The following is a 112069-nucleotide window of genomic DNA, read 5'->3' on the forward strand; positions in this document are numbered from 1 at the left end:
TCCAACCGATCCAGTAGGACCGGCCGGGGATGTCAACATATCTGGCGTTGACTTTTGGCACGCTGTTGAGTTCTCAAGGAACGGACACTTCCTTCAGGTGGCCTTCCGACCGGCCCTCCGGGCATTCGTTTCAGTGTTACTGCGTTCTTTCGTGTTCTCAGCTTATCAGATGTTTTCCGCTCCGTTTTCCGGAGTTTCATTCGATCCGACTCGCTTTCGTCTTCCCGACCTGACGGCCCGTCCGACGTTTCAAACTCTAGCCGATCCCCGCTCCGAAAAGCGAATCCGCCGCAATCTCCGAAAAAGCGCACAGCAAATACGAACGGAGGCGCGAAAAGGACGCGACCCGCCACGGATCAACTGGGTGGTTCTCAGGGATTGGCCGCCCCGGGACCGTCCACACAAGCTGCGTGTCCGGTGCTCCCTGTCAAGCGGCTGGTGAACAGTACTCCAACTCCGCGCCCAAGACAAACGCCCACGACAGACGCCCCGGCCAGGACGGCAGCTGGACCTCAGCGGGCACCGCCACGCTGACGGCGGAACTCAACGAGGAGCGCGAGCTGCTCGTGACGAACGGCGTCCTGCCCACCGACCTAGTCACCCGCAACCGCCAGGTCGCCGAGGCCGCACTCCGCCCATGGGCCCCGGCGTTCACCCACGGCGACCTACAGCTCGCGCACGTCTTCGTCGACGGCGACAGGGTCACGGGCACCGTCGACTGATCGGAGGCGGGCCAGGGCCACCCGCCTGTACGACCTCGCCACCTTCATCCTCGGACACCGGGACGACCTCGCCGACGTCCAGCCGGCTACGGCACCGACGTCGACCTCAACGTGATCCACACCCGGTGGTCACTGCGAAGCCTGCTCGCAGTCCGCCGACTGGTCGATCACGGCTTCGACCCCTACGCACCGGGGTGCGAGGTCGACGTACCGCGATCCCGAATGTAAGACCGGGATGTGAGACTGCACGGACCGACCCCGGCCGCTCACCAGGACGCAACGAGCCTCCGACGCCGACACACCGCTTTCTGCCACCGCCGGGCACACCACAGCGCCAGCCCGGCCCCCACTCCGACGACCACCGGAGCTTCGACCAACACCACAATCGTCGCCCCCGTACGAGCCCCGTCCGGAAACACCGGAACGAAACCCCCGGCCGCGGCGGCAAACATCGCCTCCCCCATCAGGAAGACCGCCGCCGTACTCCCCGCACTCACCAGCGGCAGCCACGCCTTGAGATACCCGAGCCGAACACCGAGCAGGAACCCGCTGCCCACCACCACCACGAGCAGAGCCGGCGGCGCCCCCATGACACCGGCGATCGCCGGAACCAGGTAGGCCAACGCCGTGAACACAGCCCAGGCCGTCGACCAGCAGTGCAGGTGATCGCGACTGCGAGGCCGCCCGCTCCCACCCGCCAACTCCACCATCGGTCCCCTGCCGCTCTCGGGCGCGCCGGCTGCCCACCCTTCGCCCGCGCTATCGTCGCACACTATTTGAACGCGTTCATTCCCGCACCAAACCCCCACCGGCTGCCACCGAACTCGCCACCCGGCACCCGGAGTTGCACCGAGCCGTCGGGGCGGCCAAACAGACCCGGCGGCCAGGCCTCGGCCGAAACACCTACCACCCGAGCAAGACACTCAAGCAACCCGCAGCTCGGCACGGACCCCCACCATCAGGCGCCGACGAAGGCCAGGCCCAGCCTCCGCCGATCCAGTACCTGCATCAGCCTCACCGAATCCGGACGCAGCAACTTGTGGGTAGCGACCAGGAGTTCGGCGACCCGATCAGGCGATCACTACGCAATCAGACTGCCGGTCGGCAGTCGCGCCGTCGGACTGGAACTGATCGCCGCCTGACACAACGCCACTCCCAACCTCGCCCGGTCCGCGCCGGCGGACGGGAGGGCCGTCCTGGTCCGGTCGGAGAGTCCGGTTCAGCTTCCTCTGAAAACCCCACCATTGAGCAAGCCTCGCGCCCGCCGCCTTCGGCGGTGACGGTCGGGCGGCCGCACGACCCGCAGCCGCCCGACCGTCCCCACCCCCGCACTCGGCCGGGCCGCAGGCAACCTGCCACCGGACCCGTCTGCTTGGGGACAACGTCGACTCCCCCGGACCGCACCGGCACGAGACACGCCGACCCTGGCCGCGACCAGGCAACAGAACGACAAAGCCCGACTGCGCCACGACAGTTCGCCCGCCCACCGCCCACCGCCATCCAGTGTCGCCTCGAAAATCACGTCACCCCTGGTCGACCCGGTCGGAAAGCACGCAGCCACCCGCCCGACCAGCCGCGGGTTCCGCGGACGCAGGGTCGGGGCGCAGGTCGAAAAACCGGTCCCGCCCGACGCCCCGGCCTCCCTACGCTCGGGCCATGCGCGTACTTTTCACCTCACCTGCGGGAACGGGCCACTTCACCCCACTGACACCCTTCGTCGACGCCTGTACGGCCCGCGGCGACGAGGTCCTCGCCGTGGTCCCGCCGCCACTGGCGCAGCTGCTCACGGAACGGGGCATGCCGTTCCGAACGGGCGCAGCGCCGGATCCGGCCGCGACGGCGGCGATCCGTGACCGCCTGCCGCACGCGTCCCGCGAAGAGGCGGCGGTGCTGGTCAACCGCGAGCTGTTCGGCCGGCTGAACACCGAGGCGATGCTCCCCGCCCTCGAGGAGGCGTGCCGCGACTGGCAGCCGGACCTGGTGCTGCACGACCCGTGCGAGTACGCCTCTGCGGTGGTCGCCGAACGGCTCGGCATCCCGCACGCCCAGGTGGCGACCTCACCGGCCCGGATCGAGGCGTACTCACTCGACCTCGCGGCGCCCGTACTGGCGTGCTACGAACCGCAGTTGGTGGACCGGCTGAAGGCGACGCCCTACCTGACACGCTTCCCGGCCTCGCTGGACCCGTCCCCATACGCCGCCACCCGCCGCTTCCGCGATACGCCCCGACCGGCCACCGCACCGGCGGCCCTGCCCAATGAATGGCGCACGGACGACCGCCCTCTCGTCTACGTCACCTTCGGCACCGTGTCGGGAGGCATGCCGGCCGGCGCCGCCGCCTGCCGAACGGCGGTGGAGGCCCTGTCCGGACTCCCGGTGCATGTCCTGCTCTCCGGCGGCCGGGCCACCGATCTGTCCGACCTCGGCCCGCTTCCGGACAACGTCCACGTGGAGGAGTGGGTCCCCGGCCCTGATGCGCTGGCCGCCGCATCGGTGGTGGTTTGCCACGGGGGCTCCGGCACCACCTACGGCGCACTGGCGGCAGGCACGCCGCTGGTCGTCATGCCACTCTTCGCCGACCAGCCCGCCAACGCCCGACTCGTCGAGGACTCCGGTGCCGGCCTGGCCGTCTTCCCCACCGGCGGCCCCGCAGACACCATGGGCCTGCCCGGCCCAGCCGACGTCCCCCGCCTGCGCGCGGCCGTCGAGACCCTCCTCGCCGAACCGTCCTACCGGGAGGCGGCGGGCCGGATCGCCACCGAAATGCGGACCGGACCCACGGTCCACGAGACGCTCGCCGCGCTCACGGCCGATGCCGGCGCCAACCTCTGGGGCTGACGGGCGAGATCATCTACGCGGAGATTATCCGCGCGAGGATCATCTCCCATCGATGACCACACCGATCAGCATCGATCACAGTCGATCACCCCGACGAGATCACCTACGCGGAGACAATCCCTGCGTAGATGATCGCGCCCGGCAACCCGGAGAACACCCCCACCCGCCCCCGACACGACATAACGCGACACCCAGCACCCGCCCCACCCAGCGCCCGCCCCACACCCACAACACCCTTACCGCCAAAGCCACTTGGCCGCCACGCCCGCCCCCACCCCCGACCACCCTGGCGGAAACACCTATCGCGATATATCGTGTCTCTACCCGCGCCCCCGGCCCCACCGCGGGAAGACCTTCGCCAAACCCAGGACGGGAAGCATGCCCGGAGAGATCTCGCCCGCCGGAAAGCCCACCGGCTCCACCACCACACAGCCCGAGTTGCGGGCCTCGCACGCGGACCGGGACCGGGTGGCCGACATCCTGCGGGTCTCGGCGGGCGACGGTCGGCTGACCGCCGAGGAGCTGGACGAGCGCCTGGAGGTCGCCCTGTCGGCCCGAACGGTCGGCGAACTGGCTGCACTCACGGCCGACTTGCCGCCCATCTCGCTCTCTGCCCACGGGGTGGCGGCGGAGGTCAAGGATGTCCTGCGGATCGAGCAGAAGTGGAGTCGGGTCGAGCGGGTGGGCCGCTGGGTGGTGCCGCGCCGACTGGAACTCGACCTGGAGTGGTGCGACGTGACGCTCGACTTCACGCAGGCGGTGATCATGCAGGACACCCTGCGGATCGACCTCGACATGCGCGGCAAGACCCTGACGCTGATCGTCGCACCGGGCATGGTGGTCGACACCGACGCCCTGATGCTGGAGCACAGCAGAGTCAGGAACCGCCAGACCCCGGACCCGACCGCACTCACCGCACCGACCACGCTGCGCGTGGAACTGGTCGGCCGGAAGAACTTCGGCCGCGTCGTGGTGCGCCGCCCCCGCCGGACGACCGGCCGCTGGTCGCTGCGGAGGCACTCGGCCCTGCCCACCTCCGACTCGACAAGGTCCTTGAATTAAGCGGGCCTTGACCTTCCATCAGCCGGAATCTCAAGCCCGCCGCACCACGTGCCACTACGCTCGAACGCGGTACACGCCGGCGCCGAATTCCGGCCCCGGCCGGCGGATCGGTTCCGTCGGGCGTGCAGGGCATGGGTGCCGTGACGGCGCGTACGTATGGTCCTGTTCGGTCGCACGACAGCCGCGGGATTTCGGTGATCGCGGCATCTTTGGCAGCGTTAGCGGGCCCTGGCCGGCTACGAGCGCACGCTGCCCCCGGACGACGCGTCGCACATCTTGCCCACCCGACGGCCGGGCCAAGGTCTTCCGCGCCGAAGGACAGCTCGATCAGACCGTCGCACTGCTCCAGCGGGCCGTGGCGGGCAGCAGGCGGGTGCTGCCGCCGATCGACCGGCCGGAGTGGGGGCCGACGCTGCACAGCGCCCATCTGCGCGACCCGCAGGGCACGCTGATCGCGCTTCAGTCGTACTGATCGCGGCGGCGCTCAGTAGGCTGGCGGGGTGTGCTGGAGCGCCGGAGCCGATCTGCTCGTCGGCAGCGCCGTCTCGGCGGTCGGAGTCGCCACGGTGCTGCACGCAAGGATGAGGAGTCAACTACCGCTGGCCGCACTGCCGTTGCTACTGGGGGTGCACCAGCTGGTGGAGGCGGGCGTCTGGTCGGGCTGGGCGTGGGCGCGCACGGTGTGGGCGGTGATCGCGCTGCCGCTGCTGCCGGTGTACGTGCCGGCGGCGGTGTGGTGCGCGACCGGCCGCCGCTCGGCGGCCTGGTTCACCGCCCTGGGCGCGGCCGTCGCCGTCCCGCTGGCCGTTGCCCTGGCCCGGCACCCGGTGTCGGCGCACCCGCACGGCCACACCCTCGACTACGCGATCGGCGTCCCGGCCGCCGCCCTGCTGCTGGCGGGCTACCTGGCCGCCACCGTGGGCTCGCTGCTCTGCTCGGGCGACCACCGGCTGCGCCGCCTCGGCGCGTTCCTCGGCGCGGGCGCGCTCGTCTGCGGCCTGCTGTGGCGGCTGGCGTTCGTCTCGACCTGGTGCGCGCTGGCCGCCGTCGCCTCCGTCCTGCTCTACGACTGGGCCCGCCACACCCGCGCCAACTCCGCTCCCCCGCAGCGTCGATGAGCGCCGGCCGGACGAGCTCGACGCACGTAACACCCGGTCAGTCCGACAGCCGGACGAACCGTTGGCCCGCGTCCACCAGCCGGGGCAGCGCCTGCGCGTAGCCGGGGCCGGTGCCCGCGTCGGGGTGGTTGAAGTGGCTGATCACCACCGCCCCGGCGGGAGCCGCAGCCACCGTCTGCGCCACCTGCGAGGCGTTGAACGTCGCCCCGCCGTCGCCGTTGACCGCGAACCCGGCCACGCGCTCGCCCAGTTCGCCGACGATCCGCACCGCGATGTCGTCGTAGTGCGCCGTCCCGGAACGGAACCAGCGCGGCGGCTTCCCCAGCAGCCCGGCCAGTTTCGCCTCGTTGTCCGCGACCTCCCGGTAGGCGGCCTCGGCGTCGGCGGTGCCGGTGATGCCGTACGCCGAGCGGCCGGTGACGGACAGCGGGCGGTGCGCGGTGCCGTGGTTGCCGAGTTCGAACAGCGGGTCGGCGGCCAGTTCGCCGAACGGGCCGGGGTTGGCGTCGATCCAGCGGGCGTTCAGGAACAGCGTGGCCGGCACCCGGTGCCGGCGCAGGGTGTCGATCAGCGCCGCGTCGTAGCCGTCCCCGCCGGGGCCGCCGCAGGCGTCGAAGGTCAGGGCCAGCGCTCCGTCCGGCACCTCGGCCACCACCCCGGGCAGGTCGGTCCCCCACTGGGTGGGCCGCTGCCCGGCGTACCGGGCGACCACCTCCTCCCGACTGGGCGGCGCCACCGCACCGAACGGGCTCGGCGCCACCGCAGCCGACCCGGCAACGGACGGGCTCGGCGGCGCCACCGCAGCCGACCCGGCAACGGACGGGGACGCCGGCCCGACCGCCGCCGGGACGGCCGGCTCCGAACGGGCATGGGCGCACCCCGTCGCGAGTCCGAGGGCCGCTGCCAGTACCGTCCGCCGTCCGACCATCGCGCCGCTCCTCACTGTTCGTCACCATCCGTCGTGGCCACCGCCACGAGTGTCACTTCCGGGCCGGGCAGGTGCCATCTGCGAAGCTCGGCCGTATGGCTGCTCCCACTCGACCGCTCTATCTCCAGTGGACGACTGTCGCCCCGGTGATGGCGTTCCTGCTGCTCCTGGCGACCTGGCACCGAGAACTTCCGTGGCCGGTGGTGGCGCTGGTGGCGGTCTTCCTCGCGGTGTCGGTGGTGGCGGCCGTGCACCACGCGGAGCTGATCGCCCATCGGGTCGGCGAGCCGTACGGGTCACTGGTGCTGGCGGTCGCGGTCACGATCATCGAGGTGGCGCTGATCGTGACGTTGATGGCGGACGGTGGCGACAAGAGCGCGGGCCTGGCGCGGGACACCGTGTTCGCCGCCGTGATGATCACCTGCAACGGGATCCTCGGACTGTCGATCCTGGTCGGCGCGTTGAAGTACCGGAAGGCAGTGTTCAACGCGGAGGGCACCGGCGCGGCGCTCGGCGCGATCGCGACGCTGGCGACGCTGAGCCTGGTGCTGCCGACGTTCACCACCTCCACGCCGGGCCCGCAGTTCAACCCCACGCAGCTGGCGTTCGCGGCGACCGCGTCGATCGTCATCTACGGCCTGTTCGTGTCGACCCTGACGATCCGTCACCGGGACTTCTTCCTGCCGGTCAACCCGGCGGGCGAGGTGATCGACCCGTCGGACGAGCACGCGGAGCCGCCGTCCAGGAAGCAGACGCTGATCAGTGTCGCGCTGCTCTCGCTGGCGCTGGTGTCGGTGGTGGGCCTGGCCAAGGGCGTGTCGCCGACCATCGAGCGCGGGGTGGAGTCCGCGGGGCTGCCGAACGCGGTGGTCGGTGTGGTGATCGCGCTGCTGGTGCTGCTGCCGGAGTCGATCGCGGCGGTCCGGGCGGCGGTCCGCAACCGGGTGCAGATCAGCCTCAATCTGGCGCTCGGCTCGGCCCTGGCATCGATCGGGCTGACCATTCCGGCGGTCGCGGTGGCCTCCACCTGGCTGAGCGGCCCGCTCGAACTCGGCCTCAACGCGTCCCACATGATCCTGCTGGCGCTGACCGTCGCGGTCGGCACCCTCACCGTCATCCCCAAGCGCGCCACCCCGCTCCAGGGCGGCGTCCACCTGGCGATCCTCGGCGCCTATCTGGTCCTCGCCGTCAGCCCGTGAGGCGGGGACAAGGACAGCGGCGGGTGCACCACGCACCCGCCGCCGTTGCCGTCGCCGTTGCCGTTGCCGTTGCCGTTGCCGTTGCCCGACTGCTTACCGACGGCTTCCCGGACTGCCGAAACGTCACTCCACAGTGACGCTCTTGGCCAGGTTTCGGGGCTTGTCCACGTCCCGGCCGAGGGCCACCGCGGCGTGGTAGGCCAGCAGCTGGAGCGGGATGTTGAGCAGCAGCGGGTCGAGTTCCGGCTCGCTCTTCGGGACCACCACGCAGTGGTCGGCCAGCTTCGCCTCGATGGGCCGGTGCGCGACGGCCAGCACCCGCCCGGAGCGGGCCTTGACCTCGCCGAGCGTGGTCAGGTTCTTGTCGAGCAGCTCATCGTCCGGCACCAGCGCGACGGTCGGCAGTTCGGGGCTGATCAGCGCCAGCGGTCCGTGCTTCAACTCGGAGGCGGGGTACGCCTCGGCGTGCACGTAGGAGATCTCCTTGAGCTTCTGCGCGCCCTCCCGCGCCACGGGGTAGCCGCGCACCCGGCCGATGAACATCATGCCCTGGCTCTCGGCGTACTCGGCGGCGAGCTTCTCGATCTCCGCCTGCTGTTCGAGCACCTCCCGGATCTGCTCGGGCAGCGCCTTCAGCCCGGCGACGATCCGCCGGCCGTCGGCGGGCGACAGGTCGTGGATCCGGCCGAAGTGCAGCGCCAGCAGCGCGAACGCCACCACGGTGGAGGTGAACGCCTTGGTGGAGGCGACGGAGATTTCGGGTCCGGCGTGCAGGTAGATGCCACCGTCGCACTCGCGGGCGATCGCCGATCCGACGGTGTTCACCACGCCGAGCACCCGGCCGCCCTTGCGCTTGATCTCCTGCACCGCGGCCAGCGTGTCGTAGGTCTCGCCGGACTGGCTGACCGCCACGTACAGGGTGTCCGCCTCGATCACCGGGTTGCGGTAGCGGAACTCGGAGGCCGGCTCGGAGTGCGCGGGGATCCGGGCCAGCTCCTCGATCAGCTGCGCGCCCATCTCGCCCGCGTAGTACGCCGAACCGCAGCCGAGGATCTTCACCCGGCGGATCTCCCGCAGCTCCCGGGCGTCCAGGTTCAGCCCGCCCAGGTGCGCGGTGGAGAACCGCTCGTCGAGCCGGCCGGACAGCGTGCGCTCGACGGCGCCGGGCTGCTCGTGGATCTCCTTCAGCAGGTAGTGCGCGTAGCCGCCGGTGTCGTACGAGCCGATCTCCCAGTCCACGGTGGACGGCTGCCGGGTGACGGTCCGGGCGTCCTCGGTGAAGGTCCGGAAGCCGTCGGCGCGCACCGTCGCCAGCTCGCCGTCCTCCAGGTGCACCACCTGCCGGGTGTAGCGGACCAGCGCGGAGACGTCGGACGCGGCGAACATCTCCTTCTCGCCGATGCCGAGCACGATCGGACTGCCGTTGCGGGCGACCACGATCCGGTCGGCCTGCTCGGCGTCCAGCACCGCGATGCCGTAGGTGCCGACCACCAGCTTCAGCGCGGCCCGGACCGCGTCCTCCAGCTCGCCGCCGTCCGCGCGGTGCGCGGCGATCAGGTGGGCCAGCACCTCGGTGTCGGTCTCCGAGCGGAACACGGCGCCGTCCGCCGCCAGCTTGGCGCGCAGCTCGTCGGCGTTCTCGATGATGCCGTTGTGCACCACCGCGATCCGGCCCTCGTTGTCGGTGTGCGGGTGAGCGTTCTCGTCCGAGGGCACGCCGTGGGTCGCCCAACGGGTGTGGCCGATGCCGACGCCGCCCTTGAACCGGGCCGGCACCGCCGCCGCCAGGTCGGCGACCCGGCCCTTGACCTTGCACACCTTCAACTTCGCCGGGACGGACTTGGTGGCGGGGGCGACGACCGCCACGCCCGCCGAGTCGTACCCGCGGTACTCCAGCCGCTGTAGGCCCTCCAGCAGGAACGGGGACGCGTCCTTGGGGCCGATGTAGGCCACGATTCCGCACATGACGTGGACTCCTGGTGGTTCGAGGGTTGTCTGTGGAGTGGGGCCCGGTCAGCCGTAGACCATCCGCCGGAGCTGGCGCACCGACAGCTGCGGCGCGGCCACCCGGCGGGCGGTCAGCTCCGCGCCGACGCGGGCGAAGATCCGATCGTTGGTCAGGCCCCTGGCCTGCAACTCACCGTGGCGGCGGCGGACGTACTCCTCCGTGGTCTCGGAGAAGTACGCCAGCACCTCCGCGACGACCCGCGACGCCTCTCCGGGGCCCAGCGCAGTGGTCCGGGTGAGGTGGGCGAGCAGGTCCTCATGAGGGTGTGGTGAGGCAGGCACGTTCGGTGAGCCTAGGCGTGAAGTGTCCATTTGCCAAAGATCTTGCCCGATTTCGGGCAGGACAGCGAGCTGACGCACCCCGCGTATACGGTTACGGCATGCGCGCACTGGACGACGAACAGGTACGGGCCCTGCGCACCAGGGGGCAGGGCATCGGCGGCGGCGTCACCTTCCGCACCGCCGTCGAGGCCGTCGAACGGGTCGTCGGCGTCCAGGCCCAGGACGCCCGGGCCGGCACGATCGGCATCGGCGTCAGGACCCGCGACCTCACCGCCGCCGACGTCCGGCTCGCCCTGGAGCAGGACCGCACGCTGCTGCGGAGCTGGTTCCTGCGCGGCACCCTGCACACCGTCACCACCGCCGACCTGCACTGGCTGCTCGCCCTGCTCGGCCCGCACTTCCTGCGCCTGAGCGCCCGCCGCCACCGCGAACTGGGCCTCGACGAGGGCCGCTGCGAGCGCGCCGAGGCGGTGATCATGGACACCCTGGCCACCCACGGCCCGTCCACCCGCGCCGAACTGACGGACCGCCTCGCCGCGGCCGGCCTCCCGTCCGACGGCCAGGCGCCGTTCCACCTGATCCGCCGGACGGCGCTGCGCGGCCTGATCTGCTACGGCCCGGTCCGGAACGGCACCGACACCTTCGTCCCGCTCGCCGACTGGGTCCCCGACGCCCCCGCGGGCCCCACCGGCGACGCCGCCGTCACCGAGCTGACCCGCCGCTACCTGCGCGCCCACGGGCCGGCCACGCCCGAGGACTTCGCGGGCTGGTCCGGCCTCCCCGTCACCGCCGCCCGACGCGCCTGGCGCACCCTCGACACGTCCGGCGAACTCCTGCGCGTCCGGGTACGCGACCAGGACTGCGCGCTCCCCGCCGACCGCGCCGCCGAACTCGGCCTCGCCCCGCTGCCCGCCCCCGACGTCCGGCTGCTCCCCGCCTACGACAACTACCTGGTCGGCTACCGCTCCACCGCCCTCTCCGTACCCGCCGCCCACGAGAAGCGGATCCGCCCCGGCGGCGGCCTGATCCGCGCCGCCGTCCTCGCCGACGGACTCGCCCACGGCACCTGGACCTTGAGCCGCGGCCAGGCCGACATCGCCCTCTTCGCCCCCTCCCCCCACCTCGCCGAGGGCATCGCGACCGCGTCCGCCGCCCTCGCCCGCTTCCTGCACCGGAAATGACCGAACGGACGCCCCCACCACCGTTGCCGTACAGTGCGCGTCCAATCCGTCCGATTTTCCGACTCCGCGTCAGAGGACCTGCCCCATGCGTACGTCGGACACCTCCTCCCGCCGCCTCCCCGCCCGGGTCACGCTCGCGGCGCTCACCCCGCTCGCCCTGCTGGGCCTGGGGGCGCTGTCCGCCGACCCCGACCACGCGCGGCTCGGCGATCCCGCCCGCCTGGCGGTGCTGGCGGGCTCGGTACTCGCGCTGGTCCTGCTCCGGGCCGGCTGGCGACGGACCGTCGGCGGCGCGCTGCTCTGCTTCGTCCTGCTCGCCCTCTCCGGCAGCATCTTCTCGGACGAGCTCCTGCGACTGCGCGGTGAGCGCACCGAGCTCGTGGTGACGGCGGCGCAGCGCGGCGACGACCTGGTCTGCGTGCTGCGCCGGGCGGACGGGACGCCGCTGCCGCACGACGTGCTCCACGACTGCGTGCCGCCGGCGCAGCCCGGCCCGGCCACGCCGTACCTGGTGGACCCGGCCGGTTGGGTGCCGCCCGCGTACGCGGACGACAGCCGCCCCGCGGGGCCGTGGTTCGGCCCGGCCGTGCTGGCGGTGTTCGCCGGGCTCTGGGTCCGGGTGGCGCTCGGCGCCGGTCGTCGGCGCCCGGACGAGGACGGCGTGCGGCGGTGCGCGGGCGCAACCGATCGGCTCCGCGGCGCGTAGTCGGATGCGACGGCCGAACGGGTAGTGGGGACGCACCCGGGGTGGGGGGCCGTCGTTGAAGGACGGTGCGCAGCGCGCGTCCGGGTGATCGTGGCCGGGCGCTTGCATCCATCGGCGGTGTTCGGTCGGGGTTTCCGGTGGTCACCGCGCAGGATGGGCCGCGTACTGTCCGTGTCGATTCCAGGGGGACCGTCCGTCATGCAACCGCGTGTGTTCGCCGTCGTCACCGCCGTCCTGCTGGCCGCGCTCGGCCTCGGGTCGGTCCTGGTCATTGATTGGGCGCCCAAGCCCGCCAACGCCGCAGCCTCGCCCTCCGGACCGGGCGGCCGCACTCCCGCCGCGCCCGGCACCGCGTCGTCCTCCCCCACCGGCGACCCGGCGGTGTGGACCCGCTCCACGCTGCGCAACAAGCTGATGGCCGAGATGGACGCGGGCGACCCCGGCGTCGCCCTCGCCGACCTGGACAGGATCACCAAAGACAAGCCGTACACCGTGCGGTTCTGCCACCCCGTGGCGCACGAGCTCGGGCACGCCGCCGTGAAGCGCTACCACCAGGACTTCCAGAAGGTCATCTCGTTCCCCCACGAGACCTGCGCGGCCGGCTACCTGCACGGCGCGGTCGAGGAGATGCTCGCCAACTCCCAGGACCCGCAGAGCGACATCCTCACCCTGTGCGCCCCCGCCAACAAGGGCCCCTGCATCCACGGCGTCGGCCACGGCATCATGTTCGTCACCAAGCAGGACATCCCCGCCGCCCGCGCCCTGTGCGACAAGTTCCCCTCCCAGAACCGCCGCATCACCTGCTCGGAGGGCGTCTTCATGCAGCTCTTCGCCCCGGACGAGGAGGACGAGAAGGCCAAGGCCAACCTCCCCGCGGACAAGCTCGCCGCCGACCCGCTCTACCCCTGCCCCGAGCAGCCCTCCCTGTACCAGTCCGCGTGCTTCTTCTACGCCCCCACCTACTTCCTCTCCTCGCACGACTACGCCAATCACCCCGAAACCTTCGCCCAGGCCCTCCAGTGGTGCCTGAACGCGAAGGCCAGTGGCGGCGAGAACGACTGCTCCCGCGGCGTGGGCTCGCGCACCATGAAGTACAACCTGGACCGCGAGGACTGGGCCGCCCAGCAGTGCGCCACCGCGAAGGACGCCTGGCAGCGCAAGGCCTGCGCGCAGGGGCTGGTCAGCTACTACACCGTCAACTACACGGACGACGGCGCAGCCGGGCGCCTCTGCGCGAAGATCACCGACAAGGAGATCCAGGGCTACTGCCGCTCGGCAGGTGGGCTCTCCAACACGCTCGACTGAAACGGTGCGACGCGCAGGTGGGCGCGAAACCAGGTGCCCCCACGCGCCCCTGGCGGTGCTTCCCTTCCCCTTACCATTCCGCCTCATGAACGACGACTTCAGAAGTGCCGCTCAGGCCGCCGCGCAGCTGGTGGCCGACTACCTCGACGAACTGCCCTCGCGCCCGGTGTGGCAGCCGATGGACCCGGCGGAGCGGTCCGCGTTGCTGGAGTTGGAGCTGCCGGAGGACGGGGCGGGGTTCGCGGAGCTGCTGGAGACCGTTGAGCGGAAGATCATGCCGCACCCGATGGGCAACGGGAACCCGCGGTTCTTCGGGTGGGTGAACTCCTCGCCGCAGCCCGCAGGGATTCTCGCCACGCTGGCCGCGTCCGCGATGAACCCGAGTTCCGCGGGCGGCGACCACGCCGATGTGCACCTGGAGCGGGCCGTGGTGCGGTGGATAGCCGAGCTGGTGGGGTTTCCGCACCCGGCCGGTGGCGGTCTGCTGACCTCGGGGACCTCGATGGCGACCATTGTCTGTCTGGCGGCGGCCCGTAACCGTGCGGCGCGGAACGCCGGCTGGGACGTCCGGGAGGACGGTCTCGCGGGGATGCCGCCGCTGGTGGGGTACGTCACGGGCGAGGCGCACAGCTGTGTGCGCAAGGCGGCCGAGCTGCTCGGTCTCGGGTCGAAGCACCTGCGGGTGGTGGAGTCGGACGCCGACGGCCACCTGCGCCTGGACAGCCTCGAGAAGGCGGTCGCCGAGGACCGCGCGGCGGGCCGGCTGCCGTTCCTGGTGGTGGCGTCCGCAGGGACGGTCGGCACCGGCGCCGTCGATCCGTTCGAGCCAATCGCTGACCTGGCCGCCCGCGAGGGCCTGTGGTTCCACATCGACGGCGCGTACGGCGCGTTCGGGGTGCTGGACCCGCAGATCTCGCACCGCTACGCGGGACTCGAGCGGGCCGATTCGCTCGCGCTGGACCCGCACAAGTGGCTGGGGGTGCCGGTGGACTGCGGGTGCGCGCTGGTGCGGGACGCGCAGGAGTTGCGGGGCACGTTCAGCCTGGTGCCGTCGTACTTGCGGGACGAGGAGGCGGGCGGTCTCGGCTGGTTCTCGGAGTACGGCACGGAGCAGACCCGGCCGTTCCGTTCGCTGAAGGTGTGGGCGTCGATCGCGCATCGCGGCCGCTCGGGGGTGGCCCGGGACATCGCGCACTGCACGGGGCAGGCCCGGCGGCTGGGTGAGTGGGTGGAGCAGGACCCGGAGTTGGAGCTGCTGGCGCCCGTCGAGACATCGATCGTGGCGTTCCGCTTCCGTCCGGCCGGTCTCGGCGAGAAGGCGGTCCAGCAGCTCAACTCCGTTCTGCCGGTGGCGATCCAGCAGCGCGGCCGGGTGTTCGTGACCGGCGCGGTGTACCAGGGGCAGGAGATGCTGCGGGCGTGCGTGCTGAACTCCGCGACCACGGACGCGGATCTGCGGCTGCTGCTGGAGGAGGTGAAATCGGCCGGCGCGGAACTCCTGGACCGGGGCCGCACGTCCAAGTGATCGCGGGAGCGGATCAGCGCCGATCCGACGGGGGCCCGCGCAGACATTAACCGTCGGGTCACGGGGGGTTCGTGATCGTGAAACAGCGGAGCGCCACCATTCAGGCATGGATGACAAGGCGTACACCCACAGAACCGGTAAATCGCACCGTTGGCGCCGGGAGACGGTCGAGCTCGCGGCGGTCTTCGCCGCGGTCGCGGCCGCCGACCTGGTCGCCAATGTGGTGGTGCACGGGCACGACGGGCCGGTGCTGCTGCTCGCCTCCGCGGCGGCGATGCTCGGCACCGCGCTGTTCCGGGGCTGGCTCGCGCACCGGCATCCGCCCGGTCCGGCGGCCCTCGCACCACCGGGCGGACCCGAAGTGAGTTCAACGGATGAGCCGACCGCGCTGTGGCGGCTGCGGACCAGCGTCGCCGACGAGCCGGGCAGTCTGGCCCGGGTGTGCGCGGCGCTGGCGGAGCGGCGGGTGAACATCCTCTCGATGCAGGCGCACCCGCTGCCCGACTGCACGGTGGACGAGTTCATCGTCCGCGCGCCGGCCTCGCTGGCCCGGGCGGAGCTGGTGGCGGCGGTCGCGGCGGGCGGCGGCCGGGAGATCTGGACCGACCGGGCGGATGCCCATGAGCTGGTGGACGTGCCCCGGCAGGTGCTGGCGCTGGCCACCCGGACCGCGCTGGACGCGGCGGAACTGCCGCTCGCGCTGCGGCAGTTGTTCGGGCGGGCGGCGATCCGCCAGTACCCGGGCCGGGGCCGGGCGGTGCAGCCCGGCGTGGACGGGCACCTGATGCGGCTGCCGCTGCCGAACGGGGACCTGCTGGAGCTGTCCCGGCCGAATCTGCCGTTCACGCCGACCGAGTTCGCCCGGGCCCGGGCACTGGTGGAGCTGGACGCCGTACTGGGCCCGCGGGTCCCGCAGGTCGAGGCGCGGATCAGCCGCCCGGCGGGGGACGACCTGACTGTGCGCCGGGCCACGCCGGCGGACAAGGACGCGGCGGTGGCGATGCATGCCCGGTGCTCGCCCGAGTCGCTGCGCCGGCGCTACCACGGGCCGGTGAAGGACGCCGACCGCTACCTGGACCACCTGCTGGACCCGCGGCACGGGCAGACCCTCGCGGTGGAGACCGCGCAGGGCCGGCTGGTGGCGCTGGCGCACCTGATGTGGGACGACGAGGGCGCGGAGATCGCGCTGCTGGTGGAGGACGCCTGGCAGCGCCGGGGCCTGGGCGTGGATCTGGTGCGGCGGATGGCGGCGCTGGCGCTGGAGGCGGGCGTGGGCACGGTGTACGCGGTGACCACGGCGGCGAACACCGGGCTGATCTCGACCATGCGCCGGCTGTCGGCGCCGCTGGACTTCCAGGTGGAGGACGGCACGGTGGTGATCACCGCGCACCTGCTGGAGGCGGCGGAGAAACTGCCCGCGCCGTGGGCGGCCCGCTGACGGTTCGTCGGGCCCGGTGGTGGAGCGTCGCCTTCCGCCGCCGGGCCGCTCGCGGCCGTCCCCGGGCCGGTTGTGGCACGGTCCTGTCCGGGCGCGGCGCGGGCCGGTAAGTTGCCCCTGCTCAAGTGTGCGGGCGGGAGTCGGTAGGCTGAGTGCGTCCCTGCCGCCCGTGGGTCGTCGAACGGCCCGGGCGGTGCCGCTGCAAGGAGGAACCCCTGAGCATGCCAGGCACCGATTCGGAAGCCGCGCGCGACGCCTCGCTGCCCGCCCGCGCAAAGATCGCCGTGACGGCCGGCAAGATGGCGGCCGCGCTGTCCCAGAAGGCCGGACGCGGCAGCGGGTCGGTGATCGGCGGCAAGGTGGCACTCAAGCTCGACCCGGATCTGTTGAAGACCCTGGCCGAGCACCTGGACGTGGTCCTGGTCAGCGCCACCAACGGCAAGACCACCACGACCCGGCTGATCGCCGAGGCCCTCAAGGCGGCCGGCCCGGTGGTCTCCAACGCCCTGGGCGCGAACATGCCGGCCGGTATCACCGCGGCGCTCGCGGGCGGTACCGACGCCAGGTTCGGCGTCATCGAGGTGGACGAGAAGTACCTGCCGATGGTCGCCCGGGACACCCGGCCGAAGGCCATAGCGCTGCTGAACCTCTCCCGCGACCAGCTCGACCGGGCCGCCGAGACCCGCATGATGGCCGAGAAGTGGCGCGAGGGTCTGAAGGACACCGAGGCCGTGATCATCGCCAACGCGGACGACCCGCTGGTGACCTGGGCCGCCTCGTCCTGCAAGAAGGTGGTCTGGGTGGCCGCCGGACAGGCGTGGAAGGAGGACGCCTGGTCGTGCCCGTCGTGCGGCGGTGTGATGCAGCGTCCGGGCGACGACTGGTTCTGCGGCGAGTGCGGTTTCCGCCGCCCGAACCCGCACTGGGCGCTGCAGGGCACCCACGTGATCGACCCGCACCGCGGTGCCTGGCCGATCCAGCTCCAGCTGCCGGGCCGTGCCAACCTGGCCAACGCCACCAGCTCGGCGGCGGTCGCCGCGGTGTTCGGCGTGGCCCCGCAGGTCGCGCTGCAGCGCATGGAGTCGGTGGCCGCGGTGGCCGGCCGCTACGACGTGGTGCAGTACCGCGGCCGGGACATCCGGCTGCTGCTGGCGAAGAACCCGGCCGGCTGGCTGGAGACCTTCTCGCTGATCGACGGTCCGCCCGCGCCGGTGATCCTGTCGGTGAACGCGATGGACGCCGACGGCACCGACACCTCCTGGCTGTGGGACGTCGACTACGAGCGCCTGGCCGGTCACCCGATCTTCGTGATGGGCCAGCGCAAGCTCGACCTGGCGGTCCGCCTCGAGGTCGCCGGCCTGCAGTTCCAGGTCGTCGACTCGCTCGCCCAGGCGGTGGACGCCGCCCCCGAGGGCCGTATCGAGGCGATCGCCAACTACACGGCGTTCCAGCAGCTCCGCAAGGCCGTGGTGGCCTGATGAGCGACCAGTCCTACCAGCAGTACGGCCAGCAGCCGTACGGCGAGCAGCAGTTCGGCGATCAGCAGTTCGCCGAGCACCAGCAGCAGTACGGGCAGCAGCACTACGGCGAGCAGCAGCAGCAGTACGGCGGGCAGTCGTACGGCGAGCCGCAGTACGACCAGCAGCAGCAGTACGACCAGCAGCCGTACGGCGAGCAGCAGTTCACCGGCCGGCAGCAGGGGTTCGACGAGCCGCAGCAGCAGTACGGGGGCGATGCGCCGGAGGCGGCGCCGAGGTACGGGAGGTCTTCGAGGATGAGTGAGAGCAGCCTGCGGGTGGTCTGGGTGTACCCGGACCTGCTGTCCACGTACGGCGACCGCGGCAACGCGCTGGTGGTGGAGCGGCGGGCGCAGCAGCGCGGTCTCGGGGTGCAGCGGATCGATGTGCGCTCCGACCAGTCGGTGCCGACCAGTGGTGACATCTACCTGATCGGTGGCGGTGAGGACCGTCCGCAGCGCCTCGCGGCGGAGCGGCTGCGCAACGACGGCGGGCTGGTCCGGGCGGCCGAGAACGGTGCGATCATCTTCTCGGTCTGTGCGGGTTTCCAGATCCTCGGCCACGAGTTCGTGAACGACCTCGGCGAGCGCGAGGCGGGCCTGGGCCTGCTGGACGTGTGGACCACCCGCGGCGAGGGCGCGCGCTGCGTCGGCGACGTGCTGGCGGAGGTGGACCCGGCGCTGGGTCTGCCACAGCTGACCGGGTTCGAGAACCACCAGGGCGTCACGCACCTCGGTGAGGGCGTCAAGCCGTTCGCCAACGTGCAGGTCGGCCGGGGCAACGGCACCGGCGACGGCACCGAGGGCGCCTGGCGCGACACGGTGTTCGGCACCTACATGCACGGTCCGGTGATGGCCCGCAACCCCGGCGTCGCCGACATGCTGATCAAGCTGGCGCTGGACGTCAACGCGCTGCCGGCGGCCGACACCACCTGGTACGACGCGCTGCGCACCGAGCGGATCGCCGCGGCGGCCCGCCCGGCGTAGCCGCCGGCTGTTGACTCGGTGGACGGCTGACCGCCATGTGGTCAGCCGTCCCCGGCGGAACAACTTCATAGGAGAATAAGGAGAGCCCGGGCGCAATACCCTCCTCGGCGGTCGGGTCGCAGTTACGTGTGGTGCGTCGAGGAAGCCGCCCCCGCGTCGGTTTCGGCCCGGCCGGACGCAGGAACCGTATGCTGTGCAGCAGGTCCGATTCGGGCGCTATGTCCGATTCTCAACCACCAGTCCGGCCGTCCGAATCCTGCTCGGGAGTTGGCAAAGCAATGCGTATTGGTGTCCTGACCAGTGGCGGTGACTGCCCCGGCCTGAACGCCGTCATTCGTTCCGTGGTCCACCGGGGGGTGGTCGACCACGGCGACGAGATCATCGGGTTCGAGGACGGCTGGCGCGGTCTTCTGGAGGGCGTGCACCGCCCGCTGACGCTGGACTCGGTGAGCGGAATCCTCGCCCAGGGCGGCACGATCCTCGGCTCCTCCCGGGTCCAGCCGAGCCACCTGCGCGACGGCGTGGAGCGCGCCAAGCGGTACTGCGCGGACCTCGGCATCGACGCGGTGATCCCGATCGGCGGCGAGGGAACCCTGAAGGCCGCGAAGCTGATGAGCGACGCGGGCCTGCCGGTGGTCGGCGTGCCAAAGACCATCGACAACGACATCGCCTGCACCGACGTCACCTTCGGCTTCGACACCGCCGTGTCGGTGGCCACCGAGGCGCTCGACCGGCTGAAGACCACCGCCGAGTCGCACCAGCGCGTCATGGTGGTCGAGGTGATGGGCCGCCACACCGGCTGGATCGCCCTGAACGCGGGCATGGCGGCCGGCGCGCACGCCATCGTCGTCCCCGAACGCCCCTTCCACATCGACAAGTTGACCGATGTGGTGCGCGAACGCTTCGACCGCCAGAAGAAGTTCGCGATCGTGGTGTGCGCCGAGGGCGCCAAGCCCGAACCCGGCACCATGGCCTGGGAGGAGGGCACCAAGGACATGTACGGCCACGAGCGGTTCACCGGCATCGCCACCCAGCTCTCCCGCGAACTGGAGTACCGCCTCGGCAAGGAGGCCCGCCCGGTGATCCTCGGCCACACCCAGCGCGGCGGCACCCCGACCGCCTACGACCGCGTCCTCGCCACCCGCTTCGGCTGGCACGCCGTCGAGGCCGCCCACAAGGGCGCGTTCGGCCACATCACCGCACTCCAGGGCACCGACATCCGCCTGGTGCCGCTCGGCGAGGCCGTCGCCGAGCTGAAGACGGTGCCGTCCGACCGCTACCTGGAGGCCGAGACCGTCATCTGACGGTCCGCCAACTGCCGTTCCGGGGGCGCGTCGTGGTTCACCACGGCGCGCCCCCGGCGATAGCCTTCGCCGCATGGAGATCCTCGCCTACGGCGTCCAAGCAGACGAACAGCCGCTCCTGGAACAGGCCTTCGCGGGCCGGCACTCCCTACGCACCCTCGCAGTGTTCCTCAACCGCGACACCGCCCCGCTCGCCGCCGGCTACCCGGCCATCAGCAGCAGCGTCAACGACGTCCTCGACACCGAGACCCTCTCCGTCCTCGCCGCCGGCGGCACCCGACTGGTCGCCCAACGCTCCACCGGCTTCAACAACATCGACCTCGACGCCGCCGCCGAACTCGGCCTCACCATCGCCCGGGTCTCCCACTACAGCCCCTACGCCGTCGCCGAACACGCCTGGGCACTCGCCCTCGCCGTCAACCGCCGCCTCACCCGCGCCGCCAACCGCTCCCGCGAGTTCGACTTCCGCCTCGACGGCCTGATGGGCCGCGACATCCACGGCATGACCGTCGGTGTCATCGGCACCGGCAAGATCGGCGAATGCTTCGCCCGCATCGCCGCCGGCTTCGGCACCCACCTCCTCGGCTGGGACATCACCCCCAACCCCGCCTGCCTCGACCTCGGCATGCACTACACCGAACTCCCCGAACTCCTCACCCGCGCCGACCTGATCAGCCTCCACGTCCCCCTCCTCCCCGCCACCCACCACCTCATCGACGCCGCCGCCCTCGCCCGCATGAAGCACGACGCCATCCTCGTCAACTCCAGCCGCGGCGGCCTGGTCGACGCCGTCGCCCTCGTCGAAACCCTCCGCGCCGGACGCCTCGCCGGCGTCGGCCTCGACGTCTACGAGGAAGAGACCGGCGTCTTCTTCACCGACCGCTCCATCCACGGCATCACCGACGACACCCTCGCCCGCCTCATCACCTTCCCCCAGGTCCTCGTCACCAGCCACCAGGCCTACTTCACCCACACCGCCGTCGGCCAGATCATCGACGCCACCGCCCGCAACATCGACGACTTCGCCGCCGGCCGCACCAACGAGAACACCCTCGTCCCGAAGAGCTGACCTTCAGCGTGTCCAGGGGTTGAAGGCGGTCAGGAACGGGCCTTCAGTGGGCCGGCGAACGACTTGCGCAGCGAGGACGGTGCGGCGACGGGGAGCAGGGAAGCCAGCAGCTTTCCCTTCAAGGTGGCGGGCTCCCTGGTCAGTTGAACGTCGACACGCGTTCCGTCGGCCTCGGGAGTCATCCGGAAGATCCACCCGCCTCCCGGCCCGAACAGCTTGGAGTCGAGAGTGCGGATGACGACCGTGTCCCCTCCGGGCTCCCACTCGTAGCGGGCGCGTTCCCAGGCGGCGGCGGTGCCCTCGGTCACCTCGGCCCAGCCCTCTCCCGTGCCATGGACCTCGAAGTGTTCCGCGTCGATGGTGGGCCACGCATCGGGGCGGGCGGGGCTGAAGTCGGTGAGGACGGTCAGCACCTCCGAAGGCGTCAGTGAGGAGACGAGCTGGAAGTTCACAACAGTCATGGATCATCCTCCACGTACGTGGACAGGGCAGGTCGTGCCACGGTCAGGGGTCTGTGGCGGGCTGTGAGGGCAGCGCTGCCTGGTCGGGCTCCACTCTGGTGGCCCGGGAAGGTCGGTGTCGTCCGTCAGTTGACGGCCTGATTTGGCGTAGGTCGTGGTCACCCGCACCGTCCGGCGCCGGAGGTCTGCACGTACGTGTAGCGGCGGACGAGCCGGAGAACGTCCGCCGCTACTTCCGGCTCCGGCCTCGGCCTCGCCATCGCGCAGGCCCTGGTCAACGCCCACGGCGGGCGACTCACCCTCGACACCGCGCCCGGCGAGGGCTGCACCTTCCGGGTGCGACTGCCGCTGCCCGACACCCCGTCCGCCGAGTGAGCCCTTCGCCGGGCGACGGCCGCCCGGCTCCGGGCCGGGGGCGCTGGTCGGCCCGCCGTAAGCGGCGCCTAGGCTGGGTCCGAACGAAACCGACCAAACCGGACCCGCGGCACCGCGTGGCGCCGGACGGCATGGACGAAAGCGGGGCCGCCCGATGGGCGACGGCATGACCGGGATGCACCACCACGGCGGGGGCCCCCTGCCGCCGTTCAGTCTCTCCCGGGCGATGGAGTGGTCGCCGGACTGGCCGTACCTGGTCTTCTGCGCGCTCGCCCTCGGCCTGTACCTGGCCGGGGCGATCCGGCTGTGGCGGCGCGGCGACAAGTGGCCGGTGGGCCGGGCGCTGTTCTGGACCGCCGGTGTCGGCACCGTGTTCATGGTCACCAACACCAAGCTCAACGACTACGGCATGGTGCTGTTCAGCGCCCACATGATGCAGCACATGGTGCTGTCCATGCTGTCGCCGATCCTGCTGCTGCTCGGCGCGCCGATCACGCTCACGCTGCGCTCGCTGCGCCCGGCCCGCAAGGGCAGCGGACGGGGGCCGCGCGAACTGCTGGTCGCGCTGCTGCACAGCCGGCTGGTCCGGATCGTCTCGCACCCCGCGTACACCATCCCGGTCTTCATCGCGAGCCTGTACGGGCTGTACTTCACGCCGCTGTTCGACTGGCTGATGCAGTACCAGCTCGGGCACCTGGCGATGATGCTGCACTTCCTCGCCGTCGGCATGCTGTTCTTCTGGCCGATCATGGGCGTCGACCCGGGCCCGCACCGTCCCGGCTTCGTGATGCGGATCCTCGAACTGTTCATGGGCATGCCCTTCCACGCGTTCTTCGGCGTGGCCGTGATGATGGCCTCCGGGCAGCTGGTCAACACCTTCACCGCCGAGATGGCCCCGATCGGCACCGACCTGCACGCCGACCAGCAGCTCGCCGGCGGCATCACCTGGGCGTTCGGAGAGATCCCCACCGCGATCGTGCTGATCGCCCTCACCCTCCAGTGGGCCAAGTCCGAGGAGCGCCAGGCCCGCCGCCGTGACCGGGCCGCCGACCGCGACGGTGACGCCGAGCTGGTGGCGTACAACAAGTACCTGGCCTCGCTGAACCGCAGCGCGGGGTCGGCCGGGTAGCCGCCTTCCTAATTTTTTGTGGATCCGCCCTGGAGCTCTTCCCGGGCGGATCCTTCGTTTGGAGGGTGTTCAGCCGATGCCCTGGCGGTCCGGGGTGAGCGCGAACGCCCGGTCCTGCTCGTCCGGGACGGCGGCGGTGACGGCCCGCTCCAGCAGGCGGCGCTGCGTCACCAGGGGCGCGAGGCGTGGCTCCGGGGTGATCCGCAGCAGGTCGTCCAGGGCGGCGGCGAGGCGGCGGGTGACCTGGGGCTGGCCGGCCCCGCAGATCCGGATCTCGGTGAACGCCAGGTCGACCGTCGCCTCCCACCCCGGCACCGGCTGCACCAGCCGCACCGCGCCGTCCCGGTCCCGGTGGCGCAGCTCGCCCACCTGGTAGGGGGCGAGGACGGCGAGCAGCTGGTGGATCCGGTCGACGGCCTGCACGGCGGTGGTGGGGTCGTTGATCGCCGGTGACAGGGCGCGGATGGCGATGTCGACGAGCTGGCGGAAGCCGAAGCTGAGGTCCTGGTGCATGGTGCGGTCCACGCCGACGTTCAGCGCGGTGGTGATCCGCCCCGGCCGGGGCGGGGTGCCGCCCGCGACCAGGACGGTCGGGGTGCCGGGCGCGATGAAGTCGCCGATCCGCGGCACCAGGTGCAGCACCGCCCCGTGTCGCCGGGCCACCCGCATCAGGCGGCGGATGTTGACGTCCCGCAGCACCCCGGCCCGGCCCTCGTGCAGCAGCGTCGGACCGTGCGGCCGCGGGCCGGCGTCCGTGGCGGAGTCCGGGGCGAGCCAGCGGTAGGCCGTCAGCACCTGGAGCGACTCCCGGGTGACCCGGTCGATCATGTGCGGCACCCGCAGCAGCCGCATCGTCGCCTGCACGTACAGCACGAACAGCGCCAGGCTGAGCATCACCAGCGCGACGGCGACGATCGTCGACACCACCGGGACGGAGACGGCGCGCGCCGGGTCGGTGGTGTCGTCGTAGCCGAGCTGCACCAGCAGCGTGAAGACGAACGTCGCCAGGCAGGTCGAGAACGTCGCCTTGGTCAGCCGGCTGCGCACGTACAGGCGCAGCACCCGGGGGCTCATCTGGCTGGCGCCCATCTGGAGCGCCACCAGGGAGATCGAGAACACCACGCCGATGAAGGTGAGCATCGCCGCGCTGACGGTGGACACCACGCTCTTGGCGGCGGAGGCGAACGACTGCAGGTTCTCGGTGCCGCTGGTGGCTGCGGCCTCGAAGAACAGCTCCTGGTCGATCAGGTCGGTCAGCCCCGCCAGCAGTACCGCCCCCAGGCAGGCCACCAGCGGCGCGAACCAGAACGACTCCCGCAGGAGCTCCCGCAACGGCGACAGGGCCCGATAGCGCGGCCGCCGCCGCCCGCTGTGCTGCTCGCTCATTCCGCCAGGCTAGCCACGGGCCGGGCGCGGCCCCGGCAAGGACGCGGGCGAGCCCGGGGCCGGGCTGATTCAGCGCCCGCCGACCGCCGCCGACAGCACGTCCAGTAGCGGCGCGGCGTCGGTCCCGTCGGGGCCGCTGAGGCAGAGGCGGTCGGCCAACTGGCCGTAGCGGTGGTGGAGTTCGCGGGCGACGGCGGTGGGCTCGCCGGTGATGGCGAAGGTGTTGAGGACGGTGTCGTCGATCAGGCGGCCCATCTCCTCCCAGCGGCCGCGGACCGACATGGGGTGGAGTTCGTCCTGCAGGGCGGCCCAGCCGTGGGTCTCGAGGACGGGGCGGTAGGTGGGGGTCGAGGCGTAGAAGGCGAGGCGTTCGCGGACCAGGCGGAGGTTGGTGCGGTACTCGTCCTCGTCGTGGCCGGTGGCGACCAGCACGTTGGCGACCACTTCGAACGGGCGGGTGGTCCAAGGGGCGTTCTCCGCCTCGGACTTGGCGCGGGCGGCGCGGACGGCGGGCAGGACGGCGGTGGCCAGGTGCTGCGGCGAGCCGAACGGGTGGGCGAGGAGGCCGTCCGCGACCGCGCCGGCGGTGGCCGTCATCAGCGGTCCGACGCCCGCCAGCAGCAGGGGCGGTGGCTGGTACGGGAGCGGCGCGGGTGCGAACACCGGTGTCATCAAGGTGTGTTGGTAGAACTCGCCGCGGAAGGCGAGGCGTTCGCCGGTCTGCCAGCTGTGCCAGATCGCACGCACGGCCGCCACGTAGTCGCGCATCCGGGCGGCCGGGCGGTCCCACGGCATGCCGAAGCGGCGTACGACGTGCGGCTTGATCTGGGTGCCGAGCCCGATCGCCGCTCGCCCGCCGGAGCTCTCGTGCAGGCCCCACGCCTCGTAGGCGAGCATCATCGGGGTGCGGGCGAAGGCGATCGCCACGCCGGTGGCGAGGCCGATCCGCTCCGTCCGGTCGGCGGCCCGGGCCAGTTGCAGGAACGGGTTGTGCGAGGTCTCGGACAGCACGAACCGGCCTGCCCCGCGCTCCTCGGCGGCCCGCGCCAGGTCGGGCGCGGTGGCGGGCAACGGCGGTGCGGCGAGGTCGATCTGCATGGGCGGGCGCTCCTGCGGGCGGTGCGGGGCTGTGACAGCCCGATGCTATGCGCGGCCGCCCGCACCGCCCTTCGGCGGGCTGTCAGGACGGGAGGGCGAAGGGTGACGGGGTGACGAGGGAGGTGTGGCCTTCGGTGTCCACCATCTGCTTCACCTCGTCCGGGTCATCGGGGTTGACGGAGTAGACCACCGCGGTGTCGCTCGCCGGGTCGAGCCACACCGTCACCTCGCCGTCCGCCTTCACCAGCACTTTGTTGAGCTCCGGGGCGGCCACCCAGACTGCGTTCGCGGGCACGTACGGCGCGAGCGAGGCGGGCAGGCCGCCCGGCGGGCCGGTGAACACCGAGAGGCCGCCGGTCGGCAGGTCGTCGGCGGCGAAGGTGGGGGCGGCCATGGGGCTGCTGGTTCGGCCGTCGAGCAGGTGCTTGACCTGACCGGCCTTCAGGTGCAGCACCGCGTACAGCGGATACGGCCGGTCCGGGAACGGCACCATCTCCCGGGCCTGGGCGCCGGGCGCGTGCATCACGAACTGCGCGCTCTCCAGCTCACCGAAGCGGTGGAACCGCGTCACCATCGGCACCAGGTCGGTGCGCAGCCCGGTGGTCTGGGCGTCGTACTCGGCCTGGTCGGACGTGCTCGCGAGATCGCAGGCCGTCAGGGCGCCGATGGGGGCGCCGAGAATGAGGAAAGCCATTGCCAACATCGTTCCTCGCCGCACTGTCCGTCCCCCTCGCCCCGGGCAGCCCGGAAGCCACCCACGCCCGCTTGTCGGCACCATGCTGGCCGACGGCACTGCGGTGATCATCAGCTCGGAGGATGAGCCGTCCCGTCCGGGTACGCCTGAAGAACGAGAAATCAGGTCGGCGGCACGAACGGCGACGGGGTGATGAGGAAGGTCTGCCCTTCGGCCGTCCGCTTCTGCACCTCGTCCGGGTCGAGCGCGTCGACGCACTGGATCACGACGGTGTCGCTCGCCGGGTCGAAGGACACCGACACCCCGCGGTGTGCCCGCACCAGCACCTCGTCGAGCTCGGGGACGGCCACCCAGGCGGCGTCGGCCGGCACGTACGGCGCGAGTGAGGCGGGCAGGCCGTCGCCGCCCGGCAGGTCGCCGGTGTCGAAGGTGGGCGCGTCCGCGGGCTTGCCGCGCCGGCCGTCGACCAGGCGCTGGACCTGACCGGGCTTCAGGTGCAGGACCGCGAACATCGGGCGTTCCTGGGTCGACTGCGGCGTCCAGGGCAGGTCGCGCGGCCAGTGCATCACCCACTGCGCGCTCTCCAGCTCGCCGAAGCGGTGGAACCGCGTCACCACCGGTTCGAGGTCGGTGCGCAGTCCGGTGGTCGCGGCGGCGGCGTACTCGGCGGCCTCCTCGCCGGGCGTGCTCCCGTCGCCGCAGGCCGCCATGGCGCCGATGGCCGCGCCGGCCACCAGGAAAGCGCCTACCACCTTGATTCCCCGTCGCACTGTCCGTCCCCCTTGCCCCCCGGCAGCCCGAGGCCGCCCCCGCCCGTTTCCGGGCCCATGCTGACCGATGATACGTATGGCGAGCATCAGCTCGGACGGTGACGCCTCCGGTCTGGTTGCGTCCGGGAACGGGATCGGGCTGTCCGTCGTCGATGGCCCGCTCCGGGCATGCTGACCTGGGCAGGGTCCGACCGGTGAGGTGCTGGGCGCCACGCTCTCCCCCGCCGGGCCCGCCCGACTCGCCGGGCTGCTCGACCGCCTCCTCAGCGACCGCTACGGGCGCCTCGTTCGACGGTCCGCCACCAGCTCCGGCCGCCGCGCCGGCGGCTGTTCCGGCCGTCCCCTCACTTGTCCTTCGCCTCGCAGAGCGCGTCGTCCACCAGCTTGTTCTCGGCCGCGGCGATCCGCGCCACGTCCTCCGGGCCCGCGATCTGGACGCCCGACAGCGAGACGGCGACGGCCCGGCGGCCGTCGGCGGTGACGCCGGTGGCGGTGATCCAGCCGGAGTCGCCGCCCTCGTGGCCCCAGTACACGCCGCCGCAGGACAGCGGGCGGGAGAACAGGCCGAGTCCGTCGCGGGCGCCCGGCATCAGCTGCTCGAAGTCCTCGCCGACCGGCACGGTCTGCTGCATCAGCGCGAGTTGGGCCGGCGGCAGCAGCCGGCCGCCGAGCAGGGCTCGGAGGAAGCGGCCGAGGTCGGCGGTGGTGGAGATCAGGCCGGCCTCGCCGTTGGTGCCCGCGCCGACCTGTTCGGTGACGTCCACCAGCGGTCCGCCGTCCTGGAAGCGCTGGTAGGTGGCGGCGTGCGGCTGCGGGAGGGCCGGGTTGGTGCCCGGCCAGGAGGTGTGGTCGAGGCCGAGGGGCCGGACGATCCGGTCCCGCACCTCCTGGTGCCACGGGTGTCCGGTGACCTGCTCGATCATCATGCCGAGCAGCACGTAACCGGTGTTGTCGTAGTTCCACTTGGTGCCGGGCTGGAAGTCCGGCTGGTGGGCCATCGCCCGCGCGACGGTCTGCTGGGGCGTGTAGGTGTCGTTGCGGTGCTGCTGGAAGTCGTCCGCCGAGGTGTAGTCCGGGTAGTCGTCGTGCAGGCCGCTGCGGTGCTGGAGCAGGTCCCGGACGGTGATCGCCCGCCCGTCGTTGCCGTTGCCGGACACCACGCCGGGCAGCCGGCTCTCCACCGTGTCGTCCAGCGAGAGCTTGCCGTCGGCGACGAGTTGCAGGACGACGGTGGCCACGAAGGCCTTGGTCACGCTGGCGATCCGGAAGTAGCCGTCGGCGGGGACGGCCTGGTGGGACGTGGTGTCGGCGACGCCGCCGACGGCGGTCGCGTCCGGGCCGTCGGGGCCGATCAGGCGGGCCTGCACCCCGGTGACGCCGAGGGCGGTGAGCGCGTCGACGTCGCGCTGGAGCCGGGGGTTGGTGCGCGGGCCGTCGTGTCGCTGGACGGCGGCGTTCGCGCCCAGCAGGCCTGCGGTCAGGGCGCCGGCCGCGAGGACGGCCGGCAGCAGGATACGGCGGCGGGAGCGGCGGGGGGTCTCGGTCGTTGTGCTCGTCATGGTCGTTGACGCTAGGCCTGGCCGGGGTGCGCGGTCGGTACCCCGTACTGGTGGGAAAAGGGTGCAGCTGGCTGTAGTGCCGAACCCGGTGACGATGGCTCAGACTTGCCCGAATGAGTGATCAACGGGACGGCCGGCTGCGGGCGTTGTGGCGCGACCTGGGGTATCTGCTGGGCAGCCTCTGCACGGGCGCGGCCACGCCGGTCGCGCTGCCGGTGCTGCTGATACCGCGGGCGGCGCGCGGCTGGGCGGCCTGGCACCGGCGGCGCGCGGACCGGCTGCTGCGCGACGCGCCCTCCGGGCCGGTCCGGGTCTCCTGGTGGCGGGTGCTGCTGTGGATCGTGGCGAACACCGTCGGCGGCCTGGCGTTCGGGCTGGTCGCCGTCCTGTGCGCGGGCAACACGCTGACCACGGCCGTCACCGTCCCGCTCTGGTGGGCACTGCCGCCCGGCACCCGCGCGGGCGGCTTCGCGGCGGGCGTCCCGCTGACCGGCTGGGGCACCGCGTTGACGCTCGGGACGGCGCAGGCGGCCGTGTTCGCGGCACTGACGTACTTCGCCGTCCCGCCGCTGGCCCGGCTGCACGCCCGGCTGTGCGTCCTGCTGCTGTCGCCGTCGGCGGCCGAGCGGCTGGCCGTCCAGGTCGCGGCACTCACCGAGACCCGGGTCGGCGCGATGAACGCGCACGGTGCCGAACTGCGCCGCATCGAACGGGACTTGCACGACGGCACGCAGGCCCGGCTGGTGGCGATCGCGATGCGGCTCGGGGTCGCGCGCGACCTGCTCGGCGAGGAGCCGGAGGTCGTTTCGAAGCTGCTGGCGGAGGCGCAGCAGGGCACCGAGGACGCGATGGCGGAACTGCGCGCCGTGATCCGGACGATCTACCCGCCGATCCTCGCCGACCGCGGCCTCACCGGGGCACTGGCGGCACTGGCCGCCGGGGCGGCGATCCACACCGACCTCGACACCGGCCCCCTGGGTTCCGTCCCGGCGGCGGTGGAGGCCGTGGCATACTTCACCGTCGCCGAGTCGCTCACCAACGCCGCCAAACACAGCGGCGCGGCCCGGGCAGTCGTCCAAGTACGCCGGGACGGCGGCCGGTTGACGGTGCGGGTCTCCGACGACGGGTCGGGCGGCGCGGACGAATCGCGCGGCACCGGCCTCGCCGGGATCCGGCACCGCGCGCTGGCGCTGGACGGCGCGGTGCACGTACACAGTCCGGTCGGCGGGCCGACCACGATCGAGGTGGAGCTGCCGTGCGGGTCGTGATCGCCGAGGACAACGTGCTGCTCTCCAGCGGGCTCGAACTCCTCCTCACCGCCAAGGGTTTCGACGTCGCCGCCATCGCCGAGGACGCGTCCGCCTTCCTCGCCGCCGTCGCCGAGCACCGGCCGGACGTCACCATCGTCGACGTCCGCCTCCCGCCCGGCTTCCGCGACGAGGGCATCCGCGCGGCCATCCGGGCCCGCCGCGACCACCCCGGCCTGCCCGTGCTGGTGCTCTCCCAATACGTCGAACGCCAATACGCCGGCGAACTGGTCTCCGACGGGCGCGGCGGCGTCGGCTACCTGCTCAAGGACCGCGTCGGCCGGGTCAGCGAATTCGTCGACGCCCTACGGCGGGTCGCCGCCGGCGGAACGGTCATGGACCCCGAGGTGATCGCCCAACTCCTCACCCGCCCCGCCCACGACCCCATCGCCACCCTCACCCCCCGCGAACGCGAAGTCCTCGCCCTGATGGCCGAAGGCAACGACAACACCACCATCGCCACCCGCCTGTTCATCACCGACAACGCCGTCCACAAACACATCGGCAACATCTTCACCAAGCTCGCCCTCTCCCCCTCAGACACCGGCCACCGCCGCGTCCGCGCCGTCCTCACGTACCTCAGCCACGACTGACCCTGCGGGAGGGGGCGGCCGCCCTCCCGGCGGGGCGCCGGAAAGCGAAGCGCCTCCGGCGAAGGAAACGGCGAGACGAGACTTGCCAGCGACGGCCACCACCACATCCGCGCCGTCCTCACGTACCCCAGCCACGACTGACCCTGCGGGAGGGGGCGGCCGCCCTCCCGGCGGGGCGCCGGAAAGCGAAGCGCCTCCGGCAGAGGAAACGGCGAGACGAGACTTGCCAGCGACAGCCACCACCACACCCGCACCTCCCTCGCCGGAACGGGAAACGCCTCCGGCGAGGCAGGACAGGCGAAGCGGCGACTACGACCACCGCCCCGACCGGGCCCGGCGGGAGCCGCTGCAGCACCAGGCCGCACCCGTCCGTCCATCTCAGCCCCGACCGGCCGAGCCGTCCAAGTTGACCGGCACCGGTCTGCGGGGTGACTTGCGGACCGGGACGCGTACTCTCGGTCCCATGTCTCGCCGTCCGGAGAAGCCTCGCCGACTGGTTGTCGAGGGGTGCGTGTACCTGTGGACCCTCCGACACAGCCATCAACAACTGGACAGGGGCCGGGTTTCGGGCTGTCGGGAGACTCTCGCGCTGTATCCGCAGCCGGCCGGGGGTGGTGGTCCGTTGCGGATCGTCTTCGCGGAGGGCCCGGGGAGGTATGTTCCGGGCGGGTTTCCCTTGGGGTCGGGGGATGTGGGGTTCGTTCGGGGCAGTTCTCTGAACTTGCACGAACCGGGTGCTGTGCGGGCGCTCCTGGACGTGGTGGTCGCCCGCGGGTGGCAGGGGGCGGTGGAGGTCGACGGGTGGCTGCTGTTGGAGGATGCGGCGGCGGCCCGTCGCGGAGGCTGAGGGGGACCTCGCTGCGAGGGGTCGGAGTTCGTCGTGACGGGTTGTCAGGGGCCGACGGGGAGGAGGGTGCCGCCGGTGAGGTGGAGGAGTTCGGTGGCGGTGGTGGGGAAGACGGTGTGGGGGGTGCCGGCGGCGGCCCAGATCTGGGGGTAGTCGGTGAGGGCCTGGTCGACGATGGTGGGGAGGGGGCGGGGGTGGCCGGTGGGGGCGACGCCGCCGATGGCTTGGCCGGTGGCTTCGCGGACCTGTTCGGGGGTGGCGCGGCGCAGTGGTCCGCGGCCCCAGCGGGTGGCGAGGGCGGTGGTGTCGACGCGGTGGCGGCCGCTGGTGAGGACGAGTACGGCTTCGCCGTCGGAGTGGAAGACCAGGCTGTTGGCGATGGCGCCGACCTCGCAGCCGAGGGCGGCGGCGGCTTCGGCCGCGGTGCGGGCGGAGTCGTCGAGCACCCGGACGGTGCCGGGGAGGCCGGCGGCGGCGAGCGCGTCGGCGACCAGGGCGCTGCGGGCGGGCAGGGCGGGCGGGGCTGTCAGTTCCACCAAGGCTCCTGGGGGTGCAGGGAATTCGATCGGGTGTTCCGGGCACGGAACGTTCGGCGTTCAGAACGATAGACCTCCGGCGGGAACCCAAGTGACGGTCCGTCATGCCAGCGGCTGGTCACAGTCGTTCGCTACTGGCGAGTGTCATTGATCAACATCGCCTCCGCGTGGCATTGTCGCCCCACACCCGCGGCCGACAACCGGCCCCGCAGCGTTGGGAGATGAGCGGATGAGTACGCAGAGCCCGTGGACGGCCCGGACGGTGGCCGGTGCCGGAGTCGAGCTGCACTGCCGGGACTGGGCGGGTGCGGCCCAGGCGCGGCCGGTTCTGCTGCTGCACGGGCTGGCGGGGCATGCGGGCGAGTGGGACGCGCTGGCGGCGGCGCTCGCGCCGGCGCATCGGGTGGTGGCGGTCGACCAGCGTGGTCACGGCCGTTCGACCCGCCGTCCGGGGGATCTCGGGCGGGACGCGTTCGTGGCGGACGTGGTCGCGGTGGCGGACGCGCTCGGGCTGGAGCGTCCGCTGCTGGTGGGGCAGTCGCTGGGCGGGCACACCGCGCTGTTGGCGGCGGCCGCGCACCCGGGCCGGTTCGCGGGGGTGGTGCTGGTAGAGGCGGCCGCGGGGGTGTCGCCGGATGCGCCGGCCGAGATCGGGGAGATGCTGGCCGCCTGGCCGGTGCCGTTCGCGCAGCACGCGTCGGCGGTGCGGTTCTTCGGCGGCGGGCCGCTGGGTGTGGCGTGGGCGGACGGTCTGGAGCAGCGCGCGGACGGCTGGTGGCCGCGGTTCGATCCGGAGGTGATGGTGGCGGCGCTGGCCGAGAACGCCGTCCGGGAGCGCTGGGACGACTGGGCGGGCGCGGCGCACTGCCCGGCGCTGCTGGTGTTCGGCCAGCACGGCATCATTCCGGCCGCGGATGCCGACCGGATGCTGACGCTGCGTCCGGACGTGCACGCGGCGAGCCTGCCGGGCGCCGGCCACGACGTCCACCTGGAGCACCCGGCCGAACTGCACCGTCTGGTGGCCGAGTTCCTGCACGGGCTGCCCGCCTGAGGGGCGTGCGCCGCGTCAGACGCTGACGACGGCGGTGCCGGCGGCTTCGAACGCGGCGAGTTCGTCGGCGGGGGCGCCGGTGTCGGTGACGAGGGTGTGCAGGCTCGCGGCGGGGGCGACGTGGGCGAAGGCGGTGCGGCCGAGCTTGCCGGCGTCCGCGGCCACGACGGTGCGGCGGGCGGCGGCCATGGCGGCCTTCTTCATGGTGGCGTCGTCGAGGTTGTGGGCGGTCAGGCCGTCGGCGGCGCTGAGGGCGCAGCAGCCGAGGACGGCGGTGTCGAAGCGCAGGGCGTTGATCGAGGCGAGGGCGAGGGGGCCGGTGAGAGCGCCCTCGGCGGCGCGGGGGCGGCCGCCGGGGACGAGCAGGGTGGCCGGTCCGGGGGTGTCGCCGAGGACGTGGATGGCGGGCAGGGACAGCGGCATCACGGTGACGGGTCGTTCGCGCAGCAGGCGGGCGACTTCCAGGCAGGTGGTGCCGCTGTCGAGGAGGACGGTCTCGCCGTCGGCGATGAGTGCGGAGATGCCGGCGGCGATGCGGCGTTTGGCGTCGACGGCTTCGCGGGCGCGCAGTGCGAAGGGGGGTTCCTCGCCGCGCAGCAGCAGGGTGCGGGCGCCGCCGCGGAAGCGTTCGAGGGCGCCCTGGGTGGCGAGGGTGTCGAGGTCGCGGCGGATGGTCATCTCGGAGGCGCCGGTGAGTTCGGCGAGTTCGAGGACGGTGGCGCTGCCCGCGTCCCGGACGGTCTGGGCGATCAGGGTGTGGCGCGCCGCGGTGTTCATACCGGAATTGAACCGCACCCCGGAGCAAACAAGCAAGCTGTTCGATATCAGGGTTTCGCACATCAAGTATGTTCGTTATGGTCGGTGGCATGGAACGCTCGCTCCGGGCCGCCCGCGTGGCGACCTACGTCTACTTCGTCCTGTGCGGCACCCTGATGGGCGCCTGGGTCGTGCACATCCCCGCCGTCGAAGCCCGGGTCGGCATCAGCCACGCCGCCCTCGGCGGGCTGCTCGTCCTGCTGGGCCTGGGCGCCTTCGGCGGCATGCAGGCCGCGGGCCGCCTGACCGACCGCCTCGGCGCCCGCACCGTCGTCCCCGCCTCCGGCGCGCTGTGCGCCGCGTCCCTGGTGCTGCCCGCCCTGGCGCCGAACCCGTGGACGCTCGCCGGGGCGCTGCTGGTCTTCGGCTTCGCCAACGGCTGCCTGGACGTGAGCATGAACGCCCACGCCGTACACGTGGAGAAGGCGTACGGGCGCCCCGTCATGTCCGGCTTCCACGCCACCTTCTCGGTCGGCGGCGTGCTCGCCGCCGGCGCCGCCGCCGCGGCCACCGCCGTCGGGGCCGGGCCGGTGGCCACGCTCGCCGTCCTCGGCGCGCTCGGCCTCGCCACCGCCCTGCTCACCGCCCGCGCCCTGCTGCCCGATGCCTCGGCTGCCGAGGCCGCCGAGGCCGCCGAGGCCGCCGAACCGGACGGGGAAACCACCGGAGCGCCCATGACCGCCGACAGCGGCAAGGTCCGCCGACAGATCCGGGTCTTCGCCGTGCTGGCGCTGATGGTCATGCTGTGCGAGGGCGCCGCCAACGACTGGAGCGCCCTGCACCTCAAGGACGTGCTCGGCACGCCCTCGTCCACCGCCGCCTTCGCGTACGGCGCCTTCGCCGCCGCGATGACCACCGGCCGCCTGCTGGCCGACCGGGTCGTCACCCGCCACGGCCCGACGGCCGTCCTGCGCTACGGCGCGGCCACCGCCACCGTCGGTATCACGATCGCCGCGCTCACCCCGTGGGTGTGGGCCGCGTTCCTCGGCTGGGCGCTGTTCGGCCTCGGACTGTCCGGCTGTGTCCCGCAGCTCTTCAGTGCCGCCGGTCATGCCGACCCCGCCGCCGCGGGCGCCAACGTCTCCCGCGTCGCCGGACTCGGCTACCTCGGCATGCTCGCCGGACCGGCCGTCATCGGCTGGCTCACCCACTTCACCGCCCTCAACCGCACCTTCCTGCTGCTCACCCTGATGTGCGCCACCACGGCCGCCGCCGCCGGGATCCTGCGCACCACCGCCACCCCGGGCGGCCCCGCGGCCGGCCTCGCACCCACCGACAACCGGCTCCCGGCCGACGCGGCCTGACCCCCCGGCACCTCGGACAGGCTCGGCAGGGAATCCCTGCCGAGCCTGTGGCGTGGACTGCTACCGGTACGTCAGCGCACGGCGTACGCGTCGGTGACGGTCTGGGTGACCTTGGCGCCGTTCGCCGTGGCCAGGGTGATCCGCAGGCTTACCTTCTTGCCGGCGGCGCCCGCGTGGTCGAGGGTGGCGACCTTGTCGGCGCCGACCGCGGCGTCCGTCCAGGTGGTGCCGCCGTCGTAGGAGTAGGCGAGCTGGGCGGTGGTGAGCGGGCCGGGGGTGAAGCCGTTCTGGCCGGTGGCGGAGAGCGCGATCCGCAGTGGTCCGGCGGCGGCGGTGTTGTTGCCGTCCAGGTCGATCCGGTAGTCGGGGAACAGCAGCGGCAGCGCCTGCGAGTACGCGGCCGGGTCGGTGGCCGAGCGGAAGCCGAACTCGGTGCGGACGGCGGTGGAGCGCTGCCACAGGTCGCGGTGGTAGAACCGGGCCTGGTCGAGCACCAGGGTGTAGTCCTTGGCCTCGTTCGGGAGCTGCCAGACGAACGACGGGCCGAACCAGGAGCGTCCCAACGAGGTTCCGTCGCTGAACAGTTCGACGCCGGCGGCGTCGCCGAAGTAGGACTGGCTGCCGGTGTGGTCGGCGTTGCCGTCGCCCCACAGGGTGCGGGTGAAGTCGACCCCGATCAGGTCGGCCTGGCGTTCGCCGACCAGCAGCGCGGTGCCGTCGGCGGCGCGTCCGGCGGTGGGGCGCAGCACGCCCTGGTACCACTCCTCGGTGCGCTGCTGTCCGGCCTGGTAGCGGCGCGGCAGGTCCTGCATGAACTCGGTGAACGGCCAGCTGCTCTGTCCGTCGTGCAGCCAGGTGGTGTCGTCGGCGGTGTAGTGGGCGGTGCGGGTGGACGGGGTGGCGACCAGGCCCTGGCCGACGGCGCTGCCCGCGTACGGGTTCCACGGGCGTTCGATGCTGAGGTAGTCGCTCATCCGGACGGGCGTGCCGGTGGAGTGCCAGTTCTCGGTGACCGTGCCGAGGTCGCGGTCGCGGACGGCGTGGCGCTGCTTGGCGCCGATCGAACCGGCGTCGTGGAACGCCAGGTTGTAGACGTAGGGGCTGTCGGCGGTGGAGGTCCAGGCCAGGGTGACGGCGCCCTTGCCGAGGGCGGTCTTCAGTGCGGCGGCCTCGGCGGCGGTGATCGGCAGCACGGGGGCGTCCAGGCTGACGTCGTTCTTGCCGTACACGCCGGGGCTCTGGCGGTAGGTCAGGACGCCGACGGCGCCGGCGTTCTTGGCGTTGGTGGAGACGACGCGCTGCGAGGTGCCGTCGTCGGGGACGAGGACCAGCTTGCCCAAGACACCGGCGGCGGTCAGATCGGCCTCGGAGGCGCTGGCGGCGGTGGCCAGCAACGCGCTTCCGGTGCCGGGCAGTTGGGCCTCGGCGGCGAACTGGGCGTAGTGCGGTTCCAGGGTGAGGCCGGCGCCCTTGAGCACCACTTCGGGGGCGGCCATCCGCAGGTAGCTGCCGAATTCGAAGCCGCCGGTGCGGGCCTTGCCGGAGCCCCAGGCGGAGAGTTCGACGGGCAGCATGCCGGTGCGCACGCCGGTGGAGTCGACCCACTTGTCGCCCCACCAGCGGCCGAGTTCGAGTGAGGCGCCGCGGACCCGGAGGTCGCGTTCGGCCTGCACCTCGATCCGGGTGGCCTGGCGGGCGTCGAGGGTGAGGACGGTGTCCTTGGTCAGCTGGATCTCGGGCATGGCGAGCGCGGTGACGGCCTTCGGGGCGGCCTCGCCGCTGCTGTCGCCGCGCTCGGGGGTGACCACGTAGCCGCTGAGCGAGTAGCTGCCGGGGCGCAGCCGGTAGACGATCTCGCCGTTGGCGTTCGGGGCCTGCCGGCTGCCGGTGGCCTGGCCGAGGTCGACCATGGTGATGCTGCTGCCGACCTCGGACGCGGCGGGCTTGCCGTCGCGGTCGATCAGCTTGACCCGGACGGCGAGGGTCTCGGGCTCGACGTAGGCGTTGAACGGGGTGGAGACGGTGCTCCCGTTGTCGGCGGTGGCCAGCACGCGGCCGGTGATGTCGCCGTACTGGCCGCCCGTCAGGTGCGCGGTCGGGTCGAGGGTGAGCGGCACCTGCGCGGTGGCCCCGGCGGCGACGGTGATCCTGTCGGTGCCGAGCTTGACCACCTTCGAGGTGATCGCCGTCTCGTCGTCGCCGTCGGTGCGCTGCACGGTCAGTTTGAGCGTGACGGGCTTGTCGGAGGTGTTGGTGTACGGGAGTTGGACGGTGCGGGTGTCGGACTTCTGCTGCGGCCAGGCGAAGTCGCCGAAGCCGACGGCGGGTGCGCCGAGCACGCTCTGCGTGGTGGCGAGGTCGGCGCGAAGCCGGCCGCCGCCGGTCTGCTGGACGTCGCCGGGGACGGTGGCCAGCGCGGAGGACACCAGGGCGGCCTTGATCTGCGCGGCGTTCCACTCGGGGTGGCGCTGCTTGACGAGGGCGGCGCTGCCGGCCACCAGCGGGGTGGCCATCGACGTCCCGGACATCGAGGTGTAGGCGTAGACGCCGCGTCCGCCGGTGGCGGCGCCCTTGACGTCGACGCCGGGTGCGGCGATCTCCGGCTTCAGGGTGTGGCTGCCGGTGACGGAGCCGTGCGAGGAGAAGGAGGCGGTGTTGTCCTTGCGGTCGACGGCGCCGACGGTGAGCACGGCGGGCGCGCAGCCGGGCGAGCTGACGGACTGGTACTGGCCGAGGTTGCCGGCGGCGACCACGAACAGCGCCTTGGACTGCTCGGCGATGTGCTGCGCGGCGACCGACATCGGGTCGGTGCAGTCGGTGGGTTCGGGGCTGCCCAGCGACATCGAGACGACGTCGGCGCCGGAGTCGGCGGCCCACTGCATGCCGGCGATGATCTGCGACTCGGTGCCGGAGCCGCCGTCGTCGAGCACCTTGCCGACCAGCAGCCGGGCCTGGTCGGCGACGCCGCGCTCCTTGCCGCCGGACGCCTTGCCGGTGCCGGCGATCTCGGAGGCGACGAAGGTGCCGTGGCCGACGGCGTCGTGGACGTCCTCGTCGGGCGTGTCCGGGTTCGCGCCGGTGAAGTTGCGGCGGCCCTCGACCTGTCCGGCGAGGTCCGGGTGCTGGTCGTCGATGCCGGTGTCGAGGACGGCGACCTTGACGCCCTGTCCGCCGAGCCCGGCGGCCCACGCGGCGGGGGCGCCGATCTGCCTGGTCTCGGCGTCGTTGGTGGTGCGGACCTTGCGGTCCAGCCACAGCTTGGTCAGGCCGTCGCGGCCCTTGCCGTCCGGCCCGACCAGCTGGTTCCAGGTGCGGGCGGCGTCCTCCTTGGCCGGGGCGAACGCGACGCCGTCAACTGCCTTGAGCCGCTTGGTCCCCGAGGCTTTCGCGCGCGCCTGCGGGCTGGCGTCGGCGGCCTTCGCGTCCCGGTAGGTGGCGATCAGGGAGAACGTCTTGCCGTTCTGGTCGTCGTAGCCCTGGCGCAGCAGCGAGGTGACGTTGAACAGTTGCCGGTCGACGGTGCCGGCGGCGAGCGCGGCGGAGGCGTGCTGCGGGACGACGTACTGGTCGCCGTTCTCCTGCTGGGTGAACGTCAGCGGGACGTTGCCGTGCTCGTCGGGCAGCACGGTGACGACGGTGCGGCCGTCGGTGCCGGTGCCCAGCTGGACCCGGTCGCCGGTGATCAGGGTGACGGTGTGCGGGGCGGCGCTCTGGCGTCCCGTCAGGGTGGAGCCGGGGTTCTGGGGCTGGGCGGCCCATGCCTGGTCGATCGTGGTGAGCGTACCGGTGGCGAGGATGCCCGCCGCCACCAGTGCCATCGCGCCGCGAATGCGCGCCGGCCGTGTCATGAACGCCTCCAGGTGTCGGGTTATGGCCGGTGAGCCTGGCAGAAAACCGGGCTGACCGGTCATGATGTGGCCTGGCGGGTCACCGCCCGGCGGCAAACCGCCACCGCCTTCGCGAGCGGTGCGAGCGGCACGGGCGGCGGCCCTGAGCACGGCGAACGGAGCGCGGATGCTGTCGGCGATAGGTCTGGACGAGCACGCCGAGCGGGTCTACACCCACCTGGTGGCCCACGGCCCCGCGACCCGCGCCGAACTGGCCGCCCGCTGCGGCCCCGTACCGACCGGCTCGCTCGAACTGCTCCAGGCCTGCGGGCTGGTGGCCCCCGGCGCGGGCCGCCGCTACACCGCCGCTCCCCCGGCCGTCGCCCTCGAAGCCCTGCTCACCGGCCAGCGACACGCCCTGCGGGAGGCCGAGTTGACGGCCTCCACCCTCACCGAGGCCTACCGTTCGGCGACCGCCCGGGAGGGCCAGGCGCACCGCGACCTGATCGAGGTGGTGGCCGGGCGCGCCGCCATCAGCCACCGCGTCACGCAGCTTCAGGCCGGCGCGGAGCACGAACTGCTCGCGCTGGTGACGGGCCGCCACCAAGTGGTCGCCGCCGACGAGACCGGCGCCGAGTCGGCGGCCGTCGAACGCGGCGTCGGCTACCGGGTGGTGCTGGAGCGCCGCGCTCTGGACGAACCGGGCGCCGCGCACCCGCTGTTCGAGGCGATGGACCGTCAGCAGCAGATCCGGGTCGTCGAGCAGGTCCCCACCAAGCTGATCATCGCGGACCGTTCACTCGCCCTCGTCCCGCTCACCGCCTCCGCCTCCGACCCCGTCGCCCTGGTGGTCCGCGCCCCCGCGCTGGTCACCGTCTTCACCGTCCTGTTCGAACAGACCTGGGAGTGGGCCCACCCCCTCGGCCGCACCCTCGTCGTCGGCCCCGCCCCCGCCGGCGACCCCGACGAGACCGACCGCCGCATCCTCGCCCTCCTCCTCTCCGGCGCCACCGACCCCGCCGTCGCCAAACAGCTCAGCCTCGGCCTGCGCACCGTCCAGCGCCGCATCAGCCGCCTGATGTCCCTCGCCCGCGCCGACACCCGCATCCAACTCGGCTGGCAGGCCCACCGCCGGGGCTGGGTCGACTGAGGCCCCTGCCGCCCCCTCACAGTTCCTTGTAGGTGAACTCGCTCACCGGGCCGGTCGGGGACGAGTAGCCCTGCGACAGCACGGTGACGTCGACGGTGTGGGGCTTGCCGGGGCCGGTGGTCGGGTCGGGGGCGGTGGCGACGAGCTCGCTGGGCGCGCCGGTTCGCTTGATCCGGACGGACGGGGAAGGGTTGTCGCCGAAGAAGACCTGGGCGTCGGAACAGAAGTTGACGCCGGTGATGGTGACGGAGTGGCCCTTGCGGCCGCTGTCCGGGTCGATGCCGGTGATCACCACCGGGGCGGGTCCGCCGTAGGCGAACTGGCCGAAGGGCACGGCCGGCGAGGTGCCCAGGTTGGTGGTGACCCGGACGGCGACCACGCCCGCACCGGGCGGCGCGAGGACGCTGATCGCGGTGCCGTCGCCGCTGACGACCGGGTCCTGACAGGGGACGGTACCGAAGTCGACCGCCGTGCCCGCGCCGAAACCGCTGCCGGCGATGACGACCGCACTGCCGGCCTTGCCGACGTTGCTGCTGACGGCCCGCACCACCGGGCCGGACAGCACGTCGGGGGCGCCGAGCAGACCCAGGTAGGTGGGGTTCGCGTGCTGGAAGGCGACCTGGCCCATGAAGTCCTGGAGCGTCTTCTTGACCATGACGTGGTCGTAGTCGCTCTGGTAGTCCGGGTGCAACTGGTTCGGCGTGCCCGGCTGGGCGTAGCCGTGCGGCCCGGGCAGCGCGGCGATCGCCGTGATCACGGCCTTGACGTCCTCGTTCGCCTCCGGGCCGGGCGGATGGGGGTACCACTTCTTCGCGTCGTCGAGCGAGGTCCAGGCCTGCGGCACCAGGTCCCAGGCGTTGAAGTAGCGCTCGTTGGCGGCCCAGCTCAGGGAGTTGACGTACTTCACGAAGTCCGGGCCGCCGGCAGTGGGGGCGGCGAAGGTGTACAGGGCGAACTTCGGGGTGACGCCCTGCCAGGTCTGTGCCTGGAGGTAGGGCGCGACCATGGTGGCGAGGCAGCCGCCCAGACTGTGACCGATCACGTGGACGGTGGGGTTCGACGCGGCCCCCGCCAGGGCGTCGGCGAGTGCCTGCACCAGGGTGGTGCCCCCCGCCGTCATGGTGACGACCTGGGTGAACGCCTCCATCGCCCCCTTGGAGACGGACACCGGGGCCGGTGGCGAGCCGACGGCGGTGAACGGCACCACCGTGCCCACGCCGAGGTCCTCCAGCAGGTCGGTGACGTTGCCGACCGTTCCCCGCAGGACGACGGCGAACGCGTTGGAGGAGCGATTCGCGGCCAGGAACGCCATGTTCGCGTTGTCCGGGCTCAGTGCCAGCCACGTCAGGGACCAGCCGTTCCCGGTCGCGAGGGAGGGCTCGGCCAGTTGCTCACTGACGCCCAGGGAGATCCGTTCCTGCTGCTCCGCCACCGTCTCGCCCGAGGGACGCGGCGTGGCCCCGGTCGCGGCGATCGCCGCCAGTGTCATGGCCACCTGCGGCATGGTGGGTGTGCTCTGCTCCGTCGACATGCGTGCTCCGTGCTCCTGGGGAATGGATCCGCCTCACCGGACCGGGAGGTCGTGTCCCCTCTGCGTTCCGCCGGCGCCGTCCGACGATGTGTCCGGGCCCGGGACGTCATGCCATCGGCCGTACGCCCTCGCGGTCCGTCCGCTCCCGGCGCTGCGCGGGCGCGGGCCCTGAACAGCCCGGCGGGCCGGCGATGCCGCACGCAGATCAGAGGCCGTCAGGACGCGACCTCCGCCAGCAGGGCCGCCTGCGGGAAGCGCTCGCCCGGGCCGGGTTGGCGGACGCTGCGGGCGGTCTCGGTGAGGCCGGCCTCGGACAGCAGGGCGGCGAGGGTGTCGAGCGGCCAGCGGTGGGCGGTGGTGACCTTGTGGTCGAAGGGGACGGGGTGGTCGGCGTCGCCGAGAGTGGGGTCGGCAGCGAAGAGGCCGAGCAGCAGGCGGCCGCCCGGAGCCAGGACGCGGCGCAACTCGGCGAGGGCGTACGGGACTTCGGCGGGCGGGAGGTGGATCAGCGAGTAGCGGGCGAGCACCGCGCCGAGGCTCGCGTCGGCGAACGGGAGGGAGAGCAGCGAGCCGCGGACGAAACTCTCCCCGGGGTGGCGGCGCCGGGCCTGGGCCAGCATCCCGGCCGACAGGTCGAGCCCGACGGCGCGGATCCCGAGCCCGCCGAGCAGCGCCGTCGCCTCGCCCGGGCCGCAGCCGAGGTCTCCGACGGGCAGCCCGTCGGCTGCCACGGGCGGCGCCGCGACCAGCTCCCCCATCAGCGCCAACTCGTCGTCGCGGCTGGCGAGTTCACCCGTGAACATGGTCGCGTACAGCTCCGCGACCGCATCGTAGGCCTGCCCGACCCCGGCCTGCTTGTCCGTCATTTCCCGCGCCTCCCGCCGATCGAAGATGCCGAGCCTATGACCCAGGGGCAGGCGCAGGAGCCTCGGGGGCCCGGAGCAGCAGCACCAGGCCCAGGCCCAGGTCGACGACCACGGTCACCGCCTGAAGCCAGTCGGGTGTCTTCCCCGGCGAGTAGATCTCCAGGTAGTCGGAGAGCGCGTGCACCAGCGCCAGCGGCCAGATGCTCCCGATGTACAGGCGCGCGCCGCACAGGCAGAAGCCGAACGCGCCGGCCTCCAGCACCTGCCACAGCGTATTGCCCAGGGGCGAGCCGAAGAACAGCCAGTTGCCGAGGTGCCCGACCCCGAACAGCACCGCCGTCAGCACCACCGCGGGCACCCGACCCAGCGGCCGTGCGACCTCCAACACCAGTGCCCTGCTGCTCAGTTCCTCACTGACCCCGACGCTGAGCATCAGCACCACGCCGCCCACCAGGGTGGCTGTACTTCCCTCGATCCCGGGCAGCGCCGCCAGCCCCGCCAGTACCGCCAGTGGCAGCAGCACCACCCAACGCGCCGTCGCCCCAAGGCTCGTGACCCCGCCGGCCGCCAGCAGCCCCCAGGCCCGGAGCAGCACCAGCATCACCGCCGCGCCCGCCAAGTTGGCGACGGTCGGCCCGAGTTGCGGGAACCACCCCGGATCCAGCGGCGGTAGCGCCTTCGCCACCACCACGATCGTCGCCTGCCAGACGGCCGCGACCCCCACCGCCCCCACCGCCCCCAGCGCCGGATTCCGGCGCACCCAGCTCCCGCATCGCGTCAGCACCGCTCGACGGTAGGGGCGACCCCTTCAACTCGGCTTAAGCGCCGCCACATTGGGACCTTCGACGACTGTCAGCCGCACCGGCCGGCCGAGTGATGGACGTGCTCACGCCCCTCGCGATCCTCGAACTCGAGCCGGAAGGGCAGCCCCGTCTCCCCCAGCGCCGCCAGCAGCTCGGCGACACGCTCCGGGTCGACGTACCCGCTGAACAGCACGGGTTCCCCCGGCGTCAGCTCAAGCTCCGCGAACTCGCGTTCGACCCCGAACTCGGTCCAGCCCGACCGGCGCACCCGCCAGCCGGCCCGGAAGAACAGCTCGGCCGCTCCCTGCGTGTCGGCCGCGCCCGGCAGGAATCCCCGGACGTTGCTGCCGAGATCGAGCTGCGCCATTGCGGCGTCGTCAAGGCGCGGGCCGCCCGTCCCGCCGGAGGTGAAGTGCATGCCGAAGGGTACCGAACGGCCGGCCGGCCGACCCCTGCGGAAAACCGGTCGCGGGCGGCCGGGCCGGGGCGTCCGAGCTCTGCGTGTGGCCGGCGTAGCGGTCTCCCGCCGATTCAGTGGCCCCCGGGCTCCGGGGAGTCCGGGTGGGCCACGCCGCCGGGGACGGGTTCGTCGGCACGGACAGCCTCGGCCAGGTCGGCCGCCGCTCCGCATGTCGGCCCGTCGGTGGTCAGTGGCAGTTCGGGGCCTGCTGGTTGCAGATCCTGATGTGGCTGACGCCCGGCAGATCGGCGCGGGTCTGGTTCAGGTTGACGGCGCCGTGGCCGAGTTCCGGGGCACTCGGGACGGTACGCCTCCCACCCAGGAGGGGGCTGCCCTCCTGGACGTTCGCAAAGAGAGTGTCCGGCTCGCGGAAGAGCGCGGCGATTCAGCCTTGCCCGAACGCCCAGCAGACGAAGCCCAGGGTTGCGGCCGTGATCACGATGCCGACGTACATCGGCAGTCGTGGGGCCTGGGGATCGGCCTGGGTTGCCGCGGCGAGAAGGACGATGCTCGCCGGCATCAACAGGAACAGCCCGAAGATGCAGCCGAGAACGGAGACGGCGAACAGTATCCAACCGATGATCACGCAGCCTGTCCAGAAGTTGGCGGCCTCCCGGGCGAACAGCGGCACGGCGGTGGTCACGGCGCCGAGCACCAGCGGACCTCCCATGGTCCACGCGTCGATGAGGACCACCCAGAGCACGACCGGTGCGGCACACAGCACCGCCAGCACCGCCGTGAACCGCGCCGCCCGCGGTACCGGATCCGGCCGCTCCGTGGTGTCTACGGCTTCCATGCTCCCCCCCATTATTGAACGCGTTCAAACGCGACGGGGGAACCGTACCAGGCCCGTCCCGCCACCAACAGCTGCACCGAGCGCCGGGAACTGAGGAGGCGTCAGCCCGCATGTGCGGCGCCGACGAGCGAAGGCGCAAGGCGGTCGTCCGCGCCGCGCCGCCCGGCGCCGCCTCGGGGTGCGGGAGAAAAACCGGTTGCGGGCGGCCGGGCCGGGGTGCCTATGCTCTGCCCGTGGCCGTCGTAGCGATCTCTCGCCGATTTAGTGGCCCCCCGGCTCCCGATGGGTGCCGCTGGGGTCGGTTTTCGCCGCGCCGGTGACGCAGTCCGGCTGAGCGGGTCGGTCCCGGGCGGCGGGTTGCGCCCAGGGGCCGGGGGGTGTGTGTTCCCCCTCGAATCCCATGCTCAGGCCCGGAGGCCCGTCATGTCCGCTCTGCCCGCTTCCTCTCCCCGTCCGCTGTCCGCCGATCAGCTCGCCCGTGATCTGGCCGTCCGCGATCTGACCGATCCGGCCGCCGGGCCGCACGGCGTGCAGCTCCTGGTGGATCGCGCCACCGACGCGCTGGCCCGGCACTGGTCCTGCCCGGTGCGGGTGCACCGCGGCGAGCGGATCGTCACCGTCGCCGACAACTACGACCACCTCAACTACCGTGCCGACGACGTCACTCGGGACACCCGCTACACCCGCTACGTGGACGACCGCCGTATGCTGCGCAGCCACTCCAGCGCACTCGTCCCTGGCGCCCTGCGCGCCCTCGCGGCGGACCCGGCTGCCGAGTCCGTCCTGCTGGTCTGCCCGGGCCTGGTGTACCGCCGCGACAGCATCGACCGGCTGCACACCGGCACCCCGCACCAGCTCGACCTCTGGTACCTCACCCGCCGCCAACTGCCCACCACACCCGCCGACTTGACCGAGATGATCGCCGCCCTGGCCGACGCCCTGCTGCCCGGCGCGGAGTACCGCACCGAGGACCGCGTGCATCCGTACACGCTGGCGGGGCGGCAGTTGGACGTGAACCTCGGCGGCGAGTGGGTGGAGATCGCGGAGTGCGGGCTCGCCCACCCGGAGGTGCTGGCGGGGTCCGGGCTGGGGCCGGAGTGGAGCGGGCTGGCGCTCGGGATGGGGCTGGACCGGGTGCTGATGCTGGTCAAGGGGATCCCGGACATCCGGATCCTGCGCTCCACCGACCCGGCGGTGGCCGCCCAGTTGACCGATCTCGCCCCGTACCGTCCGGTCTCCGCGCTGCCGGCGATCCGCCGCGACCTGTCCATCGCGGTGGACCGCGTCGACCTGGCGGAGGACCTCGGCGACCGGGTCCGCGACGCGCTCGGCGCGGACGCGGACTGCGTGGAGGCCGTCGAGATCCTCTCCACCACCCCGTGCCACGCCCTTCCCCCGCAGGCCCTGACCCGCCTCGGGGCCCGTCCCGACCAGCACAACCTGCTGGTCAAGGTGATCCTGCGCCACCTCCACCGCACCCTCACCGACAGCGACGCCAACGCCCTGCGCGACCGCGTCTACGCCGCCCTCCACCAGGGCACCGCCCACCAGTGGGCAGCCAACTCCTAGCGGAATTACGGCCGCAGGGCCGCCGCGACCAGGCCCTCCAGTGCCTCGCGCCGGATGGTCTCGCCGCGCACCAGCCCGTCCAGCACCAGCCCGTCGAAGCCGGCGAGCAGGGTGAGCGCGCGGTCCTCGACGTCGCGGACGCGGTGCGCGGCGAGGAAGTGGCGGACGAGCTCCCGGCCGGTGTTCTCGCGCGGGGTGAGGATCTCGCGCAGTTCCGGGTCGCGGACGCTCTCCAGCACGCAGGCGTACCGGGCGAGCGAGCGGCGGCGGCCGTCGCCGGTGAGCCGGTGGTGGGCGAGCAGCGCGAGGCCGTCGACGAGGTCGGCGGCGGTGCGCGGCGCGGCGGCCTGTGCGGCGGCCTGTGCGGCGGTCAACTCCAGTTCGTACTGGTCGAGTTCGACCAGCCGCCGGACCAGCGCGGTGAGCAGCGCGGCGCGGGTGCGGTAGTAGGCCGAGGTGGTGCCGTCGGGCAGGGCGGCCGCACGGTCGACGGCGCGGTGGGTGAGGCCGCGGATGCCCTGGTCGGCGAGGACGCCGAGGGCGGCGTCGGCGAGCAGGGTGCGTCGGTCGGTGGCCATGCCCTCATCTAACACCCCGCCGTGGGCGGGCCCGTAAGCTCCGCTACCGTCCTTTCTACATCTGTAGAAGAGCTGGGGGTTCGACGGTGCGCGGTACTGCGGTGGTGGTCGGTGGCGGGATCGGCGGCTTGGCGGCCGCGCTCGGACTGCGCCGGGTCGGCTGGGACGTGACGGTGCTGGAGCGTTCCGAGGTGCCGGACGACGCCGGGGCGGCGATCTCGCTGGCCGCGAACGGGCTGCGGGCGCTGGACGAGCTCGGCGCGGGCGAGGCGGTCCGGGCCGCCTCGCACGGTCAGTACCGGGGCGGCACCCGCAGGCCGGACGGGCGTTGGCTGGCCCGGATGGACGGGGCCGCGCTGGAGCGCGCGGTGGGCAGCCCGATCGTCGGCATCGCCCGCGCCGAACTGCACCGGCTGCTGCGGGCCGCGCTGCCCGCCGAGTCGCTGCTGATCGGCGTCCGCGCGCTGACGATCGACCAGGACAGGCCAGGGCAGAACGAACCAGCGCAGGACGGACCTGGGCAGAACGGGCCTGGGCAGAACGAACCGGCGCAGGACGGGCCTGGGCAGGTCCGGGTCGGCTGCTCGGACGGCACGCGGTACGCCGACCTGGTGGTCGCGGCGGACGGCGTCGGCAGTCGGCTGCGTGGCCTGCTGCTGCCGGAGCACCCCGGCGCGGTGGCCACCGGTGCGGCCGTGCTGCGCGCGATCACCGATCAACCGGTGGCGCTGGACGGCGAGTTCGAGCTGACCTGGGGTCGCGGCGCGGAGTTCGGCCACATCGTGCTGCCGGACGGCCGGGCCGAGTGGCACGCCGTCCTTCCGCTGCCGCCCGGCACCCGGTTCGCCGATCCGCTGGCCGAGTTGCGCTCGCGCTTCGGCGGCTGGCACGAGCCGATCCCGGAACTGCTCGCGGCCACCCCGCCGGACGCCGTGCTCCACCACGACCTGCGCGAACTGCGCACCCCGCTACCGACGTTCACGGTCGGCCGGGTCGCGCTGCTCGGCGACGCGGCGCACGCGATGACCCCGCACCTGGGCCAGGGCGCCTGCCAGGCGCTGGAGGACGCGGTGACCCTGGCGGCCGCCGTCGCCGGCGCGCCCGACCTGCCGTCCGCACTCTCCCGGTACGACGCGGTGCGCCGCCCGCGCGCCCAGGCCGTCGCCCGGGCGGCCCGGCAGGCGGGACGGATGGGGCCGGGACTGTCGCACCCGCTCGCGGTGGCGGTCCGCAACACCGCGATGCCGCTGATGCCCCCGGGGCCGACGCTCCGGGCGATCCTGCGCCACCACGTCTGGGAGCCGCCCACCCTCGACCGGACGCCGCCCCGCCCCGGCGAATCGGCCACCCAACTCGCATAGCAGGGGCCGCAGTCGGGCAGTCAGCAGATGACCGTACCTTCACCCGCGGCCCCGCCCGCCCACCGCCGCCCGCTCCGAGGAGGAACGCCGTGGCCCCGCAGAAATCCCCGTCCGGCAAGCCGACCGGCATGGGCGGCGCACCCCCACCGCCGCCCGGCCCGGCCAACCCGCCACCCCCACACACGAAGTATCAGGTGTAGCGAGCGACACGTTCCCGGAGGGCGGCCTCGGTCTGCGGCCACTCGGTGTCGATGATCGAGAAGATCGCGGCGTCCCGCAGCCCGCCGTCCTCGCCGGGCACCCACGAGCGGGCCGACTTCCGCAGCACGCCCTCGAACCGGGCGCCGACGGCGGCGATCGCCGCCCGCGAACGGGCATTGCGCGCATCGGTCTTGAGGTCCACCCGGGCCACGCCCCACTGCTCGAACGCGTGCTGGAACAGCAGCAGCTTCGCCTCGGCGTTGATGCCCGTCCCCTGCGCCGAGGCCGCCAGCCAGGTGAACCCGACCTCCACCGCGAACAGCACCTCGGTGTCCGGCAGCGTCCGCGGCTCCCAGTACGCCGTCACCCCGACCGCCCGGCCACTCCCCACCGCGATCTGCGCATACGGCGCCAACCGCCCGTCCGCGGCCCGCGCGTGCTGCGCCTCGATGTACCCGGCCACCTCCTCGCCGCGCGGCACCCAGGTGAACCCGTAACTGTCCCGGGCCTCCTCCACCGCCCGCGCCAACTCCCCGGCATGCCGCTGCTCCAACGGCTCCAGCCGCACCAACTCCCCTTCCAGCACCGGCCCTTCGAGTCGGTACACCATCCGCCGCTCCCCTCTCGTGGTGACCGCCAGCGAACCGCCCGCCCCGACCGACCGTCAACCGGGTTTCGGCCGGCCGGCCGAAGAACCAGTGAGCGGACGGAGGCGCCACCGTCACGGGGACGGGTCCGAACTGCCGCCCCGGCCTCCGACCAGGCGGATCAGCGCTCGGGCCTCGTCTGTCAGGCGCAAGGTCACGGGCCGGTCGGCGAAGCCGTGGGTGCCGAGTTGGGCCGAGCACCCCGGGACGCGCCCACGCAATCCGGAGGCCCTGTTCACGGCGGGGGCGCGGCTGGACGACGGGGAGACCTGGACCGCCGAGATCCACGCCCCCGACCCGGCCGGCCTCCTCCACCTGCACCTGCACCTGCCGACCGGACGGATCATCGCGGCGGACCCCGCGGAACTGAGCAGCCGGGACGGCTTCGAGGCGCCCGCATCCGGCACCCTCGCCGCAATCGTCGACCATCTGGCAGAACTTCGGGTCAACGCCGTTGCCGCCGCGTCGAGCGTCCGCTCCGAGCGATCGCGGTGACCGCGACGGCGGGCCCGCCCCTCGTGCTGGGCGGGCCCGCCGGGTCTTGAACGGTCAGGCGTCGGGGGTGAGTTGGGCGAGGACCTCGAGGAGGGCGGCCTCGGCGGCGGTCTTGTCGAGGCCGAGGTCGGTGAGGATGCCGGCGCCGGCCTCGTGTTCGAGGAGGGCGAGCAGGAGGTGTTCGGTACCGACGTAGTTGTGGCCGAGGCGGAGGGCCTCGCGCATGGAGAGTTCGAGGACCTTCTTGGCGCCCGCGTCGTAGGGGATGAGGGCGGGGACGTCCTCGGCGGCGGGCGGGAGGGCGGCGAGGGCGGCCTCGCGGACGGCGTCCAGGGTGATGCCCCGGCCGACGATGTAGGCGGTGCCGAGGCCCTCGGGTTCGGCGAGCATGCCGAGCACCAGGTGCTCGGGGCGGATCTCGGGGCTGCCGGTGTCCTTGGCGGCCTGGTGGGAGACGACCACCACGTTGCGGGCGCGCGGGGTGAAGCGGTTGAAGCCCTGCGCGGTGTCGATCTCGCGAACCTCGCCGGGGTCCTTGGGGACGAAGCGCTTCTGGGCGGCCTGACGGGTGACGCCCATGCTGCGGCCGATGTCCGTCCAGGACGCGCCGGAGCGGCGGGCCTGGTCGACAAAGTGGCCGATCAGGTGGTCGGCGATGTCGCCGAGGTGGTCGGCGACCAGGACGGCATTGGACAGCTGGTCCAGCGCTTCGGGGTACGACTTCTTGATGCCCTCGATCAGGTCGTCGAGCCGGATGGAGGTCTTCACTCCAGAGGTGTCAGCCATGAGGCAACCTTAGGTTGACAGTTGGGGGGTGTCAACCGATGGTTGACACCTGTCGCAGCGGCCGTTTTCTACCCGCCGGTAGGGGGTGTTTCGGTCGAGTTCACCCATCCGCCGCCCGGTGTCTTGTCCGCGTCACGAAGGCCCGAGTTGACTGCACAACATCGATCGCCCCACACCCCCGGAGCCTCCATGCCCGCCACCCGCACCACCCGCCTGGCCGCTGTACTCGCCGCCGCCGCAGCTCTGTTGACGGTCCCTCAGGCCGCCGCGCGCGCCGAGAGCGTGCCGCTCACCGTCGCCCCGCTGAACGTGCTCACCTACAACACCTTCCTGATGAGCACCAACCTTTACCCCAACTGGGGCCAGGCCTACCGGGCGCAGGCCATCGCGGGCGCGGACTTCTTCCAGGGCCACGACGTGGTGGTGCTGCAGGAGGCCTTCGACAACGCCACCTCCGACGCGCTGGTGTCGAAGGCCTCGGCCGCGTACCCGTACCACACGCCGGTGGTCGGCCGCTCCACCAGCGGGTGGGATGCCACCTCCGGCAGCTACAGCAGCACCACGCCGGAGGACGGCGGGGTGGCGCTGCTCAGCAAGTGGCCGATCCTGCGCAAGGAGCAGTACGTGTTCAAGGACGCGTGCGGCTCGGACTGGTGGTCCAACAAGGGGTTCGTCTACGCGCAGATCAACGTGAACGGGCAGCGCACCCACGTGGTCGGCACCCACCTGCAGTCCACCGACTCGGGCTGCTCCAGCGGCCAGGCCGCCGACATCCGGGGCAAGCAGCTGCGCGCGATGAAGGCGTTCCTGGACGCCAAGCAGATCCCGGCGAGCGAGCCGATCGTGGTGGCCGGCGACCTGAACATCGACTCGCACGGCAGCGAGTACCCGGCGCTGCTCTCCAACGGCAGCCTGGCCCCGGCGAGCACCCGGGACGGCTGGGCGAACTCCTTCGACACGGTGGACAACTCGATCGCCGCCTACCGCTACCCCGGCGAGCCGAAGGAGGACCTCGACTACGTCCTCTACCGCGCCGACCACGCCCGCCCGGCGCAGTACACCAACACCGTGCACCGCTTCCACAGCGCGCCGTGGACGGTCAGCAGCTGGGGCACCTCGTACACCTATACCGACCTGTCCGACCACTACCCGCTGATCGCGGGCTGACCGGTTCCGTCAGCACGCGGACGGCTGCCGCCAGGGACTCTCCCCCGGCGGCAGCCATCCCCAAAAGGGTCAGCGGCGCGGCTGGGCGAACCGGACCATGTTGCCCGCCGGGTCGCGGAACGCGCAGTCGCGCACCCCGTACGGCTGGTCCATCGGTTCCTGGAGCACGTCCGCGCCGGTGGCCCGGATCTTCTCGAACGTCGCATCGCAGTCGGCGGTACGGAAGTTGACGGCGCGCAGCAGGCCCTTGGCGAGCAGTTCGGCGGCGGCCTGCCGGTCGGCGTCGGTGGCGCCCGGGTCGGCGACGGGGGGTTCCAGCACGACCTCCACGTCGGGCTGGGAGGCCGAGCCGAGGGTCACCCAGCGCATCCCCTCGAAGCCGACGTCGTTGCGCACCTCCAGCCCGAGCGCGTCCCGGTAGAAGCCGAGCGCGGCGTCGTGGTCGTCGACGGCGATGAAGCACTGCGAAAGCTTGATGTCCATGACCCCGACGCTACTGACCGGCGCCCGCTTCCGCTTCTCCGTTCCTGATCGGCTTCGCCGCGTCGGCGCCGGTACGACTGGCGACCGCGCTGCCCGGCCGGCCGGTGTCGGTGCCGCGGATCGGGCGGGTCAGGTACATCGCGACGCACGCGGTGATGTGCTCGGCGGCGCTGTGGTCGCGGGCCCGGTAGGCGCTGGGGCTCTCGCCGACCAGTTCGGTGAAGCGGGTGCTGAACGACCCGAGCGAGGTACAGCCGACGGCCATGCAGACCTCGGTGACGGACAGGTCGCCGCGCCGCAGCAGCGTCTTCGCCCGCTCGATGCGTCGGGTCATCAGGTAGCTGTACGGCGTCTCGCCGTACGCGGCGCGGAAGCTGCGCTGGAAGTGGCCGACCGACATCAGCGCGACCTTGGCCAGCGCCGCGACGTCGAGCGGTTCGGCGTAGTCGCGGTCCATGGTGTCGCGGGCCTTGCGGAGCCGCTTCAGGTCGTCGATCTGCACGCCGCCCAGGGTAATCGCCCGGCGTGAGGCGGCCACCCACCGTCGATCAAAAGGTGATCACACCGGCCCGACCCGGAAACGCCTCAACAGGCGGACGGTTTCGGCGAATTGCCCGACACACCGGTGCGTCGCGCCGCAGTTCACCGGCATCTCCCGCTAGTTTTTGAGTCACGCGAGGGAGCCCGGTGGAGTGGCCGAGAGGCGAGGCAGCGGCTTGCAGGGCCGCGTACATAGGTTCGATTCCTGTCTCCACCTCCTCGCTCCCTTCGAGGTCCGCCCCCGCCCGGAAGAGGCCGGGCGGCATCGAAGGAGGAGTGGTTTTCCGATGCCCATCGCCACCGTCAATCCGGCCGACGGCCGTACCGTCGAGGTCTTCGATCCGCTGGACGAAGCAGGCGTGGAAGCCCGGTTGGCACGCGCCCAGTCCGCGTTCGAGTCCTGGCGGCTGAGCTCGTTCCCGCAGCGCACCGAACTGATGCACCGGGCAGCCGAGTTGCTGGAGAAGAGCAACGAAGAGATCGCCCGCACCATGACACTGGAGATGGGCAAGCCACTGGCCCAGGCCCGCGCCGAGGCCGCCAAGTGCGCGAAGTCGATGCACTGGTACGCGGACCACGCGCAGGCGCTGCTCGCCGACGAGCATCCGGCGGCGGCCGACATCGCGGACTCCGGTGGCGCGTCGGCGTTCGTCCGCTACCGGCCGCTCGGCCCGGTGCTGGCGGTGATGCCGTGGAACTTCCCGTTCTGGCAGGTGATCCGGTTCGCCGCACCCGCGCTGATGGCCGGCAACGTCGGGCTGCTGAAGCACGCGTCGAACGTGCCGCGCACGGCGCTCGCGCTGGAGGAGCTGTTCGCCCGCGCCGGGTTCCCGCAGGGGTGCTTCCAGACGCTGCTGATCCCGTCCCGCGCGGTGGAGGCGGTGATCCGGGACGAGCGGGTGACGGCGGTGACGCTGACCGGCAGCGAGGGTGCGGGCCGTGCGGTGGCACGGGTGGCCGGCGACGAAGTGAAGAAGACCGTCCTCGAACTCGGCGGCAGCGACCCGTTCCTGGTGCTGCCGTCGGCGGACGTGCCGGCCGCGGTCGCGAAGGCCGTGACGGCCCGGGTGCAGAACAACGGCCAGTCCTGCATTGCGGCGAAGCGTTTCATCGTGCACACCGACGTCTACGACCAGTTCCTGGCCCGTTTCACCGCCCGGATGCGGGACCTCGTGGTCGGCGACCCGATGGCGGACGCCACCGAGGTCGGCCCGGTCGCCACCGAGCAAGGCCGCACCGACCTGGAGGAGCTGGTCTCCGATGCCGTCCGGCACGGCGCGAGCGTCACCTGCGGCGGCGAGCGGCCGGACGACCCGGCGCTGACGGACGGCTGGTACTACCTGCCGACGGTGCTGACCGGCATCACGCCGCGGATGAAGATCCACCACGACGAGGCGTTCGGCCCCGTCGCCACCGTGTACCGGGCCGCCGACCTGGACGAGGCGGTGGCGATCGCCAACGACTCACCGTTCGGCCTGAGTTCCAACGTCTGGACACGCGACGAGACCGACCGGGAGCGCTGCGTGCGCGACCTGCGCGCGGGCGGCGTGTTCTTCAACGGGATGACGGCCTCCCACCCGGCGTTCCCGTTCGGCGGGATCAAGCGCTCCGGCTACGGGCGGGAGTTGTCCGGTCACGGCATCCGCGAGTTCTGCAACATCACCACGGTGTGGTCCGGCAGCTGAGAACGCGCTGCGTGGTCCGGCGGCCGACCGCCGCCGGACCTGCACCCATCGGTGATCACGCCGCGTGGCGGGCCTGATGGCGCGGGTGGGCGTGTTCGTGGCGGCCCCAGAACTGCGAGACGAAGGCCACGATGGTCGCGCCCCACACCACCGAGAACACGATCAGCAACCAGAGTTCGGTCACCTGCGGGGCGACCAGGGCCAGGCCCAGCGAGAGGGCCAGCAGGAAAACCAGCGAAGAGTTGTGCTTTTCGGTCAGCCAGGCGTACGTCCCCCGCACCGGACGAGGTCCCGAGGCTCCGGCAACAGTCGCGGGCATGGCTCTCACCTCCGCAGAGTTCAGCATTTGTTCGAGTATCGCGCCGGTCAGCGCGCCCGGCAGCCCGGGTAGCATCACCGCGAGCACCGACGAGGGGGTCGCGAGTGTCGATACGCGGGGGGCTGCGCAGCCTGGAACGACAGGCGTCCGCGCTGCCGGACGGCGCCGAACTGTTCCGGCTGCGCCCGGACGGGCGGGTGCTGCGGGCCGACCGGGCGGGGGCGCGGGAACTCGGGCCGCAGGACCCCGACAGCGGGCTGTTGCGCTTCATCGACGACCAGCAGTACGCGCACTACTTCATCGGCGACGCGGCGACCTCGCCGCAGCGCCCGTCGAACGCCACCTACAAGCTGGGCCTGGTCGCGCCGCACACCGCGTTCACCCCGCACGCGCACGGCGGTGAGCACTTGGTGCTGGCGCTCGGCCCGGCGTCCTGCGGGCTGTACGACGCGCGCCGCCGCCGGGTGGTGGCCGTCGACCTGGCGCCGGGCACGCTGATCCGGATCCCCGAGCTGATGCCGCACTCGTTCGGCAACCGCAGCGACAACCGGCTCGCGATCCTCGCCGCGAACACCGGCTACGGCATCGACCACGAGGATTACGCGATCACCGCCGAGGTCGCCGAGCAGCGGGGCGAGCGCGAACTCGCTGCCGCGCTACGAGAAGTGACGTCACGTCAGCGAATGGGTACGGTGACCGTGCGAGAGCGCCTGGCGCACCGGCTGCACCGGATCGCGGCGGCCCTCGAGGACTCCCGGTGACGTCGGCGCCGCCGAAGTCGCCGACCACGCCCACCACTTCGACCAGCTCGCCAGCTTCGCCCACCACTTCGACCATCTCGCCCACTGCGCCCACCACGTCACCCGCCTCACCGACCAACTCTCCGATCGAGCACGCCCGATGACCCGGGAGAACGCCCGATGATCTGTCCGAACTGCCGGACCGACCGCCGCCAGCGCGAGCGCACCGGACACACCTGCTCGCACTGCAAGAGCAAGTTCGCGCTCGACCCGAAGGTGGAGCCGGGCCGGCTGCACGACATCAAGTTCCGCGAGCTGGTGGCCAAGGGGACCATCGGCGGCCTGCGGATCACCGTGGAGCAGCTGTACTGGCTCAACGAGCGCCGCCTGCACCGGTTTCCGGGCGGCGAGGAGCGCGCCGGGAGCGTCGTGGGCGGCGCCGTGCTGGTGGTGATCGCGGTGATCACTGGCTCGCTGACGATCGGGATCGGCAGTTTCGCCTGGTTCCTGCTGGGCCCGGTCACGCTGGTCGCCGCGAGCCTGGCGGTGCAGCAGTTCCGGGGCGCGGGGCGGCTCCGGTCCGATGCCCCGATGCGGCCGCAGGTGTCCTTGAGCGATTTCGAGCGCCGGGTGGTCGGCCGGTGGCGCGAGGTCTACCGCGAGCTGCCGGCCGGGCTGGTGGAGCACCCGCCGATCGGTGCGAAGCCGACGACGGTCAAGGCGCAGGCCGTGGTGCTGTGCGAACTCCCGTCGGTGGCGACCTTCCTGCGCACCAACAACTTCGCGGAGCGCCACCGGGTGCTACTGGTCGACGAGTTGGCGAACGTCCCGGCCGCTCTGCCGGTGGTGGTGCTGCGCGATCTGTCGCTGAGGGCGCTGGCCCGCACGGTGGCGGTCCGGGAGGCGCTGCCCGGGCGGCGGGTGGTGGACTGCGGGCTGCTGCCGCGCGCGGTGTTCGCGCCGGCCAAGGCGGTCCGGCTGCGCGACAACGCGGGGCCGCGCCGGGCGCCGTCGGCCCTGGGCGCCTCGCCGGGCTGGCGGCGGCTGGCCGACGGGGAGCGCGACTGGCTGGCGAACGGCTGGTACACGCCGCTGATCACCCTGCCGCCGCCGAAGCTGCTCGCGCTGGTCGAGAAGGCCGTAGAACGGGCCGTCGCCGTACCCGCCCCTGCCGCGGAGACTCCGGCCGAGACCCGGCGGCGCGCCGAGCGGATCGGCTTCCTCACCTGGCCGCCGGGCGGTGCGCGGTGATCTGTCCGCACTGCCGGGAGAGCGTGGGCCGGCGCGAACGGCACGGGCACCGCTGCTCGCGCTGCCGCCGGCCGTTCGCACTGGACCCGAAGGTGGAGCCCGGCCGCCTGCACGACCTCAAGTTCCGGGAGCTGGTGGCCAAGGGCACCGGCGGCGGCCTGCGGATCACCGTGGAGCAGCTGTACTGGCTCAACGAGCGTCGCCTGTACGGGTTTCCGGGCCCGAAGGAGCACCGTGCGCACCTCGCGATCGGCGCCGTCGCCGCGGTGTGCGCGGTGGCGGCCGGTTCGGTGGCGGCGGGCATCGACAGCGAAGCCTGGTTCCTCTTCCTGGGCTTCTGCGCGGCGGCCGCGGCCACGCGTGCGGTGCGCGATTTCCACCGGGCGTGGCGCACACGGGCCGGGGCTCCGCTGCATCCGCGGCTGACGCCGACCTGGTTCCAGTACCTGGTCATCGACCGCTGGCGGGAGGTCTACCTCCGGCTGCCGGACGGGCTGTTGCAGCACCCTCCGCCCGACCCGAAGCCCGGCACCGTCAAGGCCCGGGCCGTGCTGCTGTGCGAACTCCCGTCCGTGGCGGGCTTCCTGCGCGCCAACGAGTTCGCCGAACGCCACCAGGTGCTGCTGGTGGACGAGTTGGCGAACGTCCCGGCCGCGCTGCCGGTCGCGGTGCTGCGCGACCTGTCGCTGTCGGCGCTGGCCCGCACGGTGGCGGTCCGGGCCGCGCTGCCCGGGCGTCGGGTGGTGGACTGCGGACTGCTGCCGCGCGCGGTGTTCGAACCCGCGAAGGCGGTGCGACTGCGTGACCGGACGGGATCGCCGGCTCCGGCGGCGCTGGCGGCCTCCCCGGGCTGGCAGCGGCTGACCGGCCGGGAACGCGACTGGCTGACGGCCGGCTGGTACTCGCCGCTGATCGCCATGCCGCCGTCGAAGCTGTTCGCCCTGGCCGAGAAGGCCGTCCAACGGGCCCTCGCCGACCCCACAACGGCGGCCGAGACCCGGCGCCGCGCCCAGCGGATCGGCTTCCTCACCTGGCCGCAGGCCCTGCCCGCGCCGCGCCCGACCGCCAACGCCCCGCAGGCCCGGCCCGCGGACGGTGCCCGATGACGGAGGGACGCGGGTTGACCCCGATACCCGACCGGCTGCTCGACCGGGCCGTCCGGCGGGCCGCCGAACGCTGCGCGCATCCGGGCCATCTCGCCTTCACCGCACGGCAGTTGTATTACGAGACGGACCGCACGCTGCTGCCGCTGCACCGCGGCCCGCACCGCCTGCGCTACACCACCCGGCCGCTGCTGTCGGCGGAGCGCTTCGCGGCCTCCCTCGCCCGGCAGCCCCAACTACCGGTACTGCCCGACCTGGTGGCGCCCCGCCCGCACCGGCCGGGACCGGAGGGCGACCTGTACGACTACGCGTTCCCCCGGCTGCTGGTCTGTCAGGATCCGGCAATCGCCGCGATGCTGCTCGCCAACCGCCTGCACCTGGAAGGCGCTTGTCCGATCCTCACTCCGGAACGGCTGCCGCTGGACGCCCGACTGCTGGCCGCGCTGGAACGGGCGGAGGGCGCGGTGGTGCACGTGCTGCACGACGCCTCGCCCGCCGGGCTGGAGCTGTTCCGCCGGGTAAGGGAACACGCCGGCCCCCGACTGCGGGTGCGCACCATGGGCCTGCTGCCCCGCCACGCCGCCGCCCTGCACCTGGCCGCGCTCGCCGGTCAACCACCCTGCGACGCCGACGACTTGCCGCCCGAACTCCCGGCCGCGGAGCGCAACTGGCTGGCCCGGGGGAGGGTCGCGGAGCTCGCGGCCGTCCGCCCGGCCCGACTACTGCGGACCGTGCTGCGCACCGTCCGCGGCGGCGGCTTCGCCCCGCCCGCCCGTCCGGCCGCGCCCACCCGGGCCCGCGACACCGGCTTCCTGACCTGGCCGACGCCCTGACCCCCGAGGACTCCGGACAATGACCCAGCCACCCGAAATCACCTACAGCGACGAGCTGTTGGCCGACGGCACGGTGCACCGCCGGTACTCCGACGGCCGCAACGAATGGCGCACCCGCCACCCCGACGGCCGGATCCACTGGCGCGACGACCGGGGCGACTCCGGCACCGACGAGCGGCTCGGCCGCGACCTGGTCAAGCGCTCGCACACCGACGGCCGGAAGAGCTACGGGCGCGACATCGGCTACGGCCGCACCGTGTGGGGCCAGGGCCGCTACGTGCTGGTCAACCGCAGCTCGTTCCCCGGCCGCCTCGGCGTGGTGCTGGGCGCACTCGGCCTGGGCGCCGGCATCGCGGCCGCGCACTACGCACCGGAACTGCTGTCGATGGACGAGGAGGAGGAATTGCGCCGCCAGGCCGAACGCGCCCGCTCCTCGGGCGGCGACGGCGGTGGTGGTGACGGCGCCGGTGGTGACGGCGGCAGTGGTGACGGCGGCGGGTTCGACGACGGGTTCGACGACCACGGCGGCTTCGGCACCGCCGGGGACGGCGACGACGGCAGCGGCCCGGCGGACGGCGGCGCCTGGGACGGTGATGACTTTGGCTGAGTCGCACCGCCTGGCCACGCCCGCACCCACCGGGCCGCGGGCCCCGCACCGCCCGGCCCGCTACTCCGTGCTGTCCCTGCCCGCCACCGGCCCCCGGCGCCCCGAACCCGGCCTGGTGGCAGGCCCGTTCGAGACCCAGGGCCGCTGCGTCTCCGCCGCCCTGCTGACCGGAATGCCCGGCTTCGCGGACGGCCCGTTCGCCGTGGACGGCCGCACCGCCGTCGGCGAAGTCACCCTGCACAACCGGGACGAGCTGCACGCCGCGCTGGCCGCCGCCGGGCACCCCGCCGAACCGGCCTGCCCGGACGGTGAGTTGCTACTGCGCTGCTGGCTGGCACTCGGCCCGGACGGGCTGCGGGCGGCGGACGGCCTGTTCACCCTCGCGGTGTTGGACGGCCCCGATCTGATACTGATCCGCGACCAGATGGGCGCCCGCACAGCATTCCACTGCCGCACCCGGGACGGCGGCTGGGCGGTCTCCAGCTCGCTCCTCCACCTGCGCCAACGCCCGGACGTGGACACCGGGTTGGACCTCGCCGCCGTCCGCTCCTTCCTCACCTTCGCCTACCTGCCCGGCACCGAGACGCTGCTGCGCGGGGTGTCCGAACTGCTGCCCGGCAAGGTGACCCGCCTGGGCGCGGACGGCGAGGTGCGGGTCGAGGAGTACTGGGAGCCGCAGGCCGGTTCACCCGATGCTGATTTGACGATCAGTCACCATGGCTCTGTTCTCCGGGAGTTGCTGGAGCGGGCGGTGGCCCGACGGCTGCCGGACGGGGAGGACGTGGCCGTCCTGCTGTCCGGCGGGGTGGACAGTTCGCTGGTGACGGCACTGGCCGCCCGGCTGCACGACCGGCCGGTGCACACCTACTCGATCAGCTTCGGCAACGAACTGCCCAACGAGCTAGGCTACTCGGGCCTGGTCGCTACGCACTGCGGCACCCGCCACCGCGTCCTGACCGTGCCCGGAGAGCAGGTCGCGGCCCGCCTCGCCGACACCGTCGCGCTGCTGGACAGCCCCGTCGGCGACCCGCTCACCGTGCCCAACCTGATGCTCGCCGAGGCCGTCGCCGGCGACGGGCTGAGCGTGTCGCTGAACGGCGAGGGCGGCGACCCGGTGTTCGGCGGGCCGAAGAACCTGCCGATGCTGGTGTTCGAGCTGCTCCGCGACGACCCGTCCGAACTAGCCCGCGCCGACGCCTACTTGCACACCTACCGCAAGTGCTGGGAGGACCTGCCGGTCCTGCTCACCGGCGAGGCCCTGGCCGAACTCGACGCGCTCGGCCCCGCCGCACACCCGCGCCGGCACGTCGCGCCGTACCTCACGGACCGCCGAATGCCCTCCCTGCTCGACCAGTTGCTGCACTGCAACCTGCGCACCAAGGGCGCCCACCACATCCTCACCAAGGTGGAACGGCTCACCTCCTCGCAGGGCATCCAGGGCCGCTCGCCGCTGTTCGACCGGCAGGTGGTGGAGCACGCGTTCGCCACCCCGCCGACGCTCAAACTCCGGGCCACCGAGGAGAAGTGGATCCTCAAGGAGGCCGTCCGCGACCTGCTGCCCGACACCGTCACCTACCGCCCCAAGAGCGGCATGCGGGTGCCCGTGCAGCAGTGGCTGCGCGGCCCGCTCGCCGAACACACCGCCGACCTGCTGCTCGGCCCCACCGCCCGAGCCCGCGGCCTGTTCCGAGCCGACACCGTGGAGACCTGGATGCGCGGCGGCGGCCTGCTGCTGCCCCGCCAGGGCGGCAAGCTGTGGCTACTGCTCACCCTCGAACTCTGGCTGCGCTCCTACGACTTGTGACCGCTGACGCACCGCCGCCCACCCTCGAACCCTGGCTGCGCGCCTACGACTTGTGACCACTGACGCACCGCCGCCCACCCTCGAACCCCTGGCTGCGCGCCCACAACTTGCGCCCCTGATGGAGACCGCCCGATGAAGCTGACCGACCCCCGCACCGGCGCCCACCGCCGCACCCTCGAGGCCTCCCGCGAGCCCGAGGTGGCCGCCGCCGTCGCCACCGCCAGGGCCGCCCGGCCCGCCTGGTCCGCGCTCACCCCGCGCGAGCGGCACCGCCGGCTCACCGCCCTCGCCGACCTGATCGAGCGGCACGCGGACGACTACCTGGCCGCCGAGTGCGCAGGCACCGGCAAGCCCGTCACCGAGGCAGCGAATGAGATCGCCGAGGTCGCCGACCTGTTCCGGTTCTACGGCGGCGCCGTCCGGGCCGGCACCTCCCCCGCCGCCGGCGACTACCTGGCCGGGCACCAGAGTTGGGTCCGCTGGGAGCCGGTCGGCGTGGTCGCGGCCATCGTACCGTGGAACTACCCGCTGCTGATGGCCGGTTGGCGCTGCGCCCCCGCCCTGGCCGCCGGCAACACGGTGGTCCTCAAGCCCGCCGAGACCACCCCCGACAGTGCGCTGCTGCTCGCCGAGCACGCCGAACAGGCCCTCGCGCCGGGCGTGTTGACCGCCCTGCCGGGCGACCGGGAGACCGGCCGGCTGCTGGTCCCGGCCGGCTGCGACCTGATCGCGTTCACCGGCAGCCCCACCGCGGGCGCCGACATCACCGCCCACGCCGGCCTCACCCCCGTCAGCCTCGAACTCGGCGGAAACAGCCCGGTGTTGGTGCTGCCCGACGCCCCCGCCGACACCTGGCAGCAGCTCGCCGCCGCCAGCACCTACAACGCCGGCCAGAGCTGCGCAGCGCCCGCCCGGGTCATCGTCCTCGACGAGACGTACGAGCACGCCGTCACCGCGCTCGCCGCCGCGATGGCCGAACGCCACGCCGGACGCGACTTCGGTCCGCTCAACAACCCCGGCCAGGCGGCCCGTTACGACCGGATCGTGGCCAGATCGGCCGCCCGGACCGCCCTCACCGCGCCCGGCCGCACCGACGGCCTGTGGCGTCCCGCGATCGTCCTCGCCGACCTGCCCGCCGACGACCCTGCCGTGGTCGAGGAGGTCTTCGGCCCACTCCTCACCGTCCAGCGCGCCGCCGGCCTCGACGAGGCCGTCGCCCTCGCCGAATCCGTCCCGCAGGCCCTCGCCGCCTCCGTCTGGACCACCGACCTCACCACCGGCCTCGCCCTCACCGACCGCCTCTCCGCCGGCGAAGTCTGGCTCAACTGCCACCTCGCCCAGTCCGCCGAACTTCCCCACAGCGGCCGCCGCGGCTCCGGCGCAGGCACCGACCTCTCCACCCTCGCCCTGCGCGAATACCAACGGCCCAAGACCGTCACGGCCCGCCTGGTCTGACCCACCTGCGTGCCACACTGCTGACAACCCACGCCCCGCCCCGCCGGGGCGGGCTCCAGGACCCTATCCGCAGGGACGGATCGCCCTGCGCGGGAGGCATCGTGAAACTGCTCCTCACCTCCGCCGGAGTGAAGAACCCGAGCATCCGGCAGGCCCTCGTCGACCTCCTGGGCAAGCCCGTCGAGGAGGCCGACGCCCTGTGCATCCCCACCGCCGGCTACGGACACCCCACGGGGAGCCCGGCCGGAGCGTGGCGCTTCATCACCGGGCGGTCCACCACCCCGATGTGCGAACTCGGCTGGAAATCCATGGGCGTCCTGGAACTCACCGCCCTGCCCAGCATCGGCGCCGAGCGCTGGCTGCCCTGGGTCCAGCAGGCCGACGTCCTGCTCGCCAACGGCGGTGACGCGCTGTACCTGTGCCACTGGATGCGCCAGTCCGGCCTGGCGGAGTTGCTCCCCTCCCTGCACGAGAAGGTCTGGGTCGGGCTGAGCGCCGGCAGCATGGTGATGACGCCCCGCATCGGGGCGGAGTTCGTCGAGTGGAAGTCGCCCACGGGCACCGACGAGACCCTGGGCCTCGTCGACTTCTCCCTCTTCCCGCACCTGGACCACCCGGCCCTGCCGGAGAACACCATGGCCGACGCCGAACGCTGGGCGGCCGCCCTGCCGAACCCGGCCTACGCCATCGACGACGAGACCGCCGTCAAGGTCGCCGACGGAGTCGTCGAGATCGTCTCCGAGGGCCACTGGCGACTCTTCTGAACGCTCGGCCAGCCCTCTCCCCCGGGCCCGGTGGGACGATCAACGAATGGATGAGCAGCAGTTGACGGGCGGGCTGGCCAACGCCGGCGCGGTGGTACGACGCGGAGCGGTGGTGGACCGCCCGGCCGGGCCCAACGCGCCTGCCCTGCACGGGTTTCTGCGGGCGCTGCGAGCGGGCGGGTTCGCGCACGCGCCACTGCCGGCGGGCGCTGCGAGCGGGCGGGTTCGCGGACGCGCCACTGCCGGCGGGTGAACCGGCGGGCGGGCGCGAACAGTTGGCGTTCCTGCCGATCAACGGCCGCTCCTGGAACGAACGTTGAAGGCTTGACGCACGAACGGCGGGCGCACGGTCCGATGGAGCGGTCCATGCGTCACCGGCGCGCCAAGGCGGCGGCGATCAGGTCGGCCCGATCGGGGACCGGCGCGGGCGGAACGTCGATCAGGTGGAAGCCGAAGTGCCGGTAGCTCTCGCGGTGGACGCGCTCGAAGTCCAGTGAGGCGCGGTAGTCGATCCGGCGGGCGGCGGTGCGGGTGACGAATCCGATCGGGCGGATCAGGAACACCTCGCGCCGATAGGTCCGGGTGTCGACGATCCGTTCCAGCTCGGCGGCGAGCGCGGGCGGGACGGGCCGGCCGAGGTAGACGGCCAAGGCGTGGGTGCACACCGGTGAGCGGTCGAACAGCCGGTGGCGGCCGGGCGGCGGGGCCGGGTCCTGCCGGGCCTGTTGCAGGGCGAGCACCAGGGAGACGAAGCCGTCCGCAGTCCACGGTTCCGGGTCGCCCGCGGCCTGTTCCCGGGTAATGACGTCGGTCGCGGCCTCGGGCACCACGTCGTGGCCGCGGGCGGCGAGTTCGCGCAGCACGGTGGTCTTTCCGGCGCCGGGCGCGCCGGTGAGGATCCAGCGGGGCATGACGGGCGGCCACTCCCTTCGGTCCCGGTCGGGGCGTCAGCCTAGCGCGCGCGGGGCGGGCCGCCGGGCGGGTGAGGGCCGGTTCGCGGGGTGCGGGTGGCGGGAACGGCTGGCGGGGTGAGCGGTGGTGGCGGAGTGATGCTGGCGGTGTCGAGCACCCGGCGGGTGTTCGACGAGGGGTGGCTGCTGGAACGGAAGTGGGACGGGATCCGGGCGCTGGCGGTGCGGGACGGCGCGCGGGTGACCCTGCGGTCGCGGACCGGACAGCAGCTGGAAAGCGCTTACCCGGAGCTGGTGGCGGCGCTCGCCGCGCAGCCGGTGCCGAGGTTCGCGGTGGACGGCGAGATCGTCGCCTTCGAGGGCGGGCGGACCAGTTTCGCCCGGCTCCAGCAGCGGATGGGGCTGCACGATCCCGTACGCGCGCTGGCCAGCGGCGTCGCGGTCGAGTACGTGCTGTTCGACCTGCTGGCCCTGCAGGGGCACGACACCACGGGGCTGCCACTGCTGGACCGCAAGCAACTCCTCACCGAGGCGGTCGAGTTCAGGAAGCCGCTGCGACTGTCCGAGTACACCGCCGCCGAACCGGGCGTCCCCGTCCCGCTCGCCGAGGCGTGCGCGCACGGCTGGGAGGGCCTGATCGCCAAGCGCGCGGCGGGGCGGTACCTGGCCGCCCGGTCCGGCGACTGGCTGAAGCTCAAGTGTGAGCGCGGGCAGGAGTTCGTGGTCGGCGGCTGGACCGAACCGGCAGGCAGCCGCGAGGCGTTCGGCGCACTGCTGCTCGGCTACCACGAACCCGGCCACCAGCCCGGCCTGCTGCGCTACGCGGGCAAGGTCGGCACCGGCTTCGACACCCGCACGCTCCGCGCCCTGCACCGCGTCCTACTCCAACTCGCCGCCCCCGTCAGCCCGTTCGACCCGTCCGAGGACGTACCGCTGCGCACCTCGCACTGGGTGCGGCCCGAACTGGTGGTGCAGGTCGGCTTCACCGAGTGGACCCGCGACGGTCGGCTCCGCGCGCCCCGTTACCAGGGCGTACGCACCGACCGCCCGGCCGCCGAGGTGGTCCGCGAACCCCCGGCCTGACGCAAGAGCCCGGCCCGCACACCGCTGCACCGGATGGCCGACCCGACGCGCGACGCTCCCGGGCAGTCCGTACGGTGCCGTTGCAGGGGGTTGACCGGGGGGCTACCCGAGCGAGAGGTAATCACTGGCATGGCTGGGAAGTTCGAACTGTACGTAGACGATCAGGGTCTCCACCGCTTCCGCCTGAAGGCGAGCAACGGGTCGATCGTGGTGACCGGAGAGCCGGAGGAGTCCCGCGAACAGTGCCTGAAGAGCATCGAGTCGATCCGGAAGCTCGCACCGTACGCGCAACTTCAGGAGACCGGCGCGAACGCGTGACCCGGGCGGTGTGAGCGCGGAGCACCAGCGGCGTGAGCACCGGGCACGAACGGCGCGCGCCGGCACGTGCGGCGTGAGCGCCGAAAAGCACACCGCCAAGCGCACCGCCGAGCACACCGGGCCCGCACCTGCGGCCCCTGTGGCGAGCCTGTGACCGACCCGGCGGGTTGTCACGGGCTCGTCGCCATCACGGTTCGCCGGCCCGCACTGCGGCATGCTGAAGGCAGCGAATGCGGATCGGGCGAGGGGGTTGGCGATGGCGGGGCGTGAACTGTTGGCGGCGGCGGGGGTGCTGTTCCCGGACGAGCAGGGCCGGGTGATGGTGGCCCGGGTGTCGTACCGGGCGAAGCACCCGATCGAAGTGCCGGGCGGCGGCTGGGACGCGTCCGACCCGTCGCCCCGGCACACCGCCGTCCGGGAGATCCAGGAGGAGTTGGGCATCACCCCGGTGCTGCGCGAACTCGCCTGCCTGGACTGGTCGCGGGACCACCACCGGCCGCCCATCGCGGCGTTCCTGTACTGGGCGGACCCGCTCACCGAGGCTCAGCTGGCCCGAATCCGGCTGGAGGCCGAGGAGTTGGACGCGCTGGTGTACCTGACGCCGGAGCAGTTGATGTCGGCGCTGCCGCCGCTGCTGTCCCGGCGGGTCGGGTCCTGCGCGCTGGCGCCGCGTTCGGCGGCGCCGCTGGAGCTCGCGGACGGCCGGCCGGTCGGCCACACCGCCCTGCACCTGCGCCCGTGGCCCGCCCCGGCGTACACCGGCCCGGCCGGGATCGCGGCGCTGCTGCCGCCCGGCAGCGACCGGCCCGCGCCGCCGCCACCGATGGACCGGGACACGTACATCGCGAGCCGTCCCCGGATCCGGGCGAAGGCGCGGACGCTGTTCACGGACGAGCAGGGCCGGGTGCTGCTGGTGCGGCTGGTCCCGTGGAACGGCCAGACAGCGTGGGTGTTGCCCGGCGGCTCGATCGAGGCGGACCGCGAACTGCCCCGCGACGCCGCCCGGCGGGAGACCCTGGAGGAACTCGGCTGGCAGCACGAACCGGGCCGGCTGCTGGCGATCGACTGGATGCCCTCGGTCGCCGACGAACTCCCGCGCACCGTCCTGGTGTTCGACGGCGGGACGGTGACGGCCGAGCAACTGTCGACGATCCGCCTCCAGGAGGAAGAGATCGCCGAATGGGGCCTGTTCACCCCCGAGGAGGCGCAGCGCCTGCTGATCCCGCCCATCGCGCACCGGCTGGCCGCGTGCCTGGCCGTCCGCGCCCTCCCGGCCGGCGCGGGCCCGGCCGAACTGCTGAACGGCGTACCGCACTCGGGGTCGCCGGCGGTCGTCGCCGAACCGGACGGGTCGCACGGGTAGCGGGCCCGGTCGCACGGGTAGCGGGACCGGTCGCACGGGTAGCCGGGCCCGCGCGGCGGGAAGGTACGAGCAAGGAGGTGGCGACGATGGAACGGTCGGCGGAGCAGGTGCTGGGCCTGGACGGTTGCGTGGTGCGGTCGTTGGGCGGCGGCGACCGGTTGGTCTTCCACCTCGACGGCGGGCTGCGGCTGACGGTGCGCAACGACTTCCGGCTGCTGCGCGGCGCGAAGGTCGACCACTTCTACCCCACGCTCGGCGTCATCCCGTCCGGCGCCCTCGGCCCGCTGGCGCATGCCACGGTCACCCGCGCCACCGTCACCCCCGCCGGGGGCCTGCACCTCGTCTTCGACACCGGCCACCTCCTGGCCGTCGCCCCCGACCCGGCCCCCGGCGGCCCCGTCCACCCGTGGCAGCTCGCCTCCCCCACCGGCCCCCTGTTCACCGGCGGGCCGGACGGCGGCCCGGACGGCGGGCCAGGCAGTGAACCAGACAGCGGCCCGGACGGCGGGCCAGGCAGTGAACCGGACGGCGGGCCACCTGTTTGAGCGGGGGTGAGCTCGGCCGGAGGTAGGAGGCTCGTTAGGCTCCGACCATGATCATCCCTCCCGCCCGCACCACGGTCTTCGACATCGACGGCACGCTCTGCTTCGACGGGAGGACGATCGACGCCCGGATCCTCTCCGCCCTCGACGCCTGCGAGCGGGCCGGCCACGAGCTGGTGTTCGCCTCCGCCCGGCCGATCCGTGATCTGCTGCCCGTCCTGGAGGGCGCGTTCCCCTGCTCGACGCTGATCGGCGGCAACGGCAGCCTGGTGTCGGTCGGCGGGCGGGTCCGGATGCGCGCCGCGTTCTCGGCCGCGAAGCTCGCCGGCCTGCTGGCCGAGGCCGAACGGTTCAAGGCCGGCTATCTCGCCGACGGCCCGTGGGACTACGCCTACACCGGCCCGGCCGATCACCCCATCCTCGAGCGCGTCGACCAGAACCGGGTGGCCCGCCGCGTCGAACTCGCCGAACTCCCGGCCGTGGTGAAGCTTCTGGTGGTCTCCGCGACCGACCTGCCCGCCCTCGCCGCGTCCTGCCGCGCGCTCGGATTCTCCGTCAACCACCACTTCGACGAGGGGATCATCGACTTCTCGCCCGGCACCACCGACAAGCGGGAGGCCCTGGTCTCGCTGGGCATCGACCACTACAACGCCTTCGGCAACGACATCAACGACTTCTCCCTGCTCCGCGACGCCCACCACGCCGTCCGCGTCGGCGCCCACCCCGCCCTCGACGGCGTCGCCGCGGTGACGGTCGCCCCGCACCCGGAGGCCGTCGCGGCGGAGATCCTGCGCCTGGCGGCCACAGCCTGACGCCGTAGCAGCCCGGAGCGCCCCGGAACCTTCCATGGCGAGGCAGCGTCACTAGGATGGCGGCTGGTCAGGGCAGGTTGGGCAGGGTAATGGGGGCGGGGAATTGTTCGGAATCATCAGACCGTGTCGGCACCGGTTGTCGGAGCGGCTGCACGCGTCCTGGATGGCACACCTGTGCGGGTTGTGTCTGGCTCTGCGGGACGATCACGGGCAGTTGGCGCGGACGGCGACCAACTACGACGGCCTGGTGATCTCCGTGCTGGTGGAGGCGCAGTCGCCGCGCGCCGCCGATCGCCGGACGGCGGGGCCGTGCCCGTTGCGCGGGATGCGGACGGCGCCGGTGGCGCGCGGCGAGGGGGCGCGGCTGGCGGCGGCGGTCTCGTTGGCGCTGGCGTCGGTGAAGGTCCGGGACCATGTGCTGGACGGCGACGGGGTGTTCGCGCGCCGGCCGGTCGCGGCGGGGGCGCGCCGGATAACCCGGCGCTGGGAGCGGCAGAGCACGGGCAGTGCGGCGGCGGTCGGCTTCGACACGGGGGTGCTGCTGGCGGCGGCGGGCCGGCAGGAGGAGGCGGAGCGGCTGGTGACGGCGGGTGGTCCGCTGCTGCTGGCGACGGCGCCGACCGAGGAGGCGACGGCGGCGGCGTTCGCGCACACGGCGGTGCTGGCGGGCCGTCCGGGCAACGCGGCGGCGCTCGCCGAGGCGGGCCGGCTGTTCGGACGGCTGGCGCACCTGCTGGACGCGGCCGAGGACCGGCAGCAGGACGAGGCGCAGGGGCTGTGGAATCCGCTGGCAGTGTCGGGCACCTCGCAGGAGGAGGCACGACGCCTGTGCCGGGACGCCGTGCACGGCATCAAACTCGCCCTGGCCGAGGTGGAGTTCACCGATCGGGCGCTGGTGCACCGGCTGCTGGCGCACGAGACCGGCGAGGCGGTGGACCGGGTGTTCGGCCGCGCCGGGCATGTCTGCGCGAGCACCGCGCCGCCGGGCACGGACCCCGACGCGCCCGCCGGTCCCCACCAGCCGCCGGGCCCGCCGAAGCCGCGCCGGGACACCATCGTGGGGTGCGCGGTCTGGCTGACGATGGCCTGCACGTGCCAGCTGCTGTGCTGCGAGCACGACAACCCGTTCTCCCGGGAGCGCCAGCAGGGCTTCTGCCAGCGCAACTGCGGCTCCCTCTGCGACTGTTGTGACTGCTGCAGCGGGTGCGACGGGAGCTGCTGCCAGTGCTGCGGCGACGACGGCTGTTGCAGTGCGTGCGACGGCTGCGGGTGCGACGGCTGCGGCGGATGCGACTGTTCGTAGTCCCGAGAACCGGAACGAGTGGAGCAAGTCATGGGTGACACACCGGAGTTCACGGCAGCGGCCGAGCTCGCCGACTGGGGCTGGCCGGACGTGCTGGCACTGGGCGGCGGCGCGGCCGACCCGTTCGAGACCAGCTCGTACGGCGTGACGTGGCGGCCCAAGGACCGGCACTTCGGCGTGTGGCACGAGGGCCGGGTGGTCGCGCACGCCGGGCTGGCGGTGGGGACGGTGGAGGTCGGCGGGCAGCGCTTCGACGTCGCGGGCGTCGGCGGCGTCATCGTCGAAACCAGCCTGCGCGGCCACGGCCTGGCCCGCCTCGCCGTCACCGGCGTGCTGGACGCCGCCCGCGCCGACGGCCTGGACCGGGCGCTGCTGTTCTGCCTCCCGAGCCGCGCCCCGCTCTACACCCGCCTCGGCTTTCTCCCCCTGCCCGAGCCGGTGACGGCCGACCAGCCCGCCGGACCGGCGCCCGTCCCGCTCGGCGCGATGTGGAAGCCGCTGACGCCCGGGGCCGATTGGCCCGCCGGCCCGGTCCGGCTGCACTCGCTGCCGATGTGAGCCGTCGGCGATTCGCCGACCGGGCCCGGAAGTTGACCACTGGACTACGGTGTCGGGCATGAACGCGGACGGCTGGCTGACGGACACCCGGGACTCCTACGACACCGTCGCGGTCAGCTACGCCGACTGGATCCGCGAGGCACTGGCCGGGGCGCCGTACCTCCGCGCCGCCCTGGCCGTGTTCGCCGACCTGGTGCGCACCTCCGGCGGCGGGCCGGTGGCGGACGTGGGCTGCGGCCCCGGGCATGTCACCGCCCACCTGCACGAGTTGGGCCTCGACGTGTTCGGCATCGACCTGTCGCCGGGGATGATCGGGGTGGCCCGGCGCGATCACCCGGGCCTGCGATTCGAGGTGGGCACCATGACGGACCTCGACCTCGCCGACGGGTCGGTCGCCGGACTGCTCGCCTTCTGGTCGCTGATCCACATCCCCGACGAGGTGGTCCCGGCGGTCCTCGACCAGTTCCGGCGGGTGCTGCGTCCCGGCGGGCCGCTGCTGATCGGCTTTCACGTCGGCACCGGGTCGCGGCTGAAGACACAGGGCTACGGCGGCCACCCGATGCGGGTCCACGTCCACCGCCGCTCGCCCGACCGGGTCGCGGCGTGGCTGCGCGAAGCCGGGTTCACGGTCGAGGCCCAGCTGCTGACCGACCCGGACGCCGAGGTGCCGGGGGCCATCCTGTTCGCCCGCCGCCCGCACCGCAGCGATCAGGCGTGAACTGACAACCGTTGCAAGGCTGTTGCCCGGACCGTGACGGGCGTCACGGACCGGCCCGGCCGCGACGTGATCAACTCGTCGAATGTCTGCCACCGCCACGCGACCCGCCGCCGCCCTCGTCCTCACCGCCGCCGCGCTGCTCGTCGGGTGCGGGTCGGTGACGGCCACCGGCGGCGGGTCGGCCGCGCCGTCGGCGAGCGCGGGGCCGTGCGGGGTGCCGTTGGAGCGGCCGTTGGACGGGTGGTCCCGGGACGGGGTGCGGATTCTCGCGGTGAACGACGCCTGCGCGGAGTTCGAGGTGACCAACGCGGGCAGCGAGGCCGCGGACTTCTCGGTGCTGTTCGGGTGGACGGGCGTCGGCCAGCGCCTGGACACCAGCCCGACCGGCACGGCAACGGCGGTACCGCCGGGCGCGACCGTCCGCGGCCGGGTCGAGGTCGGCACCCCGAACCCGGCGCGCACCACCGCGTCCCTGCCGCCGATCGTCCCGAACGTGAAGATCACCCTGGTGCGCAGCGTCCCGACGGCCGAGGCGCCGTCGAAGGGCGGCCCGTGCCCGGCGTCGGGGGTGCGGCTGTACGCGGACCAGGGCGATGCGGCGATGGGGCTGCGGGTGGTGGGCCTGCACCTGGTGAACTGCGGGTCGTCACCGGTGACGGTGGACGGCTACCCGCAGGTGCAGGCACTGGACGAGCAGCACCGGCCGGTGGACGCGCTGCAGGTGCTGAAGGGCGGTGCGGCGATCGCGGCCGGCACCGGCGCGGACAACCCGCCGCAGCGGATCACGCTCGGGCCGGGCGAGGGCGCGCGGTCCACGGTGGTGTGGCGCAACACCAACAACGACACCGCGGTGGACCCGGTGAACGCCCCGTACCTGCGGGTCCGGGCGACGCCCGACGCGGCGCCGGTGATGGTGACCCCGGAGCTGGACCTCGGCACCACCGGCCGGCTCGGCGTCGGCGCGTGGGCCCGGGAGGACTCCCCGTCCTGAGCCGCTGACCGATCGGTCTCGGAAAACGCTTTCCACCTCTCCGAACCGGTCCTGGAAAGCGCTATCCGACGTGCACCCGCGGCCGCCGGCTGCGATCGGGCTCGGCCTCGCGCAGCACCTCGCGGGTGACGGGCGCGACCTCGCCCTGGCCGAACAGGAAGAACCGCAGGAACTGGGCGAACGGGCTGCCCTCGGTCCACTCGAAGTAGATGTGCGGCAGCTGGCCGGTGGTGTCGCGGACGTGCAGCAGTATCGCGGCGAGCGAGTTCGGCACGCTGGAGTGTTCGAGGGTCAGCACCCGGTAGCGGTCGTGGAGCACCTCGCCGCGGACCTTCAACTCGGCCTCGAAGTCGGACGGGTCGAGCACCGTGACCTCGACGAACACCAGGTCGTCCTCGACCGGGATGTCGTTGTCGGCGCGGATCTGGTGCACCTTGTCGCGGTACTCGGCGAGGTCGCGGGTGGCCGGCTTGGTGGCGATGAAACGGATCGTCCGGTGCGCGGTGTCCCGCACGAAGCGTTCCGCGACGGCGTCCAACTGGACGTCGGTGACCCGCAGTTCGAAGGACCGGGCGAGCCGGGAGGCGAGCGAGACCAGCACGATGGCCGCGATGAAGCAGGCGCCGATCTTCACGCCGTCGGGGCGTTCGGCGATGTTGATGACGGTGGTGTAGACGAACACCGCGGCGATGATCGCGAAGCCGATCGTCCACCGGTGCTGCCGGGCGGCCCGCGCGGCGATGGTGACGGCGATCGCGGCCGAGGTGATCAGCACCAGCACGCCGGTGGCGTACGCGCCGCCCTGCTTGTCGACGTTGGCGTCGAACAGCCAGGTGATCACGAAGGCGATGCCGGTGAGCACCAGCACCATCGGCCGCACGGCCCGGGCCCAGTGCGGGGCCATGCCGTAACGCGGCAGGTAGCGCGGCATCAGGTTGAGCAGTCCGGCCATCGCGGACGCACCGGCGAACCACAGGATGGCGATGGTCGACAGGTCGTAGACCGAACCGAACGCGTTGCCCAGGTAGTGGTGGGCCAGGTACGCGAGGGCGCGGCCGTTGGCGGGGCCGCCGGTCTTGAAGTCGTCGGCGGGGATCAGCAGCGTGGTGATGAAGCTGGTGGTGATCAGGAAGCAGCTCATGATCACGGCGGCTGTGGTGAGCAGCTTGCGGGCGCCGCGGATGCGCCCGGTGGGCCGGTCCTCGGTGTCCTCGGGGTCGCCCTCGATGTGCGGCATCACGGCGACGCCGGTCTCGAAGCCGGACAGACCGAGCGCGAGCTTGGGGAAGACCACCAGCGCGACGCCGATCATCACCAGCGGATTGCCGTGCTCCACGCTGAGCGCGTGCGTCCAGTCGGTGATCACGGACGGCGCGGTGATCACGTGCCACAGGCCGACGGCGACCACCACCACGTTCAGTGCCAGGTAGACCGCGACCAGGACGACCGCCACACCGATCGCCTCGCTGAAGCCCTTCAGGAAGACGCCGCCGAGCAGCGCGATCAGCAGCAGGGTGATCACTACCTGGTGGCCGCTGAGCACGCTGTTCAGGTGCGGGTTCTCCACCAGGTGCGCGGTGGCGTCGGCGGCGGACAGCGTGATGGTGATCACGAAGTCGGTGGCGGCGAAGCCGAGCAGCGCCAGGACGAACAGCTTGCCCTTCCAGAACGACAGCAGCCGCTCCAGCATCGCGATCGAGCCTTCGCCGTGCGGGCTCTCCTGGGCGACCCGCCGGTAGACGGGCAGCGCGCCGAGCAGCGTGACAGCGACCAGCACGATGGTGGCGATCGGGGAGAGCAGGCCGGCGGCGAGGGCGGCGATGCCGGGCTGGTAGCCGAGGGTGGAGAAGTAGTCCAGGCCGGTCAGGCACATCACCCGCCACCAGCGCTGCCCGTGCTGCTGGTCGGTGGCCTGGGCGTGCGGGCCGGGGTGCTGCTTGGCCATGTCCGACAGGCCTTCCAGCAGCCAGGCCCGAAGGCGCTCGCGCGCCGAGCCGGCGTCCGCGGGGGCGGAATCGACCACTGTGCTGCTCCTGTCGCGAGGTCGGTAGCCCCGGGCCGCCGGACGATCCGGCCCACCGGGCGGACTCCCACGTCAATGTAGGTCACCTCCGCCACCGTCCAGGGCAGGCTGGAGCGTAACGTCCCCCATCTGCCCAGGTCGGGACCGGTCCCCGCTGCTTGACGTCCCCTTGGGGCGGCCTTGGCCCACTGTTTGCCCGCCCGGTCGGGCACGAACCGGGGCGACCGTCGGGCGACCGACGGACGAGCGACGGACGACCGAGGCACGACCGAGCGACGACCGAGCGACGACACCTCAACGGTTCAGGCACGTCCGAGCATCGCCGTCAAGGGCCGACCGGCCCTGCTTCGGGGCCGGTCGGAGGCGGGTCCCCCTCCCGGCCCCCGGGTACGGTTTAGCAGACTGCAGGGTGTCTGCGTCCGGGCTCCGGCCCTGACGTCCGCGAATTGCGCGAGGAGAGTTGCTGCCATGTCCGAGGGATCGGCGCCGATCAGGGTGTTCCTGCTGGACGACCACGAGGTGGTCCGCCGCGGGGTGCACGACCTGCTGGACTCCGAGCCCGACCTGGAGGTGGTCGGCGAGGCCGGCACGGTCGAACAGGCCCTCGCCCGGGTGCCCGCGCTGCGCCCGGACGTCGCGGTGCTCGACATGCGGCTGCCCGACGGCGACGGGGTCTCCGTGTGCCGGGAGTTGCGTTCACGGATGCCGCAACTCGCCTGCCTGATGCTCACCTCGTTCGACGACGAGGAGGCGCTGCTCGACTCGATCATGGCGGGCGCGGCCGGCTACGTGCTCAAGCAGATCAGCGGCACCGACCTGGTCACCGCGATCCGTACCGTCGCCTCCGGTCAGTCCATGCTCGACCCGGGCGCGGCGACCCGCCTGATGGCCCGTCTGCGCGGCGAGGCCCCGGCGCCCGCCCCCGACTTCCCCAACCTGACCGAGCGGGAGCGCGAGATCCTGGCACTGATCGGCGAGGGACTCACCAACCGGCAGATCGGCGAGCGGGTGTTCCTCGCCGAGAAGACCGTCAAGAACCACATCTCCCGCCTGCTCGCCAAGCTCGGCGTCGAGCGCCGGGTGCAGGCCGCGGTCATCGCCACCCAGACGCTGTCCGCGCCCTCCTCGGAGCGCGGCGCCTGATTCCCCTGCGGTTCCGCGCCACCAGGGGTGGTGTCGGAACCGCTCGCTAGGGTTCCCACCGGGCGGCCGGACGATCACGGCGGCCGCCCGGAGCCATCGGCATGTCTGGAGGGGCAGTGCGGCGCTGGGAGTTGGTCGGGGACGGTTCGTCGAAGTTCTGGGAGGCGGCGACCGACGGCGCGTCCGTGCAGGTCCGCTACGGCCGGATCGGCACCGAGGGACGCCTCCAGGTCAAGGAACTCGCGGACCCGGCCGCCGCCGAGGCGCACCTCGCGAAGCAGATCGCCGGGAAGGAGCGCAAGGGGTACCGGGAGACGGGGGGCGCTCAGGCTCCGACCGCTCCGGCCTCCTCGCCGACGCCGTCCGCCGAGGCTGCGCAGACCGTCAAGAGCCTGGCGGCCGTCGAGCAGGACGTCGAGCAGAACGTCGAGACCGTCGAACAGGGCGCCGGGGACGCCGAGTTCGCCAAACTGCCGGACGAGGACGCTTTCGTGCTGCCGGAGTCCTGGTACCCGCTGGTGGTGCCGCGCCGTGGCGGCGGGGTGCCGGCCGGGCCGGCCCGGCCGGTGGTGGACGCGGCGGCGGCCGAGGAGCTGGAGCTGCTGCGGATCGCCAAGAACGAGACCTGGATCGAGCGGGTGCTCGACGACGCCAACTCCGAGCAGTACCTGGTGCGGGCCGCCCGCGCGCACCTGCGCGGGATGCCGGACGCGATCGGCGCCGCGGCGGTCGCGGCGATGCTGCGCGAGACCTGGCAGAAGGGCGGAATCCAGGAGGTCCTGGACTCCTGGATCGCCCGGTTCGGGCTGGGTTTCGCGGCCCGCGCCACGGTGGCGTCCTTCGAGTTCGACTCGAGTTGCGCCCGGCCCAACCACCACCGGGCCGGGCTGATCTCGGAGGGATCGGGCCGCCGGGAGCTGCGTGGGGCGGAGTTCGCGTTCACGCTGGCGCAGGGGGTGCGGCGGGCGCTGGCGCTCGCCGACGAGCCCGAATACCGTTCCGTGCTGGCCGAGTTGGCGGCGATCCGGACCCGGCGGGACCGCCGGGCGGCGACCGCGTTCCTCGCCCCGGAGGTACCGGGCTGGGTGGACGAATGCCTGGCCGACCTGTCGGGGTTCGGAAAGATCAGCGAGGTTTCGGTCGCCCAATTGCTGCACTCGGTCGGCACGGCGAAGCAGGTCGCGCAGATCGCCCAGCAGCCGCCGCTCCGCCGCTGGATGAACTGGCCGCCGAGCCAACTGCCCACCCTGGCCGACGCGGTGGGCCCCGCATGCGTGCCGCTGTTCGGACGCGCCCTGGACACCCAGTACGACCTCGACAAGATCCGTCAACTCGCCCTCCAGATAGCCGAGTTCCCCGGCGACCGGGCGTTCCGGCTGCTGCTCGACCGGATCGAGGTCCGCCACGTCCGCCCCGGCCTGCTGCACGCGATGCGCCGCTTCCCGGTGCGCGCGGTGCGGCTGTTGGCGGAGTTCGCGCGGCAGCGGGTCGGCGCGGAGGCCGCGATCGCACGGCAGTTGCTGGTCAGTCACCTCGGCTCGCTCCGTTCGCAGTTGCCCGAGGTGCTGGCGCGACTCGACGCCGACACCGCCGAGTTCGTCGCCTCGCTGAGCAACACGCAGCAGCAGTTGCCGGAGGCGGAGGCCGCCGCACTGCCCGAGCTGCTGACCTCGCCGCCGTGGCTGCGCCCGCGTCCCGCCCGGAAGCCGAAGGTGCTGACCGGGGTCACCGCCGACGGCACCGCCCAACTCCTGTGGACGGAAGGCGAGTCGGAGCAGTGGCGGGAGGACACGCAGTCCCCGTGGACCTTCGGTCCGGGCTTCGACTGGGCCGCCGAGGCGGAGATCCGGCTGAGGGAGGCCGGCGGCCTCTGGTACGGCGCGGAACTGCTGGCGCACGGCCCCGAGGAGATCGTGGGCCAGTACCTGGAGGGCTGGCGGCCCGGCGAGTACTGGAACGCGGCGGAGTCGCTGCGCCCGGTGGTCGCCAGGTTCGGCCTGGCCGCGCTGCCGTTGCTGCGCGACGGTGCGGCGGCCCAGCCCGGGCACGTGGTGCCGCTGCTGCTGCCGTTCCGCGACGTCACCGTCGCCGGGGTGATGGCGGACGCCCTGGTGCGCCTCAAGTCGCAGCGGGCGACGGCTCGTTCGTGGTTCGTCCGGCACGGCGTCGAGGGTGCGCTGCTGCTGGTGCCGAACGCGGTCGGCAAGGCCGGCCGGGCCCGGTTGGCCGCCGAGAGCGCGCTGCGGCTGGTCGCGGCGCAGCAGGGCGTGGACGTCCTGCTGGCGGCGGTGCAGGAACGTTACGGCGATGCGCCGGCGGCCGTGGTGGCGGCGGCGCTGAGCGCGGACCCGCTGGTCAACGCGCTGCCGGCGAAGATGCCGGAGTTCCCGGACTGGCTGCTGCTCGGTGCGCTGCCGCAGTTGGTGCTGCGTTCCGGTGCGGCGCTGCCGCGGTCCGCGGTGCGGCACGTGGTCACCATGATGTCGCTGTCGAAGCTGCGCGAGCCGTATCCGGGTCTGCCGCTGGTGGCTGATCTGCTGCGGCCGGAGTCGGCGGCGGAGTTCGGCTGGGCGCTGTTCGAGGAGTGGCGGCAGGCGGGGATGCCCGCGGCGGACAGCTGGGCGCTGTTCGTGCTGGGCGAGTGGGGCGACGACGAAACCGCGCGCCGGTTGGCCCCGGTGCTGCGCGAGTGGCCGGGTGCGGGTGCGCACCACCGCGCGGTGGAGGGCCTGGACGTGCTGGCGGGGATCGGCAGCGACGTCGCGCTGATGCAGTTGCACGGCATCGGGCAGCGGGTGAAGTTCAAGGCGCTGAAGTCGCGGGCGCAGGAGAAGGTCGCCGAGATCGCGGAGGCGCTGGGCCTGACGGGCGAGCAGCTCGGCGACCGGCTGGTGCCCGATCTGGGGCTGGACGCGGACGGTACGACGGTCGTCGACTATGGTGCGCGAACGTTCACGGTCGGGTTCGACGAGCAGCTGCGTCCGTTCGTGCTGGACGCGGACGGCAAGCGCCGCAAGGATCTGCCCGTGCCCGGTGCCCAGGACGACCCGGAGCTGGCGCCGGCCGGACGCAAGCGCTTCGCCGCGCTGAAGAAGGACGTCCGGGCGCTGGCGAGCGTGCAGATCCAGCGCCTGGAAGCCGCGATGGTCGCCGGACGGACCTGGTCGGCGGCCGAGTTCCGTACCCTGCTGGTCGATCACCCGTTGCTCCGGCACCTGGTCCGCCGGCTCGTCTGGAGCACGGCGGACACCGCGTTCCGGGTCGCCGAGGACGGCGCCTTCGCCGATGTCCGCGACGAGGCGTTCACGCTCCCCGAGGACGCCGTCGTCCGCCTCGCCCACCCCCTGTACCTCGACGTTCCCGCCTGGTCCGCGCTCTTCGCCGGCCACGGGCTGCTCCAGCCGTTCCGCCAACTCGCCCGTCCGACGGCCGTATTGACGGCGGAGGAGGCCGCCGGGCACCGGCTGCACCGCTTCGAGGGAGCGAAGATACCGGTGGGCCGTCTGCTGGGCATGACCAAGCGCGGCTGGCAGCGCGGCACCCCCGAGGACGCGGGGGTCGAGCGCTGGTTCCACAAGCCGCTGCCGAACGGCCGGCACCTGGTGATCGCGCTCGAACCGGGCATCTATGTCAGCGTGGTGACGGAGTTCCCCGAGCAGACCTTCAGCACGGTGTGGCTGGACACCCGGGCCCGCGACTACTACCGGTCCCGCCGCGAGTGCGGCGAGCGCTTCGCCGACCTGGACGCCGTCACCGCCTCCGAACTCCTCGCCGACCTCGAGGAGTTGACCGCCGACTGAGCACCCCTCCGGCGGCGGGGCCTTGCCGGGGGTCAGCTCATGCCGACCAGCATGTAGAACATGCCGATGGCCATCACCGTGCGCCGCGCCGAAACCAGGCGGAGCAGGGCGGGCGGCCCGGGTGCGCGGTCACGGGCCGGGTGGCGGCCCATGGCCGGGCGGGGCAGCAGGAGGGCGGCGACTCCGACGGCGGCGTACCCGAGGAAGTAGGTCGCCAGGAGGAGCAGCGTCCAGGCCGGCACCGCGGCATGAGCGGCCTGGTGGACACCGGTGCCGCCGGCGTGGTGGTGCTTCGGAGCCACTGCGAGGGCGGCCATCGCGGACGCGCCGACGACGTGGTGGGCGTGGTGCGCCCAGGCACCGGGCGGCACCGCGTGGCGCTCCTGGTGACGCCCGGCGGGTGCCGGGCTTCGGCGTACCGGCCAGGCCGCGGACGCGGCGAGCAGGGCCGCCCACAGGCCCTGCGGCAGTGGGTCGAACGCCGGTGCCATCATCGCGACCACCGCGAGCGCCATCACGATCTCGGCCGCCTCCAGCCGGCGGTCCGCGCACCGGCCGGCCGCGATGCCGGACACGCCGTGCACCGCGCACCAGCCGGTCAGGGCGATCAGCAGGGCGGTGGCGATCACGGGCTCCCGCACCGGAACCTCCCGTCCGCCGCCCGCGCCGCCACCGGCTACGCGTCCTGCACCAGCAGCCGCGCGTTGACGGTCGGGTTGCCGGCCTGCGCGAGCGGGAACGCGGTGCCGACCTCCTCGGAGTGCCCGGGCACGTCGATGCGGACGGACAGCGTCCGGTCCTGGATCTGTTCCTGCGGCATTCGGAAGTCGAGGTTGATGATGCCGTGCTTCACGCAGGTCGGGCACTTCCGCGGCATCTTCGGCTGGAAGAAGTAGCGCTTCGCGACCGGCGCGCCGTCGGCGAGCAGCGTCACGACGAACGACCCGGGGATGTTCAGCCGGTCGATGCCCTTCACCCGCACCGACACCGGGTCGGTGCTGCGGAACGCGAAGGGGCTGGCGGCGTCGGTGCTCCCGGACAGGTTCTCCATGACACGCTCCGCGGGGCCGGGGACGTCCAGCCGGTCGTACGAGACGGTCGTCTCGATCGTCTGGTCGGCGGTCGTGGTGAACGGCGGCAGTGCGTTGAACGGCGCGGTGAGCCAGCCGGTGTCGGTACCCAGAGTGGATCGGAAGCCGGTCAGTGTGGTCGCCTGGGCGCGGGTCTGCCAGCTCAGCCAGAGGCGGTCGATGTTGCAGTGGAAGAACCAGAACACCGGGTCGAACGATGAGACGTTCTGGTCGGCCATCGTCGGCCCGATCGATCCGTGGCCGCCGTCGTGGGCCTGGATCGAGAAGTCCTGGTACCCGTTGACGTTGTACGCGCCCCACAGCGACTGGGCCAGCGAGGTGGTGATGTCGTCCGGCACCCCGAAGTCCTGCATGTTCTGGGTGATGGTCGCGACGGGGAACCGCTGGGTGGTGTACGGGAAGTACCCGGTGACGGGCTGCGGCGTCGCGTTGGCGCCGGGATCGGCCGGCAGAACGTACTGGTCGAGCGGCGGGTGCTGGAGCCGGTCCGGCAGGGCGGTCGTGATGTCCCAGTAGGGGAGCGTCACCGTCTCGCAGCCCGGGACGGAACGCAGCGCGTCCTCGAAGTTGATCAGGTACTGGCGGTGCCAGGGATTGAACCGGTCCTCGTGGTGCAGGCACCAGCTCTCCGGGAGACCGTGCTGCCCGGCCAGCACGAAGTAGCTGTCCGCCGCGGCCGGGTCGCGGGCCATCAGGCCGCTGAACGCGGTCTTCAGCAGCGTGAACTCGGCGTCGGTCAGTGTGGTGACGTCCTTGCGCAGCCTGGTCGGGGCCGGGCCGCCCGCCGGGGGCCCGCCGCCCGTCGCCGTACCGAGGGGGTAGCCGTTGACGATCCAGTTCTTGAACGTCTGGACGCGATCGGCGCTCCACTTCCCGGCCTGGTCCGGGGGCATCTGCGCGTTCGGCGGAGAGGTCTGCGCGAGGATGGCGAGCCCGTTCTTCCTCACCCCGTCGTAGGTTCCGAGCTCGATCCCCTTGGCGGCCATGTGGTCGACGTCCTCGGGCCGGAAGAAGAACCGGATGTCCGCCAGATAGGTGGGCGCCGCGACGACTTGATCGGCGGTCGGGTCTCCGGGGGTCGTGGTCATGCTTCCTCCGCTGGTCTCCGGACGGGAGTGGCGATGCCGGCTGCGCGGTGCAGCGACGCACAGGGTCCATGGTCGGAGGGTCTGCGGCCGCCTGCCAGGCGGGCTGGTCCGCACAGGGCGCGGCCGCACGAAGGACGCCTGGATCCCCGTCCGACCGTCGTACGGTTCCGGGCCCTGGTGGTCGAGGGAAGGGGAGCCGAGGGCGGGCGCGGGCCGGAAACGGGAGCGGCATACGCTGATCCGGTTTCGCGCGTCTCGCGCGTCTCGCGCGTTCCGCATGTTCCGCATGTTCCGCATGTTCACGAGAGGGGCAGTTCAGGTGAGTTCACTCCACGAGCCGCACAGTGTCGAGCCGTTGGGCGAGGAGTTCCGCGCGGAGGCGGACGAGGTGCGCCGGTTCTGGGGCGGGCTCGGGCTGCCCGGGCTGATCGACGTCCACACCCACTTCATGCCCGAACGGGTGCTGCGCAAGGTGTGGGAGTACTTCGACGCCAACGGGCCACTGGTCGGCGGCCTGGCCTGGCCGATCACCTACCGCACCGAGGAAGCCGAACGCACGGCCGTGCTGCGGGAGTTCGGTGTCCGGGCGTTCACCTCGATGCTCTACCCGCACAAGCCGGGCATGGCCCGCTGGCTGAACGACTGGGCCGTCGACTTCGCCCGCCGCACCCCGGACTGCCTGCACACCGCCACGCTGTACCCCGAGCCGGACACCGGGGAGTACGTCCGCGAGGCCCTCGACGCGGGGGCCCGGGTGTTCAAGGCGCATGTGCAGGTCGGCGACTACGATCCGGCGGACGAGCAACTCCGGTCGGCGTGGGGGATGTTGGCGGAGGCGGGCGTCCCGGTGGTGATGCACTGCGGCTCCGGGCCCGCGCCCGGCCGGTTCACCGGTCCCGAGTCGGCCGCCCGGGTGCTCGCCAGCCACCCCCAACTGCGGCTGATCGTCGCCCACTTGGGCATGCCCGAGTACCAGGAGTTCCTGGACCTCGCCGAGCGCTACCCGCAGGTGCACCTCGACACCACCATGGCGTTCACGGACTTCACCGAGAGCTTCATGCCCTTCCCCCGGCCCGCCCTGACCCGGCTCGCCGACCTCGGCGACCGCGTCCTGCTCGGCACCGACTTCCCGAACATCCCCTACCCCTATCTGCATCAACTCCGCGCCCTGGAACGGCTGGACCTCGGATCCGACTGGCTGCGGGCGGTCTGCCACCACAACGCCGCGAAGCTCTTCGACCTGTGACCGCCCTGCCGCCGTCCACCTGCGGATGTATGCCCACGGGCGGACGCCGGCGGCGGGACGGCTGGCTACCATCACCCGCATGGATCGGGATGTGCCGCGCGCGCCGTGGCTGAGGCGACTTCCGTCGGGGGTCTGGACTGCGCTGAGCTGGTGCGCAGCCGGGCAGTTGGCGCTGCTGCTGTTCATGTCGACGACGTTCGAGATGGCCCCGTCGTTCGGACTCCGGCACCCGGGCTTCCTGGTGGACCTCGTCCCACGGACGGCACTCGCGGTGGCGCTGGCGCTGCCGGTCTGCTGGGCCCGGCGCCGGCCGGCCCAGGTGTTCGGGGTGCTGCTGGCCGAATCGGTGGTCGTGCTGGCGCTCGGCGAGCGGACGTGGCCGCTGTTCATGGCGCTGAACGTCCTGCTCGGCTACCTCGCGGCGGTCCGCCCGGGCCGGGTCTCCGTACTCGCCGGGGTGACCGAATTCGCCGTCTGGTTCGGCGAATTGCTGGTGGTCCGGCACGACGCGCCGGAACTCAGCGACCTGGCGAGCACCGCCACGGCGTTCGCGGCCGGCATCGCGATCCCGTGGGCGGTCGGCAACGCGGTACGCCAGCAACACCGGTACAGCGCGGACCTGCGCACGTACGCCGCCCGTCAGGCGATCACCGTCGAACGGCTGCGGATCGCCCGGGAGTTGCACGACGTGGTGGCGCACAGCATCGGGGTGATCGCGATCCAGGCCGGCGCGGCGAGCCTGGTACTGGACGTGGAACCGGCCGGGGCGCGCCGGGCCCTGGACGCCATCGAGGCCACCAGCCGCGAGACACTGTCCGGCCTGCGGCGGATGCTGGTCTCGCTGCGGCACGCCGAGACCGGCGGCGAGGACCCCTCGATCGCCCCACCGCTCGCGGGACTTGAGGCCATCGACCGGTTGACGGAGACGATGGCGCAGGCCGGCGTCGAGGTGGACGTGCGCCGGCAGGGACGGCCGCGCCCGCTGCCGCCCGAGATCGACCTGGCCGCCTTCCGGATCGTCCAGGAGTCGGTCACCAACGTCCTGCGGCACGCGGGCGCCGACCGCTGCGAGGTCCACATCGCCTATGAGGAGCGGGAGTTGACCATCGAAGTGCTCGACGACGGCCAGCGCGGTGCACCCGGCCGACGCGCCGGCAGCACCGCCGGCACCGGCTACGGGATCCCCGGAATGCGCGAGCGGGTCGCCCTGCTGAACGGCCGGTTCAGCGCCAACTCCCGCCCCGGGGGAGGCTTCCGGGTCGCCGCTAGGCTGCCCGTATGATCGCCCCCGACACAGACTCCGCACCCGCCGTCCGGGTACTGCTCGCCGACGACCAGGAACTGGTGCGCGCCGGGCTGGGCATGGCCATCACCCACTCCCCCGGCCTGGAACTCGCGGGCGAGGCGGCCACCGGCGCCGAGGCCGTCCAACGGGCACGCGAGGTCCGCCCCGACGTCGTGGTGATGGACATCCGGATGCCCGGCATGGACGGCATCGAGGCCACCCGGCTGCTCACCGCGGGCGCCGGCGCGGCCGACCCGCCGGTGCGGGTGCTGATGCTGACCACCTTCGACGACGACGAGAACGTCTACGGCGCCCTGCGGGCCGGAGCGAGCGGCTTCCTGGTCAAGGACATGCCGCTGACGGACATCCTCGCGGCGATCCGCGTGGTCGCCGCCGGCGACGCGCTGATCGCGCCGAGCGTCACCCGCCGCCTGATCGCCGACCTCACCGGCCTCACCGACCGGCTCACCCCGGCCCCGCCGAAGCGCAGCCTGCCGGGGATCACCGAACGCGAACACGAGGTGCTGACCCTGGTCGGCCGCGGCCTGTCCAACACCGAGATCGCCGAGCAACTGTTCATCGCCCCCGCCACCGCCAAGACCCATGTCGCCCGCCTGCTGACCAAGTTGGACGCCCGCGACCGCATCCACCTGGTCATCGCCGCCTACGACGCGGGCCTGGTGTCCCCGTCCGGCTGAGCGCGCCGAACGGGGACACCGACCGCGTGCGCTAAGGGAGTTGGACGGACACCTCCGGCTGGTCCGGGGACGGCCCGTCCAGCAGCGGCTGCGGCTTGCCCTTCAGCTGGAGGTCGAAGAAGGCGGCGAGGTACGTCCGGGTGACCGCCAGCCCGCGCACCGGGTCGATCGCCCCGGGCTTGCCGGGCATGCCCGCGGCCTTGGCGAGCAGCTCCAGGTCGCTGAAGGTGCCGTGGTCGGCTCCGGCGACGGTGAGCCAGCGCTTCCAGCCGTCCAGCCGGGACCAGGCCTCGTCCCAGCTGGGGTCCGTGCCCGGGTCGTCGTGCACCCCGGCGGCGAACAGCAGGAACGGCCGTCCGTCGAGGCCGCCGGCCGGGACGGGCGCGAAGAACGTGCCGTCCATGTTCACGCCCGCCCGCACCCGGCGGTCGTTGGCCATGGTCACGGCGGCGGCGTCACCGCCGATGGAGTGCCCGGCCATGCCGATCCGCCGGTGGTCGATCAGGTGGGCCCGCTCCCACGGCGAACTGTCCGACGTCAGCCGGTCGATGACGAACGAGGCGTCCTTCGCCCGGCTCTCGGCGATGGCCGGCAGCCCGCCCTCCGGCGGCTGGTCGCAGATCGCGCAGGGGAGCGTCCGGCCGTCCGGGAAGGTGACGCCCGTGGACTCGTAGGTGTGGTCGATCAGCGCCACCACGTAGCCGCGGCTGGCCAGGTCCTCGGCGACGCTGCTGAACAGGGCCCGGGGGAAGGTGAATCCGGGCGAGAGCAGCACCAGCGGGAAACGGCCGCCCACCGGGCGCGCGTCCACCCGCGCCCAGGTGCCGACGCCGGCCACCGCCTCGGGTGGAATGGGGGCGGTCGGCGTCTTCCTCTCCAGCAGCAGCCGGGCCTCCTCGGTGGTCATGTAGGGCACGGGCGTCCCGCTCCCGGCCCGGGCCGGGTAGTACATCGACACCATCAGCTGCCGCGGTCCCGCCGACGGCACCCACGGGTCCTGGCGGTTCCGGTCGACGAGGTGCAGCAGGTCCCGCCCGACCGCGTACGGTCCGGTCGGGCGCGGCAGCGAGGCCGAGAACCCGGCCGCCACAGGGGCGGCGGCGGACACCGGCGGGGCAGCGGCGAAGGCGGGAGCCGCAGCGACGACCGGCAGCGGCAGGACGAGGGCAAGCGCGGCGGTCACGGCCGCGCGGCGGAAACTGGTCATGTCCCCGAACTTAGGCTTCAGGCACGGTGGTTGACGTCCGCCCGGGAGCGGATCAGCACGTCCACTCCCGGGCGGATCCGGCCTCCTCCCACAGGCGGACCGCGCCCGGGTGCCGGCGGCGCGGCTGACCCGTTGGGAGCGGCCGTGCTGCCACAGCTACTACCGCCGGGCGAGTGGTGGGGCGACGAAAGGCCGGCCCCCGGGGGTATCTTTCCCGGGGGCGGGCTTCCGGCGGCTCTCAGGCGAAGACCGTGTCCTGGATCGTCGCCAGGCGTGCCCGGTCGGTGTGGGCGTTGACCCAGTCGGTGATGTTCTTCACGGCCTGGTCGGTATCGCCGGAGCGCTGGTAGTCGTTGAGCTTGTAGCCGGCGATCAGGCCGTCCACGCCCGCCTCGCCGAGCAGTCGGGCGGCGCATGCGGCGGCGCCGGAGGAGGAGCCGATGGTCCAGGAGAAGACGCCCGTCAGATAGCCGGAGTCACGGATCGCGGTGCTCTGCTTCAGGCCGGCGACCTTGTCGCTGCCGTCGTTGCCGCAGGTCCCGACGGCGGTGGCGAAGATCGCGGAGCCGTCGTCGACCAGCCGGTGCTGGAAGTTGACGCCGCCGCCGTTGTAGGAGAAGGCGATGCTGGCGTCCTGGTACGTCCCGGTGACCATCACGCCCTCGGACGGGGTGAGGTCCCGCTTGACGTCGTCCCAGAGGGTGCGCTTGTCGTTGCCCCAGGTCACCTCGTAGATCACCTGGATGCCGTTCGCCACCAGCTTGTCCCTGGCCAGCGCCTTCAGCGTGCCGAGGTCGCGGTTCTCGGGGTTCTTGATGTCGACCCAGACCAGCGTGAGGTTGCGTCCGGCGCGGCGCTGGGCGGCCATCTCGTCGAAGATCGCCGACACCCGCTTGCGGTCCACGTTGCCGCTGTCGACGTTCTCGGACGCCGGGTTGCCGACGTCGCACGCCACCCATTCCCAGTTGTCGACGAAGCAGCCCCCGTACGCGTGGTTGGCGGCGTCGACCTCGATGGCGTTGTATCCGGCGTCGAGCGCCGAACCGACCCGGTCCGCGGAGTTGAGGTTGTGCGCGATCGCGTAGATCGGCCGCAGCCGCGAGCCCGGCCACGGCTGAACCGCCTGGCGGCCGAGCCGCTGGGCCGGACTGTCGTGGCAGTCCCAGATCTGCAGCGGGTTGCCGAAACGGAAGTCCGCGTTCGGGACGTCCAGACACTTCCCGCTGCCCGCGTTGACCAGTTGCCGGCCACCGAAGGGCGACGGCTCGTCACGCCACACCTGCGCGGGCGTCCCGTTGCAGTCCCACTGCCAGACGGAGGTGCCGTCGGCCGAGGCGCCCCACTTGACGTCCAGGCACTTCCCCGAGCCGACGTTCACCCACGACACCCCGTTCCCCACCGGCCGCGAAATCCACCGCTGCGGACCGGAGTTGTTGCACCCCCAGATCTGGATCACGTTCCCGGTGACCGGCGACCCATTGGGCACGTCCACGCACCAGCCGCTGAGCGTCAACGACTCCGGATAGCTGTACGGCACCTGTCTCGGCGTCGGCGGCGTCCCCGACCCGCCATCCGGCGGGGGCGTGTTGCAGGACGGCGGCGGCTCGGGCGCATCACACGGACTGGCCGCGTGCACGGCGGGCGCGGTGACCAGGAACGACGCCACCAACGTCAGTAGTGACACGACCGCCATCGGAAGTTTGCGTAGCATCAGGCCTCTCTCCACGGCCGGCGGGACCGCCCGGTGTGCGATGTCCCGGTATGAGCCCCGACCGTACGTTCGCCCGATTGCCGCCCACTTGCCACCCACTCAACGCGCCCGCCTTGAACGGTCCGCCTCGGCCGGTCAGCGTGCCAGCAGGTCGATCACGCCCGTGAGATCCTCCTCCCCGCTGGCCCCGGCCAGCCGGCGGCGCATCAACTCGAAGTAAGGGGTGATGAGTTCGGGGCTGACGCCCTGCTCCTCGGCGGTGCGCAGGAAGGTAGGGGTGCCGGCGACCTGCATGGCGAGGTTGGAGACGACGCCGGTGGTGTAGTCGCCGGTGCGGAGGTGGTCGGCGGTCTGGTGGACGGACGGGGCCATCGCGGTGAGCCAGTCGGCGAGGAGGGGGGCGAGGGTGGTGGGGTCGATGTTCTCCTTGCGGATCAGGGCGAAGGCGTGGGCGGCGCCGGCCAGCATTCCGTACATGGCGCTGAGCAGGGCGACGTCGTGCAGGGCGGCGAAGCCCGGGTCCTCGCCGACGTAGGTGGTGGCGAGCGGGACGGCGAGGGTCGGCCGGTGGCGGTCGAACAGGTCGTGCGAGCCGCTGTAGAAGACGTAGCCGCCGGCCTGCGGGATGCCGACCATCGGCGGGACGGCCATGATGCCGCCGTCCAGGTAGCGCGCGCCGCGCTCGCGGGCCCACTCGGCGCGGGCGCGGGCCTGGGCGGGGGTGCTGGTGGTGAGGTTGACGACGTCCCGGCCGGTCAGGTCGGTCCCGGCCAGGACGTCGCCGACCGAGGTGTCGTCCAGCAGGCAGACGACGATCAGGCTGTTCGCGGCGACCGCCTCGGCGGCGGCGTCGGCGACCTTCGCGCCCTCGGCGGCGAGGGCCTCGGCGCGGGCGGGGGTACGGTTCCAGACGGTGAGCGGGTGGCCGGCGGCAAGCCAGGTGCGGGCCAGTGCGGTGCCCATGGTGCCGAGGCCGAGCAGAGTCACCGGGGTGCGGTCAGCGGTGGTGGTGGTGTTCTCAACAGTGTTCTGTGCCATGCCGATTAGGCTGGTCCAGGACCCGGAAGTGATCAAGTACGCACTTGGCAGTGGGTGGTTACCCCGGGGTGAGTGAGCAGGTCAGGAGGGTGGGGCATGACGACGCTGAACCGACCGGGTACGCCGGAGGGACACGTCTGCGGGATCGACGCCGCGATGGAGGTGATCGGCGGCAAGTGGAAGGTGCTGATCCTGTGGGCGCTCCACGAGCAACCGTGCTGCCGTTTCGGCGAGTTGCGCCGACTGCTGCCGGGCATCACCGAGAAGGTCCTGGCCTCCCACCTGCGCGAGCTGGAGGCCGACGGTGTGGTGCGCCGGGTCTCCTACGACGAGGTGCCGCCCCGCGTCGAGTACTCGCTGACGGAGGACGGCGCGCGCCTCAACGACGCGCTCCAGCCGCTGGCGGCGTGGGCTCGCGAGCGGCAGACAGCGCGGGCGGCAGCGGAACGGGCGTCGACGGAACGGGCGGCGGCGGAACCGGACGAACAGGCGCTGCTTTGAGCCTCAGAACCGAAGGCTCTCCCGCCGGTACGGCCCGTCGATCATCGCCCGCCAGTGCTCGGGCCACATAAGGGAGTCCTCGTGCAGGACGAGGTCCTCCCCGCGCCGCAGCAGCCAGACGGTCTCGTAGTTGTAGGTGAGGACCGCGTCCACCGGGAGCTCCGCCAGCAGGCCCAGAACCAGCGCGATGATGTCCTCCTCCTGCGGGCCGGACGGCTCGTACCGGGCCGGCTCGATCCACAGCTCGATCTTCGAGGGCACCCCGAACTCGCGGTCGACGGTGTCGACCGGATACCCCGACCGAGCCGAAACGTGGATCCTCGTCCCGCGCGCGGTCGCGGCCCCGGAGACGTCGAGCAGCTCCCCGAGAGCGGGGGGCTCTTCGCTGAGGCCCTTCTCCCGGTACAGCCGGCTGACCCTGGCGGCGATCTGCTCCGCCGGTTCCTCGGTCGCCAGATACAGCTGGTGCGCGATCGTCACAGCCACGCTCCCCTTCGGTCGAACGTCAACGCCACTTGGCGGAGATCATTCTGAAGGGACTACACAAGCGCCGACCACCGAATTCCGGAAACGCAGAGGCCTCAATGCCTCAGTGGGGCCGTCCAGTTGAGGGTGGTCCCGCCGTTGGGCGGGGCGGTGACGGTGAGGGTGCCGCCGAGGGAGTGGGCGCGTTCCTCGAGGTTGCGCAGGCCGCTGCGGCGGCCCTGGGCGGGGATGCCGACGCCGTCGTCCTGGACGGTGAGGACGACCTGGCTGCCGGTGGCCTGGAGGGCGACCTCGACGCGGCCGGCCTTGGCGTGCCGGGCGGCGTTGCTGAGCGCTTCGCCGAGGACGGCCACCAGGTGGTCGGCGACGGCGGGCGGGACGTCGGTGTCGAGCAGGCCCTCCATGCTGAGGCGGGGGGCGAAGCCGAGCGCGGAGTGGGCTTCTTCGACCACGTGGACGGCGCGGGCGCGCAGGCCCTGGCCGGCACCGGCCTCGCGGACCCGCAGTCCGAAGATCGTCGACCGGATGATCTTGATGGTTTCGTCCAGGTCGCCGACCGCCCGCAGCACGCGGTCGGAGGCCCCGGGGTGGTCGATGAAGCGGGACGCGCTCTGCAGCGTCATGCCGGTGGCGAACAGGCGCTGGATGGCCAGGTCGTGCAGGTCGCGGGCGATCCGGTCGCGGTCCTCCAGGACGGCCAACTGTTCGGCGTCGCGCCGCCGTTCGGCGAGCTCCAGGGCCAGCGCGGCCTGGTCGGCGAAGGCCAGCAGCGGTTCGATCTCACGCTCGGTGAACTCCGGTTCACCGCTCGCCCGGACCAGTAGCAGCACGCCCTCGGTGTGGCCCTCGGCCCGGCCCAGCGGCACCGCGACGGCGGGGCCGAGGCCCGCGTAGCGGTCGGCGCGGGCAGGGAAGCGCGGGTCCTCGGCGAGGACGTGCGAGGTCACGGGCGCGCCCTGGGCGCAGGCCGCGCCGGAAATGGTGCCCTCCAGCGGGACGTCCGCGCCGGCCCGGCCGGTCAGGTCGCCACCGAGGGAGAGTTCCATGTGCAGGCCGTTGCCGTCGGGCAGCACGGTGAGCACGTCGGCCTGCCGGGCGCCGCTGATGTCGCACGCCCGCTGAGCTATCAGCTCGACCACCTGGGTGCGGGAGCTGCCGGACAGCAGGCGGCGGTTGATCTCGGCGGTGGCGGTCAGCCAGCGCTGGCGGCGCTGCGCCTCCTCGTACAGGCGGGCGTTGTCAATCGCGACGCCCGCCGCGACGGCGAGGGTGGCGATGACCGATTCGTCGTCGTCGTCGAATCCGGCGGCGCCGCGCTTGTCGGTCAGGTAGATGTTGCCGAACACCTCGTCGCGGACCCGGACCGGCAGGCCCAGGAAGGTGCGCATCTCGGGGTGGTGGGCGGGGCAGCCGGTGGACGCCGGGTGTTCGCGGAGGTCGTCCAGGCGCAGCGGTTCGGGGTGGCGGATGAGTTCGCCGAGCAGGCCCTTGCCGGTGGGGTAGGGGCCGATCTTGGCGATTTCCGCTTCGTTGAGGCCGACGGTGAGGAACTGGGAGAGGGTGTCGCCGTCGGCGCCGATCACGCCGAGTGCCGCGTATTTGGCGTCGGCGAGGACGGCTGCCGCCTCGACGATCCGGCGCAGCACCTGGGTGAGTTCCAGCTCCCGGCCGACCGAGAGCACGGCCTCCAGCAGGCTGTGCACCCGGTCCCGAGTACCGCGGGCCACGTCGATCCGGGCCTGCAGTTCGGCCAGCAGTTCGTCCAGCCGGAGCTGGGGAAGCCGCGACCGCGGTTCCTCCTCGCGCACTGCGTTCCTCCTCGTCCGTTGGCCCCCGTTCGACGCCCGATTCTCGCAGATTGGACCGTGGGGGTGGACCGACGGGTCGCCGGGGGCGTCGCGGTCGGGCAGGGCGCGGGTGGAACCGGGCCTCCGGCGGGCGGCGTTCGCAGGTCAGCCGCGTGCCAACGACCCGAGCCGCGGCGGGCCCACGTCCGCGTCTCGACCGTCTGCGGCGGCCATGGCAACCCGGACGGCGAGTGCGGCCAGTGCCTCGGGCGCGCCGGGCTGGTGGCGGATGCCGGGGAAGGCGTTGACGTCGACGGCGATCGGGCCGTCGGGTCCGGGCAGCAGGTCGATGCCGTACACCTCGAGGCCGAAGGCGGCGCCGGCGGCGAGTGCGAGGGCGCGTTCTTCGGGGCCGGGTGTCCAGGGGCGGCGGGCGGGGCCGCCGGGGTGGAGTTCGGAGCGGCGCTGTTCGGCGAACACCTGCCCGTCGACCACCCAGAGTTTGCGGTCCCAGCCGTCGCCGGCGATCGGCCGCTGGGTGATGACCGGTTCGGGCGCCCAGCGATCGATCAATGCCTGCCACTGTTCAGGAGTGTCGGCCCGGGCCACCAGGTCTTCGCGCCGGCTGTGCCTGCTCTTCACCACCACGGGGCCGGTCCAGCCGAGTTCGCCGAGCGGGCCGTCGGCGACGGTGGGCGCGAACGGCAGGCCGGCGCGGCGGGCGCGCTGTTCCATCGCCGTGCGGTCCTGGCAGAACGCGGTGGCGGCGACGGAGTTGAGCACGGCGGTGCCGGCCTGTTCGTAGCGGCGGGCGAGTTGGAGCGCGGCGGCGCTGCGTGCCTTGAGCAGCAGCAGGTCCGCGTCCTGGCCGGCCGGCACCGTCGAATGGCCGTCTGCGGCCAGGAGTTCGCGGGTGGCGGCGAGCAGCGGGTGGTCGGGGTCGCGGGCCAGGACCGCGATGCGCAGCGCCCTCACCGGGCGGCCGAGGCCGAGGCGGGCGCAGGGGCGGGCGCGGGGGCGGGGGCGGGGGTAGGCGTGAGCAGCGCACCGGCGTCGGGGGTCGGCCAGGAGGAGCCGGTGCGGGCCAGGCGGACCACGGCGTCGGCGACCCGTTCGACGGCGTGCGGTACTTGCCGGAAGCTCGGGAAGTCGTTGATGTCGACGACGGTCGGTCCGTCGGGTCCGATCAGTACGTCGAGGCCGTACAGGTCGAGGCCGAACACTTCGCCGACCTGCGCGGCGAGTGCGGCGACTTCGCGGGGCAGCGGGACGGGCCGTTCGGTGGCGGGCCGGTGCGGGTGCAGCGGCGAGGTGCGCTGGGTGGCGAAGAACTCGCCGCCCGCGCAGTACACCTTGAGGTCGAGTCCGTCGTTGGCGATGTACGGCTGCGCGATCTGCAGGCCCCCGCCCGAAGGGCCCCCGTCCAAGGTGCCCGCCAGCTCGGCGAGCTGGGAGGGGTGCTGGACGAGGTGGACGGCGCGCCCGGAGGAGCCGTCGGCGGGTTTGACGACCAGCGGGTAGTGCCGTTCGGGTATCGCGGCGAACGCGGCAGGGTCGGCGGCGGCCCAGGTGCGGGGCATCGGCAGGCCGTGCAGGGCGGCGACCACGGCGGTCTGCGCCTTGTCGCGGACCGGCCGGATCGCCCGGGCGTCGTTGACGGTGGTGAGTCCGGCCGCGGCGGCGGATTCCAGCAGGCCGAGGCCGGGCCCGCCGGAGACGGTCTTCAGCACCCAGGCGTCATGGGTGCCGCTGCGTATCAGCCGGGCGAGGTCGAGCAGTTCGGCGCCGGGGCGCAGTACGTCCACCCGGTGGCCGGCCGCCCGCAGGTGGTGGACCACCTCCAGCGGCATCCCGTCGTGGCGGTAGTGCTCCTCGACCAGGAAGCAGAACCTCATCTGTGCCCACCCATTCCCCTCTGTCCCCTCACGCGCGTGCTGTGGGGGCCGTTCGCATCGGTCCACCCTGCCACGGATCTTTGTTCGGAAAGCGTGCAGGGTGTCCGGGAACGGCCACAGCCGCGTCACAGGCGCATTGCCGCAGGTCTGGAACCCAATGCCCGGGGCATGACGTTGACATGACGTTCCGTTGGCACACTCTTGAGGGGGCCCGTGTGCATCACTTGCTGCGTCCGCACGCCCGGCACGATCTTACGGACCGTCCGGCGCCGGCCGTGCTGGCCTATCCGGCGAACGACGTCCTGGTGGTCTCGGGTCTGCCCGGCAGCGGCAAGAGCACCTTGATGGCGCGCTGCGCCCGGGCCCGGGTGATCGATTCCCAGCACACCCGGCAGCGTTTCGCCGCCGCCCTGCCGGGCGTTCCGTACGCGCTGTACCGGCCGCTGGTGCGCGGCGCCCACTATCTGCGGCTGCACGCGGCGTTGCGGGCGGGCGGGCCGCTGGTGGTGCACGACTGCGGGGCGTTGCCGTGGGTGCGCCGGGCGATCGCCCGTGCCGCGCACCGGCAGGGGCGGCGGCTGCACCTGTTGTTGCTGGACGCCACGGCCGCGCAGGCCGCGGACGGCCAGCGACGGCGTGGCCGCCGGGTGTCGCGGTACGCGTTCGCGCGCCACCGCCGGGCGGGTGCGGCGCTGCGCGCGCTGGTCACGGCGGATGCGCCGCTGCCGGCGGGGGTGGCGTCGGTGGTGCTGCTGCCGCGCGCGTCGGCGGCCCGGCTGGCCGCGATCGAGTTCACCGCGCCGTGCGGCCGCGCCGCCGCACGGCCGGTGAATTCGCAGGTGGCGGCGGGTCGGCGGGTGCCCGCGCCGCGTCCGGTGGCGGCCCCGGCCCGGACGGCTGCGGGCGCTGCGGCGAACGGCTGAGCCGCCCCGCGCGTCGCCCGCCGCCCCGCAGGGTGCTGGCTAGTCTCCGGCCATGCACACCCCCTCCCCCTCCCCCAGGCCGCAGCGCGGCCCGCAGGCGCGGCGGATCGCCGACCGGCTGTCCGTGCAGTTCCGCGTCCCGATCGAGCCGCAGTACGAGCAGGCCGGGCACCGCTGGACGCTTCGCTGGTACGACGGGCCGACCGTCGCCGCGGTGCGCTGTGCGCTGGAGCGGCTGTTCCCGGACGGGGACCGGTTCGCGGTGCGGCGTGATCTGACCACGCGGGCGCTGGTGCTGGCCGCGATCCGGGAGACCCGGGCGGGGGCGATGCACCGCTCGGTGGGCAGTTGGGGGCAGCGCTACCACCTGGAGCAGTTGCTCGCCGATCAGGAGCATCCGGACCGGACCGCCGATCCGCGTGAAGCGGCCATGCTGGAGCGGCTGTTGGCGGCCGCGTCGACCGCCACCGCCCGCGGCTCCAGCGCGCCGGACCTGGCCCGCGCGTTCGACCTGGTGGCCCGCGACGGTGTTTGCCTGGCTGCTGCCCGAGCACCGACTGGCCGGCCCGGCCGACCAGGACGCGCTGGCGCTGAGCCCGCTGGAGTACCTGACGTTCCGCTATGCGACGGGCGTGCACCGCGCCGCGTGGGAGACGGCGCTGGCCACGCTGCCGCTGCGCGAGGCCGTCGCCGCGGCGCACCGGGATCCGGAGCCCGACCGGGACGCGGCCCGTGCCGCTCTCACTCTGCTGCCCGCGCTGCGCGCCGAGGCGTGTGCCGAACTCGACGCGGTCGAGGCCCGGTTGGCCGCCGCCGCCGGCTCCGGCAGCGTGTCGACCCCTATTCTGCCTGTTCACGGGCGCTCGCGGTAGGACCGGGAGCACAGCTGTTTTCCCTTGTCCGAGCGGTTCGTTCGGGCGCAGACTCGTCCGCATTCCCCCCGTTGGACGAGTTGATGGGAGTCGTGTGTCCGCACACGTCGATCAGGAAATGGCCCTGCGTGCCCGGGTGCTGCTGGCCGGCAGCGAAGCCCCCACCCCGTGGCAGGCCTACCGGGCGCACCGCCTGCTGGCCCGGGACAACCCGCAGGTGCACCTGCCGAAGCTGGCCCTCGCGGCCATCGAACTGACCCGCCACCACCCGGTATTGCTCCGCCGTGACATCCAACTGCGCCTGCTGGACGAGGCGTTGGAGGCCGCGGCGGCGATCGCCGCCGACGACCCGTTCCGTCCGCAGGCCCTGGCCAGGATCCATGACGAGCACGCGAAGCGGATCAAGGAGCTGGGGATCCCGATGAGTTGACGCCCGCACCGGACGAGGGCCGGTCGGTCGGCCGGGTCTGGTAGTGCTGCTTCTCGAGCAGCAGGCCGTCCTTGAAGCAGAACCGCGTCACGTCCTGGCCGTCGCCGGTGCTGATCTTCAGGTCACCCGCGAACCAGCGGCAGTGCGCGCCGTCCGGCACCGGCGGGCCGTACTTCTTGAAGTCGCCGGTCAGGAAGTCGCTGCCGACCGGCAGCCGGGCGTTCACCATTCCCTCGGACTGGCCGACCTCCACCGAGTCGTACAGCTTGGTCGACACGGTGGCGTCGCGCATCGAGCTGACGAACATCAGCACGCCGATCACGCCGACCACCGCGACCACGCCCAGCACCGCGGCCGCGCCCAGTGCGCAGCCCATCGCGGGGCTCCGGCGGCGTTTCTCGGGGCCGATCAGCTCCCCGGCCAGTTCCCGCAGTTCCTCTTCCTCGGGGATCGCCGCCAGCGCCCCGTCCGAGGTGTACGGAAGCCGTCCGGTCAGCCGGAACCCGCCGTCCGGCTGCGCGGTGGCCTGTATCGCGCCACCGAGCAGCCGGGCCCGCTCGCGCAGGCCGGTCAGGCCCTGGCCGCCGGACACCGCCGAAGTGCCGTCCCCGCCGGGGCCGTTCACCACCTCCACGATCACCGAGTCCCGCTCGTACCGGACCGTCAGCACGATCAGCGCGCCCTGCGCGTGCTTGTGCGCGTTCGTCAGGCCCTCCTGGGCGATCCGGTACGCGGCGTGGCCGGTGGCGGCGGCGAGTTCGCGCGGCGCGCCCTCGTGCCGCAGCTCCACGTTCGTGCCCGCCGCCTGCGAGTTCTCCGCCAGCCGGTCGATCGCGTCCACGCCGCCCGCCGCCGGAGCCGAGTCCTCCTTCAACAGGCCGACCACCTGGCGCAGTTCGCGCATCGCGCCGGTCGCGGCCTGCCGCAGCACCCCGACCGCCTCGCGCTGCCGCTCGCCGAGCGTGCGGTCCACCTCCAGCGCGCCGGTGTGCACGGCGATCAGCGCGAGCTGGTGGCCGAGGCTGTCGTGCATGTCCTGGGCGATCCGGTGGCGTTCGCGCAGCCTCGCCTGATGGGCGATCATCACGCGCTCCCGGATCAGCTGCTCGTTGCGTTCGCGCAGGCTGTCGAGCAGCGCGGTCCGCTGCGCCCGGTACCGGCCGAACAGGGCGGGCAGCACGCCCAGCAGCAGGTAGCCGACCACGCAGATGCCGAGCAGCGCGGGTAGCGGGAAGTGGTCGCGGCGGTTCTGCAGCACGCCCGCCGCGAAGTTCAGCACGAAGCCGATCGTGAAGACCACCGGCGCGTACCAGGGCTTGGTGATCCGGCGGCCCGCCGAGTACCCCGCCGCGACCAGCAGCGGCAGGAACCCGCTCGGCCCGCCGACACCCACCGCCGACAGCACCAGCACCGGCCCCGGCAGCCCCCGCCGCAGCAGGAACAGCACCCCCGCCGCGCCCACCACCAGCCCCGTCGGCCACGTCCCGCCGTCCGCCATCTGACACAGCGCCGCCAGCCCGCACACCACGAGCCCGCCCAGCACCTCGCGGACCACCAGCCGCCACGACCAGGGCCCGGGAACCGCCCGCTCCACCCACTCACGCATCACCCTCAGACCCTAGCGGCCCCACACCCACCCGCCGCCCCCCGGATCCGGCCGGGACCAGCGGTCATCACGACGTCGATCATCACAGTTCAGACACTGCTTCCCCGGCTTCGTGAAGAAGCTGCGACGCTCGGGCCCATGCTCGAAGAGAACCTCGCCGAAGTCACCGTTCCGCCCATGCCCGCAGAACCGCCCACCGCAGGCGCCCCCGCCGCTCGCACGCGGCGCTGGCTGCTCCCGGTCGCAGCCGGCGTGGCGGGGGTGCTCGTCGGCGCGGGCGGCGTCGGCGCGGCCTGGTGGCTCTCCGGCTCCGAGCAGGCTTCAGCCGGGCGGCAGTCGACGCCGAAGGTGTTCACGCTGAGCGGCTGGATGTCGCTGACGGGCTCGAACGCCGCCACCGAGGACGGCTCCTGTGCCGGATTGCGGGGGTACGACGACATCTCCGAAGGCACCGCGGTCACGGTCTACGACGCGACCGGCCAGGTGGTCGCCGTCGGGGCGCTGGCCGACGCCAAGCGGGTCGGGACCACCTGCAAGCTGCACGTGCTGGTACCGATGGTGCCAACCGGACCGAAGTTCTACCAGGTCGAGGTGGGACACCGCGGGAAGATCATGCTGTCCGCGGAGAACGCCGCCGCAGGCGCGTTCGCCGCCTCGCTGGGCTGAGCCGGAGGCCTTGCCCGGCCGTCACACCGGCGTCGGGCCGCGCCGCTCCCCCGGCGGGCAGCCGATCGCGGGCCAGCGGGGGCCGGTGTCAGGGTCGTTGGCCCAGGCGTACTGCTCGGTGGGGGTGCGGGTGAGGCCGTAGTCGTAGACGCCGGGGTGGCCGGCGGTCTCCCATCCGGTCCAGGCGGTTTCGAGTTCGTCGGCGAGCCGGCGGGGGCCGCCCTGGGTGGTCCAGGCGCCGCCGGTGGGGCGGGCGGAGAGGACGGCCCAGGAGGAGTGGCCGTCGGTGATCCACGCGCTGGTGCCGTCCTGGTCGTGGCCGGTGCGGACGGTCAGGTCGGGGAGGGCGACGCGCAGGGCGAAGCCCAGGCCCCACGGGTCGGCGAGTTGGGCCGGGTCGCGGTCGGTGGCGCCTCGGCGATCAGGTTCTGCGGTGCCGCGGATTTCGGCGAACGTCCGCTGCTGGTGGGCGTGTTGGGTGCGGGTGGGCATGAACCGGGCCAGGCCCTGCATCCAGCCGGTGGCGGACTTGCCGTCCTCGGCGACGGTGAGCGCGACGTGGCCGAGGCGGCCCCAGGGGGTGACGATCCGTCCGCCGGGGGCGGTCTGTTCGATCCACGCCCAGGGGATCTCCTCGACGGCGTAGGTGGCGATCACCCGGTCGAACGGGGGCCCGCCGGGCGCGCCCAAGTCGCCGTCGCCGGTGCGGACTTCGACGCCCAGGCCGGCGGCGGCGAGCCGTTCCGCCGCGGCGGCGGCGAGAGCCGCGTCCGCCTCGACGCTGACCACCCGGCCGGGCCCGGCGCGCCGCGCCAGTAGTGCCGCGTTCCAGCCGCTGCCGGTGCCGAGTTCGAGGACGCGCTGCCCGGGTTCCAGCCGCAGGCTGTCCGCCATGTCGGCGACCACGGCCTGGCAGGACAGGCTCGACGTGGGCAGGCCGTCGCCGAGTTGCGTCACCGCGGCCTCGTCCGGCGAACGGTACAACTCACTTGCCCAGCCCGCCGGATCGGCCGTCCGGTCCACGGGCTGCCAGGCCAGGCCGTCCCACCGCCACAGGCGCCCGGGCGCGAACCCGTCCCGGGGCAGTGCCGCCACCGCGTCACGCACCCACGGCGAGCCCTCGGGCCACGCGCCGCGTTCCGCCATCGTCCGGTCGAGCCGGTCGCGGTACGACGGCAGGTCCAATTCCTCTGCCACCGCGCCTACTTGCGCCGCTTGCCGGTGCCTGGCGGCGGGGGCGGTACCTGCCCGTCCGAGTTCCCGGGCGGCGGGGTGCCCTGGCCCGGGTCCGGCGCGGGCTTCTCGTGCTCACCCATCGCAACCACTCCTCCCCTGACGACGACCGCCGCGCACGCGGCGAAGACCCTATCTTCCCGTCGACCGCATCTCCCCCGCCAGGGCGCGCCAGGGTCGTACGGGGGCGCACGACCCGCGTGGGCGCTCGAACAGTGGTGACAGTGCGACGGCACGCCGAACGAGGGGCCGACGAGGAGCGAACGTGCGCCGGCCGAGTGAGGAACCGATTACTCATGGTGCGACAAGGGGATCATCGGCCGGTATGCCGACGAAGAACCGTGGCCGCAGGCCCTCGCACCGCCGCCACCTCGCCGCCCTCACCGCGCTCGCCGCCCTCACCACCGGCTGCGCCGCCCTGCACTCCCAGGACGACGGCGACACCCACGCCGCCTCCGCCCCCGCCGCGCCGCCCGCCGTCCAGCCGGCCGCCGCCGCCCCGGGGGGCGCGGCCGGACAGGAGATGAACGGTCAACTGTCCGAAGCGGAGCGGCAGTCGCGGGAGAAGGAGGCCGCGCTCACGGCCGCCCGACGCTGGGGCCTGGCCGCCCTTCCGCTGACGGCGCCCGCCGCGCCCGCCGAGAAACCGGAGCTCACCGAGGGGCCGAACGTGCTCCTCGCCGACGGCCTGCCGCCGGTCGTCCGCCGCGTCCCCACCGAGGACAACGTGGTGTTCCTGACCGTGGACGACGGCGCCGAGAAGGACCCGGAGTTCGCCCAGATGGCCGCCGAACTGGGCGTGCCGATGTCCGTGTTCGTCTCCGACTACCTGGCCCGCTCCGACTACGGATACTTCCGCGCCATGAACGACCGCGGCGTGTCCGTCAACAACCACACCATCAACCACCCCGACCTGCGCCGTCTCGGCGCCGACGCACTCCGCCGCGAGATCTGCGACCAGCAGGACCGCCTGGAGGAGGAGATCGGCACCCGCCCCTACCTCTTCCGTCCCCCGTACGGCGAATACACCCCCGCCGCCCTGCGCACCGCCGCGTCCTGCGGGGTCACGGCCGTCGCGCTGTGGACCGAGGAGGCGTTCCCCGACCACCTCGAGTACCGCTACTCGGACGAGGTGCTCCACTCCGGCGACATCATCCTCACCCACTTCCGCGCCCCGGCCGCCGGCTGGAACGGCACCATGTCCGACATGCTGCGCCGCGTCGTCGACACCGCCACCGCCGAGGGCTTCGCCATCGGCCGCCTGGAGGACTACCTCTGACGGCACACCCGGGGAACCGGGCGACAGCGCCGACCGCACGCCGCCAGCCTGCGCCGATGACCGCCGAGCTGCTGCCGCACCTCCCCCGCCGACGCGTGCCCGTCGCCGCGCCCACCGTCCGGACGCCGCTCGGGCCGCTCACCTTCACCGCCGAGCTCGGGGCGGTCCTGTCGGCGGCCGCCGGGGAGGCGATGACGGTCAGGGGGCGACGAAGCCGGAGCGGTAGGCGATGACCACGGCGTGGGTGCGGTTGCGGGCGCCGAGCTTGGTGAGGATGTTCGCGACGTGGGTCTTGACGGTCTCCGCGCCGAGGAACAGCGACCTGGCGATCTCCGCGTTGCCGAGTCCGGCGGCCATCAGGCGCAGCACTTCCTGTTCGCGGTCGGAGAGCGGGTGCGCGAACGGGGTGGCCTCGCGGCGGTGACGGAGTGCCAGGTCGCGCACCGAGTCGGGGAACATCAAGGTGTCGCCGAACGCGGCCAGCCGGACGGCCTGCACGATGGCCTCCGGCCGGGAGCGTTTAAGCAGGAAGCCGGCGGCCCCCGCGAGCAGCGCGTCGTGGACGCTGTCGTCGTTCTCGAAGGTGGTGATGACCACGACCCGGGGAGCGGGGACGACCGTGTCGAGGATCCGCCGGGCGGCCTGGATGCCGTCGAGTGCGGGCATCCGGACGTCGGTGAGCACCACGTCGGGTGTCAGGGTGCGGGCGAGTGCGACGGCCTGGGCGCCGCTCTCGGCCTCGCCGATCACTTCGATGTCGGGTTCGGCGGAGAGGATCACGGCCAGGCCGGACCGGACCAGCGGTTCGTCGTCGGCGATCAGCACCCGGATGGGGTCAGCGCTCACAGGTCCCCTCCGGGGCGGTCGGTGGTTCGGTGAAAGGGCGGGCCAGGGTGATCGGCAGTCGGGCGGTCACTTGCCAGTGCCCGTCGACCGGGCCGAACTCGGCGTGGCCGCCGACGAGTTGGGCGCGTTCGGCGATGCCGCGGGTGCCTCGGCCGCCCCGGCGGGTGGGGCGGCGCGCAGCGGGCAGGGGGTTGGAGATCCGCAGGCGCAGCTCGCCCGCGGCGGCCTCGACGGTCACGTCCACGGGTGAACCGGCGGCGTGGCGGAGGGCGTTCGTGAGGGCTTCCTGGACGATGCGGTAGGCCTCGCGGGAGACCACGGCGGGTGTGGTGTCGAGGTCGCCGACGGTGAGTGCGACGGGTGCGCCGGTGGCGCGGGCGGTGTCGGCGAGGCGGTGGATGTCGCGCAGGTCGGGTTGGGGGGTGCGGCCGGGGCTCTCCTCGCGGAGCAGGCCGAGGACGTGGTCGAGTTCGTCGGCGGCCGACCGGGCGGCTTCCTCGATGGCGGCGAGGGCGCGGCGGGCGTACTCCGGGTCGCGGTCGAGGATCCGGCCGGCGGCCGCGGCCTGCAGGGTGACCACGCCGAGTGCGTGGCCGACGGAGTCGTGCAACTCCCGTGCGAGGCGGTTGCGTTCGGCGAGGCGGGCGCTGTGGCGTTCGGCCTCGGCGAGTTTCTCGGCGGCGGACGGTCCGAGCAGCGCGGGCGCGGAGCGTTCGAGTACCAGGCCCGCCGCCCGGGCGGCCGTCGGCAGCAGCACGGCGAGCAGCAGGCCGGCGGCGGGGCCGAGCCAGGCCGGAACGGCGCCCAGCCATCCGGGGGGCGAGTCCAGGAACGGGCGGACGGTCAGCAGCACCACGACGGCGGGCGGGACGGCCAGCGTGGCCCCGGCGACGGGCGCGCCGAGTCCGAGGTGCAGGACGGCCCAGGCGGTGGTCCGTCCGCGCGAGGCCGTCCGGTCGTCCGGGCGCTCGCCCCAGGGGCCGACCGGGAGCAGGGTCCGGACGATCGCCGACTCGAGTTGCCGGACGGAGGGGAGGGTCGCGGCGGTGGCGGCGACCAGTGGCAGCGCGGCCAGGTAGGCGACGATCTGGAACACCAGTGACCGGAGCAGCGAGGTGGCCGGGGCTATCGGTTCGAGGACGAGTCCGAGGGCGATGTTGGTCACGAAGCAGAACGGCGTCATCATCGCGCCGCCCAGGATCAGCAGCGCCCAGCGCCGCAGGGCCGCCCGGCCGATCAGGGCCCGGGCGGCCCGGCGGACCTCCCCCCGTAGCGTCACGCCGGGATCATCCCACTCCGGTCGCCGCCGTCCTCGGACGCCCCCTGCCCGGCCGGTGCGGCGGCCTGGACCACCATCAGGGCCAGCACGGTGGCGAGCACCGCGCCCGCCAGCGTCTGGAACCCGCCGACGAGTGCCAGGCCGCGCATGTCGTCGCCCTTGTTCAGCGGGGTGCTGAGGGACGAGGAGATCAGCCAGAAGAGCCCCCAGCCGAAGGCCGTCCCGGTGCCCACCCAGGCCGTGACCAGCAGCCGGAGGGCGGGCCGGCCGTCCGGTCGCTGCCGGGTCACCGCCAGCATGGCGATCAGGCCGGCCAGGATGATCAGGGCGTACCCGCTGTCGATGATCAGGGACTGGCTCGCCGTGCGGGTGTCGCCGGGGCGAAGGGCGTGGCTGCCGAACGCCCAGGACAGCTGGATGCCCACCGGGATCAGGCCGAACGCGGCGACCCCGGCCGCGATCAGCCGGCGCGCCCCGGCGGCCGGGCCGACAGGCAGGTCGCGCAGGCGCAGCGCGAAGACGCCGGCCCAGCGTTCCCGGGCGTGCAGCACGAACCCGGCGACCAGTCCGACAGCCTGGAGGCCGAACCCGCCGTAGACGACGGCGTACACCCAGCCGTCGATGAAGTCCTGGCCCGGGTTGCCGGAGGAGGAGAAGCCGTCGGTGAGCGCGCCGACCACGGCCGCGACGGGTACCACCAGGGCGATCGGTGCGAGCAGGCCGGTGGCCACCCACATCGGCAGGATCAGCAGCCAGCCGGGGATCCGCCGTCCCCAGGGGCGGGCCAGGGCGAGTGCGAGGGCGGCCGCGATCGCGTCCATGCCGAGGGTCGCCAGGTTGGCGCCGATCATGGCGCCGCTGTGCATGCCGTCGCCGTGCACGCCGATGCTGCTGCCCGCGACCCAGGCGGCCTTCAGCGTCAGGTAGGGCAGCGTGGCGGCGATCGTTCCGGCGCAGATGAGCGTCCGCAGGCGGCCCCGGTGGGTGCTTGCCGGGAGGTTCGGTGTCGTCATGGCTCCGACGATCCCAATCGCCGGGGGTGGGTCGATTCCCCCGGACAGGGGACTTGGCTCCCCCGTTCGGGGGAGCGCGGCCCGCCGGTGGGTGACGGTCCGTACCGGTCCGCGATAGGTGCGGGGGTGCCGACCGGCAAGCAGGAAGGACTGCCCGTGAATCCGATCGAACGCGCGCTGCGTGCCGTCGACCGCACCCAGCAGCGGCACCGGCCGCCGGCCGCGGTGTTCGGCGTGATCAAGAAGTACGGCGACGACCGGGGCGGGCTGCTGGCCGCGCTGATCACCTACTACGGTTTCGTGTCGCTGATCCCGCTGCTGCTCCTGCTCTCCACCGTGCTGGGCTTCGTGCTGCACGGTCATCCGGAGGCGCAGGAGGCGGTGGTCAACTCCGCGCTGGCCGATTTTCCGATCATCGGCGACCAGTTGCGGGAGAACGTGCACTCGGTGCAGGGCAGCGGGCTGGCGCTGGTGATCGGCATCCTCGGCCTGCTGTACGGCGCGCTGGGCATCGCGCAGGTGCTGCAGCACACGATGGCCGAGGTGTGGAACGTCCCGGGCGTGCGGCGGCCCGGCTACTGGCCGCGGCTGGCCCGCAGCCTGGCACTGTTCGGCGCGCTGGGCATCGGACTGGTGGTGACCACGGCCGCTGCGGCGCTGGTCGGCACCACGCTGGCGGGCACGCTCGCCCGGGTCGGCGGGCTGCTGCTGTCGGCGGTGCTGAACACCGCGGTGTTCGTGGCCTGCCTGCGGATCCTCACGCCGAAGGAGGTGCCGACCCGCCGTCTGCTGCCGGGCAGCCTGCTCGCGGGCCCGCTGTTCACCGTGCTGCAGGCGTTCGGCGCGGTGCTGGTGGCGCATCAACTGCGGCACGCCACCGCCGTGTACGGCTTCTTCGCGACGGTCATCGGCCTGCTGTCCTGGCTCTACCTGGCGTCCCAGATCACCGTGTACGCGTCCGAGACGAACGTGGTGCTGGCCCGCCGGCTGTGGCCGCGCTCGCTGCTCCAGCCGCCGCTGACCGGACCTGACCGGGACGTGCTGGAGTCGCTGGCCCTCCAGGAGGAACGCCGCCCCGAGCAGCGCGTGGCGGTCGAGTTCGTCGCGCCCGAACCGGAGCCGGAGGAGACCGAACCTGTGCCCGAGCCGAAGCCCGAGCCGGAGAAAGGCGGCGACGAGGAGGGGCCCGAGGAGCGGCGGTAGCCTCCCACAGCCGCCCGACGGAAACGTCGCATTCGCTCAAATCGCTTCGCTTTCACCGCAGTTGACCGGACACTGTTGGCGACGGCCGGGTCACCGGCCGCACCTGATTTCCTTCCGGCGCCGCCGCCCGGCGGTGCCGGCCGTCGAGGAACTTGGGAGAGCCCATGAGCAGTCCGATGAGCAGTGGGAGCGAGGCGAAGGCGCCCGGCCGGTCCGGGCGGTGGCGGCTGATCGGGGCCGGCGCGGCGCTGCTGGTCGCGGTGGCGGCCGGCGTGGCGTGGTGGCTGTGGCGCGCGAACGACGCCTCGCCGCGGGTGGTGGCGGGGACGGTCCAGGCGGTGGTGCTGCCCGCGGACGAGGTCAGCAAGGCAGTCGGCAGCACGCTGAACGAGCAGACCCGGGCGAGTGAACCGGCGCCCCCGCTGCCGGCCGACCCGCCGGGCTGTTCGGTGGCGGTCGGACCGACCACCACCGTTGTCTACCAAGGGGGTTGGACGGCGTTCGTGTCGGTGGCGCAGCAGGACTCCGCCGCGTCGGCGGACCACACCGCCACCCAGACCGTCGGCCGGTACGCCACCGCCGACCTGGCGTCGGAGGTGTTCGGCACGCTCGCCGACGGGCTCAAGGCGTGCACCGCCGCCGTCCGGGACGCCTCCGGCGCGAACGCCTCGCGCTGGACGTACCGGGTGGACAGCGCCACCGACACCGCGCTGACCTGGACGGCCACCCAGGACCACGGCGACGGCTGGGCGTGCTACCGGGAGGCCCGGCTGGCCGGGTCGACCGTGCTCCAGTCGGCGGTCTGCCAGGCCGGTGACGGCCGCCCGGCCGCCCGCGCGCTGGCCGACCGGATGGCGGAGCGCGCCAAGTGACGGGCCGGCTGCGGAAGTTGGCGTCCCTCGCACTGGCCTGCACGGCCGCCCTGTTCGCCCTCGCGCTGCCGGCCGGCGCGGCGCCCTCGGACGGCGCGGCCTCCTCGGACGGCGCGGCCGCGATCGAGCCGGTCGCCCCGAGCAGCGCCTACTCCCCCACCCTCAACAACCAGCTCACCACGTTCAACCGCCAGTTGGCCGAGCTGCCGACCCAGCAGAGCCTGGACGGGCAGCAGGCCGACCTGGACCGGCGGACCAGCGCGTACAACGAGCAGTCGAAGGCGGTGCTCGACGCGCTCGACGCCAACGACGAGAAGATCCGGCAGCACAACGAGGTGGTCGCGCAGTACCCGAACGGTGCGCCGCCGTCCGTCGCGGATGCGCTGAACGCCGAAGCCGATGCGATCAATTCCGAACAGAAACAGCTCAAGGACAAGGCCAACAAGATCGCGGACGAAGGCGAAGCGATCAAGTCCGGGCAGGCGGACCTGGACAAGCGCAAAGGCGAACTGGATTCCAAGCGCAGCACCTTGCAGAGCGCCCGCGGCTACCTGGTGGACCAGATGGCCACCGAGTTGCTCGCCCGGCTCGCCACCCCGCCCGCCGCCACCCACCCGGGCACCGCCGTCGACCGCGCCCGGCCGGCCGTCACGGCCACCCGCACCGACGGCGGCGACCGGGCCTCCGGCGCGCTGCGTCGCGGGCCGTTCGACTCGTACGCCGGCCGGCACGGCGTCACGGTCGACCCCCGGCCGGTCGACGCTGTGCTGTCCCCCGGCGCGCTGACCAAGTTCGCGATGGCGAACGCGGGCACGGCCGGGCCGACCCGCCGTTTCGACGCCCTGGCCACCCAGGGCGACGGCACCTACCGCGGCCTGTCGCTGCGCGACCCGTCCCGGCCACCGACCGCCGCCGAGCGCGCGTTCGACGACACCCTCAACACCGGCGGCGCGGCGGTCACGCTGGTGAACGGCAAGCGGGCCGTGATCAGCGGCACCGACGAGGTCGAGGCCCCGACACCCGCGTCCGCCGTCCCGCCGCCCCGCAACCTCGCGCTCGGACTGGCCGGCCGGGTGCAGCCGTTCGCCGAACGGTACGGCTACGAGCACCTGATGGACCTCACCAAGGCCCAGCTGCGCCGGGAGCTGATCGGCCGGCTCGAGGACCCGAACTACCGGATCCACGTCTCACTGAAGGACCTCAGCAAGGCCGACCTGCCCAACGTGCTGGCCCGCGGCCGCGCGTACGAGGACGGCATGCGCACCTTCCCGTTCGACGCCAACGGCCGGATCCCCGCCTACGCCGCCACCTGGGAACGCGCCCCGGGCGTCACCGACTGGGAGATGTACCTGATCCACACGCTGCCCGGCGTGCTGGAGCGCACCACCTTCTACGACGAGAACGACAACGCGGTGCCGGACCCGTTCTGATCCGTCTCCCGGGTGTCGGTGGCCGCCGGTACCGTCCGGGCCATGACTGATCGTGAGATGTATGCCCCCCTGCGGTTCTTCGAGTACGACCACCGGCCCGGCTCGTACTGCCTGCTGCTGTCGGACGATCGGATGGTCGCGGTGGACGAGGTGTTCGAGGCCGCCGGGCAGCCGAACGGCGGCTACAGCTGGGAGGCGGTGGCCCGTTCCGCGGTGCGTTCGCGCGCGCCGCACTTGGAGGGCCGGTTCGGCTACGACCCGGAGGCCGGCATGTTCGTGGCGTACGGCGAGGACGCGGCGGCGCTGCGCGAACTCGGCGCGCTGCTGTCCGGCGCGTTCCACGACCGGCCGACGCTGCGCGAACTGATCGACGCCGCCGAGCCCGACTGGTTCGACTGATCGGCGCCCCAGGAGACCGCGGACCCGCCGCGTCCCCGGAAACGCGGACACGCCGACGGCCGCTCCCTCCCGAGGTGAGGGGCGGCCGTCGGCGTGTACGGCTGGTCCGCCGGGGCGGACCGGTCAGCGGGTGACCGTATTACTTGGTCAGACCGTATTACTTGGTCAGACCGTATTACTTGGCCAGACCGGCGACGACCGAGCAGACCGGCCAGGCGCCGGGGCCCTGGGAGGCGAGCACCTTCTCGGCGACGGAGATCTGCTGCGCCTTGGTGGCCAGGTTGGCCTGCGGGGCGTACGCGGTGCCACCGAACGCGGCCCACGTGGAGTTGGTGAACTGCAGACCGCCGTAGAAGCCGTTGCCGGAGTTGATCGCCCAGTTGCCGGTCGACTCGCACTGGGCGACCTTGTCCCAGGTGGACGCGTCGGCGGCGTGGGCCCCGGTCGCCGTGACGAGTCCGGCCACCGGCAGAACGGCCACTGCGGCACCCGCCACGATGGCGGCACGGACGCGCTTGCGGGTACGGCTGCCCTTCTCGGCGGTGGTGGCGGCGGTCGTGGCGGTGGCGGTCTCGTTACGGAAGATCATGCGAATCCTTTCGGCTGCCCCGGGCAGGCAAGGCGGAACCAGGGCCCTGGCGGGCCTGCTGCTTCACGCTTGTTGATCGGACGGTGCGGTCGGTTGACCGACCTGCTCTCCGTCGCGGTCACCCTGCCCGTGCGGTGCGACTCGGTGGCCGCTCCGGGGCGTTGATGTCGGGTGATCCCGGGTAGTGCGCCCTGCACTGGTTACGAAGCTACGGGCGTTCCGGCCGATGTCCAAGCATTCGAAGGTCTGTGCAGGTCAGAGCCGCATTACCGGCGGTAAATCAGGCTTCCGCGGCCCGTCGGCCCGCGATTTTCCGGGCCCGGCCGGCCCGCCTTGTGACCGGCCTCACCGGCTTTCGGCCTCCCCCACCGGCGCACCGCACACGCCGCGCAGTCGACCGGCGACCGACTGCCGATCGCCCGCCCTTCCGGCGGTGGGCCGGGCCACAACGGTCACGGTCCGCTCACTCGCCGGGCACCGACCGTGGCGAAATCGGCGCCTCAGGGCGATGCGCCTCAGGGCGGTGCGCCTCAGGGCGGTGCGCCTCAGACAGCGCGGCTCAGGAGAGCACGGTGAGCACCCGCGGCCCGTCCTCGGTGATCGCCACGGTGTGCTCGGAGTGCGCGCCGCGCGAGCCGTCCGCCGAGCGCAGCGTCCAGCCGTCCCGGTCCACCCGCAGCTCCGCCGTTCCGGTGCACCACCACGGCTCGAGCGCCAGCGTCAGCCCGGGACGCAGTTCCAGGCCGCGCCCCGCCCGTCCGACGTTGGCGATGTGCGGGTCCTCGTGCATGGTGCGGCCCAGACCGTGACCGCCGAAGTCGGTGTTGATCCGGTAGCCGGCCGCGTGGCCGACCTTGGCGATGGCCGCCGACAGGTCGCCCGTGCGGTTGCCGGGCACCGCGGCGGCGATCGCCGCGTCCAGGGCGGCCCGGGTGGAGTCGATCAGGCGGACGTCCTGCTCGGCGGCCGTGCCCGCGATGACGGTGACGGCGGAGTCGGCGACCCAGCCGTCGATCGACACCGCGAAGTCCAGGCTGATCACGTCGCCGTCGCGCAGCACATAGGGGTGGGGCTGCCCGTGCAGCACCGCGTCGTTCACGGACAGGCAGATCACGTTGCGGAACGGGCCGCGGCCGAACGACGGCGCGTAGTCCCAGTAGCAGGAGACCGCGCCGCGCTTCTCGATCAGCTTCCTGGCCTGGTGCTCCAGGTCCATCACCTGGCGGCCGGGCTCGACCATCGCGGACAGTTCGGCCAGTGTCTCGGCGACGAACCGGCCGGTGACGGCCATCTTCTCGATGGCCTGTGGGGTCTTGTACTCGATCACGACACGCTCCCTGCACAGCGGCAGCGCGCCGCCCGCTCCGAGGCTGCCGGTATTTGAATACCGGCGGGACGGGGACACCCTAGCAGCAGAACGGTATTTAAATACCGCCCACTTCAGCTGCCGCCGGGCCCGCTCCCCAGCATCGCCTCGACGGCGGCGCGCGCCTGTCGGGCCGGGGCGTCGGTATCGGCGATCGCGGCGGTGACGATGGCGCCCTCGGCGAGCAGCTGGACGGGCGCGGGCTCGGCGAGGCCGGCGGCGGCGCACCAGTCGGCCAGCTGCCGATGGAAGGCGTCCTTGTGGGAGCGGACCTCCTCGAGCACGGCCGGCGAGGCCGGACCCATCTCGCCGAACGCGTTGATCCAGGCGCAGCCCCGGAAGCCCGGCTCGGCACACCAGTCGGCCAGCCAGTCGAACGCGGCCAGCAGCCGGGCCCGCGGCTCGGCGTGCGCCTCGGCGGCGGCGGTGAGCCCGCCCCGCCAGCGCAGGTCACGGCGGCGCAGCACGGCCACCACCAGGTCGTCCTTGGTGGGGTGGAGGCGGTAGATGCGCTTGAGGGGCAGCCCCGAGGCGGCCCGCACCTCGTCCATGCCGACCGCGCGGATGCCCTTCTCGTAGAACAGCGCTTCGGCGGCGTCCAGCAGCTTCTCGTGGTCCTGCCGGGTCTGCTCTTCGGTGAGCGGGGCGGGCATCGGCGCACTCCTGCGGGGGATTGACGTGGAGAACGGTCGTTCCCTAGCCTAGCGTCCGACGCCGATGGAGAACGGCCGTTCTCCACCTTCCGAACGAGGGGCCCACCATGACCGAGGACCGCCCGCCCTACCCGCCGTTCACCCGCGACAGCGCGCTCGCCAAGGTCCGGGCCGCCGAGGACGCCTGGAACAGCCGCGACCCGCAGCGCGTCGCCCTCGCCTACACACCCGACTCGGTGTGGCGCAACCGCGACACCTTCCTCACCGGCCGCCCCGAGATCATCGCCTTCCTCACCGCCAAGTGGGCCCGCGAACACGAATACGCCCTGCGCAAGAACCTGTGGGCGTTCGACGGCGACCGGATCGCCGTCCGCTTCCAGTACGAGTGGCACGACGACGAAGGCCAGTGGTGGCGCAGCCACGGCAACGAGCTGTGGGAGTTCGACCCGACCGGGCTGATGCGGCGGCGCGAGGCCAGCATCGACGACGTCCGGATCGACGCCGCAGACCGCCGCATCCTCGGCCCCCGGCAGGACGACGAACCCGAGCTGCCGGTGCGATAGGCCCTCTCTTCCGGATCTTGCCGGGCTCCCGGGCGGGGCGACGGCGGGCCACCGCGATCGGTAGCGTGGCGGCATGGTGCGAATCCCCCTCACCCCCGAGCAGATCGAAGCCGGCCGGCGCCTGGGCGCGCTGTTCCGCGAAACCAGGGCCGGCCGCGACCCGGTCGCCGTCGCCCAGAGCGCCGGCATCTCCCCCGAGACCCTCCGCAAGATCGAGATGGGCCGTCTCCCCAGCCCCGGCTTCGGCACCGTGGTCGGCCTGTGCGCCGCGCTCGACGTCCCGCTGGACGACGCCGCCCAGGTCTGGCTGGGCGTGGTCGCCGACGACCGGCGCGCCGCCGGCTGACCCCACTCCAGCACGGTCGCCCTGACCGGGGCCCCGCCTCAGACGGTCGCCAGCACCGCGTACCGCTCGTCCGACACCGGGCCGCCCCACAGTTCGGCGTCCTGCGACAGCGGCTCCACCCGCAGTTCACGCACCAACGGCCGTACCGCACGGGCAAGTTGTTCCGCGCTCGCACCACCCGCCCACGGCAGCTCGCCCACGCCCTCCGCGTACGGCTCCGACTCCGCGCCCGCCTCGCGCCACCGGCCCTCGATCAGCACCAGCCGGCCGCCCGGGCGCAGCAGGGTGGTCCAGTGCCGCAGCGCCGCCTCCGGGTCGGGCAGCGTCCACAGCAGGTGCCGGCAGAGCACGGCGTCGAACCGTTCGGCTCCGACGGGCGGCCGCGAGGCGTCCCCCACCATGAACCGCCCGGCAAGCCCCGCCCCGGCCAGCTTCGCCCGGGCCCGCTCCACCATTTCGGCCGCCAGGTCCACCCCCGTCACCCGGTGCCCGGCCTCCGCCAGCAGCCGCGACAGCGACCCCGTCCCGCACCCGGCGTCCAGCACGTCCAGCGGCCCGCCCGGCACCCACTCGGCCACCCGCCGTACCCAGGCCTGTCGGGTGGCCTCGGCCCCCAGTCCGTGATCAGGCTCGTGGTCGAAGGCGGGAGCGGCGTCGTTCCAGTACTCGGCGATGGCGTGCAGGCGGGTGTCCATCCGAGCACCCTCCCATCCGCCGCTGACAATCCGCGGCCCGAACGGATCGTCAACTTCCGCTTTCCTCCTCCGGATTGCTCGACCCTGGACGCCGAAGGTCAGGGCGAACCGAACAGGCTCTCCGCGCACCGGTATTCGAGCAGCGTGGTGTCGGCTTCGATGTCCGCCACCGCCTGCCCGGGATCGCCGCTCGCCGTGCCGTCCAGGCGGAGGCTCAGTTCCCGGAACTCGTCCGCCAGCCTGAGGATCACCGTCCGGACATACGGGGCCGCCTCCGAACTCGCGGACTGCAAAGCGATGTTCGCCGCCCGCGCCGAGGCGGCCTGCCCCGCGCTTCCCGTCCCCGCCGACGCCGACGCCGACGCTGACGCCGAAGCTGCCCGGTACGCGTCCAGCGCCCGCCGCGCCTCGCCGCAGCCCGCCGGTGCGGCACCGTGGGAAGCGGACGACGAGGGCGCCGGGGGCGGCACTGCCGGATCGCGGTCGGTACCGTGCGGGACGAACAGAACGACACCGGCGAGCACGGTGGCAGCGGCCGCGGCGAAAGCCAGCCCGGGCGTCAGCCGAACGCGCCGCCGACGTGCCACCTCCACCCTTCCGCGCGGGCCCACCCAGGCAGCCATCTTCAGCTGCACCATCGGGCGCAGCACCACGAACCCGGTCTCCCGCACCGGCGCGTCCGCCGCACGCTCCGCCCCAACGGTCGACTCGACGCCGACGAGCGACGCCAAGTAGCGCCGCCACCAGGGCACTTCGGGCCCGAGTCGGGGGCGGAACGGGACCGGCGTCGGCCCATCGGCCATGAGCGAGTCCCGGTAGCGACGTCCGAAGCTCATGACCCGACCTCCCCCGGCCGTCCCGGCACCGGCACGGGCCTCTGGTCTTCGGGCTCCCCGGCCACCGGCGGTTCTTCGCCCCTCAGGACGGCCTGCGCGGAGGTGAACGACCCGATCTGCCGCAACACCGCGGGCGCCGAGGCCCCGGCCGCCACCGCCGCGTACAGTCCGGTGATCTGGGAGTGCAGCAACCACCCCGTGACCGCCCCGAGTGCGATCCGGCTCAGCCCGGCCGCCAGGTCCGCCGAGAAGTCGACGTAATGGCGCAGCGGCGGCATTCGCCGCCGTCTCTCCTGCCGCGCCCGGTGCCGCGCCGCCTGCCACGCCAGCAACCGCCCATTGGCGACCACCAGTTCGACCACCGCTCCCCCGACGGCGCCGTAACCGGCCGCGTGAGCCCAGTCCAACTCTCCTCCGCCCAAGACAGGTTGATCCTCC

105 protein-coding genes, 1 tRNA gene and 3 pseudogenes are annotated in these 112069 nt (G+C 72.9%); 63 read left to right on the top strand and 46 right to left on the bottom strand.

Translation table 11 applies throughout. From position 1 onward, the window contains the following. Positions 1–530 precede the first annotated feature (530 nt). Positions 531–950: pseudogene (locus ACFYS8_RS17835) on the top strand (phosphotransferase); the annotation flags it as partial. 38 nt (positions 951–988) lie between these two features. On the opposite strand, the gene ACFYS8_RS17840 reads toward ACFYS8_RS17835, so the two are convergent. After that, positions 989–1345 (bottom strand): hypothetical protein, encoded by a 357-nt coding sequence (locus tag ACFYS8_RS17840; RefSeq protein ID WP_387642211.1) that lies wholly within the window; start codon positions 1343–1345, stop codon positions 989–991. 1033 nt (positions 1346–2378) lie between these two features. On the opposite strand from ACFYS8_RS17840, the gene ACFYS8_RS17845 reads away from it, so the two are divergent. The 4 genes from ACFYS8_RS17845 to ACFYS8_RS17860 all read left to right on the top strand — a co-directional run bounded on the left by ACFYS8_RS17845 (position 2379) and on the right by ACFYS8_RS17860 (position 5740). Further along, the gene (locus ACFYS8_RS17845; protein WP_387642214.1) at positions 2379–3560 is read left to right on the top strand and encodes a glycosyltransferase; all 1182 of its coding nucleotides are present in this window, start codon (positions 2379–2381) and stop codon (positions 3558–3560) included. A gap of 378 nt (positions 3561–3938) precedes the next feature. After that, entirely contained in the window at positions 3939–4622 is a 684-nt protein-coding gene (locus ACFYS8_RS17850; protein WP_387642217.1) for a DUF1707 domain-containing protein, read from the top strand. A 355-nt stretch (positions 4623–4977) separates the two neighbouring features. Further along, the gene (locus tag ACFYS8_RS17855) at positions 4978–5094 is read left to right on the top strand and encodes a VOC family protein (RefSeq protein ID WP_387642220.1); all 117 of its coding nucleotides are present in this window, start codon (positions 4978–4980) and stop codon (positions 5092–5094) included. A gap of 28 nt (positions 5095–5122) precedes the next feature. After that, complete coding sequence (locus ACFYS8_RS17860; protein WP_387642223.1) at positions 5123–5740, top strand: DUF6629 family protein; 618 nt, start codon at positions 5123–5125, stop codon at positions 5738–5740. 37 nt (positions 5741–5777) lie between these two features. Here ACFYS8_RS17860 and ACFYS8_RS17865 read toward each other — a convergent pair whose 3' ends face one another. Continuing rightward, positions 5778–6476 carry a polysaccharide deacetylase family protein gene (locus tag ACFYS8_RS17865; RefSeq protein WP_387642225.1) on the bottom strand — a complete coding sequence of 233 codons (699 nt, stop codon included), beginning with the start codon at positions 6474–6476 and terminating at the stop codon, positions 5778–5780. A 287-nt stretch (positions 6477–6763) separates the two neighbouring features. On the opposite strand from ACFYS8_RS17865, the gene ACFYS8_RS17870 reads away from it, so the two are divergent. Further along, the gene (locus ACFYS8_RS17870) at positions 6764–7867 is read left to right on the top strand and encodes a calcium:proton antiporter (protein WP_387642228.1); all 1104 of its coding nucleotides are present in this window, start codon (positions 6764–6766) and stop codon (positions 7865–7867) included. A gap of 123 nt (positions 7868–7990) precedes the next feature. Here the strand turns inward: ACFYS8_RS17870 and glmS are convergent, their stop codons facing one another. Continuing rightward, complete coding sequence (glmS, locus tag ACFYS8_RS17875; protein ID WP_387642231.1) at positions 7991–9832, bottom strand: glutamine--fructose-6-phosphate transaminase (isomerizing); 1842 nt, start codon at positions 9830–9832, stop codon at positions 7991–7993. A 48-nt stretch (positions 9833–9880) separates the two neighbouring features. Beyond that, positions 9881–10156, bottom strand: coding sequence for a hypothetical protein (locus ACFYS8_RS17880; RefSeq protein ID WP_387642234.1), 276 nt, complete (start codon positions 10154–10156; stop codon positions 9881–9883). Positions 10157–10254: 98 nt separating this feature from the next. On the opposite strand from ACFYS8_RS17880, the gene ACFYS8_RS17885 reads away from it, so the two are divergent. From ACFYS8_RS17885 to ACFYS8_RS17925, 9 genes are all read left to right on the top strand, one after another. Continuing rightward, positions 10255–11337: a winged helix DNA-binding domain-containing protein gene (locus ACFYS8_RS17885; RefSeq protein WP_387642237.1), complete on the top strand. Its 1083-nt coding sequence runs from the start codon at positions 10255–10257 to the stop codon at positions 11335–11337. Positions 11338–11422: 85 nt separating this feature from the next. Next, positions 11423–12043: a hypothetical protein gene (locus ACFYS8_RS17890; protein ID WP_387642240.1), complete on the top strand. Its 621-nt coding sequence runs from the start codon at positions 11423–11425 to the stop codon at positions 12041–12043. 198 nt (positions 12044–12241) lie between these two features. Next, entirely contained in the window at positions 12242–13348 is a 1107-nt protein-coding gene (locus ACFYS8_RS17895) for a hypothetical protein (protein ID WP_387642242.1), read from the top strand. Positions 13349–13433: 85 nt separating this feature from the next. Next, positions 13434–14873 (top strand): pyridoxal phosphate-dependent decarboxylase family protein, encoded by a 1440-nt coding sequence (locus ACFYS8_RS17900; protein ID WP_387642245.1) that lies wholly within the window; start codon positions 13434–13436, stop codon positions 14871–14873. Between the two features lie 106 nt (positions 14874–14979). Next, positions 14980–16311: a GNAT family N-acetyltransferase gene (locus tag ACFYS8_RS17905; RefSeq protein ID WP_387642248.1), complete on the top strand. Its 1332-nt coding sequence runs from the start codon at positions 14980–14982 to the stop codon at positions 16309–16311. A gap of 221 nt (positions 16312–16532) precedes the next feature. Then, a complete protein-coding gene (locus ACFYS8_RS17910; RefSeq protein ID WP_387642251.1) occupies positions 16533–17789 on the top strand; it encodes a MurT ligase domain-containing protein in 1257 nt (418 codons plus the stop codon). 296 nt (positions 17790–18085) lie between these two features. Beyond that, on the top strand, positions 18086–18814 hold the full coding sequence (locus ACFYS8_RS17915) for a type 1 glutamine amidotransferase (RefSeq protein WP_387643026.1): 729 nt from the start codon (positions 18086–18088) through the stop codon (positions 18812–18814). 278 nt (positions 18815–19092) lie between these two features. Next, a complete protein-coding gene (locus ACFYS8_RS17920; protein WP_387642254.1) occupies positions 19093–20118 on the top strand; it encodes a 6-phosphofructokinase in 1026 nt (341 codons plus the stop codon). A 73-nt stretch (positions 20119–20191) separates the two neighbouring features. Beyond that, positions 20192–21187, top strand: coding sequence for a 2-hydroxyacid dehydrogenase (locus ACFYS8_RS17925; RefSeq protein ID WP_387642257.1), 996 nt, complete (start codon positions 20192–20194; stop codon positions 21185–21187). 29 nt (positions 21188–21216) lie between these two features. Here ACFYS8_RS17925 and ACFYS8_RS17930 read toward each other — a convergent pair whose 3' ends face one another. Beyond that, positions 21217–21648, bottom strand: a complete 432-nt coding sequence (locus tag ACFYS8_RS17930; protein WP_387642260.1) for a hypothetical protein — start codon at positions 21646–21648, stop codon at positions 21217–21219. Positions 21649–21876: 228 nt separating this feature from the next. Between ACFYS8_RS17930 and ACFYS8_RS17935 the strand changes: the two are divergent. Then, a pseudogene (locus ACFYS8_RS17935) lies at positions 21877–22023 on the top strand (ATP-binding protein); the annotation flags it as partial. Between the two features lie 175 nt (positions 22024–22198). After that, positions 22199–23152 (top strand): cytochrome c oxidase assembly protein, encoded by a 954-nt coding sequence (locus ACFYS8_RS17940; RefSeq protein WP_387643027.1) that lies wholly within the window; start codon positions 22199–22201, stop codon positions 23150–23152. 69 nt (positions 23153–23221) lie between these two features. Here ACFYS8_RS17940 and ACFYS8_RS17945 read toward each other — a convergent pair whose 3' ends face one another. From ACFYS8_RS17945 to ACFYS8_RS17965, 5 genes are all read right to left on the bottom strand, one after another. Further along, positions 23222–24538, bottom strand: a complete 1317-nt coding sequence (locus tag ACFYS8_RS17945) for a DUF2254 domain-containing protein (protein WP_387642263.1) — start codon at positions 24536–24538, stop codon at positions 23222–23224. Between the two features lie 69 nt (positions 24539–24607). Further along, positions 24608–25636 carry a TIGR03617 family F420-dependent LLM class oxidoreductase gene (locus ACFYS8_RS17950; RefSeq protein WP_387642266.1) on the bottom strand — a complete coding sequence of 343 codons (1029 nt, stop codon included), beginning with the start codon at positions 25634–25636 and terminating at the stop codon, positions 24608–24610. A gap of 82 nt (positions 25637–25718) precedes the next feature. Continuing rightward, positions 25719–26330, bottom strand: coding sequence for a hypothetical protein (locus ACFYS8_RS17955; RefSeq protein ID WP_387642269.1), 612 nt, complete (start codon positions 26328–26330; stop codon positions 25719–25721). A gap of 161 nt (positions 26331–26491) precedes the next feature. After that, positions 26492–27082 (bottom strand): hypothetical protein, encoded by a 591-nt coding sequence (locus ACFYS8_RS17960; protein ID WP_387642272.1) that lies wholly within the window; start codon positions 27080–27082, stop codon positions 26492–26494. Between the two features lie 362 nt (positions 27083–27444). Then, positions 27445–28659, bottom strand: a complete 1215-nt coding sequence (locus tag ACFYS8_RS17965; protein ID WP_387642275.1) for a serine hydrolase domain-containing protein — start codon at positions 28657–28659, stop codon at positions 27445–27447. 113 nt (positions 28660–28772) lie between these two features. Between ACFYS8_RS17965 and ACFYS8_RS17970 the strand changes: the two genes are divergently transcribed. Further along, positions 28773–29927: a histidine kinase gene (locus ACFYS8_RS17970; RefSeq protein ID WP_387642278.1), complete on the top strand. Its 1155-nt coding sequence runs from the start codon at positions 28773–28775 to the stop codon at positions 29925–29927. Continuing rightward, positions 29915–30559: a LuxR C-terminal-related transcriptional regulator gene (locus tag ACFYS8_RS17975; protein WP_387642281.1), complete on the top strand. Its 645-nt coding sequence runs from the start codon at positions 29915–29917 to the stop codon at positions 30557–30559. Before ACFYS8_RS17970 ends, ACFYS8_RS17975 begins: the two co-directional genes overlap by 13 nt. Before the next feature lie 891 nt (positions 30560–31450). Here the strand turns inward: ACFYS8_RS17975 and ACFYS8_RS17980 are convergent. Continuing rightward, entirely contained in the window at positions 31451–31942 is a 492-nt protein-coding gene (locus ACFYS8_RS17980; protein WP_387642283.1) for a YbaK/EbsC family protein, read from the bottom strand. A 229-nt stretch (positions 31943–32171) separates the two neighbouring features. Here ACFYS8_RS17980 and ACFYS8_RS17985 point away from each other — a divergent pair, with 229 nt between their 5' ends. Next, positions 32172–32993: an alpha/beta fold hydrolase gene (locus ACFYS8_RS17985; RefSeq protein WP_387642285.1), complete on the top strand. Its 822-nt coding sequence runs from the start codon at positions 32172–32174 to the stop codon at positions 32991–32993. Between the two features lie 15 nt (positions 32994–33008). Here ACFYS8_RS17985 and ACFYS8_RS17990 read toward each other — a convergent pair whose 3' ends face one another. Then, positions 33009–33770, bottom strand: a complete 762-nt coding sequence (locus ACFYS8_RS17990) for a DeoR/GlpR family DNA-binding transcription regulator (protein ID WP_387642287.1) — start codon at positions 33768–33770, stop codon at positions 33009–33011. Positions 33771–33859: 89 nt separating this feature from the next. Here ACFYS8_RS17990 and ACFYS8_RS17995 point away from each other — a divergent pair, with 89 nt between their 5' ends. Continuing rightward, a complete protein-coding gene (locus ACFYS8_RS17995; protein ID WP_387642290.1) occupies positions 33860–35113 on the top strand; it encodes an MFS transporter in 1254 nt (417 codons plus the stop codon). Between the two features lie 71 nt (positions 35114–35184). Here the strand turns inward: ACFYS8_RS17995 and ACFYS8_RS18000 are convergent, their stop codons facing one another. After that, positions 35185–38961, bottom strand: a complete 3777-nt coding sequence (locus ACFYS8_RS18000; RefSeq protein ID WP_387642293.1) for a S8 family serine peptidase — start codon at positions 38959–38961, stop codon at positions 35185–35187. 166 nt (positions 38962–39127) lie between these two features. Here ACFYS8_RS18000 and ACFYS8_RS18005 point away from each other — a divergent pair, with 166 nt between their 5' ends. Continuing rightward, positions 39128–40090, top strand: a complete 963-nt coding sequence (locus ACFYS8_RS18005) for a helix-turn-helix transcriptional regulator (protein ID WP_387642295.1) — start codon at positions 39128–39130, stop codon at positions 40088–40090. A gap of 16 nt (positions 40091–40106) precedes the next feature. On the opposite strand, the gene ACFYS8_RS18010 is transcribed toward ACFYS8_RS18005, so the two are convergent. The 5 genes from ACFYS8_RS18010 to ACFYS8_RS18030 form a co-directional block, all read right to left on the bottom strand. Next, positions 40107–41621: an IPT/TIG domain-containing protein gene (locus tag ACFYS8_RS18010; protein ID WP_387642298.1), complete on the bottom strand. Its 1515-nt coding sequence runs from the start codon at positions 41619–41621 to the stop codon at positions 40107–40109. Positions 41622–41836: 215 nt separating this feature from the next. Next, positions 41837–42487, bottom strand: coding sequence for a class I SAM-dependent methyltransferase (locus tag ACFYS8_RS18015; protein WP_387642301.1), 651 nt, complete (start codon positions 42485–42487; stop codon positions 41837–41839). A 34-nt stretch (positions 42488–42521) separates the two neighbouring features. Then, the gene (locus ACFYS8_RS18020; protein WP_387642304.1) at positions 42522–43271 is read right to left on the bottom strand and encodes a CPBP family intramembrane glutamic endopeptidase; all 750 of its coding nucleotides are present in this window, start codon (positions 43269–43271) and stop codon (positions 42522–42524) included. A 68-nt stretch (positions 43272–43339) separates the two neighbouring features. Further along, entirely contained in the window at positions 43340–43708 is a 369-nt protein-coding gene (locus ACFYS8_RS18025; RefSeq protein WP_387642307.1) for a hypothetical protein, read from the bottom strand. Positions 43709–44135: 427 nt separating this feature from the next. Continuing rightward, positions 44136–44546: a hypothetical protein gene (locus ACFYS8_RS18030; RefSeq protein WP_387642310.1), complete on the bottom strand. Its 411-nt coding sequence runs from the start codon at positions 44544–44546 to the stop codon at positions 44136–44138. Positions 44547–44969: 423 nt separating this feature from the next. Between ACFYS8_RS18030 and ACFYS8_RS18035 the strand changes: the two genes are divergently transcribed. Further along, positions 44970–46115, top strand: a complete 1146-nt coding sequence (locus tag ACFYS8_RS18035) for a hypothetical protein (protein WP_387642312.1) — start codon at positions 44970–44972, stop codon at positions 46113–46115. A gap of 5 nt (positions 46116–46120) precedes the next feature. Here the strand turns inward: ACFYS8_RS18035 and ACFYS8_RS18040 are convergent, their stop codons facing one another. Next, the gene (locus ACFYS8_RS18040; RefSeq protein WP_387642315.1) at positions 46121–46693 is read right to left on the bottom strand and encodes a TetR/AcrR family transcriptional regulator; all 573 of its coding nucleotides are present in this window, start codon (positions 46691–46693) and stop codon (positions 46121–46123) included. An 86-nt stretch (positions 46694–46779) separates the two neighbouring features. On the opposite strand from ACFYS8_RS18040, the gene ACFYS8_RS18045 reads away from it, so the two are divergent. Then, positions 46780–48054: an FAD-dependent monooxygenase gene (locus tag ACFYS8_RS18045; protein WP_387642318.1), complete on the top strand. Its 1275-nt coding sequence runs from the start codon at positions 46780–46782 to the stop codon at positions 48052–48054. Between the two features lie 190 nt (positions 48055–48244). On the opposite strand, the gene ACFYS8_RS18050 is transcribed toward ACFYS8_RS18045, so the two are convergent. After that, positions 48245–48865 (bottom strand): GNAT family N-acetyltransferase, encoded by a 621-nt coding sequence (locus ACFYS8_RS18050; protein ID WP_387642321.1) that lies wholly within the window; start codon positions 48863–48865, stop codon positions 48245–48247. A gap of 217 nt (positions 48866–49082) precedes the next feature. Between ACFYS8_RS18050 and ACFYS8_RS18055 the strand changes: the two genes are divergently transcribed. After that, positions 49083–49397, top strand: a complete 315-nt coding sequence (locus ACFYS8_RS18055) for a hypothetical protein (RefSeq protein WP_387642324.1) — start codon at positions 49083–49085, stop codon at positions 49395–49397. Between the two features lie 54 nt (positions 49398–49451). Here the strand turns inward: ACFYS8_RS18055 and ACFYS8_RS18060 are convergent, their stop codons facing one another. Beyond that, entirely contained in the window at positions 49452–50183 is a 732-nt protein-coding gene (locus ACFYS8_RS18060; protein ID WP_387642327.1) for a Clp protease N-terminal domain-containing protein, read from the bottom strand. Positions 50184–50372: 189 nt separating this feature from the next. Between ACFYS8_RS18060 and sph the strand changes: the two genes are divergently transcribed. Beyond that, on the top strand, positions 50373–51350 hold the full coding sequence (gene sph / locus ACFYS8_RS18065; RefSeq protein ID WP_387642330.1) for a sphingomyelin phosphodiesterase: 978 nt from the start codon (positions 50373–50375) through the stop codon (positions 51348–51350). Positions 51351–51419: 69 nt separating this feature from the next. Here the strand turns inward: sph and ACFYS8_RS18070 are convergent, their stop codons facing one another. Further along, on the bottom strand, positions 51420–51833 hold the full coding sequence (locus ACFYS8_RS18070) for a VOC family protein (protein ID WP_387642332.1): 414 nt from the start codon (positions 51831–51833) through the stop codon (positions 51420–51422). A 10-nt stretch (positions 51834–51843) separates the two neighbouring features. Continuing rightward, positions 51844–52290, bottom strand: coding sequence for a helix-turn-helix transcriptional regulator (locus tag ACFYS8_RS18075; RefSeq protein WP_387643028.1), 447 nt, complete (start codon positions 52288–52290; stop codon positions 51844–51846). Between the two features lie 229 nt (positions 52291–52519). Here ACFYS8_RS18075 and ACFYS8_RS18080 point away from each other — a divergent pair. Together ACFYS8_RS18080 and ACFYS8_RS18085 are read left to right on the top strand one after the other, a co-directional pair. Then, positions 52520–52590 (top strand) — tRNA-Cys (locus ACFYS8_RS18080). A gap of 70 nt (positions 52591–52660) precedes the next feature. Then, entirely contained in the window at positions 52661–54058 is a 1398-nt protein-coding gene (locus tag ACFYS8_RS18085) for an NADP-dependent succinic semialdehyde dehydrogenase (protein ID WP_387642335.1), read from the top strand. A 55-nt stretch (positions 54059–54113) separates the two neighbouring features. Here the strand turns inward: ACFYS8_RS18085 and ACFYS8_RS18090 are convergent, their stop codons facing one another. After that, positions 54114–54377 carry a hypothetical protein gene (locus tag ACFYS8_RS18090; RefSeq protein ID WP_387642338.1) on the bottom strand — a complete coding sequence of 88 codons (264 nt, stop codon included), beginning with the start codon at positions 54375–54377 and terminating at the stop codon, positions 54114–54116. A 104-nt stretch (positions 54378–54481) separates the two neighbouring features. Here ACFYS8_RS18090 and ACFYS8_RS18095 point away from each other — a divergent pair, with 104 nt between their 5' ends. The 9 genes and pseudogenes from ACFYS8_RS18095 to ACFYS8_RS18135 all read left to right on the top strand — a co-directional run. Next, positions 54482–55138: a cupin domain-containing protein gene (locus tag ACFYS8_RS18095; RefSeq protein WP_387642341.1), complete on the top strand. Its 657-nt coding sequence runs from the start codon at positions 54482–54484 to the stop codon at positions 55136–55138. A 159-nt stretch (positions 55139–55297) separates the two neighbouring features. Further along, positions 55298–56368, top strand: coding sequence for a hypothetical protein (locus ACFYS8_RS18100; protein WP_387642344.1), 1071 nt, complete (start codon positions 55298–55300; stop codon positions 56366–56368). Beyond that, on the top strand, positions 56365–57474 hold the full coding sequence (locus ACFYS8_RS18105) for a hypothetical protein (protein WP_387642348.1): 1110 nt from the start codon (positions 56365–56367) through the stop codon (positions 57472–57474). The genes ACFYS8_RS18100 and ACFYS8_RS18105 overlap by 4 nt, the downstream gene beginning before the upstream one ends. Continuing rightward, entirely contained in the window at positions 57471–58304 is an 834-nt protein-coding gene (locus tag ACFYS8_RS18110) for a hypothetical protein (protein WP_387642350.1), read from the top strand. Before ACFYS8_RS18105 ends, ACFYS8_RS18110 begins: the two co-directional genes overlap by 4 nt. A gap of 19 nt (positions 58305–58323) precedes the next feature. Continuing rightward, positions 58324–58911 carry a hypothetical protein gene (locus ACFYS8_RS18115; RefSeq protein ID WP_387642352.1) on the top strand — a complete coding sequence of 196 codons (588 nt, stop codon included), beginning with the start codon at positions 58324–58326 and terminating at the stop codon, positions 58909–58911. Then, positions 58904–60715 (top strand): asparagine synthetase B family protein, encoded by a 1812-nt coding sequence (locus ACFYS8_RS18120; RefSeq protein WP_387642355.1) that lies wholly within the window; start codon positions 58904–58906, stop codon positions 60713–60715. Before ACFYS8_RS18115 ends, ACFYS8_RS18120 begins: the two co-directional genes overlap by 8 nt. 132 nt (positions 60716–60847) lie before the next feature. Next, on the top strand, positions 60848–62170 hold the full coding sequence (locus tag ACFYS8_RS18125; protein ID WP_387642357.1) for an aldehyde dehydrogenase family protein: 1323 nt from the start codon (positions 60848–60850) through the stop codon (positions 62168–62170). Between the two features lie 101 nt (positions 62171–62271). Continuing rightward, positions 62272–62934 carry a Type 1 glutamine amidotransferase-like domain-containing protein gene (locus ACFYS8_RS18130; protein ID WP_387642360.1) on the top strand — a complete coding sequence of 221 codons (663 nt, stop codon included), beginning with the start codon at positions 62272–62274 and terminating at the stop codon, positions 62932–62934. A gap of 46 nt (positions 62935–62980) precedes the next feature. Beyond that, positions 62981–63157 (top strand): annotated as a pseudogene (locus ACFYS8_RS18135) (aminoglycoside phosphotransferase family protein); the annotation flags it as partial. 148 nt (positions 63158–63305) lie between these two features. Here the strand turns inward: ACFYS8_RS18135 and ACFYS8_RS18140 are convergent. Beyond that, positions 63306–63845 (bottom strand): AAA family ATPase, encoded by a 540-nt coding sequence (locus ACFYS8_RS18140; protein ID WP_387642363.1) that lies wholly within the window; start codon positions 63843–63845, stop codon positions 63306–63308. Between the two features lie 138 nt (positions 63846–63983). On the opposite strand from ACFYS8_RS18140, the gene ligD reads away from it, so the two are divergent. From ligD to ACFYS8_RS18185, 9 genes are all read left to right on the top strand, one after another. Continuing rightward, a complete protein-coding gene (gene ligD, locus ACFYS8_RS18145; RefSeq protein ID WP_387642366.1) occupies positions 63984–64928 on the top strand; it encodes a non-homologous end-joining DNA ligase in 945 nt (314 codons plus the stop codon). Between the two features lie 129 nt (positions 64929–65057). After that, positions 65058–65246: a YegP family protein gene (locus ACFYS8_RS18150; RefSeq protein ID WP_387642368.1), complete on the top strand. Its 189-nt coding sequence runs from the start codon at positions 65058–65060 to the stop codon at positions 65244–65246. A 256-nt stretch (positions 65247–65502) separates the two neighbouring features. Beyond that, positions 65503–66609, top strand: coding sequence for an NUDIX domain-containing protein (locus ACFYS8_RS18155; RefSeq protein ID WP_387642371.1), 1107 nt, complete (start codon positions 65503–65505; stop codon positions 66607–66609). A gap of 86 nt (positions 66610–66695) precedes the next feature. Then, on the top strand, positions 66696–67154 hold the full coding sequence (locus ACFYS8_RS18160; RefSeq protein WP_387642374.1) for a DUF6188 family protein: 459 nt from the start codon (positions 66696–66698) through the stop codon (positions 67152–67154). Between the two features lie 47 nt (positions 67155–67201). Beyond that, complete coding sequence (locus ACFYS8_RS18165) at positions 67202–67963, top strand: HAD hydrolase family protein (RefSeq protein WP_387642377.1); 762 nt, start codon at positions 67202–67204, stop codon at positions 67961–67963. Positions 67964–68066: 103 nt separating this feature from the next. Next, positions 68067–69266, top strand: a complete 1200-nt coding sequence (locus ACFYS8_RS18170; RefSeq protein ID WP_387642379.1) for a DUF5685 family protein — start codon at positions 68067–68069, stop codon at positions 69264–69266. 30 nt (positions 69267–69296) lie between these two features. After that, positions 69297–69824, top strand: coding sequence for a GNAT family N-acetyltransferase (locus ACFYS8_RS18175; RefSeq protein ID WP_387642381.1), 528 nt, complete (start codon positions 69297–69299; stop codon positions 69822–69824). A gap of 58 nt (positions 69825–69882) precedes the next feature. Then, positions 69883–70542 (top strand): class I SAM-dependent DNA methyltransferase, encoded by a 660-nt coding sequence (locus ACFYS8_RS18180; RefSeq protein WP_387642384.1) that lies wholly within the window; start codon positions 69883–69885, stop codon positions 70540–70542. 82 nt (positions 70543–70624) lie between these two features. Continuing rightward, positions 70625–71533, top strand: coding sequence for a DUF4232 domain-containing protein (locus tag ACFYS8_RS18185; protein ID WP_387642386.1), 909 nt, complete (start codon positions 70625–70627; stop codon positions 71531–71533). 61 nt (positions 71534–71594) lie between these two features. On the opposite strand, the gene ACFYS8_RS18190 is transcribed toward ACFYS8_RS18185, so the two are convergent. Continuing rightward, entirely contained in the window at positions 71595–73556 is a 1962-nt protein-coding gene (locus ACFYS8_RS18190) for an amino acid transporter (protein ID WP_387642388.1), read from the bottom strand. Between the two features lie 468 nt (positions 73557–74024). Here ACFYS8_RS18190 and ACFYS8_RS18195 point away from each other — a divergent pair, with 468 nt between their 5' ends. Both ACFYS8_RS18195 and ACFYS8_RS18200 read left to right on the top strand, forming a co-directional pair. Next, positions 74025–74699, top strand: coding sequence for a response regulator (locus tag ACFYS8_RS18195; protein WP_387642391.1), 675 nt, complete (start codon positions 74025–74027; stop codon positions 74697–74699). A gap of 101 nt (positions 74700–74800) precedes the next feature. Continuing rightward, positions 74801–78499, top strand: coding sequence for a WGR and DUF4132 domain-containing protein (locus ACFYS8_RS18200; protein WP_387642394.1), 3699 nt, complete (start codon positions 74801–74803; stop codon positions 78497–78499). 32 nt (positions 78500–78531) lie between these two features. Here ACFYS8_RS18200 and ACFYS8_RS18205 read toward each other — a convergent pair whose 3' ends face one another. Beyond that, positions 78532–79140 (bottom strand): DUF5134 domain-containing protein, encoded by a 609-nt coding sequence (locus ACFYS8_RS18205; RefSeq protein WP_387642397.1) that lies wholly within the window; start codon positions 79138–79140, stop codon positions 78532–78534. Positions 79141–79175: 35 nt separating this feature from the next. Further along, positions 79176–80678 (bottom strand): tyrosinase family protein, encoded by a 1503-nt coding sequence (locus tag ACFYS8_RS18210; protein ID WP_387642401.1) that lies wholly within the window; start codon positions 80676–80678, stop codon positions 79176–79178. Between the two features lie 319 nt (positions 80679–80997). Here ACFYS8_RS18210 and ACFYS8_RS18215 point away from each other — a divergent pair, with 319 nt between their 5' ends. The 3 genes from ACFYS8_RS18215 (at position 80998) to ACFYS8_RS18225 (ending at position 83907) form a co-directional block, all read left to right on the top strand. Then, positions 80998–81924, top strand: coding sequence for an amidohydrolase family protein (locus ACFYS8_RS18215; RefSeq protein ID WP_387642404.1), 927 nt, complete (start codon positions 80998–81000; stop codon positions 81922–81924). A 79-nt stretch (positions 81925–82003) separates the two neighbouring features. Beyond that, positions 82004–83206: a sensor histidine kinase gene (locus ACFYS8_RS18220; protein ID WP_387642407.1), complete on the top strand. Its 1203-nt coding sequence runs from the start codon at positions 82004–82006 to the stop codon at positions 83204–83206. Further along, positions 83203–83907 (top strand): response regulator, encoded by a 705-nt coding sequence (locus ACFYS8_RS18225; RefSeq protein WP_387642410.1) that lies wholly within the window; start codon positions 83203–83205, stop codon positions 83905–83907. Before ACFYS8_RS18220 ends, ACFYS8_RS18225 begins: the two co-directional genes overlap by 4 nt. Positions 83908–83938: 31 nt before the next feature. Here the strand turns inward: ACFYS8_RS18225 and ACFYS8_RS18230 are convergent, their stop codons facing one another. The 3 genes from ACFYS8_RS18230 to ACFYS8_RS18240 form a co-directional block, all read right to left on the bottom strand. Further along, positions 83939–85114: an alpha/beta hydrolase family protein gene (locus ACFYS8_RS18230; protein ID WP_387642413.1), complete on the bottom strand. Its 1176-nt coding sequence runs from the start codon at positions 85112–85114 to the stop codon at positions 83939–83941. 238 nt (positions 85115–85352) lie between these two features. Then, positions 85353–86798 carry an RICIN domain-containing protein gene (locus ACFYS8_RS18235; protein WP_387642415.1) on the bottom strand — a complete coding sequence of 482 codons (1446 nt, stop codon included), beginning with the start codon at positions 86796–86798 and terminating at the stop codon, positions 85353–85355. Positions 86799–86960: 162 nt separating this feature from the next. Continuing rightward, entirely contained in the window at positions 86961–87863 is a 903-nt protein-coding gene (locus ACFYS8_RS18240; RefSeq protein WP_387642417.1) for an NAD(P)-dependent oxidoreductase, read from the bottom strand. Positions 87864–87959: 96 nt separating this feature from the next. Between ACFYS8_RS18240 and ACFYS8_RS18245 the strand changes: the two genes are divergently transcribed. Next, positions 87960–88364 (top strand): winged helix-turn-helix transcriptional regulator, encoded by a 405-nt coding sequence (locus ACFYS8_RS18245; protein ID WP_387642419.1) that lies wholly within the window; start codon positions 87960–87962, stop codon positions 88362–88364. 3 nt (positions 88365–88367) lie between these two features. On the opposite strand, the gene ACFYS8_RS18250 is transcribed toward ACFYS8_RS18245, so the two are convergent. The 4 genes from ACFYS8_RS18250 to ACFYS8_RS18265 all read right to left on the bottom strand — a co-directional run bounded on the left by ACFYS8_RS18250 (position 88368) and on the right by ACFYS8_RS18265 (position 92532). Then, positions 88368–88844, bottom strand: coding sequence for a SitI3 family protein (locus ACFYS8_RS18250; RefSeq protein ID WP_387642422.1), 477 nt, complete (start codon positions 88842–88844; stop codon positions 88368–88370). A gap of 101 nt (positions 88845–88945) precedes the next feature. Continuing rightward, on the bottom strand, positions 88946–90658 hold the full coding sequence (locus ACFYS8_RS18255; protein ID WP_387642425.1) for a GAF domain-containing protein: 1713 nt from the start codon (positions 90656–90658) through the stop codon (positions 88946–88948). Positions 90659–90802: 144 nt separating this feature from the next. Then, positions 90803–91612 carry a RimK family alpha-L-glutamate ligase gene (locus ACFYS8_RS18260; protein ID WP_387642426.1) on the bottom strand — a complete coding sequence of 270 codons (810 nt, stop codon included), beginning with the start codon at positions 91610–91612 and terminating at the stop codon, positions 90803–90805. Then, positions 91609–92532, bottom strand: a complete 924-nt coding sequence (locus ACFYS8_RS18265) for a RimK family alpha-L-glutamate ligase (RefSeq protein WP_387642428.1) — start codon at positions 92530–92532, stop codon at positions 91609–91611. The genes ACFYS8_RS18260 and ACFYS8_RS18265 overlap by 4 nt, the downstream gene beginning before the upstream one ends. Positions 92533–92807: 275 nt before the next feature. Between ACFYS8_RS18265 and ACFYS8_RS18270 the strand changes: the two genes are divergently transcribed. The 3 genes from ACFYS8_RS18270 to ACFYS8_RS18280 all read left to right on the top strand — a co-directional run bounded on the left by ACFYS8_RS18270 (position 92808) and on the right by ACFYS8_RS18280 (position 94757). Then, positions 92808–93455: an AAA family ATPase gene (locus tag ACFYS8_RS18270; protein WP_387642429.1), complete on the top strand. Its 648-nt coding sequence runs from the start codon at positions 92808–92810 to the stop codon at positions 93453–93455. 527 nt (positions 93456–93982) lie between these two features. Continuing rightward, on the top strand, positions 93983–94327 hold the full coding sequence (locus ACFYS8_RS18275; RefSeq protein WP_387642431.1) for a hypothetical protein: 345 nt from the start codon (positions 93983–93985) through the stop codon (positions 94325–94327). 118 nt (positions 94328–94445) lie between these two features. After that, positions 94446–94757, top strand: coding sequence for a hypothetical protein (locus ACFYS8_RS18280; protein ID WP_387642433.1), 312 nt, complete (start codon positions 94446–94448; stop codon positions 94755–94757). Here ACFYS8_RS18280 and ACFYS8_RS18285 read toward each other — a convergent pair. Next, positions 94729–96363 (bottom strand): sensor histidine kinase, encoded by a 1635-nt coding sequence (locus tag ACFYS8_RS18285; protein ID WP_387642434.1) that lies wholly within the window; start codon positions 96361–96363, stop codon positions 94729–94731. The two genes, ACFYS8_RS18280 and ACFYS8_RS18285, sit on opposite strands and share 29 nt — an antisense overlap. 138 nt (positions 96364–96501) lie before the next feature. On the opposite strand from ACFYS8_RS18285, the gene ACFYS8_RS18290 reads away from it, so the two are divergent. Next, positions 96502–97029, top strand: coding sequence for a hypothetical protein (locus tag ACFYS8_RS18290; RefSeq protein WP_387642436.1), 528 nt, complete (start codon positions 96502–96504; stop codon positions 97027–97029). A 21-nt stretch (positions 97030–97050) separates the two neighbouring features. Here the strand turns inward: ACFYS8_RS18290 and ACFYS8_RS18295 are convergent, their stop codons facing one another. Further along, positions 97051–98226 carry a methyltransferase domain-containing protein gene (locus tag ACFYS8_RS18295; protein WP_387642437.1) on the bottom strand — a complete coding sequence of 392 codons (1176 nt, stop codon included), beginning with the start codon at positions 98224–98226 and terminating at the stop codon, positions 97051–97053. Between the two features lie 361 nt (positions 98227–98587). Between ACFYS8_RS18295 and ACFYS8_RS18300 the strand changes: the two genes are divergently transcribed. Further along, positions 98588–99541 carry a polysaccharide deacetylase family protein gene (locus ACFYS8_RS18300; protein ID WP_387642439.1) on the top strand — a complete coding sequence of 318 codons (954 nt, stop codon included), beginning with the start codon at positions 98588–98590 and terminating at the stop codon, positions 99539–99541. 198 nt (positions 99542–99739) lie between these two features. On the opposite strand, the gene ACFYS8_RS18305 is transcribed toward ACFYS8_RS18300, so the two are convergent. The 3 genes from ACFYS8_RS18305 to ACFYS8_RS18315 are packed head-to-tail and all read right to left on the bottom strand — an operon-like array spanning position 99740 to position 102679. Beyond that, the gene (locus ACFYS8_RS18305) at positions 99740–100387 is read right to left on the bottom strand and encodes a response regulator (protein ID WP_387642441.1); all 648 of its coding nucleotides are present in this window, start codon (positions 100385–100387) and stop codon (positions 99740–99742) included. Continuing rightward, positions 100377–101666, bottom strand: a complete 1290-nt coding sequence (locus ACFYS8_RS18310) for a sensor histidine kinase (protein WP_387642442.1) — start codon at positions 101664–101666, stop codon at positions 100377–100379. Before ACFYS8_RS18310 ends, ACFYS8_RS18305 begins: the two co-directional genes overlap by 11 nt. Then, complete coding sequence (locus tag ACFYS8_RS18315) at positions 101663–102679, bottom strand: hypothetical protein (RefSeq protein WP_387642444.1); 1017 nt, start codon at positions 102677–102679, stop codon at positions 101663–101665. The genes ACFYS8_RS18310 and ACFYS8_RS18315 overlap by 4 nt, the downstream gene beginning before the upstream one ends. A 156-nt stretch (positions 102680–102835) precedes the next feature. On the opposite strand from ACFYS8_RS18315, the gene ACFYS8_RS18320 reads away from it, so the two are divergent. The 4 genes from ACFYS8_RS18320 to ACFYS8_RS18335 all read left to right on the top strand — a co-directional run bounded on the left by ACFYS8_RS18320 (position 102836) and on the right by ACFYS8_RS18335 (position 106583). Then, positions 102836–103882 (top strand): YihY/virulence factor BrkB family protein, encoded by a 1047-nt coding sequence (locus ACFYS8_RS18320; RefSeq protein ID WP_387642446.1) that lies wholly within the window; start codon positions 102836–102838, stop codon positions 103880–103882. Positions 103883–104046: 164 nt separating this feature from the next. Next, positions 104047–104754, top strand: coding sequence for a sensor domain-containing protein (locus ACFYS8_RS18325; protein WP_387642448.1), 708 nt, complete (start codon positions 104047–104049; stop codon positions 104752–104754). Continuing rightward, a complete protein-coding gene (locus ACFYS8_RS18330) occupies positions 104751–106184 on the top strand; it encodes a hypothetical protein (protein ID WP_387642450.1) in 1434 nt (477 codons plus the stop codon). The genes ACFYS8_RS18325 and ACFYS8_RS18330 overlap by 4 nt, the downstream gene beginning before the upstream one ends. 42 nt (positions 106185–106226) lie before the next feature. Then, complete coding sequence (locus tag ACFYS8_RS18335; RefSeq protein ID WP_387642452.1) at positions 106227–106583, top strand: immunity 51 family protein; 357 nt, start codon at positions 106227–106229, stop codon at positions 106581–106583. Between the two features lie 175 nt (positions 106584–106758). Here the strand turns inward: ACFYS8_RS18335 and ACFYS8_RS18340 are convergent, their stop codons facing one another. The 3 genes from ACFYS8_RS18340 to ACFYS8_RS18350 all read right to left on the bottom strand — a co-directional run bounded on the left by ACFYS8_RS18340 (position 106759) and on the right by ACFYS8_RS18350 (position 109191). Continuing rightward, the gene (locus ACFYS8_RS18340; protein ID WP_387642454.1) at positions 106759–107172 is read right to left on the bottom strand and encodes a transglycosylase family protein; all 414 of its coding nucleotides are present in this window, start codon (positions 107170–107172) and stop codon (positions 106759–106761) included. A 559-nt stretch (positions 107173–107731) separates the two neighbouring features. Further along, positions 107732–108499, bottom strand: coding sequence for a type I methionyl aminopeptidase (map, locus tag ACFYS8_RS18345; RefSeq protein ID WP_387642456.1), 768 nt, complete (start codon positions 108497–108499; stop codon positions 107732–107734). 113 nt (positions 108500–108612) lie between these two features. Then, a complete protein-coding gene (locus ACFYS8_RS18350; RefSeq protein ID WP_387642458.1) occupies positions 108613–109191 on the bottom strand; it encodes a TetR/AcrR family transcriptional regulator in 579 nt (192 codons plus the stop codon). Between the two features lie 107 nt (positions 109192–109298). On the opposite strand from ACFYS8_RS18350, the gene ACFYS8_RS18355 reads away from it, so the two are divergent. After that, positions 109299–109754, top strand: a complete 456-nt coding sequence (locus ACFYS8_RS18355) for a DUF1348 family protein (protein ID WP_387642460.1) — start codon at positions 109299–109301, stop codon at positions 109752–109754. Between the two features lie 73 nt (positions 109755–109827). After that, positions 109828–110100 (top strand): helix-turn-helix domain-containing protein, encoded by a 273-nt coding sequence (locus tag ACFYS8_RS18360; protein ID WP_387642462.1) that lies wholly within the window; start codon positions 109828–109830, stop codon positions 110098–110100. 38 nt (positions 110101–110138) lie between these two features. On the opposite strand, the gene ACFYS8_RS18365 is transcribed toward ACFYS8_RS18360, so the two are convergent. From ACFYS8_RS18365 to ACFYS8_RS18375, 3 genes are all read right to left on the bottom strand, one after another. Further along, positions 110139–110795, bottom strand: a complete 657-nt coding sequence (locus ACFYS8_RS18365) for a class I SAM-dependent methyltransferase (RefSeq protein WP_387642464.1) — start codon at positions 110793–110795, stop codon at positions 110139–110141. Positions 110796–110893: 98 nt separating this feature from the next. After that, the gene (locus ACFYS8_RS18370; RefSeq protein WP_387642466.1) at positions 110894–111526 is read right to left on the bottom strand and encodes a hypothetical protein; all 633 of its coding nucleotides are present in this window, start codon (positions 111524–111526) and stop codon (positions 110894–110896) included. Between the two features lie 101 nt (positions 111527–111627). Next, entirely contained in the window at positions 111628–112038 is a 411-nt protein-coding gene (locus ACFYS8_RS18375) for a hypothetical protein (RefSeq protein ID WP_387642467.1), read from the bottom strand. Positions 112039–112069 lie beyond the last annotated feature (31 nt).

The sequence above is a fragment of the Kitasatospora sp. NPDC004615 genome (assembly GCF_042873545.1).
Classification (GTDB): domain Bacteria; phylum Actinomycetota; class Actinomycetes; order Streptomycetales; family Streptomycetaceae; genus Kitasatospora.

Bases quoted from the DNA above. Each gene is read 5' to 3' on its own strand.
- ACFYS8_RS17845 (WP_387642214.1), top strand. From the start codon at position 2,379: ATGCGCGTACTTTTCACCTCACCTGCGGGAACGGGCCACTTCACCCCA.
- ACFYS8_RS17850 (WP_387642217.1), top strand. From the start codon at position 3,939: ATGCCCGGAGAGATCTCGCCCGCCGGAAAGCCCACCGGCTCCACCACC.
- ACFYS8_RS17870 (WP_387642228.1), top strand. From the start codon at position 6,764: ATGGCTGCTCCCACTCGACCGCTCTATCTCCAGTGGACGACTGTCGCC.
- glmS (WP_387642231.1), bottom strand. From the start codon at position 9,832: ATGTGCGGAATCGTGGCCTACATCGGCCCCAAGGACGCGTCCCCGTTC.
- ACFYS8_RS17885 (WP_387642237.1), top strand. From the start codon at position 10,255: ATGCGCGCACTGGACGACGAACAGGTACGGGCCCTGCGCACCAGGGGG.
- ACFYS8_RS17890 (WP_387642240.1), top strand. From the start codon at position 11,423: ATGCGTACGTCGGACACCTCCTCCCGCCGCCTCCCCGCCCGGGTCACG.
- ACFYS8_RS17895 (WP_387642242.1), top strand. From the start codon at position 12,242: ATGCAACCGCGTGTGTTCGCCGTCGTCACCGCCGTCCTGCTGGCCGCG.
- ACFYS8_RS17900 (WP_387642245.1), top strand. From the start codon at position 13,434: ATGAACGACGACTTCAGAAGTGCCGCTCAGGCCGCCGCGCAGCTGGTG.
- ACFYS8_RS17905 (WP_387642248.1), top strand. From the start codon at position 14,980: ATGGATGACAAGGCGTACACCCACAGAACCGGTAAATCGCACCGTTGG.
- ACFYS8_RS17910 (WP_387642251.1), top strand. From the start codon at position 16,533: ATGCCAGGCACCGATTCGGAAGCCGCGCGCGACGCCTCGCTGCCCGCC.
- ACFYS8_RS17915 (WP_387643026.1), top strand. From the start codon at position 18,086: ATGAGTGAGAGCAGCCTGCGGGTGGTCTGGGTGTACCCGGACCTGCTG.
- ACFYS8_RS17920 (WP_387642254.1), top strand. From the start codon at position 19,093: ATGCGTATTGGTGTCCTGACCAGTGGCGGTGACTGCCCCGGCCTGAAC.
- ACFYS8_RS17925 (WP_387642257.1), top strand. From the start codon at position 20,192: ATGGAGATCCTCGCCTACGGCGTCCAAGCAGACGAACAGCCGCTCCTG.
- ACFYS8_RS17930 (WP_387642260.1), bottom strand. From the start codon at position 21,648: ATGACTGTTGTGAACTTCCAGCTCGTCTCCTCACTGACGCCTTCGGAG.
- ACFYS8_RS17940 (WP_387643027.1), top strand. From the start codon at position 22,199: ATGCACCACCACGGCGGGGGCCCCCTGCCGCCGTTCAGTCTCTCCCGG.
- ACFYS8_RS17945 (WP_387642263.1), bottom strand. From the start codon at position 24,538: ATGAGCGAGCAGCACAGCGGGCGGCGGCGGCCGCGCTATCGGGCCCTG.
- ACFYS8_RS17950 (WP_387642266.1), bottom strand. From the start codon at position 25,636: ATGCAGATCGACCTCGCCGCACCGCCGTTGCCCGCCACCGCGCCCGAC.
- ACFYS8_RS17955 (WP_387642269.1), bottom strand. From the start codon at position 26,330: ATGGCTTTCCTCATTCTCGGCGCCCCCATCGGCGCCCTGACGGCCTGC.
- ACFYS8_RS17965 (WP_387642275.1), bottom strand. From the start codon at position 28,659: ATGACGAGCACAACGACCGAGACCCCCCGCCGCTCCCGCCGCCGTATC.
- ACFYS8_RS17970 (WP_387642278.1), top strand. From the start codon at position 28,773: ATGAGTGATCAACGGGACGGCCGGCTGCGGGCGTTGTGGCGCGACCTG.
- ACFYS8_RS17985 (WP_387642285.1), top strand. From the start codon at position 32,172: ATGAGTACGCAGAGCCCGTGGACGGCCCGGACGGTGGCCGGTGCCGGA.
- ACFYS8_RS17990 (WP_387642287.1), bottom strand. From the start codon at position 33,770: ATGAACACCGCGGCGCGCCACACCCTGATCGCCCAGACCGTCCGGGAC.
- ACFYS8_RS17995 (WP_387642290.1), top strand. From the start codon at position 33,860: ATGGAACGCTCGCTCCGGGCCGCCCGCGTGGCGACCTACGTCTACTTC.
- ACFYS8_RS18000 (WP_387642293.1), bottom strand. From the start codon at position 38,961: ATGACACGGCCGGCGCGCATTCGCGGCGCGATGGCACTGGTGGCGGCG.
- ACFYS8_RS18005 (WP_387642295.1), top strand. From the start codon at position 39,128: ATGCTGTCGGCGATAGGTCTGGACGAGCACGCCGAGCGGGTCTACACC.
- ACFYS8_RS18010 (WP_387642298.1), bottom strand. From the start codon at position 41,621: ATGTCGACGGAGCAGAGCACACCCACCATGCCGCAGGTGGCCATGACA.
- ACFYS8_RS18015 (WP_387642301.1), bottom strand. From the start codon at position 42,487: ATGACGGACAAGCAGGCCGGGGTCGGGCAGGCCTACGATGCGGTCGCG.
- ACFYS8_RS18025 (WP_387642307.1), bottom strand. From the start codon at position 43,708: ATGCACTTCACCTCCGGCGGGACGGGCGGCCCGCGCCTTGACGACGCC.
- ACFYS8_RS18030 (WP_387642310.1), bottom strand. From the start codon at position 44,546: ATGGAAGCCGTAGACACCACGGAGCGGCCGGATCCGGTACCGCGGGCG.
- ACFYS8_RS18035 (WP_387642312.1), top strand. From the start codon at position 44,970: ATGTCCGCTCTGCCCGCTTCCTCTCCCCGTCCGCTGTCCGCCGATCAG.
- ACFYS8_RS18040 (WP_387642315.1), bottom strand. From the start codon at position 46,693: ATGGCCACCGACCGACGCACCCTGCTCGCCGACGCCGCCCTCGGCGTC.
- ACFYS8_RS18050 (WP_387642321.1), bottom strand. From the start codon at position 48,865: ATGGTGTACCGACTCGAAGGGCCGGTGCTGGAAGGGGAGTTGGTGCGG.
- ACFYS8_RS18060 (WP_387642327.1), bottom strand. From the start codon at position 50,183: ATGGCTGACACCTCTGGAGTGAAGACCTCCATCCGGCTCGACGACCTG.
- sph (WP_387642330.1), top strand. From the start codon at position 50,373: ATGCCCGCCACCCGCACCACCCGCCTGGCCGCTGTACTCGCCGCCGCC.
- ACFYS8_RS18070 (WP_387642332.1), bottom strand. From the start codon at position 51,833: ATGGACATCAAGCTTTCGCAGTGCTTCATCGCCGTCGACGACCACGAC.
- ACFYS8_RS18075 (WP_387643028.1), bottom strand. From the start codon at position 52,290: ATGGACCGCGACTACGCCGAACCGCTCGACGTCGCGGCGCTGGCCAAG.
- ACFYS8_RS18085 (WP_387642335.1), top strand. From the start codon at position 52,661: ATGCCCATCGCCACCGTCAATCCGGCCGACGGCCGTACCGTCGAGGTC.
- ACFYS8_RS18090 (WP_387642338.1), bottom strand. From the start codon at position 54,377: ATGCCCGCGACTGTTGCCGGAGCCTCGGGACCTCGTCCGGTGCGGGGG.
- ACFYS8_RS18100 (WP_387642344.1), top strand. From the start codon at position 55,298: ATGATCTGTCCGAACTGCCGGACCGACCGCCGCCAGCGCGAGCGCACC.
- ACFYS8_RS18110 (WP_387642350.1), top strand. From the start codon at position 57,471: ATGACGGAGGGACGCGGGTTGACCCCGATACCCGACCGGCTGCTCGAC.
- ACFYS8_RS18115 (WP_387642352.1), top strand. From the start codon at position 58,324: ATGACCCAGCCACCCGAAATCACCTACAGCGACGAGCTGTTGGCCGAC.
- ACFYS8_RS18125 (WP_387642357.1), top strand. From the start codon at position 60,848: ATGAAGCTGACCGACCCCCGCACCGGCGCCCACCGCCGCACCCTCGAG.
- ACFYS8_RS18140 (WP_387642363.1), bottom strand. From the start codon at position 63,845: ATGCCCCGCTGGATCCTCACCGGCGCGCCCGGCGCCGGAAAGACCACC.
- ligD (WP_387642366.1), top strand. From the start codon at position 63,984: ATGCTGGCGGTGTCGAGCACCCGGCGGGTGTTCGACGAGGGGTGGCTG.
- ACFYS8_RS18150 (WP_387642368.1), top strand. From the start codon at position 65,058: ATGGCTGGGAAGTTCGAACTGTACGTAGACGATCAGGGTCTCCACCGC.
- ACFYS8_RS18155 (WP_387642371.1), top strand. From the start codon at position 65,503: ATGGCGGGGCGTGAACTGTTGGCGGCGGCGGGGGTGCTGTTCCCGGAC.
- ACFYS8_RS18160 (WP_387642374.1), top strand. From the start codon at position 66,696: ATGGAACGGTCGGCGGAGCAGGTGCTGGGCCTGGACGGTTGCGTGGTG.
- ACFYS8_RS18165 (WP_387642377.1), top strand. From the start codon at position 67,202: ATGATCATCCCTCCCGCCCGCACCACGGTCTTCGACATCGACGGCACG.
- ACFYS8_RS18175 (WP_387642381.1), top strand. From the start codon at position 69,297: ATGGGTGACACACCGGAGTTCACGGCAGCGGCCGAGCTCGCCGACTGG.
- ACFYS8_RS18180 (WP_387642384.1), top strand. From the start codon at position 69,883: ATGAACGCGGACGGCTGGCTGACGGACACCCGGGACTCCTACGACACC.
- ACFYS8_RS18185 (WP_387642386.1), top strand. From the start codon at position 70,625: ATGTCTGCCACCGCCACGCGACCCGCCGCCGCCCTCGTCCTCACCGCC.
- ACFYS8_RS18195 (WP_387642391.1), top strand. From the start codon at position 74,025: ATGTCCGAGGGATCGGCGCCGATCAGGGTGTTCCTGCTGGACGACCAC.
- ACFYS8_RS18200 (WP_387642394.1), top strand. From the start codon at position 74,801: ATGTCTGGAGGGGCAGTGCGGCGCTGGGAGTTGGTCGGGGACGGTTCG.
- ACFYS8_RS18210 (WP_387642401.1), bottom strand. From the start codon at position 80,678: ATGACCACGACCCCCGGAGACCCGACCGCCGATCAAGTCGTCGCGGCG.
- ACFYS8_RS18220 (WP_387642407.1), top strand. From the start codon at position 82,004: ATGGATCGGGATGTGCCGCGCGCGCCGTGGCTGAGGCGACTTCCGTCG.
- ACFYS8_RS18225 (WP_387642410.1), top strand. From the start codon at position 83,203: ATGATCGCCCCCGACACAGACTCCGCACCCGCCGTCCGGGTACTGCTC.
- ACFYS8_RS18230 (WP_387642413.1), bottom strand. From the start codon at position 85,114: ATGACCAGTTTCCGCCGCGCGGCCGTGACCGCCGCGCTTGCCCTCGTC.
- ACFYS8_RS18240 (WP_387642417.1), bottom strand. From the start codon at position 87,863: ATGGCACAGAACACTGTTGAGAACACCACCACCACCGCTGACCGCACC.
- ACFYS8_RS18245 (WP_387642419.1), top strand. From the start codon at position 87,960: ATGACGACGCTGAACCGACCGGGTACGCCGGAGGGACACGTCTGCGGG.
- ACFYS8_RS18265 (WP_387642428.1), bottom strand. From the start codon at position 92,532: ATGAGGTTCTGCTTCCTGGTCGAGGAGCACTACCGCCACGACGGGATG.
- ACFYS8_RS18280 (WP_387642433.1), top strand. From the start codon at position 94,446: ATGGCCCTGCGTGCCCGGGTGCTGCTGGCCGGCAGCGAAGCCCCCACC.
- ACFYS8_RS18285 (WP_387642434.1), bottom strand. From the start codon at position 96,363: ATGCGTGAGTGGGTGGAGCGGGCGGTTCCCGGGCCCTGGTCGTGGCGG.
- ACFYS8_RS18290 (WP_387642436.1), top strand. From the start codon at position 96,502: ATGCTCGAAGAGAACCTCGCCGAAGTCACCGTTCCGCCCATGCCCGCA.
- ACFYS8_RS18300 (WP_387642439.1), top strand. From the start codon at position 98,588: ATGCCGACGAAGAACCGTGGCCGCAGGCCCTCGCACCGCCGCCACCTC.
- ACFYS8_RS18315 (WP_387642444.1), bottom strand. From the start codon at position 102,679: ATGACGACACCGAACCTCCCGGCAAGCACCCACCGGGGCCGCCTGCGG.
- ACFYS8_RS18325 (WP_387642448.1), top strand. From the start codon at position 104,047: ATGAGCAGTCCGATGAGCAGTGGGAGCGAGGCGAAGGCGCCCGGCCGG.
- ACFYS8_RS18335 (WP_387642452.1), top strand. From the start codon at position 106,227: ATGACTGATCGTGAGATGTATGCCCCCCTGCGGTTCTTCGAGTACGAC.
- ACFYS8_RS18340 (WP_387642454.1), bottom strand. From the start codon at position 107,172: ATGATCTTCCGTAACGAGACCGCCACCGCCACGACCGCCGCCACCACC.
- ACFYS8_RS18350 (WP_387642458.1), bottom strand. From the start codon at position 109,191: ATGCCCGCCCCGCTCACCGAAGAGCAGACCCGGCAGGACCACGAGAAG.
- ACFYS8_RS18355 (WP_387642460.1), top strand. From the start codon at position 109,299: ATGACCGAGGACCGCCCGCCCTACCCGCCGTTCACCCGCGACAGCGCG.
- ACFYS8_RS18360 (WP_387642462.1), top strand. From the start codon at position 109,828: ATGGTGCGAATCCCCCTCACCCCCGAGCAGATCGAAGCCGGCCGGCGC.
- ACFYS8_RS18365 (WP_387642464.1), bottom strand. From the start codon at position 110,795: ATGGACACCCGCCTGCACGCCATCGCCGAGTACTGGAACGACGCCGCT.